General features: G+C 61.0%; 69 protein-coding genes. 39 read left to right on the top strand and 30 right to left on the bottom strand.

The window, feature by feature from the left end:
* The 4 genes from NZ740_07140 to NZ740_07125 form a co-directional block, all read left to right on the top strand.
* Positions 1–433 (top strand): hypothetical protein (locus NZ740_07140; protein ID MCS6771788.1); only part of this gene is annotated, 433 nt, incomplete at its 5' end.
* 405 nt (positions 434–838) lie between these two features.
* Positions 839–2266, top strand: a complete 1428-nt coding sequence (gene purF, locus NZ740_07135; protein ID MCS6771787.1) for an amidophosphoribosyltransferase — start codon at positions 839–841, stop codon at positions 2264–2266.
* A gap of 106 nt (positions 2267–2372) precedes the next feature.
* A complete protein-coding gene (gene gltB, locus NZ740_07130; GenBank protein MCS6771786.1) occupies positions 2373–6926 on the top strand; it encodes a glutamate synthase large subunit in 4554 nt (1517 codons plus the stop codon).
* A gap of 95 nt (positions 6927–7021) precedes the next feature.
* On the top strand, positions 7022–8485 hold the full coding sequence (locus tag NZ740_07125; GenBank protein MCS6771785.1) for a glutamate synthase subunit beta: 1464 nt from the start codon (positions 7022–7024) through the stop codon (positions 8483–8485).
* Positions 8486–8622: 137 nt separating this feature from the next.
* Here the strand turns inward: NZ740_07125 and gyrA are convergent, their stop codons facing one another.
* The 3 genes from gyrA to NZ740_07110 form a co-directional block, all read right to left on the bottom strand.
* Positions 8623–11070 (bottom strand): DNA gyrase subunit A, encoded by a 2448-nt coding sequence (gene gyrA / locus NZ740_07120; GenBank protein ID MCS6771784.1) that lies wholly within the window; start codon positions 11068–11070, stop codon positions 8623–8625.
* A gap of 69 nt (positions 11071–11139) precedes the next feature.
* Positions 11140–13611 carry a DNA topoisomerase (ATP-hydrolyzing) subunit B gene (gene gyrB / locus NZ740_07115; protein ID MCS6771783.1) on the bottom strand — a complete coding sequence of 824 codons (2472 nt, stop codon included), beginning with the start codon at positions 13609–13611 and terminating at the stop codon, positions 11140–11142.
* A 127-nt stretch (positions 13612–13738) separates the two neighbouring features.
* Positions 13739–14212: a hydrogenase maturation protease gene (locus NZ740_07110; protein ID MCS6771782.1), complete on the bottom strand. Its 474-nt coding sequence runs from the start codon at positions 14210–14212 to the stop codon at positions 13739–13741.
* A 534-nt stretch (positions 14213–14746) separates the two neighbouring features.
* On the opposite strand from NZ740_07110, the gene NZ740_07105 reads away from it, so the two are divergent.
* The 4 genes from NZ740_07105 to NZ740_07090 all read left to right on the top strand — a co-directional run bounded on the left by NZ740_07105 (position 14747) and on the right by NZ740_07090 (position 20774).
* Positions 14747–16198 carry a glycosyl hydrolase family 57 gene (locus tag NZ740_07105; GenBank protein ID MCS6771781.1) on the top strand — a complete coding sequence of 484 codons (1452 nt, stop codon included), beginning with the start codon at positions 14747–14749 and terminating at the stop codon, positions 16196–16198.
* 10 nt (positions 16199–16208) lie between these two features.
* Positions 16209–17399, top strand: coding sequence for a glycoside hydrolase family 57 (locus NZ740_07100; protein ID MCS6771780.1), 1191 nt, complete (start codon positions 16209–16211; stop codon positions 17397–17399).
* Positions 17400–17477: 78 nt separating this feature from the next.
* Positions 17478–19052, top strand: coding sequence for a DUF4912 domain-containing protein (locus NZ740_07095; GenBank protein ID MCS6771779.1), 1575 nt, complete (start codon positions 17478–17480; stop codon positions 19050–19052).
* 21 nt (positions 19053–19073) lie between these two features.
* On the top strand, positions 19074–20774 hold the full coding sequence (locus tag NZ740_07090; GenBank protein ID MCS6771778.1) for a DUF1957 domain-containing protein: 1701 nt from the start codon (positions 19074–19076) through the stop codon (positions 20772–20774).
* 258 nt (positions 20775–21032) lie between these two features.
* Here the strand turns inward: NZ740_07090 and NZ740_07085 are convergent, their stop codons facing one another.
* Genes NZ740_07085 through NZ740_07075 form a run of 3 tightly spaced genes read right to left on the bottom strand, consistent with a single transcriptional unit; the run spans position 21033 to position 23817 of the window.
* Positions 21033–21632 (bottom strand): 5-formyltetrahydrofolate cyclo-ligase, encoded by a 600-nt coding sequence (locus NZ740_07085; protein ID MCS6771777.1) that lies wholly within the window; start codon positions 21630–21632, stop codon positions 21033–21035.
* A complete protein-coding gene (locus NZ740_07080; GenBank protein MCS6771776.1) occupies positions 21632–22978 on the bottom strand; it encodes a replication-associated recombination protein A in 1347 nt (448 codons plus the stop codon). Before NZ740_07080 ends, NZ740_07085 begins: the two co-directional genes overlap by 1 nt.
* 17 nt (positions 22979–22995) lie before the next feature.
* A complete protein-coding gene (locus NZ740_07075; protein ID MCS6771775.1) occupies positions 22996–23817 on the bottom strand; it encodes an AsmA family protein in 822 nt (273 codons plus the stop codon).
* A 218-nt stretch (positions 23818–24035) separates the two neighbouring features.
* On the opposite strand from NZ740_07075, the gene NZ740_07070 reads away from it, so the two are divergent.
* From NZ740_07070 to NZ740_07050, 5 genes are all read left to right on the top strand, one after another.
* On the top strand, positions 24036–24251 hold the full coding sequence (locus tag NZ740_07070; protein MCS6771774.1) for a hypothetical protein: 216 nt from the start codon (positions 24036–24038) through the stop codon (positions 24249–24251).
* Positions 24244–24687, top strand: coding sequence for an HIT family protein (locus NZ740_07065; GenBank protein MCS6771773.1), 444 nt, complete (start codon positions 24244–24246; stop codon positions 24685–24687). Before NZ740_07070 ends, NZ740_07065 begins: the two co-directional genes overlap by 8 nt.
* Positions 24688–24773: 86 nt before the next feature.
* Positions 24774–25199: a hypothetical protein gene (locus NZ740_07060; GenBank protein ID MCS6771772.1), complete on the top strand. Its 426-nt coding sequence runs from the start codon at positions 24774–24776 to the stop codon at positions 25197–25199.
* Positions 25200–25287: 88 nt separating this feature from the next.
* The gene (locus NZ740_07055; protein MCS6771771.1) at positions 25288–27888 is read left to right on the top strand and encodes an insulinase family protein; all 2601 of its coding nucleotides are present in this window, start codon (positions 25288–25290) and stop codon (positions 27886–27888) included.
* Positions 27869–28270, top strand: a complete 402-nt coding sequence (locus NZ740_07050; protein MCS6771770.1) for a DUF1844 domain-containing protein — start codon at positions 27869–27871, stop codon at positions 28268–28270. The genes NZ740_07055 and NZ740_07050 overlap by 20 nt, the downstream gene beginning before the upstream one ends.
* A gap of 72 nt (positions 28271–28342) precedes the next feature.
* On the opposite strand, the gene NZ740_07045 is transcribed toward NZ740_07050, so the two are convergent.
* The gene (locus tag NZ740_07045; GenBank protein ID MCS6771769.1) at positions 28343–29374 is read right to left on the bottom strand and encodes an endonuclease/exonuclease/phosphatase family protein; all 1032 of its coding nucleotides are present in this window, start codon (positions 29372–29374) and stop codon (positions 28343–28345) included.
* Positions 29375–29388: 14 nt separating this feature from the next.
* A complete protein-coding gene (locus NZ740_07040) occupies positions 29389–30294 on the bottom strand; it encodes a diacylglycerol kinase family lipid kinase (protein ID MCS6771768.1) in 906 nt (301 codons plus the stop codon).
* A 236-nt stretch (positions 30295–30530) separates the two neighbouring features.
* Between NZ740_07040 and NZ740_07035 the strand changes: the two genes are divergently transcribed.
* Genes NZ740_07035 through NZ740_07025 form a run of 3 tightly spaced genes read left to right on the top strand, consistent with a single transcriptional unit; the run spans position 30531 to position 31906 of the window.
* Positions 30531–30968 carry an Hsp20/alpha crystallin family protein gene (locus tag NZ740_07035; protein ID MCS6771767.1) on the top strand — a complete coding sequence of 146 codons (438 nt, stop codon included), beginning with the start codon at positions 30531–30533 and terminating at the stop codon, positions 30966–30968.
* 12 nt (positions 30969–30980) lie between these two features.
* Positions 30981–31367, top strand: coding sequence for an Hsp20/alpha crystallin family protein (locus NZ740_07030; protein ID MCS6771766.1), 387 nt, complete (start codon positions 30981–30983; stop codon positions 31365–31367).
* Between the two features lie 26 nt (positions 31368–31393).
* On the top strand, positions 31394–31906 hold the full coding sequence (locus NZ740_07025; protein ID MCS6771765.1) for an Hsp20/alpha crystallin family protein: 513 nt from the start codon (positions 31394–31396) through the stop codon (positions 31904–31906).
* A 45-nt stretch (positions 31907–31951) separates the two neighbouring features.
* Here NZ740_07025 and alaS read toward each other — a convergent pair whose 3' ends face one another.
* Entirely contained in the window at positions 31952–34660 is a 2709-nt protein-coding gene (alaS, locus tag NZ740_07020; protein MCS6771764.1) for an alanine--tRNA ligase, read from the bottom strand.
* Between the two features lie 101 nt (positions 34661–34761).
* The gene (locus tag NZ740_07015; GenBank protein ID MCS6771763.1) at positions 34762–35847 is read right to left on the bottom strand and encodes a COX15/CtaA family protein; all 1086 of its coding nucleotides are present in this window, start codon (positions 35845–35847) and stop codon (positions 34762–34764) included.
* A 120-nt stretch (positions 35848–35967) separates the two neighbouring features.
* Here NZ740_07015 and NZ740_07010 point away from each other — a divergent pair, with 120 nt between their 5' ends.
* From NZ740_07010 to NZ740_06960, 11 genes are all read left to right on the top strand, one after another.
* Positions 35968–36963 (top strand): efflux RND transporter periplasmic adaptor subunit, encoded by a 996-nt coding sequence (locus NZ740_07010; GenBank protein ID MCS6771762.1) that lies wholly within the window; start codon positions 35968–35970, stop codon positions 36961–36963.
* Positions 36963–40169 carry an efflux RND transporter permease subunit gene (locus tag NZ740_07005; protein MCS6771761.1) on the top strand — a complete coding sequence of 1069 codons (3207 nt, stop codon included), beginning with the start codon at positions 36963–36965 and terminating at the stop codon, positions 40167–40169. Before NZ740_07010 ends, NZ740_07005 begins: the two co-directional genes overlap by 1 nt.
* Positions 40166–40456 carry a hypothetical protein gene (locus NZ740_07000; GenBank protein ID MCS6771760.1) on the top strand — a complete coding sequence of 97 codons (291 nt, stop codon included), beginning with the start codon at positions 40166–40168 and terminating at the stop codon, positions 40454–40456. Before NZ740_07005 ends, NZ740_07000 begins: the two co-directional genes overlap by 4 nt.
* 30 nt (positions 40457–40486) lie before the next feature.
* A complete protein-coding gene (locus NZ740_06995; GenBank protein ID MCS6771759.1) occupies positions 40487–40630 on the top strand; it encodes a hypothetical protein in 144 nt (47 codons plus the stop codon).
* Positions 40631–40686: 56 nt separating this feature from the next.
* Positions 40687–40992, top strand: coding sequence for a hypothetical protein (locus NZ740_06990; protein MCS6771758.1), 306 nt, complete (start codon positions 40687–40689; stop codon positions 40990–40992).
* A gap of 178 nt (positions 40993–41170) precedes the next feature.
* A complete protein-coding gene (locus NZ740_06985) occupies positions 41171–41641 on the top strand; it encodes a bifunctional nuclease family protein (GenBank protein ID MCS6771757.1) in 471 nt (156 codons plus the stop codon).
* Between the two features lie 41 nt (positions 41642–41682).
* Positions 41683–42654, top strand: coding sequence for a UDP-glucose 4-epimerase GalE (gene galE, locus NZ740_06980; protein MCS6771756.1), 972 nt, complete (start codon positions 41683–41685; stop codon positions 42652–42654).
* On the top strand, positions 42644–43882 hold the full coding sequence (locus NZ740_06975) for a CinA family nicotinamide mononucleotide deamidase-related protein (protein MCS6771755.1): 1239 nt from the start codon (positions 42644–42646) through the stop codon (positions 43880–43882). The genes galE and NZ740_06975 overlap by 11 nt, the downstream gene beginning before the upstream one ends.
* A gap of 4 nt (positions 43883–43886) precedes the next feature.
* A complete protein-coding gene (gene thpR / locus NZ740_06970; protein ID MCS6771754.1) occupies positions 43887–44480 on the top strand; it encodes an RNA 2',3'-cyclic phosphodiesterase in 594 nt (197 codons plus the stop codon).
* A gap of 2 nt (positions 44481–44482) precedes the next feature.
* The gene (gene recA, locus NZ740_06965; GenBank protein ID MCS6771753.1) at positions 44483–45544 is read left to right on the top strand and encodes a recombinase RecA; all 1062 of its coding nucleotides are present in this window, start codon (positions 44483–44485) and stop codon (positions 45542–45544) included.
* Between the two features lie 69 nt (positions 45545–45613).
* Positions 45614–46045 (top strand): glycine zipper domain-containing protein, encoded by a 432-nt coding sequence (locus NZ740_06960; GenBank protein ID MCS6771752.1) that lies wholly within the window; start codon positions 45614–45616, stop codon positions 46043–46045.
* A 229-nt stretch (positions 46046–46274) separates the two neighbouring features.
* Here the strand turns inward: NZ740_06960 and trxA are convergent, their stop codons facing one another.
* Both trxA and NZ740_06950 read right to left on the bottom strand, forming a co-directional pair.
* Positions 46275–46607: a thioredoxin gene (gene trxA, locus NZ740_06955; protein MCS6771751.1), complete on the bottom strand. Its 333-nt coding sequence runs from the start codon at positions 46605–46607 to the stop codon at positions 46275–46277.
* A gap of 49 nt (positions 46608–46656) precedes the next feature.
* Complete coding sequence (locus tag NZ740_06950; protein MCS6771750.1) at positions 46657–47442, bottom strand: hypothetical protein; 786 nt, start codon at positions 47440–47442, stop codon at positions 46657–46659.
* 112 nt (positions 47443–47554) lie between these two features.
* On the opposite strand from NZ740_06950, the gene NZ740_06945 reads away from it, so the two are divergent.
* From NZ740_06945 to groL, 5 genes are all read left to right on the top strand, one after another.
* Positions 47555–48070 carry a hypothetical protein gene (locus NZ740_06945; protein ID MCS6771749.1) on the top strand — a complete coding sequence of 172 codons (516 nt, stop codon included), beginning with the start codon at positions 47555–47557 and terminating at the stop codon, positions 48068–48070.
* 5 nt (positions 48071–48075) lie between these two features.
* A complete protein-coding gene (gene mutY, locus NZ740_06940; GenBank protein ID MCS6771748.1) occupies positions 48076–49203 on the top strand; it encodes an A/G-specific adenine glycosylase in 1128 nt (375 codons plus the stop codon).
* 232 nt (positions 49204–49435) lie between these two features.
* The gene (gene dnaK, locus NZ740_06935; GenBank protein MCS6771747.1) at positions 49436–51367 is read left to right on the top strand and encodes a molecular chaperone DnaK; all 1932 of its coding nucleotides are present in this window, start codon (positions 49436–49438) and stop codon (positions 51365–51367) included.
* Between the two features lie 108 nt (positions 51368–51475).
* The gene (gene groES, locus NZ740_06930) at positions 51476–51766 is read left to right on the top strand and encodes a co-chaperone GroES (protein ID MCS6771746.1); all 291 of its coding nucleotides are present in this window, start codon (positions 51476–51478) and stop codon (positions 51764–51766) included.
* Positions 51767–51805: 39 nt separating this feature from the next.
* Complete coding sequence (gene groL, locus NZ740_06925; GenBank protein ID MCS6771745.1) at positions 51806–53425, top strand: chaperonin GroEL; 1620 nt, start codon at positions 51806–51808, stop codon at positions 53423–53425.
* A 92-nt stretch (positions 53426–53517) separates the two neighbouring features.
* Here groL and NZ740_06920 read toward each other — a convergent pair whose 3' ends face one another.
* A complete protein-coding gene (locus NZ740_06920; GenBank protein MCS6771744.1) occupies positions 53518–54633 on the bottom strand; it encodes a DUF1343 domain-containing protein in 1116 nt (371 codons plus the stop codon).
* 47 nt (positions 54634–54680) lie between these two features.
* On the opposite strand from NZ740_06920, the gene NZ740_06915 reads away from it, so the two are divergent.
* Complete coding sequence (locus tag NZ740_06915; GenBank protein ID MCS6771743.1) at positions 54681–57329, top strand: PQQ-dependent sugar dehydrogenase; 2649 nt, start codon at positions 54681–54683, stop codon at positions 57327–57329.
* Between the two features lie 18 nt (positions 57330–57347).
* Here the strand turns inward: NZ740_06915 and NZ740_06910 are convergent, their stop codons facing one another.
* Together NZ740_06910 and NZ740_06905 are read right to left on the bottom strand one after the other, a co-directional pair.
* Complete coding sequence (locus NZ740_06910) at positions 57348–57674, bottom strand: hypothetical protein (protein ID MCS6771742.1); 327 nt, start codon at positions 57672–57674, stop codon at positions 57348–57350.
* Between the two features lie 164 nt (positions 57675–57838).
* Positions 57839–58453: an HNH endonuclease gene (locus tag NZ740_06905; GenBank protein ID MCS6771741.1), complete on the bottom strand. Its 615-nt coding sequence runs from the start codon at positions 58451–58453 to the stop codon at positions 57839–57841.
* 177 nt (positions 58454–58630) lie between these two features.
* Between NZ740_06905 and NZ740_06900 the strand changes: the two genes are divergently transcribed.
* A complete protein-coding gene (locus tag NZ740_06900; protein MCS6771740.1) occupies positions 58631–59110 on the top strand; it encodes an Lrp/AsnC family transcriptional regulator in 480 nt (159 codons plus the stop codon).
* A 25-nt stretch (positions 59111–59135) separates the two neighbouring features.
* The gene (locus tag NZ740_06895) at positions 59136–60326 is read left to right on the top strand and encodes an aminotransferase class I/II-fold pyridoxal phosphate-dependent enzyme (protein ID MCS6771739.1); all 1191 of its coding nucleotides are present in this window, start codon (positions 59136–59138) and stop codon (positions 60324–60326) included.
* Between the two features lie 206 nt (positions 60327–60532).
* Here NZ740_06895 and NZ740_06890 read toward each other — a convergent pair whose 3' ends face one another.
* From NZ740_06890 to NZ740_06865, 6 genes are all read right to left on the bottom strand, one after another.
* The gene (locus NZ740_06890) at positions 60533–60919 is read right to left on the bottom strand and encodes a zinc-ribbon domain-containing protein (GenBank protein MCS6771738.1); all 387 of its coding nucleotides are present in this window, start codon (positions 60917–60919) and stop codon (positions 60533–60535) included.
* Positions 60920–61201: 282 nt separating this feature from the next.
* Positions 61202–62569 carry an ATP-binding protein gene (locus NZ740_06885; protein MCS6771737.1) on the bottom strand — a complete coding sequence of 456 codons (1368 nt, stop codon included), beginning with the start codon at positions 62567–62569 and terminating at the stop codon, positions 61202–61204.
* Positions 62570–62597: 28 nt separating this feature from the next.
* The gene (locus tag NZ740_06880; GenBank protein MCS6771736.1) at positions 62598–64802 is read right to left on the bottom strand and encodes a glycoside hydrolase family 9 protein; all 2205 of its coding nucleotides are present in this window, start codon (positions 64800–64802) and stop codon (positions 62598–62600) included.
* Between the two features lie 17 nt (positions 64803–64819).
* Positions 64820–67324 carry a type II secretion system secretin GspD gene (gene gspD / locus NZ740_06875; GenBank protein MCS6771735.1) on the bottom strand — a complete coding sequence of 835 codons (2505 nt, stop codon included), beginning with the start codon at positions 67322–67324 and terminating at the stop codon, positions 64820–64822.
* A gap of 7 nt (positions 67325–67331) precedes the next feature.
* On the bottom strand, positions 67332–67874 hold the full coding sequence (gene gspM / locus NZ740_06870; protein MCS6771734.1) for a type II secretion system protein GspM: 543 nt from the start codon (positions 67872–67874) through the stop codon (positions 67332–67334).
* Complete coding sequence (locus NZ740_06865) at positions 67871–69241, bottom strand: PilN domain-containing protein (protein ID MCS6771733.1); 1371 nt, start codon at positions 69239–69241, stop codon at positions 67871–67873. The genes gspM and NZ740_06865 overlap by 4 nt, the downstream gene beginning before the upstream one ends.
* A 132-nt stretch (positions 69242–69373) precedes the next feature.
* On the opposite strand from NZ740_06865, the gene NZ740_06860 reads away from it, so the two are divergent.
* The 3 genes from NZ740_06860 (at position 69374) to NZ740_06850 (ending at position 71813) form a co-directional block, all read left to right on the top strand.
* A complete protein-coding gene (locus NZ740_06860) occupies positions 69374–70078 on the top strand; it encodes an SDR family oxidoreductase (GenBank protein ID MCS6771732.1) in 705 nt (234 codons plus the stop codon).
* A 125-nt stretch (positions 70079–70203) separates the two neighbouring features.
* On the top strand, positions 70204–71379 hold the full coding sequence (locus NZ740_06855; protein ID MCS6771731.1) for an FAD-dependent oxidoreductase: 1176 nt from the start codon (positions 70204–70206) through the stop codon (positions 71377–71379).
* A 35-nt stretch (positions 71380–71414) separates the two neighbouring features.
* Positions 71415–71813, top strand: a complete 399-nt coding sequence (locus tag NZ740_06850) for a response regulator (protein ID MCS6771730.1) — start codon at positions 71415–71417, stop codon at positions 71811–71813.
* A gap of 52 nt (positions 71814–71865) precedes the next feature.
* On the opposite strand, the gene NZ740_06845 is transcribed toward NZ740_06850, so the two are convergent.
* The 4 genes from NZ740_06845 to NZ740_06830 form a co-directional block, all read right to left on the bottom strand.
* Entirely contained in the window at positions 71866–72840 is a 975-nt protein-coding gene (locus NZ740_06845) for a lipoate--protein ligase family protein (protein ID MCS6771729.1), read from the bottom strand.
* The gene (locus NZ740_06840) at positions 72768–73544 is read right to left on the bottom strand and encodes an RNA methyltransferase (protein ID MCS6771728.1); all 777 of its coding nucleotides are present in this window, start codon (positions 73542–73544) and stop codon (positions 72768–72770) included. The genes NZ740_06845 and NZ740_06840 overlap by 73 nt, the downstream gene beginning before the upstream one ends.
* On the bottom strand, positions 73541–74323 hold the full coding sequence (locus tag NZ740_06835) for an MBL fold metallo-hydrolase (protein MCS6771727.1): 783 nt from the start codon (positions 74321–74323) through the stop codon (positions 73541–73543). Before NZ740_06835 ends, NZ740_06840 begins: the two co-directional genes overlap by 4 nt.
* Positions 74324–74555: 232 nt before the next feature.
* Positions 74556–75038, bottom strand: a complete 483-nt coding sequence (locus NZ740_06830) for a DCC1-like thiol-disulfide oxidoreductase family protein (protein MCS6771726.1) — start codon at positions 75036–75038, stop codon at positions 74556–74558.
* 60 nt (positions 75039–75098) lie between these two features.
* Between NZ740_06830 and NZ740_06825 the strand changes: the two genes are divergently transcribed.
* Positions 75099–76721: a DEAD/DEAH box helicase gene (locus tag NZ740_06825; protein MCS6771725.1), complete on the top strand. Its 1623-nt coding sequence runs from the start codon at positions 75099–75101 to the stop codon at positions 76719–76721.
* Positions 76722–76739: 18 nt separating this feature from the next.
* On the opposite strand, the gene NZ740_06820 is transcribed toward NZ740_06825, so the two are convergent.
* Genes NZ740_06820 through NZ740_06800 form a run of 5 tightly spaced genes read right to left on the bottom strand, consistent with a single transcriptional unit; the run spans position 76740 to position 81543 of the window.
* Positions 76740–77933, bottom strand: a complete 1194-nt coding sequence (locus NZ740_06820; protein ID MCS6771724.1) for a glycosyltransferase — start codon at positions 77931–77933, stop codon at positions 76740–76742.
* Positions 77930–78916: a kinase gene (locus NZ740_06815; protein ID MCS6771723.1), complete on the bottom strand. Its 987-nt coding sequence runs from the start codon at positions 78914–78916 to the stop codon at positions 77930–77932. Before NZ740_06815 ends, NZ740_06820 begins: the two co-directional genes overlap by 4 nt.
* Complete coding sequence (locus NZ740_06810; protein ID MCS6771722.1) at positions 78913–79707, bottom strand: NAD(P)-dependent oxidoreductase; 795 nt, start codon at positions 79705–79707, stop codon at positions 78913–78915. Before NZ740_06810 ends, NZ740_06815 begins: the two co-directional genes overlap by 4 nt.
* Entirely contained in the window at positions 79704–80657 is a 954-nt protein-coding gene (locus NZ740_06805; GenBank protein MCS6771721.1) for a GDP-L-fucose synthase, read from the bottom strand. The genes NZ740_06810 and NZ740_06805 overlap by 4 nt, the downstream gene beginning before the upstream one ends.
* Positions 80658–80670: 13 nt before the next feature.
* Positions 80671–81543 (bottom strand): SDR family oxidoreductase, encoded by an 873-nt coding sequence (locus NZ740_06800; GenBank protein ID MCS6771720.1) that lies wholly within the window; start codon positions 81541–81543, stop codon positions 80671–80673.
* Between the last annotated feature and the right edge of the window lie 2 nt (positions 81544–81545).

Genomic DNA, 81545 nt, shown 5'->3' with positions numbered 1-81545 from the left:
TGAGGGGAATGTCTCCTTGGTGAATGACACCCGGGAAGCCTTTATCAGCTACGGGTTCGGAAATGTGCTGCTGTCGCCGACCGTGACTGTAAATTACGACTTCAAGGAGGCGGAAGGTTTCTACGGAAGTCTGGGCATCAGCCATAGCGTTTCCATCGCTGATTCCATATCGCTCGACCTCGGCGCAAGCCTCGGCGCGGCGACGAGCGACTGGGGTGACTTCTACTTTGGCAAAGCGGAGGGTTTGACCGATTACAGCATTTCGGCCAGCCTGCCGATCGCGATGAACGAGACGTTCACGATCAAGCCGGTCGTCAGCTATTCAGCTCTGTTGGGCGATGCCAAAGACGCGGTTGATGATTCCGATGATAGCCTTTATTTCGGAAAGTCGGATCACTTCGTATTCGGCGTGAACGCCAGCTACTCGTTCTGATCGTAACGACAAGATTCTTACACATGGGAAAGCCCCGCCCGTACAACCTTGGGCGGGGCTTTTGTTTTGCTTCGGTACTGGCGCCGCAAACCGGTTCGGCGATTATTTATCGCCATTTGAATTGCCTGGCACAGAGCCGATAGGCCTCTCCCTCGTCGATCTCCCCTGTAATACGGCGCTCCGATTCCGCCTCGCCGCGTAGCATGCGAAGCGAGCGAGTTACAAAAGTGTAATTGCGTCCGCGATGGAAAATTCAAAATTGTATAAACAGTCTATCTCGTATTATTCTCAAGTCGTTTATTACGAGTTAGATGCAAAATTTTAGTTTGTTGGAACGATTCTCGCTGTATTTGATCTGCCTTTTCGTTAGGATTTGATTGGAATCCTTGCGAAAGGAATTTTTGCATGTGCGCCTTATGGGAAAAACCGCGTCACTACTGCGGATTGGTTGGGGTTTTTGGGGTGGAAAATGCACCACAAGTCATTTACACCGGCCTTTTTGCCTTGCAGCATCGCGGGCAGGAGGGCGCCGGGATCGTCGTCAGCAACGGCGACAAGGTTCGCTCCATCAAAGGCGTGGGCTTGGTGGGCGAAGTGTTCAACCGGCCCCAGCAGCCATTATCGTCCCTTCAGGGTCATTTGGGCATCGGACACGTCCGCTATTCCACGACCGGTTCGCCGAGACCGCAAAATGTTCAGCCGCTGGTGGTGGAGTGTGTCGATGGCATCTGGGCGATCGCCCACAACGGCAATTTGACCAATGCCAAAAGATTGCGCCGAGATTACCAGGAAGCGGGCGCGATCTTCCAGACCAGTACGGACAGCGAAATTCTCCTCCATCTGATCGCAGACCCTCAGTTTCGGAATCGGCCCCGCCGCGTCGAACGTGCCCTGGGTGAACTGCAAGGGGCCTTTTCATTTCTGATCATGACGAAAGACACTTTGATGGCCGCACGCGATCCCTACGGGTTTCGGCCCCTTTCCATAGGGAGACTCGGAAGCGGTTACGTATTTGCCAGTGAAACGTGCGCGCTGGACCAGATGGGCGCGGAGTACATTCGGGATGTCCTGCCAGGCGAGCTGGTGGTTGTGGATGAGCGGGGCATTCGCAGCAGCACTTTTTGCGAGCCGGTCACGGGCTCTCTGGGACAGTGCATTTTCGAGCACGTGTACTTTGCCCGGCCGGACAGCTTTATTTTCGGCCAGAGTGTCCACGAGGTTCGAATTCGGCTCGGCCGCCGGCTGGCCATCGAACAGCCGGCGAAAGCGGATATTGTCGTGCCGATCCCTGACAGCGGCATGTCGGCCGCGCTGGGCTACGCGCAACAGAGCGGCATTCCGCTGGATTATGGATTCATTCGCAACCATTACGTGGGACGGACTTTCATCATGCCGACGCCCGATCAGCGAGCAGGCAGCGTGGACCTGAAACTGGCGGTCGTGCCCGGCGTCGTTCGCGACAAGCGGGTGGTCGTGGTCGATGATTCCCTCGTTCGCGGCACTACCGCGCGCCGACGAATTCGCGCCCTCCGCGAGGCGGGGGCAACGGAGGTACATGTCCGGATTTCGTGCCCGCCGACGCGGCATCCTTGTTTCTTCGGAATCGACTTTCCGTCCCGCGAGGAGCTCGTAGCCGCCGATCGAGATGTGGAGCAGGTCCGCAAGTTTATCGGGGCAGATTCCCTTGGATACCTTAGCCTGAACGGGCTCCTGTCTGCTGTCGATCACCCGGGAGATTTCTGCACCGGTTGTTTTACGGGGCGCTATCCCGTGGCGGTCGAGGAAAATATCCACAAATTCAGCCTCGAGATTCCGAGCGGCGCCCCGATTTGAGCATTGAAAGCGGAGCGGTCAACGCGTATGTTCCAGCAATTTTTGAACGCGATCCAGGTTCCGCGCCGTGTGCGCTGGAAACAGGCAAAAAGACAAGGGTAGCACAATGAAAGACAGGGACGGTCAACGGGATTTGTCGCCGGGTCGGCAGGGGCTGTACAGCCCCGAGTACGAGCACGATTCCTGCGGCGTCGGTATGGTGTGCAACCTGAAGGGCATCAAATCGCACGACGTCATCCACAAAGCCCTCAAAATCCTCGAAAACCTGTCCCATCGCGGCGCGTGTGGCTGCGATGAAAAAACCGGTGACGGCGCGGGCATTCTCATGCAAATCCCGGACCGGTTTCTTCGCAAGGTGACCTCCGGTCTGGGCTTCACGCTGCCCCCGGAGACGGAATATGGGGCTGGGCTGGTCTTCCTGCCGCGTGATCCGGGCGAGCGGGCGTATTGCATGGAGCTTTTTGAGCGGGTGACCCGAGAGGAGAAGCAGACCTTTCTCGGTTGGCGAAAGGTGCCGCAGAACAACGAGGTGCTTGGCGACCTGGCCCGCGCGGTCGAGCCGGATATCTATCAGATCTTCATCGGGCGCGGAAAGGGCATCAAGGATCAGATGCATTTTGAGCGGAAGCTTTACGTCATCCGCAAGGTGATGGAGAAGACGATCCGCGAATCGTCCCTGAAAGAGAAAAAATATTTTTACGTGCCCAGCCTATCCAGCCGAACAATCGTCTACAAGGGGCTGATGCTGGCGGATCAGATCGAGCCGTTCCTACCCGACCTCACGGACCCGGATCTCGAAAGCGCGATGGCGCTGGTCCACCAGCGGTACAGCACTAACACCTTTCCCACCTGGGACCTTGCGCAGCCTTTCCGCTATCTCTGCCACAATGGCGAAATCAACACTCTACGCGGAAATGTCAACTGGTTGACCGCCCGCCAGCGGGTATTCCATAGCCCCTTATTTGGCGACGATCTCCACAAGCTCTTCCCCATCGCGACGCCTGGCGCCAGCGACTCCGCTATTCTGGACAATGTTGTCGAGTTGCTTCACCTCGCAGGCCGCTCCCTACCTCACGTCATGTCGATGCTGATCCCCGAGGCGTGGCAGAATCACGAAACGATGAGCGAGGAAAAGCGCGCCTATTACGAATTTCACGCATGCCTGATTGAGCCGTGGGACGGCCCGGCATCCATTCCCTTCTCCGACGGCACCTGCGTGGGCGCGGTGCTCGACCGTAACGGTCTGCGGCCCTCTCGCTACCTGGTTACGAAGGATGGATTCGTGATCATGGGCTCGGAGACCGGCGTTTTGGAAGTCGACCCCGCGAATGTTGCTCTCAAGGGCCGCCTGCAGCCGGGGCGCATGTTCCTGATCGACATGTCCAAAGGGCGCATCGTGGAGGACGATGAAATCAAGCACGAGCTGGCTTCGCGTCGTCCCTACGGCGAATGGTTGAAGAAGCACATGGTGCGGCTTGACCATCTGCCCCCGCCGCGCAATCCCCCGCCGACGTTGCAGGACAAGCTGATCACGCTGCAGAACCTTTACGGGTATACGCTCGAGGATTTGCGGATTGTCATGGCGCCCATGGCGAAGACCGGCCAGGAGGCTGTGGGCTCGATGGGGATCGATACGCCCTTGGCCGTTCTCTCGGACCGTCCGCATTTGCTGTACTACTACTTCAAACAACTATTCGCGCAGGTCACCAATCCGCCGCTCGACGCTATCCGCGAGGAACTGGTCACATCGATGGCCACGAGCATCGGGTCCGCTCGCAATCTTCTCGCCGAGACGCCCGAACACTGTCATCAGCTCAGCCTGCAGCAGCCTATTTTGACGAATGAGGATTTGGAGCGGATTCGCGAAATCGAGGATGTCGGCATCTCATCCATCACCCTCCCGATGGTGTTCGACCCCGACGGCGGCGGGCGGGCGCTGGAAGAGGCAATGGACGGGCTTTGCCGCGCCGCCGAAAGCGCGATCCTCGGCGGATACGAGATCATCATCCTTTCGGACCGTACAGCCGGCCGCGAACTGGCCCCCATTCCAGCGCTCTTGGCCTGTTCCGGCGTGCATCACCATCTGATCCGCACGGGGCTTCGCGAGCGCTGCGGCCTGGTGATCGAAAGCGCCGAGCCGCGCGAAGTGCATCATTTCGCCTGCCTGTTCGGTTACGGAGCAAGCGCGATCAATCCGTATCTCGCCTTCGAAACCCTCCACGACATGGTCGATCAAAAGATGATCGATGTCGACTACCCGACCGCGAAGAAAAACTTCATTAAGGCGATCAACAAAGGCGTCCTGAAGGTGATGTCCAAAATGGGTATCTCCACGCTGCAGAGCTACAAGGGTGCGCAGCAGTTCGAAGCCGTGGGGCTGAATTCTTCCGTGATCGACAAATATTTCACATGGACAGCGTCGCGGATTCAGGGCGCTGATCTCGACACGATCGCGCGCGAAGTCAAGATGCGCCATGAGCGCGCCTATCCGCCGGTTCACGTGCCGGAGACCCTCGAACTGGATGTCGGCGGGCTATACCAGTGGCGCCGAACGGGCGAACGACATCTGCTGCAACCGCTCGTAATCGCCAAATTGCAGGAGGCCGTCCGCACCGGCAAGGTCCAGACCTACGAACAGTATGCGAAACTGGTCAATGACCAGTCCCGCGAATTGATGACGATTCGCGGTCTCCTCGAATTCAAAGAGGATCCGTCCCGCTCAATCCCGATCGAAGAGGTCGAACCTTGGACCGAGATCGTGAAGCGCTTCAAGACCGGCGCCATGTCCTACGGCTCCATCAGCCAGGAGGCTCATGAGACCCTGGCCATCGCGATGAATCGGATCGGCGGCAAGAGCAATTCGGGGGAGGGAGGCGAGGACGAAGAGCGTTACATTCCGCTCCCGAACGGCGATTCGCGGAGCAGCGCCATCAAGCAAGTGGCCTCAGGCCGCTTTGGCGTGACCAGCCACTATCTGGCAAACGCCAAGGAATTGCAGATCAAAATGGCCCAGGGGGCCAAACCTGGTGAGGGCGGTCAGCTCCCCGCGGAAAAGGTTTATCCGTGGATCGCCAAGACGCGGCATTCCACGCCGTGGGTTCAACTGATTTCACCACCGCCTCACCACGACATCTATTCGATCGAAGATCTGGCTCAGTTGATCCACGACCTCAAAAACGCCAATCCGGAGGCCCGCATTAGCGTGAAGCTGGTTTCCGAGGTGGGCGTGGGCACCATCGCCGCAGGTGTATCCAAGGGCAAGGCTGACGTCGTGCTCATCAGCGGATACGATGGCGGGACGGGCGCGTCCCCGGAGACCTCCCTCAAACACGCAGGCCTGCCCTGGGAGCTGGGTCTTGCGGAAACCCAGCAGACCCTGGTGTTGAATGACCTGCGCAGCCGGATTGTCGTCGAATGCGACGGCAAGCTGATGACGGGCCGAGATGTGGCGATCGCCTGCCTATTGGGGGCAGAAGAGTTCGGCTTTTCGACCGCGCCCCTCATTTCGTTGGGTTGTATCATGATGCGGGTGTGCCACTTGAATACCTGCCCCGTCGGCATCGCCACCCAAGATCCGGATCTAAGAAAGAAATTCGCGGGAACACCGGAACACGTCATCAATTTCTTCCGGTTCGTCGCTGAAGAGTTGCGGGCCATCATGGCGCGGCTCGGATACCGAACCGTGAATGAAATGGTCGGCCAGGTGCACCGGCTCGACATGCGCAAGGCCATCGATCACTGGAAGGCCAAGGGGATCGACCTCTCGGCCATTCTGTACGATCCCAAGGTGCCTCCGCACGTTGGCCGATATTGCAGCCAGAAGCAAAATCATAACCTGGACAAGGCGCTTGACCACGTCCTCATCAAGAAGGCGTGGCCCGCCCTCGAGCGCGGCGAACGCGTAGAATTCGAGCAGGAGATCCGGAATGTGAACCGCACGGTCGGCACGATGTTGAGCTGGCGTATCTCGAAGAAGTATGGCTCGGCCGGCCTGCCGGAGGACACCATCGTGATCCGCGCGAAGGGCTCTGCTGGACAAAGTTTCTGCGCGTTTGGCGCTCCGGGCCTCACCTTCCACGTCGAGGGCGATGCCAACGACTATTTCGGAAAAGGACTTTCCGGCGCAAAGCTCACCATCCGGCCGCCGCGCGAATCCACCTTCCGGGCGGAGGAGAACATTATCATCGGGAATGTCGCATTCTATGGGGCCATCAAGGGCAAGGCCTTTATCCGTGGGGTTGCGGGGGAGCGTTTTTGCGTCCGAAACAGCGGTGTCGTGGCGGTCGTCGAGGGCGTCGGCGACCACGGTTGCGAATATATGACGGGCGGTCGCGTCGTCGTTTTGGGCAGGACCGGCCGCAATTTTGCTGCGGGCATGTCCGGCGGCATCGCCTATGTGCTCGACGAAGAGGGGGATTTTGTCCGCTATCGATTGAACCGGGAAATGGTCGGCGTCGAGGCCTTGGAAGAAGAGGGCGAAATTGCGTTCGTTCGCGCCTTGATCGAGGATCACCTCGCCTACACAGACAGCGAGGTTGCAAAGCGGGTCCTGGCCGAGTGGCCGGCGATCCTGAGCCGGTTCGTCAAAGTCATGCCTCACGACTACAAGCGCGCCCTGGCCAAAATGGCGCAGGAGGAATTGCAGATGGCCGCCGTTTGACGGGACGTGGCCGACCTCGTCGTCGTAGAGATTTCAGGCGGTTCAGCAGCGATCCGCATCTCACGAGACAGGCTCCAATTCACCGAAGAGGACGTATGGGCAAGGTAACAGGATTCAAGGAATATACTCGGGAATTGCCTCACAAAATTCCGCCCTCGGAACGGGTAAAATTTTTTCGCGAGTTCTACGAACCATTCCCGGAGGAAAAGGTAAAGCAGCAGGCGGCCCGATGCATGGACTGCGGGGTTCCGTTCTGCCATACCGGATGCCCCCTCGGGAACATCATCCCCGATTGGAACGACCTCGTGTATCGCGGGCGCTGGCGCGAAGCCATCGACCGCCTTCACGCCACCAACAATTTCCCCGAATTCACGGGCCGGCTCTGCCCCGCGCCCTGCGAAGAAGCCTGCGTGCTGGGGATCAATGAGCCGCCGGTGACGATTGAGCAGATTGAGAAAGAGATTATTGAACGCGCATTTGCTGAGGGTTGGGTCAAGCCCGAGCCGCCTGCCCGGCGCACGGGCAAAAAGATTGCGGTGGTCGGTTCGGGACCCGCCGGCCTTGCCTGCGCCCAGCAGCTAAATCGCGCAGGCCATACCGTCACCGTGTTTGAGCGGGATGACCGCATCGGCGGCCTGCTGCGATACGGAATCCCCGACTTCAAAATGGAGAAGTGGGTGGTCGACCGCCGGCTCGCGCAGATGGAGGCGGAAGGCATCGTCTTCAAACCGGGCGTGCGCGTCGGAACCGATATCACCGGCGAGCAGCTCCGCCGAGAATATGATGCGATTGTTCTGGCCATCGGCGCCACTCGTGGCCGCGATCTGAACATTCCCGGTCGGCATCTTTCGGGCATCCACCTTGCAATGGAATTTTTGCCGCAACAAAATCGTATCGTCGCCGGCGATCATGTTCCCAATCAGATTGTAGCCACCGGAAAGCACGTGATTGTGATTGGCGGCGGCGACACCGGCAGCGACTGCATTGGCACAGCCATCCGCCAGGGCGCTCGGTCAGTGACCAATTTTGAACTGCTGCCCATGCCGCCGAAATCCCGACCCGAGCATCAGCCGTGGCCGTATTATCCGATGCGCCTCCGCATCAGCACTTCCCATGACGAGGGCTGCGAGCGTGTCTTCTCCATTTCAACCAAGGAATTCATAGGTGAAAACGGCCGGGTGACGCACCTCAAGACGGTCGATGTCAGATGGGTGCCATCCCCGGGCGGCGGTCCGCCCAAAATGGAAGAAGTGCCGGGTTCAGAAAAAATCTGGCCGGCCGAGCTGGTTCTTCTGGCGCTCGGATTTCTCGGCCCGGAAACCGACAGCATCGTCAGCCAGCTCGGCTGCGAACTCGATGCCCGGGGCAACGTGAAGACGAACGACCATTACGCGACGTCAGTGCCCGGCGTCTTTGCGGCGGGCGATGCGCGCCGGGGCCAGTCCCTGATTGTTTGGGCCATTTCGGAGGGTCGGGAATGCGCCCGAGGCGTGGATCAGTGGCTCATGGGATACTCACTGTTGCCGACCAAAGTGGGTCACGATCTGCCGCGGGTGTAGGTCGGGCGCGCTGATCGGAATTAGCGCGGTCCCGCCGCGGTAGGATCCCCGCGCTTAGGCGGCTGCTTCGGAGCTTTGCGTTTTTGGGTTGGTCTCGACTCTAGCTTGTTGCGCCGTGTCCCGTAGATGCCTTCGCGCTAGGTTTTTTCCTCTTTCTCGTCCTCGGGCGCCACAGGGGTTGCGGACACGACCTTGTCGCCAGGTTCAAGATTGATGATTCGGACGCCTTGCGTGTTGCGGCTGATGACTCGGATGTCCTTCACCCCGACGCGGATCATCTGACCCTGCTGCGTGATCAGCATCAGCGCATCGTCATCTCGCACGGAATGTGCCCCGACCACCTTGCCGTTGCGATCGGAGGTCTTCATCGTGATCACGCCCTTCCCGGCTCGTCGCTGTAGGGGATACTCCTCGAAGGCTGTCCGTTTTCCGTAGCCGTTTTCCGAAATGCAGAGCAGGGTGGCGGCCGGATCCACGACTTCGATGGCGACGACCGCATCGCCGTCTTCATCGAGCTGGATTCCCCAGACGCCGACCGTGTCGCGGCCCTGGTCGCGGAGCTGGTCCTCAGAAAACCGGATGCTCATCCCGTGCCGGGTGATGAGCATGATCTCGTTGGATCCGTTCGTCAGGCGGACGCCGATGAGTCGGTCCCCTTCCTCGATTGAGATCGCGATGATTCCGCCCGCCCGCGGATTGCCGAACGCGGCGAGATTCGTCTTCTTCACAAGCCCCTTTTCGGTGGCAAAGACGAGAAACTGGGATTCGGGAAATTCTCGAACCCGCAGCATGGTCGCGATTTTTTCGTCATTTCCAATTTCGAGGAAATTAACGAGCGCCTTGCCCCGCGAGGCGCGGCCCGCCTCGGGCACTTCGTGGACCTTTTTCCAGTGCACGCGCCCCTTTTCGGTGAAGAACAGTAGGTAATCGTGCGTCGATGCAGTGAATACGTGTTCGACGTAGTCCTCCTCCCTCGTCTCCATGCCCACTACACCCTTTCCGCCGCGCCTCTGCTGGCGGAAGGTCGACACCGGCATGCGCTTGATATAGCCGGCATGCGACAGCGTGATGATGCATCCGCGGTCGGCGATCAGGTCCTCGATCTCGATCTCGCCCTCATCCGGGACGATCTCCGTGCGGCGGGCATCGTTATAGGTCTGCTTCATTTCGAGGAGATCGGCTTTGATCACGTCATAGATTTTCCGCGGATTCGCCAGCAGGTCCTCGAGCCGATTGATCTCCATGATGATCTGCCGATACTCCTCCTCGAGCTTTTCCCGCTCGAGGCCGGTCAACTGATAGAGGCGCATGTCGAGGATGGCGTTCGCCTGCGCCTCGGACAGTCGGAAGCGGGCCATCAGTTGGACCTTGGCGGCTTCGCGGTCTCTCGACTCGCGGATGATACGGACCACCTCGTTCAGGTGGTCGACCGCGATTTTCAGGCCCTCGAGGATGTGCGCCCGCGCCCGGGCCTTCTCGAGCTCAAAGGTGAAGCGCCGCGTGAAGACCTCGTATCGATGCGCGATGTAGCACTCGATCAGCTCCTTGAGGTTCATCACGCGCGGCCGACCTTTGTCGATCGCCAGCAGAATCGCGCCAAAGGTGGTTGCCAGTTGCGTATGCTCGTACAGGTTGTTCAGGACCACTTTGGGCAGGGCGCCGCGCTTGACCTCAATAACCACGCGAATCCCGTCCTTGTCGGACTCGTCTCGCACGTCCGCAATGCCTTCGATTTTTTTCTCGTTGACGAGCTCGGCAATCGTCTCGATGAGGTTGGCCTTGTTGACGGTGTAGGGGATCGACGTGATGACGATGCTCTCCTTCCCCTGGGGCCCTTCCTCGATCACGGCGTGACCGCGGAGGTTGAGCAGTCCGCGGCCCGTCGCATACATGCGTTTCACTTCCGCAAGCCCGCAGACCATGCCGCCGGTCGGGAAATCTGGCCCCTTCACGAACTGCATCAGTTCGTCCACGGAGCAATTCGGGTGATCGATGACATGGATCGTCGCGTCCACGATTTCACCCAAATTGTGCGGCGGGATATTGGTCGCCATGCCGACGGCGATGCCCGTGCTGCCGTTGATGAGAAGGTTCGGGATTCGCGCCGGAAGGACCTTGGGTTCGAGCAGCTTCTCGTCATAATTCGGCTGCATGTCGACTGTGTTTTTGTCGATGTCCGCGAGCATTTCGCCGGCGAGTTTGTGCAGCCGACATTCGGTGTAGCGATAGGCTGCGGGTGGGTCCCCGTCGATGGAACCGAAGTTGCCCTGGCCTTCGATCAGCAGGTAGCGCATCGAGAAGTCCTGCGCCATCCGGACAAGGGTGTCGTAAACCGCGGCGTCTCCATGCGGATGGTAGTTGCCGATGACCTCGCCGACGACTTTCGCACATTTGACGAACGGTTTAGTGTGGGTCCACCCCCGTTCGCCCATCGCATACAGGATCCGACGGTTACCGGGCTTCAGGCCATCCCGCGCGTCGGGCAGCGCGCGGCCGATGATCACGGACATCGAATAATCGATGTACGCGCGCTGCATCTCGTCTTCGATGTTGACCAGGTCGATTCGATCTTTGGCGTCGTACATGGGGCGTTGGGTCCGATTGGCTAGGTGACCATGGGGCGGCGTTCGGCGGTGGAGCCGGCTTACGCTGACTTACACATCAAGGTTTCTAACGTTGAGCGCGTTCTCTTCGATGAATCGGCGCCGGGGATCAACTTCGTCGCCCATCAGCGTGGTAAAAATTTCCTCCGCCTTGTAGGCGTCTTCGACGCGCACCTGCAGAAGCTTGCGCTTTTCGGGGTTCATCGTCGTTTCCCACAGTTGTTCCGGATTCATCTCACCCAACCCTTTGAACCGCTGGATCGTAATGCCCTTCTGGCCGTGGGCGCGTACGAGGTTCAGAAGCTCCTGCAGCGATTGGACCGGGAGCGTCTGCCCGTCGCTGTTACGGATGAATCCGATCGGGCTGGCCTGCGGGAACAAATGGGCAATCTGAAAACGGCGCCGCTCGAGTTGAGCGAGCAATTTGCTCAGGGTCGGCGCGGCGTAGAGGTCGACCACGCGCAACTCCTGCTGCTCCGGCTTCCGCTCGGCACCCCCCACGTCTAATTCGAGCTGCCGGCCGAGCCTCCGCTCGATGTCATCGCTTAGTTTTCGCAGCTCGGCGTCGGTGAAGAGCCAGTAGTGCTCGGGCTCGCCGCCCGCCGTCACGGTTGCCCGGTAATGCGGAAGAGACCCGTCGGCCCGCCGCTGCGCCAGAAAGTCGGCAATATCGACCCCCTTCCGTCGGACTCGATCCAGGTTCGCTTCTATGTCTGCGAGGAGGTCAAGCATTTCGCGGAGCGATTTCGAAGAGAGGAGCTCCGCGCCTTTCGTGTCCGTGAACACGAGGTCCTCGCATCCCAGATCGAGGAGGATCGACGTCAGTTGCTGATCATTTTCGACGTATTCTTCCCGCTTCTTGCGCGTGACCTTGTAAAGTGGCGGTTGCGCGATATAGACGTGCCCGCGATCGATCAATTCGGGCATCTTGCGGAAGAAAAACGTCAGCAGCAGCGTGCGGATGTGCGAGCCGTCCACGTCGGCATCGGTCATGATGATGATCTTCTTATAGCGGAGCTTTTCGATGTTGAAGTCGTCGCGACCAAAGCCCGTGCCGATCGCCGTGATCATTGTGCGAATTTCGTTGTTCGATAGCATCTTGTCGTCGCGCGCCTTTTCGACATTCAGCACCTTGCCGCGAAGCGGCAGGACAGCCTGAAATCGGCGGTCGCGCCCTTGTTTGGCCGAGCCCCCGGCGCTATCGCCCTCGACGATGAACAGCTCGCACAGCTCCGGGTCCCGTTCCGAGCAGTCGGCCAGCTTGCCCGGCAGCCCTCCACTGTCGAGCGCCCCCTTTCGCCGCGTCAGGTCGCGAGCTTTCCGGGCGGCCTCTCTCGCGCGCATCGCCAGTTGGGCCTTTTCGATAATTCGGCGGGCAACCGACGGGTGCTCCTCAAAATAGGTGCCGAGCTCCTCATTGACGATCGAGGCGACGATGCCCTCAACCTCGCTGTTCCCGAGTTTTGTCTTGGTTTGCCCCTCAAATTGCGGATCCGGCACCTTGACGCTGACGACCGCCGTAAGCCCCTCGCGGACGTCGTCACCGCTCATCGTGCCTTCCTCCTCCTTGATGAGCTTGTTGGCCTTCGCGTAGCTGTTGATGCACCGGGTCAGCGCTGAACGAAATCCGCTAAGATGAGTTCCGCCCTCCACCGTGTGGATGTTGTTGGTGTACGAAAAGACGCTCTCGTTGAACGAATCGGTGTATTGCAGCGCGATCTCGACGATGACGCGGTCGCGCTCCTTCTCGAAATAGATGACCTTCGGATGCAGCGGGTTTTTGTTCCGGTTGAGGTGTTCGACGAACTCGACAATCCCGCCTTTGTATTTGAAGACCTCCTCCCTCAGCGGCTCCTCCTGCCGCAGCGTGATCTCCAGGCCGCGGTTTAGAAAGGCCAGCTCACGGAGCCGATTGGCGAGCGTGTCCCAGTTGAATTGGATCGTGGAAAAAATTTCCTTGTCCGGGAAGAACGTGACTTTGGTGCCAGTTCCCCGGGATTTCCCAATCGGTTCCACCGGAGTTACCGGCTTGCCGCGTTCGTAGCGCTGGTGGTAGACCTTTCCATCGCGCCGGACTTCCACCTCGAGCCACTCACTCAACGCGTTGACGCACGACACCCCCACGCCGTGCAGGCCGCCGGAGACCTTGTACGTATTGTGGTCAAACTTGCCGCCCGCGTGCAGCACGGTCATCACCACCTCCAGGGCGGACCGCTTTTCCGTCTTGTGCATGTCGACGGGGATCCCGCGCCCGTTGTCGATCACGCTGATCGACCCGTCGGCATTCATGACCACCTGGATTTGCGTGCAATAGCCCGCCAGCGCCTCGTCTATCGAGTTGTCGACCACCTCAAACACGCAGTGGTGGAGCCCCCGCACGCCCGTGTCGCCGATGTACATCGCCGGCCGTTTGCGGACGGCCTCGAGGCCTGCAAGGACCGTAATCGCGTCCGCACTGTAGGAGGTGGACGCATTTTCTTTATTATCAACAGGTTGCGTTTGTAGCTTTTCGGCGTCTGGCATGGAGATAGGGTCGAAAAGAGTTCTATGATCAAAGAATGAAATTTACCATAGCTGGGCCACGAAATGCAACGCCTCAAGTGAGCGCAGATGAGGCGAATTCGCTCGTGAATGCAGCCGTTTTGAAGCGTTAGATACGAGCGGCTGCAGGATGATCGTGCCTGATCAGTGCCTCAATCTCTTCGAGCAGTGTCTCAACGCCTCGGCGGGCCGTCTCTGACAAGCCTTCACCCAGTTCAAAATCCACGCCCGGGATCGCCCCCAGCCACATTTCCGCTGATGCCCCGAACAGCATTTCCGCCAGCGCGGCCACCTCCGTCGGCTGCAGCGCGTGCCCGAAACAAGAACGGGGCAGTTCGAACACCCGCTGGTCGCGAAGCGGCAGCAACATCGGCTCGGCCCCTGAACTCGCGGGATAGGCGTCCAGAAAAATCACCCGGTCCGCGCCGACCAACAGCTCGGCATGTTCCGGAACGAGCTGGTTGAAATCGTGCACTTCCACCCCCGGCAGGCGAATCTGCCGCAGACGCTGTGCGGCCGCGCGGCCGGCGCCATCGTCTCGGTGGAAGTCATTTCCCCAAGCCAGCACGACCGTTCTTTTCATGCTTCCACCCTACACCGAAAGCGCGCGCCGCCGCTATCGGGTTTCCCCTGATATTCAGGTCGCCGGTGAATTTCCATGGCATGGAAAAAAAGCGCGCTGCCTTTTCCATCGTATGGAATTTCCAAACCCAGGAAGTGTTGGCGCCCCAATGCGTGCCGCACTCGGCTCAGGGCAGGTGAGCGATTCGCGTGGATAACCCGTCACCCAACTTCAGAGTTCGCTGGTAGTCCAAAAGATCACTTCGATTAGCTGAATGTCCTCTGAAAACGAATAAATGATCTCGTGCAGAAAAAGTGGATTATTTGCAACCCGCCTAATTGATCTCCCGCCTCATTTGCTTGTTCTGACTGCTGCGAACTTCTCCGATCGACGCGGTCCTTTCTTCGCCACAAAAGGGTCATTTTTATCGAGTTTGCGAGGGACCTTTTCATAGAGTAATGACACCGGAGGATCGATCTTGTCTCTTGCGCACGCAAGGCCGGCGGGGCATGCTGTCGCCCAATCATCAAGGCGTATCTATGGGAGGTTTGTAGGATGGAAGCCACACACATCGTCGGCGACTTGCCGGCAATCTGCGGGCAGGAACAAGAGGCGGTCCGGCGCACGGGCCGAATCGTCGATGCCTATCGCACCGTGGGCGGCATCGATTTTTCCCGCATCAAGAGTGCGGCCGCCATCGCGCTGCACATGCACCAGCCGCTGATCCCCGCGGGCGGGCCGGACATCCGGACCGCCGCCCTGATCAGCAACTTGAAATACATGATGGACAACCAGCACATCGGCGACAACCACAACGCGCCGGTCTTTCACTGGTGCTACAAGCGGATGGGCGAGTTCATCCCGCAGCTCGTGCATGAAGGCATGCAGCCCCGCGTGATGCTGGAATATTCCGGTTGTCTCCTGCACGGTTTGCTCAGGATGGGCGCCGGGGATGTCGTGGACGCGCTGCGCCGGATCACGCTGGATCCACAGTACAACCGATGCGTGGAATGGCTGGGGTGTCCGTGGAGCCACGCGGTGGCCCCGTCCACGCCGCCGCAGGACTACAAGCTGCATGTGCTGGCGTGGCAGCAATATTTTGCGTCGTTGTTTGGTTGGGAGGCTCTGGAGCGAGTCAAGGGCTTTTCGCCGTCTGAGATGGCGCTGCCGAACCAGCCGGACGTTGCGTATGCGTTCGTCAGTACGCTCCGTGAGTGCGGTTTCCAGTGGGTTCTGGTTCAGGAACACACAGTGGAGCTGCCGAATGGCCACGGGCTTCAACAACGACACCTGCCGCACCGGCTCGTCGTGCGGAGCTCAACGGGAGAGGAGGCGAGCATTGTGGCGCTCATCAAGACGCAAGGCAGCGACACGAAGCTCGTTGCGCAGATGCAGCCCTGGTATGAGGCGCGGTCGCTCAGCCGTTGGGAACTGGCCGGCCGGTCCGTGCCACCGCTGGTCACGCAGATTTCCGACGGCGAGAATGGCGGCGTGATGATGAATGAATTTCCCGCGAAATACTTCGAGGTTGTCCGGCAGGCGTCCCATTCCGAAACGCCGCTGATGAACGGCTCGGAGTATCTCGAGCATCTTTTCGCGCTGGGCATCCGGGAGACGGATTTCCCCGTCTGCCAGCCGATCTTCCAACATCGGATTTGGAACAAGATCAAGCCCGGCGATGGCCCCGAAAAACTACAGAAGGCCATTGAGGAATGTCGCAAGGAAGACTGGCGGTTCCATATGGAGGGCGGGAGCTGGACCAGCAATATTTCCTGGGTGCGCGGTTATGAGAATGTGCTCGGGCCGATGGAGCAGGCCAGCTCGCTGTTCAACGAGAAAGTTCTTCGGAAAGGCGTGCCAACCACCGATCCGCGTTATCGCAACGCGCTCTACCATCTCCTCGTCTGCCAGACCAGTTGTTATCGATATTGGGGCCAGGGGATCTGGACAGAGTATGGGCGCGAGATTTGCCGTCGCGCGATCGATATTGTGACGCACGACTTCTGATGGGGACACCATGCCGAATGTGATCCACCACGCGCTCGTCCTCAACCTCCACCAGCCGTGGGGGCACATCGACGAGATGCTCAACGACCCGGTCGAGCAGGAGCGTTGGCACGGCAAGGAGGTTTTGTTTGCCTACGACCGAATTCCGCGCGCGGTGTGGGGGTGGGAAGATGTCGCGCGCGTGCATCTCTCGATGTCCGGTTCGCTCTTGGAGGCCCTGTCGAACCCGGACTTTCAATCGCGGGTCTATGGCATCGTCAAATGCGGCGATTTGCTCTGGCATCTGCGAAATCCCGCGATTGAGATCCTTGGCACGGCCTATTACCACCCGGTCTTGCCGCTGATCCCCGCCGCGGACCGCCGCGAGCACATTTTGCGCTGGCTCGGCATCGGGCGGCACCTTTTCGACCGCGCCTCATTTCAGGGGTTTTGGCCGCCGGAATGCGGTTTTTGCATGGAGTTGATTCCGCTGCTCAAGGAGGCCGGCTACCGCTACGTCATTGTGGACAGTGAACACTTGGTGCCGATGACGCCGATGCGCTGGGAGGAGCTGCGCTATCGCCCCCATCTGGCGAAATTTGGCGACGCCGAGATCATTGTCATCCCGAGGGACCGCGATCTTTCGATCGCGCAGGAGGGCGGAATGGAAGTCGGTTGGTTCCTGCACGAAGTCCAGGAGCGCTGCAAGTGGTGCGACTTTGAACCGCTGGTCTGCACCGTGACCGACGGCGAGAACGGGGGATGGTTCCGCAACGTGAAGTGGGAGGTCAATTTCTGGGGAGCGTTCTATCACCCGTTGCTGCAACAGGTCCGCAAGGGCGAAACTAATGTGCGACCGACTTTTATCCACGATTATCTCGATCAACATGGCGCGTACGGTTACGTAATCGTACGGACCGGCGCGTGGAACACCGGATATCACCACGGCATCGGCTTTGTCCAATGGACCGGCTCTCAACTGCAGCGGGACGCGTGGAAGCGCGTGGCGGAGGTCAGCCAACGCATCCACGATGCGCGTTGGCGCGCGGGCGAGCGCGGCGCGTCGCCCGAGCAGTGGAAGGCCCTCGAGGAGGCGCTGTGGCGACTGCTGCGGGCGGAGACGAGCTGCCACTTCTTTTGGGGCGAATCGTGGGTCCACCGCGCCCACGCCGGACTCGACGATGCCCTCGAATGGCTGTCGCGGGCCGCGATCCCGTCATAACCTGAAATTCATTTTACTCGCCCGCCTTCCGCTTCTAGACTGCTCAATCGTTTGCGGAAACGTTCCGCGAAAACATCTATGCCAGACGATGTAGAAAATCCGTCGCCCCCCGATTCCACTTCGGACTCCCCGCAGACTCGAGAGACGTCGCTTTCCGCCGAGGACCTGCGCGCCATTTCTCAGGAAATTTCGTCGTCCTATCCGCCGCCCCGACTTGGCACGGAGCTGGTCCTTCTGGAGATCAACCCTCACCGCTCGCACGCCTATTGGAACATCGATGTGGCCGATTTCCGACGGGCGGCCGAAGCGGCGGGCGATCCGAATCCGCCGCTGTTGCTGCGGGTCCACGATATCACCGGCGTCAATTTCGACGGCACGAATTCGAATTCATTTTTCGATTTGCAGGTTCAGGGCCTGCAGGGCCACTGGTATGTCGACCTGTGGCAGGATGGACGGACCTATATCGGCGAGATCGGGCTTCGGCGGCCCGACGGACGGCTGGAAATCCTCGCGCGTTCCAATCCGGTGTCGACGCCCATTGCCTCGGAATCTCCTCATTACCATACCGAAGCGGTGAACGTGGCGGAGACGAACCCCGAAAACCGCCTCACCGACCTTCTCCGCCCGCATCCTCCAGCCAAGGAGCCGATAGCCGGGGAGCCACAAGCCGCCGGCGAATCGACAGGTGATCCCAATTCTCCACCTCTTGTGATTGTGCCACCGCCTGAGCCGGCGGCGTTTCAATCGCCGGAGATCGAGTCGGCGCCTCCCGATCTCGAATCCGCGGATATTTTGCCCGTTGGGCCGCAAAGCGGGCCGGACCTTCCCCAGCGAAAGGAATTTCCATTGCCGCCCGGCGCGGAGAGCCGCCCCGCCGTGTATCTGGACGTAGAGCCGCCCCCCAACGAGAGCGATTTCCCCGAACCTGCCGAGTACGCGTTCGCTCAGTCCGAGTTTGATCGAGAAGTCTCGCCGGAGCCGATGAAAGCGGATTCGCCCACCTCGGAAACCGATGAAAGTTCGTCCGCTGTGCAGCCGTCTCCGGAGCCGGCCGAACCAAGATCGTTTGAGGAACGCCCGGACTGGCCCAGCGCCGAAGAACTGGCAAGGTTTGTTGTGGAGGCATTCGCGCCCGGCGGCGCGTTGGCCGCGCAGTCTGTGGAGACCTTGATGACTCGGTTCGCCGCCGTCCCGAGCACGGGGGAGGAGCAGCACGCCGCGCCGCCGTCCGACGACGCTCCGGCGGGTGCGGCGGTCCAGAGGGAGGCGTCTGAGCACGGCCTGCCGGGCTCTCCGCAACCGGCGCCGCCCCCGGCCAACGAAAAGCCAGCCTTGGCCTCCGAAGCGCCGACTCCGGCCGCCTCGCCCCGAGGCGGCGGAAATGGGCAGTTCTCAGGTCCGCCAGCGTCCCTCCCGTTGGAAAACTACATCGCGCTGTTCAGCGCGGAGCACGGGAGCCCGCAGGTGGCGTTGGAAGTGAATGTCGAACTTCACATCTTTGGGCGCGTGCGGCCCGGCATGCAGGTGAGCTTCTACGGGCAGCCGGTACCGCTCCGGCCCGACGGCTCTTTCTCGCTGCGAAAGCCGCTGCCGCACGGCGCAGTGGTGTTGCCGATTCTCGCGACGGAAACGCCAAAGAACCCGCCCCGCTAGGGCCGCACGCTTCGCGACGCGATGACGAACTCTTCTTCGCAGAATACGGAATCCACGCCCGCCGGCCGGACGCCCATCGCTCCGAAGCCGACGGGATATGCGAGCCTGATCCTGCACGGGCATCTCCCCTTCGTGCGGCACCCGGAATACGACGAGTTTTTTGAGGAGCGTTGGCTCTTTGAGGCGATCACTGAATGCTACCTGCCGCTGCTGCAGGTCTGCTACCGGTTGTTGTGCGAGGACATCCCGTTTCGCCTTTCGATCTCGCTGTCGCCGACACTGTGCGCGATGCTGCAGGACGACCTCCTGCAGAAGCGGTACATTCGGCATCTGGAAAAACTCATCGAGCTAACGCACAAAGAGGTCGCGCGCACCCGCTCGGACCCGCGGCTGAATCGTCTGGCCTGCTTCTATCGCGACTGGCTCACCGAGACGCTCGCGATCTACCATGTTCGATATGGCCGCGACCTGCTCAAGGTGTTCCGCCGCTACGAAGACGCCGGCATCCTGGAGCTCTTCACCACCTGCGCGACACATGGCTATCTGCCGCTGCTCAAGACGCACCCGCGCGCCGTCGAGGCGCAGGTGGCAATCGGCGTCGAAAGCTTCCGGCACACGTTCGGTCGCGCCCCGCGCGGCCTGTGGCTTCCCGAGTGCGCCTTCTATCCCGGTTTGGAGGAGATCCTCGCCGCCCACGGGATCACCTGGTTCATTGTGGATTCACACGGCATTTTGCATGCCTCGTCCCGGCCGCACTACGGTCTGTTCGCGCCCGTAGCGTGCGACAATGGCGTCGCCGCCTTCGGGCGCGACCCGGAGTCCTCACGCCAGGTCTGGAGCGCCCACGAGGGTTATCCCGGCGATTTCGATTACCGGGATTTCTATCGCGATCTCGGCTTTGATGCGGAGTTCGAATACATTCAGCCGTATATCCTGGACGGCAAGACGCGCATCCTGACCGGCATCAAATACCACAGGGTGACGGGCCGGGGAGACCACAAGGACCTATATGACCCGGATGCCGCGCGGCGGAAGGCGGAGATTCACGCGGCGCATTTTGTGGAATGTCGGCAGAAGCAGGTCGATTGGCATGCGCGTCGCATGGACCGACCCCCGCTTGTCGTGTCCCCGTATGATGCTGAATTGTTCGGCCATTGGTGGTTCGAGGGCCCCCAATTCCTTGAATTCATCGCGCGCGTTGCGGCGCGGCAAACCACGGTCGAATTCATTACGCCGTCCGATTATCTGCAGCGTCATCCGATCCTTCAGCGCGCGACGCCGTCGGCCTCGAGCTGGGGGTGGCAGGGCTACAATGAGTGCTGGCTGAGCGGCTGCAATGAATGGATTTATCCCGAATTGCACCGAGCCGCTGCTATCATGACCGATCTCGCAACGCGGTTTCAAAACGATCCGCCGGGGTCGATGCGCGAGCGGATCCTGAATCAGGCCGCGCGCTCGTTGCTGCTGGCCCAGTCTTCAGACTGGCCGTTCATCCTGAAATGCAACACCGCTGTCGACTACGCGAACAAGCGCGTCAAGGACCACCTCGCCCGGTTCCACTTTTTGGCGGAGTCAGCGCGTCGCAACGACATCGACCCGCGTAAGTTGGCCGCGCTGGAAGAACTCGATCGGATTTTTCCTTTCATCGATTTTCGCGTCTATGCCGAAAACGAACGTCGAGCGGAGACGGGCGAGGAAACCGTGCAGGCGGTGTCGGCCTAGCGTGCCGAAGCCAAGCCGATCCAACGCCTCAGAGATCCGACTGTGGGAGGTCGGTGGACCACGATGCAGGCCTATGCTCAGGCTCTTGTCTCAGGCGGGGTGGATAAAGGCGACGACGCAAACAACGTGGCATTGTGGAAGATCGCGGCCACCGCACCCGCGAGCCATGGAAGATTCGTGAACCGACGGCTCGAAGCTGCACTTAAATGATATTTCAACGTGCTTGGATTTCGGTTGTCGCTCGTGCGCGAAACCGGCTCACTTGCGAAGGGCTTCGGGATCGGCGTACACGAGACGGGCGGGCGCGCGGTAGAGGGCTTTTTCAGTCGCGATCACGTCGAGTTGCACATCGTGGGGTTCGACCGGCACAGCCGTCAGTTTCTGGCATTCGAACGCGAGGCAAGCCTTGGTTCCCCGGACATCGGCCAGCAGACGGTCGAAGTGTCCGCCGCCGTGGCCGAGACGGAACCCGTAGATATCAAATGCGAGGGCCGTCACCACGATGAAATCGGTCTCCGAGCCGGGCACCCAAATCCGTTCGACGGGTTCTTCAATTCCATAAAGACCCGATTGAAGCGGAGCTCCCTCGTTCCATCGGGCGAGCCGATATTCGCCACGTTCCTTGTCCCATGCGGGAAGCAGAACCGTTTTCGCCTCCTTGCGACAGGCCGCGAGGAGGAGATCGGTCGCCACCTCGCGCGGCCGCGGGCGATAGAGAGCGACAGTCTTCGCCCGCTGGAACTCAGGCAGGTCAAGCAGCCGCTGCTGCGCTCGGATCGAGGCCTCGGCGATCCATTCGAACGACAGTTTGTTTCGGATGCGTTGCGCGGCCTGCCGCGCAACAGCTTTCGGATTGATCAGGGGTTTGTAGTTCGGGTTGATGGCGACCTCCTCAATTCCGCCCAGCGGGCCAGCCGCTCGCGGATGCGCTTTTCAAAACCTTCCTCAGTCGGTTCGTAGTACACCTTGTCCGTCGGCACATATTCCTGGTCGACGACATGTCCCGGATAATCGTGCGCGTATTTATAGCCAGTGTGTCCAAGAATTTCCGCCGCTTTTTTGTGGGAGGCATCCCGCAGATGGCGGGGGACTGGCAGAACGCGCCCGGCCTTGACGTCCGCCAGGGCGGATTCAATCCCCAGGTAACTGGCGTTGCTCTTCGGCGCGCAAGCCAGGTAGGTCGTCGCCTGGGCCAGAATAATTCGCGCCTCGGGCATGCCGACGAAGTCGACTGCCTCCATGGCGGCCACCGCCACCGGTAGGCCGAGGGGATCCGCATTCCCGATATCCTCAGACGCGAGAATGATCAGGCGTCGGGCGATGAATCGAGGGTCCTCGCCTGCGTACAGCATCTTCGCCAGCCAGTACAGCGCAGCGTTGGGATCAGACCCGCGGACACTTTTGATGAAGGCGGATATCGTGTCGTAGTGGCCGTCTTCATCGTGGTCGTAGACCACAGCTTTTTTCTGGATCGATTCTTCAGCGACGGCGCGCGTCAGCCGGATCACGCCGTCGGCGTCTGCCGGCGTTGTGAGCGCGGCGATTTCGAGCGCGTTCAGCGCGCGCCGCGCGTCACCCTCGCAGACGGCGGCCCAGTGCTGGAGCGCCGCCTCTTCAGCCTCGATGCGGCGGTCGCCGAGGCCTTCCGGATGCGTGAGCGCGCGCCGGAGCAGCGCCACGATGTCCGCTTCCGACAGCGGCTCGAGTTGGAAAATCTGAGAACGGGAGGTGAGCGGGCTGTTGATAAAGAAAAACGGGTTGTGCGTCGTGGCGCCGATCAGCGTGATCGATCCGTCTTCCACGTAGGGCAGCAGGACATCCTGCTGCGCCTTGTTGAAGCGGTGAATCTCGTCGATGAAGAGGATCGTCTCCTCCCCGTGGATGGCCCTCCGTCGTTGTGCCGTTTCCAGAAGGTCGCGCAAGATGTTCACGTTCGCCAACACGCCGCTCGTCCGCTCGAAGTGGCGATGCGTCACACGTGCAATGACCTCCGCAAGCGACGTTTTGCCGCAGCCAGGCGGACCGTAAAGGATGATGCTCCCGAGCCGGTCGGCCTCGATGGCTCGGCGCAGCAGCTTGCCCGGCCCCAAGATATGAGATTGCCCGACGATCTCCTCCAACGTGCGCGGGCGCAGGCGCGCCGCGAGGGGCGGCAGCGGCTTCCGGTCCGACCGGGATTTTTCGAAGAGATCATCCATCTGCATTGGAACACGCCGCCCCGCTATTCAGCGGCCTTTTCATCCTTCTTGAGCAGATTTCCGAGATTCTGAAGAACCGCCGCGGCGTTGCGCTTTTCAGGGTGCTGCGACTCATCTGCGCCCGTGCTCGCCGCCTGGTCGGATGCGCCGATCAGCACTTCAAAGAGACCGCCGCCCAGTTTCGAAGCCGTATGCACGGAAGCATCCAGCAAGGCGCGGGCCACTATGGCAATCGCTTCGATGACGCTAATCCCGTCGCCACCTCCGAGATCGCGGATGGTGATGGTGGGCAGCTTGACCGCCGCGAGGGAACCGCGCACGGCCGGTGTCGCTACATGAAGGCGTCCGCCCTCCAGGATCACCTCGTCGATGGTCAAACGCTTCCCGCGGTCGGCTTGGGGCGGCTCGGCCTGCGGTCGCGAGGGCGGTGGCGAAGGCGGGCGTTCAGAAGCCCGTTTCTCCAGGTTCTCGAGCAGCCTTCGGATGTTGTTCGAATCCAAGCCCTTCTCGATTCGAATTTCCGGTGCGCGCATCACGATCCGTCGAACCCGCACGGTGTCGGTTAGCAGTGAACGGGCGTCCCAGTCGATCTCCAACGATTGGAGCCGCAACAGGCCTTCCGGCGAAAATCCTTCCGGATTCCCGACAAATAGGTTCCCGAGGACAAGCCGGCCGGAAAACGGCTGGAACGTGGCGGATTCCAACCGGACTGGTACGCCGAGAAGCAGGGGCCCGCCCGTATTGACGGCCTGCTTAATGGCGGCCCCACCGAGAAACCTCACCGCCAGAACGACGACGGCGACCAGGATTAAGAGGAAAATCAGCAGCGGTTTGGCAAAACGCATAAACGCTCCTAAAAAACTTCATTCAATAGCCGTCTTCCGCGCTGGACACAACCCCATTGAATTACCTTGGGATTTCCATCGTAAAGGATATGGGCCGGATTTCCATGCTATGGAAAAAAGATAGTATTCGGCTTCCATGCCATGGAATTTCCAGACCATGGAAAAAACCTGGTGCAGTCCCGTTGCGCCCCGACCCGCTGCCGCGTTAGGATGATTGTGTGGACAAGAGGCGGAATCACCGGTTGGGCTGGATGGCGCTCGGCTGGTTCGCATTGACGCCGGCCGAGCGATGGGTGTTGGGGTGTTTGATCGCCGTCCTTCTCGTGGGGACGGTTTCGCGGCTTGTCCATGGGCGGTCCCCCGATGCGGTCGCAGACGAAAACGCTGAGTGGCCGCCACCGGCAATGCTGTATGAGGCGGATGACGATGAATAAACCGGATTGCGTATTTTGTAGGATTCTGCGCGGCGAGTTGCCATGTCAGGCCGTGTATGAAGACGATGCAACACTCGCCTTCCTCGACATTGGTCCGATCATTAAGGGGCATACGCTCGTCATTCCGAAAATTCATGTCGAACGGATCACCGATGTGCCGGCGGAGGCGTTGGGGCGGGTGATGCAGACGGTGCAGCGCGTCGCGGGCGCTCTCTTCCGCGGGCTGGGCGCTGATGGCGTGAACGTGCACCAGACCAACGGAGCCGCGGCGGGCCAAACGGTGCCGCATGTTCATTTCCACGTCATTCCGCGGTTCGAAGGCGACGGACACTCGTGGAACTGGCGCGCCGGCGCGTACAGCGGGGGCGCGGAGATGGCGGAATTCGCGCGACGGATCCGCGGCGGCCTGCAATCCAGTGATCTGCAAAAGGAGTGAACGTCGCCTTCGTGATAATTTAATCGTTGGCCCAAGCTCCGCCGCTTTTCTTCCGCGGACGGCCGTGCTATCTTGACGATGGGCAGATGAAGAAGGTCAACTTTCAAGAGGCGCTGGAAAACATTCTCAACCGGGACCCGCGGTATGCGGAGGACGCATATCACTTTGTGCGGGAAGCCCTCGACTACACGATCAAAATGCTGAACAAGCCCGCCGAAGGACCGGCCCGCCACGTGACCGGACAGGAGCTGCTGGAAGGCTTCCGGAAATACGCGCTGGAGGAGTTTGGCCCCTTGGCCTTGCGCGTGTTGCGGCACTGGGGGATCCGCTCGACCGAGGACGTCGGCGAGATCGTGTTCAACCTGGTGCGGGAAGGGGTTTTCGGGAAGACGGAGCAGGATCGCATCGAGGATTTTCACGGCGGGTATGATTTCGAAACGGCGTTTTCCAAGCCGTTCCGGCCCGAACATCCCGCGCGCTTTTCGAGCGAACGAGGCGCGTCGACCCGCTGATCGCCGCCATGCTGCCATGGTTTGTTCCCGCCCAACCCGGCGAGTTGCGCCTCTGTTGTTTGCAGTCGCGATGATGGGGAGTGCAGCGATGAATCGACTTGAGGCCGGTCCGCTAGATGCGCTTCGCGCAGCAAACGATCCTCTTCGCCGAGTGGTGCTAGAGAACGGGTTGGTTTGCCTGATCAAGCCCGACTCCAGCGCGCCGGTTGTGTCGGTCCAGATCTGGGTCGGTTCGGGCTCGATTCATGAAAGCCCGTGGCTCGGCGCGGGCCTGTCCCATTACATGGAACACATGATTTTCAAGGGCACAACGACACGCGGAGTCGCTGAAATCACGCGGGCCATCGACGACGCCGGGGGCGACATCAATGCCTATACCAGCCATGACCGAACCGTGTTCTACGCGGATCTGCCATCGCGAAACTGGCGGGTGGGTGTCGATGTGCTGGCCGATGCGGTGATGAATGCATCGCTGCCGGAGGAGGAATGGCAGCGGGAGAAAGAGGTCATCCTTCGCGAGTTCGCCATGGGCAGGGACAGCCCGGAGCGCGAACTGAGCCACCTGCTGTGGAGCACAGCGTATCGCGTGCACCCTTACCGGTTTCCCGTAATCGGTTATGAGGACATTTTCCGGACGATGACGCGCGAGGAACTGCTCGCATATTACCGCCAACATTATGTGCCAGACAACATGATCGCCGTCGTGGTCGGCGACATTGATCCGGACGAGGTCGAGGCGCATCTGCGGCAGGTGTTTAGCGGGTTCGCGCGGCGGGCGCGGCCGCAGGACCCGCTGCCGGCGGAGCCGCCGCAGGTGGCTCCGCGCGAGGCTCGGCAGATAGCGAAGGTCGAACTCGCGCGGCTCGCGATGGCCTGGCACACGGTCCCGCTGGACCACCCGGACGCGGCCGCGCTCGATCTGCTTGCCTCAGTGGTCGGGCAGGGTCGCAGTTCCCGACTCGAAGCCCGGCTGAAAGAGCGGGAACGCATCGTCCACAGCATCGGTGCATGGTCGTTTACGCCGCGCGACACGGGCTTGTTCGCGATTACCGCCGTGTTTGATCCGGACCGCGAAGCCGAAGTCCGACGGGCGCTGGACGAGGAAATCGCTTCCTGGGTCGAGAGAGGATTTGGCGACGAGGAGGTCGCCAAGGCCCGCCGGAATCTCCTAGTGGACGAGTTGGATGACCTGCAGACCATGAGCGGCCAGGCCGCCGCCTACGCCTCGGGCGAGTTCTATACGGGCAACCCTCGATTTGTGGAAGTATACCTCTCCCGCCTCGAGGCGGTGACTGCCGAACAGATTCGAGAGGTGGCGCGCCGGTATCTAGAATCCGGCCGGCGGACCACCGTAGTTCTTTCGCCTAAGGTAGAGTCCGTTGCTCGCTCCGAGCCGCGACGCCCCGAATTGAGCATCCACCGCGTCGAACTTCCGAACGGGATTCCGCTCATCGTTCGGGAAGACCGTCGGCTTCCGTTTGTGCATGCGGTGGCCGCGTTTGGCGGCGGATTGTTGTCCGAAAGCGCAGAGAATGCCGGGATTACGGATCTAACCGCAAATTTGCTGACCCGCGGGACAGCCCGACGATCGGCCGCGGAAATCGCGGCCCACATTGAACAACTGGGGGCAAGCCTCGAAGCCTTTTCCGGCCGAAACAGTTTCGGGCTCTCGGCGATGATGTTATCCGAAGATGCCGAGGCCGTCCTCGGCCTAATGGCCGAATGCCTCCTCGAGCCGTCGTTCGATCCGGCCGAATTCGAGAAGCAGCGCGACCTCCAGCTCGCTGCGATTCGCCGGAAACGTGAACAGCCGATGAGCGTGGCGCAGGATGAGTTGCGGGCGCTTCTGTTCCCCAACCACCCGTACCGTTTCACAACAGAGGGCACCGAGGAATCGGTTGACGCCCTGAGCCGCGACGCGGTGGTTGCCCACTATCAGCGGCTTGTCAATCGGTCGAATGTCGTGCTGGCGCTCTTCGGTGACATCACGGTTGAACGGGCCCGATCGCTGGCGTCACGGTTTTTTGATCCGATGCCGGAAGGACAGCGGCCTGCGCTCTCATGCAAAGCGGCGCCGCCTGTGCTGCCTGCTCGAAGCGAACGGCGCGAGCCGCGGCAGCAAGCAATCGTTTTGCTGGGATATCCGGGCATCAACTTCTTCGACCCTCGTGTCGACGCGCTGAACGTCTTGCAAAAGGCATTGAGCGGATTGTCCTCCGATCTCGGGATTGAGATCCGCGAGAAGCGCGGGCTTGTCTATTTTGTCGGCGCCTTTGGCCTCACGGCGCTCGATCCGGGCTTTTTTGCCCTCTATGCGGGCACACGGGATGACGCCATCGCGGAGGTGGAGTCTCTCATGCGCGAACAGGTAGCGCGAATTGTCCGAGAAGGATTGCGGCCTGATGAGTTTGAGCGCGCCCGGGCGCAACTAGCCGCCGCGGCCAGCATGAGCCTCCAGAACAACGGAGAGCTTGCGATGTCCTGCGCCCTCAACGAACTATATGGGCTGGGCTACCGCTATTCGCTCGAACTCGAACAGCGGTTGCTGCAGTTGACCCCTGAGGATGTCCGACGCTTGGCGGCGGAGCTTCTGCGGGAGGATCGATGCGCCGTGGCCGTCGTGCGGCCGGCGGACCAGGCGCCGAGCGACGAGGCAACGGAGGTGGATGATGAATCCGACGAACCTTGATGAACTACACCGCGCTCTGTTTGAGCAGTTGGTGGATTCATTCGCTCATGCCGCCCTCGTTGGGATGGGCAAGCTGATCCATCCGGCTCGGCAGAAGGCGGAAGTCGATCTCGAAGCCGCGCAGCACGCGATCGACATGCTGGACATGCTCGAAGCGAAGACAAAGGGCAATCTGACCGCCGATGAGGAGCGTCTGATCAAGCAGACGGCGGCGATGCTGAAACTGAATTATGTCGAGGTTATCGGCGCCGCTAGCGCTTCGGGCGGCCAGCCGCCCCAAGCCGACGCGGCCTCGACGGGGACTCCGTCTCCCGGCGATTCGGCCCCGACAGAGCCACCGCCCGCCGAAGAAAAGGTCCGGTTTCGAAAAAAATACGACTGAATCGACTAGGGCTACCGGCCCTGTACGCCGGATGTCGATCAATCAATCGCGCACTGCTAACCGGCCGCCGGTTTATCGCACGAGGTCGATCCAAACGGGGTAGTGGTCAGAAATGTGTCCGCCATCGCCGGGGAGGGCGTCCGCATTACGGACATCGACGCCTCGTTGCAATACGCCCGGGGATGCCGCGACCCAAGGGCGGTTGGTCGCATCGCCGCCAGCGTAAATTCGGTCGAAGGCGACCGGCGGAAATTCCCGTTCGGGGTTTCCGCGACGTGTCGGACAGGTTACGCGGTCCGGGAACGGGATGTCTTGCCAGAGATCGTACCAGCCTCGGAGCTGCTCGAGGGACCAATCATCAGCGAATTCAGGGGCGCGCGGGTCGTTGTTGAAGTCGCCGACAATCAGCAGCTCGCATGGGGCGCCGGACTCTTGGAGGGCGCGTGCATCGGCGGCCACGATCGAAAGCGCGTGTTTTCGTTTGTACAGATTGAGCGGACGGTAGCCGTAATTGGATTTGAGGTGCACGGCATAGACGATAAGCGGGCGGTTGTTGTCCAGTTGAAATTCCGCGCGGAGAACGCCGCGGGGAGGGCGCCCCGCACCCTGGAGAGGGCCGAAATCCATTTCAAGGACGCGGGAGGGTCGGATTCGAGACAGCAGGGCGTGGTTGAGTTTTTCCTCCCGGCCATCCTCCCGCGCATACGCGGTGACCCAACCAAACGGGAATGGACGATCTAGCGCGTTGTTCAACAAGCGGAGCGCGTGCTCGTTTTCGATTTCTGCAAGGAACAGAATGTCCGGATCGATCTCGCCGATCAGGTCGGCCGCGTTTTTGGTTTGCGCCTCTCTGCGCTCGGGTGTTCGTAGAGGCCCGTCTCCCTCCCCGTCCGTAAACGTTTCAATGTTGTAAAAGGAAATTCGGATTCGGTCTTTGGCGGGGATTTCCCCTTCGTCGGTTTGGTAAATCGCGCGGATCGGCGTGTCGATGCGAACCTTTCCCTTGTAGGAGAAATCGCGTTTTTCGGATCCTAGCGTCGCTGGCGCATGGCAGATCCAGACGGCCGCGAGCACGGCGAACCCTCGCCAAGCACGTAGCGACATTGAACGAAGCGTGCTCATGATTCGGGCGAAGCAGGACGGCGCGGGACGAGCACGTTTAGTCCTGCTGGGCGCACAGCGACTTCGACCTCGGGACCGCTTTCCTGCAATTCGCCGTCCACTTGGATCACAGCCGCTTTCTCCCGGCGGACTCGCATGGAGCGGAATCGCCGGGTGACGATGCCGGGCAAGCGGTCGATCGTTCCATCGAACAGGCGCCCGACGTTCGCGATCGCGCGAGCGGCATCCTGTTTTTCCAGCACGACCATCTCGAGATAGCCATCGTCGTGGCGGGCTTTCGGGGCGATTCGGGCGCCGCCGCCATATTGGGTCAAATTTGCGACCGTAAACACGAGCGGATACTGGAATACGAGCTTTTCGTCGTCGTCTAGAACCACCTCAAATCGCTGAGGCTGGTATTCGAACAGTTCATACGCCGCTGCGAAAACATAAGGCATGATGCCGCGAAATGGAAACGCCTCGAATGTGCGGACCAACGAGGCATCGGCCGCCATGCTGCAGGTGACAAAAAACGGGCGGCCGTTCGCGAAGCCCACATCGATAGGGCAAACTTCTCCGTCCGCGAGCGCTACGGCAGCCGCTTCGACATTCAACGGAATACCGAAATGGCGAGCGAACCCGTTGCCGCTGCCAGTCGGGATGACGCCCAGCGCGATATTGGAGCCGATCAGCTCCGAACCGGCCGTGTTGATGACGCCGTCCCCGCCCACGACTAGAACAAGGTCAATCCCGTCCTGCACCATGCGACGGACCTTCACATGGCCGTCCTGAATGCTGTTACTGATCTGGAAGGTGACTTCGCACTCCGCTGTATCCCAATATCGGTTGACAGCGCGGATAACCTCGTCCAACGCATTTCCGCGGGCACTATTCGGGTTGATCAGAACGCGAACTCTCTTCATGGACCGATTTGAGAGCTCATTTTGTAGTCGCCGCTTCGGGAAAGCGAGCGGCAATTCGTTCATTTGGGTGAAATCTTTTGTCTCATAAACATTCGAAAATCCTAGCAAATAGCGACAATATGACACATTTTATAAAAAATGATTAGTCGTAAGTAGTTTATTTATAATGAATTGCATGTCTTCGAATTTATGGCATGGGTTATGCTAATTTAGAAGGCGTGAAAGGAGGAATAAACATGGTTTATCCGATGACCCGGTTCGATTGGACGTTGGATCCGTTCCGGGAGCTGCAACGGTTGCAGCGGGATATGAATCGGCTCCTGGCGGGTTTCATTTCGCCGACCGAGGAATTTCCCGCGCTCAACCTGTGGACCTCTCCGGAGGAAGCCATATTGGCTGCCGAAATTCCAGGGGTGGATCCGAAGGATGTAACCGTTTCAGTGACCGGGGACGTGGTCACGATTGAAGGCGAGCGCAAGGACGACTCGTCGGTGCCCGCGGAGAGTTACCATCGCCGCGAGCGCGAGATGGGGAAGTTCATGCGTTCGATCCGCCTGCCGTATGAGGTTGAGGCGGACAAGGTGCAGGCCCGATATGAGAACGGGATCCTGCGAGTGGTGTTGCCGAGGAAGGAGACTACAAAACCGCGCCGGATTGCGATTGAGGCGGCGTAAGGAGGGATTGCCATGACGAAGCAGGCTACCGAAGTCCAGGTCCAGCGTGCGGAACAGATGCGCGATCTGCCCGTCTACTCGCCGGCCACGGACATCTACGAGACGGACAAGGAAATCGTCGTCGTGATGGACCTGCCGGGCGTAAGGCAGGACCAGATCGACATCACGCTGGAAAACCGCGTGTTGACTGTGAGCGCACGGAACGTCGCGGAAGAGCCGGCCGGCCGTGAAGTGGTCTATCGCGAATTCGGTTCGGCTGAATACCGCCGTTCCTTCACGCTGACGGAAGACGTGGATCGAAATGGGATTTCCGCCCGGATCAAGAACGGTGTACTGCGCCTCGTCCTGCCTAAGGCGGTCGACGCGCAACCGCGCCGCATCGAGGTTCGGGCCGAGTAATCCATACCGAAAGGAGGTGAAGGTAGATGAAACGGAGCCTCATTCCTTGGCGTCGGGAGTCGTCGGAGACTGCGGTGGCTCGACGTGAGGAGAATCCTTTCGCCGAACTTCACCGCCAGGTCAACAAGCTGTTCGAAGACTTCTTCGGAGACTTCGAACGGTCCTGGGGTCTGGCGTGGCCGTCGTCCTTTACCCGTCTGGATACATTTGCGCCTCGCGTGGATGTATCCGAGACGGAAAAGGAGCTAACGGTCGTCGCGGACCTGCCCGGCCTGGATGAAAAGGACATCCAGGTTTCGCTGGACGACGATCTCCTGACGATTCGAGGTGTGCGCAAGGACGAGCGCGAGGAGAAGAAGCGGAATTACCATCTCGTCGAGCGCAGCTACGGCGAGTTCCATCGGAGCATTCCGCTTCCCTCGGGCCTCGACAAGGATCACGCCAAGGCGACCTTCAAGAAGGGCGTCCTGACGGTGACCTTGCCGAAGCTTCCCGAAGCGCAGTCGAAGCGCAAGACCATCGCGGTGGAGTCCGAATAAGTTCAGGACACCGTGGGGCGCGGCCGAGAGTCGCGCCCTTTGTTTTTACCCGGCCAGCCGCGCAGAGAGCCAATCCCGAGCGGCGGCAAGTGCCGCGCCGAGCCCCTCGGGATTTTTGCCGCCCCCGCGCGCGAAGTCCGGCCTGCCGCCGCCTCGGCCGCCGACCAACGGTGCGATGGCCTGGATCAACTGCCCGGCAGGTGCACGCTTGCCGAACGCCGCGGGAACGGCTGCAACCATCGACACCGTTCCCTCCGCCGAGCCGGCGAGGACGAGAATGCCATCCCATCGCCCTTTGAGGTGTTCAGCCATGGTTCCGAGAGTTTCTGCGTCGGCTTCGCCGACGTCGGCAACGATTACGGGCGTGCCGCCGATAGTTTGCGCGTGAGTCAGCAGCGCCTCCGCCCGGCTGGCGGCTTGGCGGGCCTGAAGTGTTTTTAGCTGTTTTTCCAGTTCCTTCTGATGGGCAAGCAACGATTCGATTCGCCGCTCGAGTTCGGCGGGTCCCACATTCAAAAGGGCAGCACTTCGCTTGAGTCGGCAAAGATCGTCGTTGATGGATTGCCAAGCTGCCAGGCCGGCCACGGCCTCCACGCGTCGGATTCCCGCGGCGATGGCGCTTTCCGAGACGATTCGGAACAACCCGAGTTCGCCGGTGGCGCGTGTGTGGGTTCCTCCGCACAGCTCCATGGAAAAGCCATCCAAGCTGCCCGGCGCCCCGCCAATCTGCACGACCCGGACCGTTTCGCCATATTTTTCTCCAAAGAATTGAAGGATATCGCGCCGCCCCCGGACATCGGCATACGGTACCTCCCGCCAAAAGACTGGTGCGTTCTCGACGATTCGTTCGTTGACCAGACGCTCAAGATCTGACAGTTGGCCAGGGGTTAGTGGCGCACTGTTGAAATCGAAGGTCAATTTGTCAGGCCCCACATAGGAACCCTTCTGGGAGGCATCGCGACTGACGACTTCGTGGAGGGCCCAATGGAAAAGGTGTGTGGCGGTGTGATGCCGCTGGATCGCGGCGCGGCGCTCGCGGTCCACGTCAAGTGTGACCGGCGAGCCGGGCTCCGGTGCATCGGGACTGTCGAGAAGGTGGAGCACGGCGCGACCGGCCTTTTGCGTGTCGACGATCCTCCAGAGCCGGCCGCCCTCACGGATCCGACCCGTGTCGCCAACCTGGCCGCCCATCTCGGCGTAACAGGGCGAGCGGTCCGCAATGACGGCGGTCCGGCCTTTCACGTCGACCACATCGAGGACGCGCGCGTCGGCCTCGAGCCGCTCGTAGCCGACAAATTCGGTGACGGCTTCCGCAGCGACGGCGGAAACTTCGATGACGGTTTTTTTCTGGGCGGCTCTTGCGCGGGCCCGCTGTTTTTCCATTTCTGCGTCGAATCCCGCGCGGTCGACGGTGAGACCCTGTTCGCGGGCCATCAGCTCGGTCAGGTCCAGCGGGAAGCCATACGTATCATAGAGTTTGAACGCGAAAGCCCCATCGAGCACGCCTCCCCGGCCGAGAGAGCCAGCCTGTTCGCGGAAGAGCTCGATTCCTCGGTCCAGCGTGCGATTGAAGGCCTCCTCCTCGACGCGCAGGACTTCCTGGATGCGGGCCTTCTGAGTGCGGACCTCCGGAAACACGTCGCCCATCGTATCCGCAAGGACCTCGGCGAGCTTGAAGAAGAAAGGTTCGTGGAATCCGAGCGACCGGCCATACCGGACGGCCCGGCGCAGGATACGGCGGAGCACGTAGTGGCGGTCCGTGTTGCCCGGCATAATTCCATCCGCGATCGCGAACGCGAGCGTGCGGATGTGATCGGCGATGACGCGGAACGCGATGTCGATCTTCTCCTGGGCGGTCGCGCCGGCAGTGCCCGGCGACGGGAGAGTTGACCCGTATCGTTTTCCGCTGAGCCGCTCGAGCGCGTCGAAAAGGGGACGGAAGACGTCCGTTTCATAGTTGGAAACTACCCGTGAAAAGTCCGTGAACTGGCGAGTGCACTGAAGGATGGCCGTGACGCGCTCGAAACCCATGCCTGTGTCGACATGTCGAGCCGGCAGGGGCGAAAACGAGCCGTCGGGTTCGGCGTTGAACTGGATGAACACCAGGTTCCAGATCTCGATGCATTCCGCGGAGCCTTTGTTCACGAGCGATCCGCGGGTGTCCCCGCCGGGGGTCAGATCGACATGGATTTCCGAACAGGGTCCGCACGGACCGGTTTCGCCCATCATCCAAAAATTGTCCTTGCGGCCGCCAGTTACGATGTGGACGGCGGGGTCGAGTCCTGCGCTTTCAAAAATACGGGACCAATGCTCATGCGCCTCCTGGTCGAATTCCGCCGGATCGCCTTTGGACTTGTCTGGGCTGTACACAGTGGCATAGAGCCGGGCTGGCGGAAATTTCCAGACCTCGGTCAGAAGTTCCCACGCCCACTCGATTGCTTCCTTTTTGAAATAGTCGCCAAAGCTCCAGTTTCCGAGCATTTCAAAGAACGTATGGTGGTAGGTGTCGAGGCCGACGTCCTCGAGGTCGTTGTGTTTGCCGCCGGCGCGGATGCACTTTTGCGTATCGGCAGCGCGGGGCGGCTGATAAGGGCAGGGTTGTTGACCCAGGAATATGGGCACGAACTGATTCATGCCAGCGTTGGTAAACAGCAGGTTGGGGGAGTCCGGCATCAGACTCGAGGACGGCACGATCGTGTGTCCTTTTGACCGGAAGAAATCCAGAAACGACTGGCGGATTTGAGCTGATGTCATCATCGGCAGTTCCTTCAACAAACCGAAAGCCGCGAAGATACGCCACAGGCGCCGCGAACTCCAGCGGCGATTACGTGGCGCAGCGCGGCTCTCAAGAAGCCTTACGCCGTTGTGTGGCGGCTGGCAGGCGTCGCGTAGATCAGCGTGACGGCCGCCAGGAGCAGCAGGGCGGCATTCACCTGGTGGGAGACGCCGAGCCAAATGGGAACTTTCAATAGGAGTGTCCCGACGCCTAGCAGAAACTGCAGCACGGTCAGCAGCAAAACAGCGGTGGCCGCGCGGCGCGCGAGCGTGTTGGGCGCCAGATGTCGACGACCCGCAAGCCACAGGCCGATGGCGAATGCCAACACCAGCCATCCAAGAGCGCGGTGGATCCATTGGACAGTCACGGCATTTTCGAACAGATTCAAAAAGCCCGAATTCATGGACCACATCCCGGGCGGGAAGACGCGGCCCATCATCAGCGGAAACGTGTTGTACATGTAGCCTGCGTTCAGTCCCGCGGTCAGCGCGCCGTAGAAGATCTGGAGGATGAGCAGGGCGGCGAAGCCGCGCGCCAACCCCTGAAGGGGCCGCCGTTCCGTCCTTGTGAAGCGAGGGCGAGGTTTCGCGAGATCCAAACGGATCCACCACAGAAACGAGAGAAGGAACAGCGCGAGTCCCAAATGGATCGCGAGGCGAAGCGGACTCACATAAGGGTTCTGATCCAGCCCGCTTTTCACCATCCACCACCCGACGAAGCCCTGAAGGCCACCGAGCGCGAGTCCCAGAAGCAGCAGCGCCGCCAGCCGCCCTCGGACAGCGCCGCGGGCGATGAACCAGATCAGAGGCAGTGCGTAAACCAATCCGATCAGTCGGCCCAGCAGGCGGTGCAAATATTCCCAAAAAAAGATCACCTTGAATTCGGCCAGCGTCATCCCTTTTTTGATCAGTTGGTACTCTGGGTAAGCGCGATATTGATCGAAGCGCATTTGCCATTCCGCCTCAGAGCGCGGAGGGATCACGCCAAGAATAGGCTCCCAGGTCACCATCGAGAGGCCGGATTCCGTCAAGCGCGTGATGCCGCCCACCAGTACCATCAACAGAATCATCGCGCACACGACATCCAACCAGCGAATCACGGGGCGACAGGGGTCGTTCATGAGTCGATATGTACGCCGAATGATGCGGATTGCAAGCGGCGGCACAGAGGATGTCCCTCACTGGGTAGCAGGGTGTGAAATCTCGGTGCCTACCGGGGAACCTGAGCTTGTAGTTCAGGCTCTAACTGCCAGGTTCAACTACGGATCTTTCCTCTTGGAGGTTCCATGAAACAAGTCGTGATCATCCTGGTCGCAGCGGGCATCTGGGTGGGCTGCGGCCGTAACAAGATTCAGCCGGGCTACGTCCATCGCGAGGAAGGTCGCCCGCTGCCGGCGGGCGTACCAGTCGTGACCGTGGGCGTGGAGCAGGTGCGCTCCCGGATTGACGTCGTGGGGACGGTTAGCGCGGCGGAGCGCGTCAAGGTTGCGGCGAGAATTCAGGCGCAGGTCTCGGAAGTTCGCGCATCCGCGGGGCAGCGGGTCGAACGGGGGCAGGTGCTGCTCGTGCTGGATGATCGGGAGATCAGGGAGCAACTGACGGCGGCGGAGGCGCAGCTCAGGCAGGCGGAGGCAGACTATGACCGGACCCGACGCCTGTTCGAGGCTCGGACCGCAAGTGAGCAAGAACTGACCGCGGCCGAAAGCGCGTATCGCTCTGCGAGGGCCCAGGTGGACCGCATCCGCGTTATGCTCTCCTACACGGAAATTCGCTCGCCCTTGACAGGCGTTGTCATCGAGCGGCACGTGGAAGTGGGCGACCTTGCCTCGCCCGGGCAGGAATTAATGGCGTTGTATGACCCGACTCGGATGCGACTGGAAGCGGCCGCTCCAGTCAGATTGATTCGGTTTCTTTCGCTCGGTGCGTCCGTTCCCGTCAGTGTTGAGCATCCGCCCCTCTCCTTGTCCGGCGTCGTGGCAGAGATTGTCGGGGAAATCGATCCTCGGAGCCGCACGCAGATCGTGCGTGTTGACCTGCAACGGCCGGAAGCGGATCTGCTACCCGGTGCGTTTGGCCGACTTTGGGTGGAGACGGAGCCGCGGCTGGCTATTTTCGCGCCCGCTTCGTCGGTACGTCGCGTTGGCCAGCTCGAGACGGTTGGGCTGGTGCGCGGGGACCGTGTCGTCGACCGCCTCGTCCGGACAGGACCGTCCGTCGGAGGGCGGGTGGAGATTCTCGCGGGGCTGGCGGATGGGGATGTGATTTTGGCGGAGGCCCGGTGATGAATGGGTCCCATTCAGGTGTCGCCCGCCTGATCGAGGCGTTTCTTCGCGGGAATCTTTCGATCCTTCTGATGTTGGTTGCGCTGGCGGCGGGCGCAATCGCCCTGCTGGCGACGCCGCGGGAGGAGGAGCCGCAAATCGTCGTGCCGCTAGCGGACATCTTTGTGCAGTATCCTGGCGGCAGTGCGGAGGAAGTGGAGCGGCTGGTCGCGTCCCGGCTAGAGCGGATGCTCTATCAGATCGATGGAGTCGAGTACGTCTACTCGATGTCCATGCCCGGGCAGGCGATCATCACGGTTCGATTTTTTGTCGGCGAGGACCGTGAGGAAAGCCTGATCAAACTCTACAACAAGGTTTTCCAAAACGTCGACAAGGTGACGCCCGGCATAACCGGCTGGGTTATTAAGCCGGTCGAGGTCGATGACGTTCCCGTGGTGAATGTTACGCTGACCAGCCGCAGGTACGACACGTTCGAGCTCTATCGTATCGCGGAGGAGGTTGTCGCCCGTCTGCAACACATCGAGAACACCGCCGCGATCACGATCCACGGCGGAGAAAAGCGCGTGGTGACCGTCCAACTCGATGCGAACCGCCTGGCCGCGTATGGAATGTCGCCGGGAGAGGTGGCGGCGGCGATTCAAGCGTCGAACGCCCAGTTGGAGAGCGGCTCGTTCGACCAGGCGGGCGTGTCGGTGAAGGTGTCTGCGGGGCCATTCCTCAAAGACGCGCGCGAGGTGGCCGATTTGCTCGTGGGGCTGCACGATGGCCGACCGGTATATCTGCGCGACGTTGCCGAAGTGCTCGACGGCCCGGCCGAATTGAAGACCTATTCCCGTTTCGGCTTCGGTCCCGCGGCTTCGGCCGGCCAATCAGCAGCCGAGCCGCAGCCCGCCGTGACGATCGCCGTCGCCAAGAAGAAGGGCAGCAATGCGGTCCACGTCACGCGGGAGGTCCGAGCGATGATCGAATCGCTGCGCGGCGTGATCATCCCGCATGAAGTGGAGGCCGTCGTGACTCGGGACTATGGGCAAACGGCGAATGAAAAGGTCAATAGCCTGGTCACGAGCCTCGGCGAAGCGGTGATTACGGTGATCGTGCTCATTGCGCTGATCATGAACTGGCGGGTGGGCTTGATTGTCGCGCTGGCGGTTCCGATCACGTATTCATTGACGCTCCTCGTCAACTACCTCGCGGGATATACGATCAACCGGGTTACCTTGTTCGCGCTCATCCTGGCGCTCGGCCTTCTGGTCGACGATCCGATCGTCGCGGTCGAGAACATTTATCGCCACCTCAAGCTCGGCAAGCAGCGCCGCGATGAGGCGATCCTCACGGCGATGAACGAGGTCATGCCCCCGCTGATTCTCGCGACACTGGCCGTGATGGTCGCCTTTGTGCCCATGTTTTTCATCACGGGAATGATGGGTCCATACATGCGGCCAATGGCGCTGAATGTGCCGCTGGCGATGCTTAGCTCGATGATCGTCTCGCTCATGATCACGCCGTGGGTTTCCAAGGTGATGCTCAAAGGCGCGGACTTCGCCTCGCACGACGAAACGTCCGGGGATGTGACCCGTTCTCCCGTGTATCGGGTTTACTCCCGGCTCGTGCGACCGTTCATCGAATCGCGGAGGAAGGCGAGGCGGATGCTCACTGTGGTCGCGCTGTTGTTTGTCGGCTCGGTGGCGCTCGCGCTGGGGGTCGTACCGCTGAAAATGTTGCCGTTCGACAACAAAAACGAACTGCAGTTGGTCGTCGATATGCCGGAGGGGACGCCGCTGGAGACGACCGACGCAGTCGTCCGAGATCTTGAGGCGTTTCTGCGCACCGTCCCCGAGGTGCAAAATTTCACGTCGATTAGCGGAGGCGCCAGCCCGATGGATTTCAACGGACTGGTCCGCCACTATTACCTTCGGCAGGGCCCGCATGTCGCCGACATTCGCATCAACCTCGCGCATCGAAAGCAGCGCAAGATGAACAGCCATGCGATCGCTCTGCGCATCCGTCCCGATGTGGAGCGCATTGCGGCCAAATGGGGCGCGTCGGTCAAGATTGTCGAAGTCCCGCCCGGTCCGCCGGTCCTGGCGACGATTGTGGCCGAAATTTACGGACGCCCGCATCACCGCTACGCGGAGCTGATCGCCGCTGCGGAAATCGTCAAGAAGCGGATGCGGGAAGAGCGCGGCGTGGTGGATGTCGACGACTACGTCGAGGCCGACCAGCCCAAAGTGGTCTACCGACTGGACCGCGACAAGGCCGCCCGAAACGGCGTATCCGTGGAGGCTGCCGCGCGAACGCTCCGCATCGCGCTGGGCGGATACGATGCCGGTGTCCTGCACGCGCCGGGCGAACAGAACGAGACGCCAATCCGCCTGCAACTTCCGCGAGCCCTGCGGTCGGATGTCGAGCGTCTCAAGACGATTCCGGTCAAAGGTCAGGGAGGGAATCTGGTCCAGCTCGGCGAGATCGGTTCGTTTGAAACCACGGTGGAGGACAAGACCATTTTTCACAAGAATCTTGAGCGCGTCGTCTATGTGACGGCGGACACAGCGGGCCGCGGGCCGGCTTATCCAGTGCTGGCCCTCAAGAGCTGGTTCAAGAAACACCCGCTGCCGGATGGCATTCGGGTTGAATGGGCGGGCGAGGGCGAATGGAAGATCACGGTCGATGTGTTCCGCGATTTGGGGCTCGCCTTCGCCGCCGCTCTGCTGGGGATTTACGTCCTGCTGGTTTACGAGACGAGGTCCTATGCGCTGCCCGGGGTGATCATGCTTTCGATTCCACTGACGATGATCGGCATAATGCCGGGCTTTTGGTTGCTGAATGTTTTGGTCAACCGGCCGGTCGCCGGCTATCCCGACCCCGTGTTTTTCACGGCCACGGCCATGATCGGGATGATCGCACTGGCTGGCATCGTGGTGCGAAACGGCATCATCCTGATTGACTTCATCCGCCTGCAGGTCGAGCGCGGGCGCCCGATTGCCGATGCCATTTTGGAGTCGGGCGCCGTTCGCCTGCGCCCGATTGTGTTGACCGCGGGGACCACGTTGCTTGGGGCGTGGCCGATCACCCTGGACCCGATTTTCAGCGGGTTGGCCTGGTCGCTGATCTTCGGATTGTTTGTGTCGACCCTGTTCACCCTCGTGGTGATCCCGGTGGTTTATTATCTGATCTATGGCAATCGTCCTGCGGAGGTGGCAGCATGAAGATGCTCATCGTGATTGGACCCCACTCGCGCGAGCGCGACATTCGGGATGCGCTGGGCAGGCACGGCGCGAAAGCGTTCACGGAAGTGCCTGAGGTGATGGGTGCAGGTGCGACCGGCGCGCATTTTGGCACTCCCGCATTTCCCGGCCGTCAGACGCTGATTTTCAGCGTTCTTACCGAGGAACAGCTGGCATCCGCCCTTGCGGGGCTCACGGCGCTCCGCGGGCAACTCTATCCGGACGAGCGCCTGCATGCCTTTACCGTACCAGCCGAAGCGGTGCTGTGAGCGATGACGCCCTCCATCACCAGAACAATCGTGGGCGCGCTAGTCGGCGCGGCGATCGGATATGCGATCTACCGGTGGGTCGGTTGCAAAACCGGCGCGTGCCCGATCACGGCAAATCCCTGGGTTTCGATGCTGGTCTATGGCATGCTGGGTGCTCTTGTGGCCGGCAAATGATTCAACGCCGCGGGCTGGCTCGCTGTCGAACAAATCGTAACAAAGAAGGAGCGAAGATGAATCCGTGGATCTGGATGTGTTTGCTCTGCGCGGCGGCTTTCGCGGCAAGAGCCGGAGAGGTGGGATCTTCGGAGTCCAAGGGTGCAAAGCCGTATCCTTTTACCTTTTGCGTTGTGTCGGGCGAAAAGCTCGATCCGTACGCCGAGCCCTATATGGCCGACTATGAAGGCCAACAATTCAGATTCTGCTGCAAGGATTGCCTAGCGGATTTTCGGCGGGACCCGCTGCCCATTGTCGAAAAGTTCAACAAATTGTTACAGGAGACCGGCGGCGGGGAATCCCGGGAATCGAAAGATAAATAAACCGCGAAGATTCAGTGGGTTCCCGCGCGGAACCGATCTATCAAGAGACCGAATCAACTCTCCATGACGGCAGGCAGCGGCCGCTGTATAATTTGAGCGATGGATGCCTTGCTGTCAGCGGCGATGATCATAGGGATTTTCTATATGGTTCTCTACGTCACGAGGGACTTGTAGGGCGATGGCGGAAGAAATCGCGGTCCAGATTCGCGGTCTGCTCTCCGTTCCCGATGGCGTCGGCGTCCTCCTGACGAACTCGGAGAAGACGATTGCCATTTTTGTGGATGAATATGTGGGCGGCGCAATCGCCATGGCACTGAACAAAAAGAAAACGCCACGGCCGCTGACCCACGAGCTGATCGGCAATATCTTCGCGGGGCTCGGCGTGCGCGTCCAAAAGGTGGTGGTCAACGACCTGAAGGATGACACTTTTTTCGCGCGCCTCTTCTTGCTGCAGGAGAACGAACTCGGCAAAAGTCTGGTTGAAATCGATGCGCGGCCGAGCGATTCAATTGCGCTTGCGGTGCAGCATGGCAGCCCCATCTATGTGGCCCGCCACGTGTGGGAGGCTGCGCGCGACATGAGCTGGGCGGTCGAACAGATCGAATCCAAGGAAGATAAAAACGAGGACGACGCCTCTCCGGACACCTGAATTTTCTCGTCAGCGGCTCGCCCCGCCTTAATATGGAACTCATGAAAGTCTTCGTGACGGGCGGAGGCGGTTACATCGGGAGCGTCGCCGCCGAGCTTCTTCTGGACCGAGGGCACGAGGTCGTCGTGTTCGATAATTTCGAGCGGGGGCATCGCGACGCGGTGGACCCGCGCGCCCGGCTGATCGAGGGCGATTTGCGGAATCGCGAGGACATCGTCGCCGCCATGCGGGCCGCGAAACCGGACGCGGTGATGCATTTTGCGGCCTACGCGTTGGTCGGGGAATCGATGGAAAACCCGATGTTGTATTTCCGCAACAATGTCCTCGGCGGTATCAATCTCGCGGACGCCATGAAGGCGGCCGACGTGCGTACAATCATCTTCTCGTCTACCTGCGCGACCTATGGAATTCCTGAGAAGATTCCGATGACCGAGGACTTGCCTCAGCGTCCGACCAATCCCTACGGCGAATCGAAGCTCCTGTTCGAGAAAATTCTCCGATGGCGCGATGAGCGGGAGGGCACGCGATCGGTCTTCCTCCGCTATTTCAATGCGGCGGGAGCGACCGAAAAATTCGGCGAACACCACGACCCGGAAACCCATCTGATTCCCAACGTGCTGTTTGTCGCGATGGGGCGGGCTTCATCCGTCAAAATTTTTGGCGACGATTATGAGACGCCGGATGGCACCTGCATTCGGGATTACATCCACATCGTCGACCTTGCTGAGGCGCATATTCTCGCGCTCGAAAAAGATGTGCGGGGCGCCTTCAATTTGGGGAACGGGGACGGGTATTCGGTCAAACAGGTCATCGACGCGGCGCGCGAGGTCACGGGGCGCCCGATCCATTCCGAAATCGCACCGCGCCGGCCCGGCGACCCACCTCGGCTCATTGCGGATTCCTCGAAAGCCCGGACCGTTCTGGGCTGGAAGCCGCGTTATCCCGACCTGCGGACGATCGTCGAACACGCTTGGAAATGGCACCTGGCGCATCCCCGAGGTTATGCGCGCTGAGGTGTTCGCCGAGCTCATTTGCACGGGCTCCGAACTGCTGTCCGGCAGAACTGTCAATACGCATGTCGCCACGCTGGCCACCGCGCTGGAGCCGCTGGGCATTCCGCTGGTGCGTGAGACGACGGTGCCGGACGACCGAGCGGCGATCCGCGACGCCATCGAACAAGCACTTGCGCGTTCGCCCATTGTAATCACCAGCGGCGGGTTGGGCCCGACCAGCGATGACCTAACGCGCGACGTGGCCGCCGAAATTGCCGGCACAGCCGTGGTGATGCATGAGCCGACGCGAGAAAAGTTGCGCAAACGGTTCGAGGCCGCCGGTCGAGTATTCACGGACATCGCCGCGAGGCACGCGCTGATCGTGCAGGGCGCAACCGTGCTCGAAAACGAGGTCGGCTTTTGCCCGGGGGAATTGATTGAAATTCGCGGGCGGCGACTGTATTTGACGCCCGGCCCCCCAGCGGAATTCCGCGCCGTAGTCGAAAACGGCATCCTGCCCACGCTTCGCGCCCTTGCGGGTACGCCGCCGGTTCGCCGCATTTTCATGACCTGTTGCATCGGCGAATCGGAAATTCTGCGGTTGCTTCCCGAATCAGAGTTTCCGGGCCCCGGAATCGACATCGCCTACTGCGCGCGGCCGGGCCGCGTAGAAATCCGCCTTTCGGCGCCGCCTAACCGCGAGGAGGCCCTGGATCGGGCCGCTGCCCGCGCGCGTGAAACCCTTGCTCCGTGGATATACGCGGAGCGGCCCTGCAACCTCGAGGAGGCGCTCGTCGATCTCTTGAGATCATTAGGTCGTACAGTCGCAATTGCCGAGTCGTGCACGGGCGGATTGATTGGACACCTCTTCACGGAGGTTCCCGGCAGCTCCCACGTTTTTCTTGGGGGCGTGGTCGCGTATTCGAACGAATCGAAAACCCGGGATCTGGGGGTGCCACCGCAAGTGCTCGACGCGCACGGTGCGGTCAGCGCCGAAACCGCCCGCGCGATGGCGCTCGGCGTCCGAGCGCGATTCGGCTCGAATTATGGCCTGGCGGTCACCGGCATCGCCGGCCCCTCCGGCGGTTCCCCGCAAAAGCCCGTAGGTCTCGTGTACATGTGCGCGACCGACGGATCGCGTTTCGAGGAGCGACAACGAAAATTTTCGGGCGTTCGCAGTGTCATTAAGCAGTTATCCGCTCAATGGGCGATGGACGCGTTGAGGCGTCTGGTCCTGCAGGGAGCCTAAACCGATGGAGCGGGTTACGCCGGCACCGGATGAGGTGTGGCGAACATTCATCGCGATCGATGTACCGGCCGAGCTGCATCCACTGATCGCGCGGCTGCAAGAGAAACTCCGCCGGACGGGAGTGCGTGTCAGTTGCCCGAAACCGGAACACAGCCATGTGACGATGGTTTTTCTAGGGGACACCTTTGTCGCTCGGATACCCCAGATCGTGCGTGTGATAGAGGCGGCGGCGGAGGGTGTTCGCCCGTTCCCCTGCAGGCTCGCTGGCGTGGGCATTTTCGGGCCGCCGCGTGCTCCTCGGGTGGTCTGGCTGGGAGTGGAACCCTCCGAACCGCTGGCAAGCCTGCGGGAAGAGATCGCAAAGGGTGTGGCCTCCCTTGGATTTCCCCTCGAATCCCGGCCATTCCATCCGCACGTGACGCTGGCGAGGATTCGGTCGACTCAAAACGCCGCCGCGTTGACTTCGTGGGTTGGGTCTGTAGTGTATGACTCGCCAGGGGAGTTCATGGTGGAGCGCGTCTGTTTTTACCGCAGCCAGCCGGATCGCCCCGAGGCGATATATACCTTGTTGCACGCGGCCAAATTGAAAGGAGTGTGACCATGCCGACCAAGGGCGCCAAAGAGCCCGCCAAAGAGGAAAAGAAAATACCAGCCGCGCTCGCTTCGGTCATCGCCCAGATCCAAAAGGAATTCGGCGATGGTGCCATTATGCGGCTCGGCGAGGAGGAAAAAATTGTCGAGGTGCCCGCGATTTCGACCGGGGCGTTGACACTCGATCTAGCCATCGGCGTCGGCGGCGTGCCGCGAGGGCGGATCATTGAAGTCTTTGGCCCGGAGTCGTCGGGAAAGACCACGCTGGTGCTTCACATCATCGCCAACGCGCAAAAGGCGGGCGGATTGGCGGCGTTCATCGATGCAGAACACGCGCTGGATCCCACCTATGCTAAGAAAATCGGGGTAAATCTTGACGAACTCTTGGTGGCGCAACCGGATTCCGGCGAGGAGGCGCTGCAGATCGCCGAGTCGCTGGTCAAAAGCAACTCCCTGGATGTGGTCGTCGTCGACTCGGTGGCCGCGCTTGCGCCGAAGGCGGAGCTGGAGGGCGCGATGGGCGATTCGCATGTCGGTTTGCAGGCCCGCCTGATGTCTCAGGCGCTCCGCAAGCTGACGGGCGCCATCAACAAGTCGAAGTGCTGCTGCATCTTCACCAATCAAATTCGAGAGAAGATTGGCGTGATGTTTGGCAATCCGGAAACAACGCCCGGCGGCCGCGCACTCAAGTTTTATGCGTCGGTCCGACTCGACGTGCGGCGGGTCGGAACCTTGAAAGATCCCAGCGGGAAGGTCTACGGAAGCCGAACGAAGGTCAAGGTGGTCAAAAACAAGGTGGCGCCGCCCTTCGCCGAGGCAGAATTCGATATTCTTTACGCGCATGGCATTTCGTGGACAGGTTCGATCGTGGATGCGGCCATGCAATACGGGCTGCTGGAAAAGCGCGGCTCCTGGCTTTCGCTCGAGGGGCAGCAGCTCGGCCAGGGCCGGGACGCTGTGCGCGACACCCTGGAAAATGATCTCGAGCTGCAGAACAAGCTCATTGAGAAAATCAAGGCGAAGGCAAAAGAAATGCATCTTGCCGCCGCATCCACCGACGGGGACGAATAGCCCAGCACTGTTTGAATAATTTGCCGGTTGCGACGTCTCATGGTTGGAACGATGAAAGGAGTTCTGACCATGAAACGAGTTGCTCTGATCGGATGTGCGGTGGCCCTCGGCGCGGCCGGTTGCGCATCACCTCAATATCAGGCGCGCCGATCGGAGGTGAATTCCGCCCTTACAGGGGCGGTCGTCGGCGGAACGCTCGGCGGAATCATCGGAAACAATGTCGGCGATCGTGAAAATGACGTACTGGGTGCTGCCATCGGAGCTGCAACGGGCGCCTGGCTCGGCCAGCAATATGGCCAGCAACAGGATATGATTCGACACCGGCTAGAGGCGCTGGAATCCGCCCATCAGGCCGAAACCATTATGATCAGCAATTCCAACGGGTCCTTTATGCCCGTCACCCTGACCAAAGTCGGTTACGGCCAATATCGCGGACCGCGGGGCGAAATCTACCCTTCTCGCCCGACCGAAGAACAGTTGCGGGCCGCTTATGGGTTCTGAGGGTGGAAGCTTTTAGATAAGCGCACGGAGATCACAGATTTCAAATTGCGGACAACTTCCGCATGAACAAGGGGCGATGCGCGGGCCGAATTTTTCGGTCGGTAGCATCGCCCCGCAGCGTGTGGCCAGAGGCGCGCTGATTGATGAGAAACGGGAGAGCGCGAGGTTACCCAATCGGACAACCTGATCGGTGAACTCGTTGAAATCTAAACGTAGAACCCGCCTGGGATTAAGAACCCAGAATCGCGTCGAGCTTGGCTTTCAATGCGGATTTGGGCATCGATCCTACCATGTGACCGACAATCTGACCGCCCTTGAACACCAACAGAGTCGGTATTGATCGCACGTTAAATTTCATCGCCAGGTCCGGCGCTTCATCAACGTTGACTTTTGCGATGGTCAGCTTGCCTGCCAGCTCATGAGCCAACTCGTCGAGGATGGGAGCGATCGCTCGACAAGGTCCGCACCATTCAGCCCAAAAATCGACGAGAACCGGAACGGCCGAAGAGGAGACAACGGAGTCCCAGTTGGCAGTGTTCAGATGAATAATTTTCTCTGACATAATTACCCCTGTTTCGCGGACCCCTTGATAAGCTTACGGTCCGGTTGTTTCACACTTTCCCGGGGAACGGCAAGTTGGGAGCGAACGTCTGTGCGGCAAATATGTAGATGACCACGCACAGCACGAGGAACGCGGCAATGGCGACCACGGCGAAAACCGTTCCTGGCGACTCCTCCCCCGCGACCTTGCCCGCTGTCTCCGATGCTGCGGCGGACGCCTCGGCGCGGCTGATCGTGATGGCCTTGCGCGGCGCGGTCTCGGGCCGCACGATTCGGATGGTCTTCGGCCGTGTCGGCGGGCGCCCGCCAACGGTCTCTGGAAGGTCGATTCGCGCGGTCTCGCCTTTTTTGGCCTCGCTGACTGCGCGCTGATCCGGTGGGGTGACCGGCGGCGGTTCGCTCACCGGCTTTTTCACCGTGATCGTTTTGGGGATCGCGGCCGGGGCAGGCGGCGGTGTCGGAATGCCTACGGGAATGGTCGATTTCTTGAAAATGTCTTCGCCAACGCCAGTTGTGGCCTGAGGAGTGGCGCCGCTTTTTTTGATAAACGCGTCGTCCGGAATGGAAATCCGTGTGGTTTCCGGTTTCGGAGGCGACTGCATCGTCACCTCCACCCGCATTGTCTGATTCAGTTTGGGCGGGGCGCCCACTTGAAAGGCCTGCGTATCACCTTTCGACGGTGCTGACTGCGCGGCTTTGGACAGGTCGATTCGGGTTGTCTCGGTCTTGCCTGGGGGACGGGGCGCAGAGGGATCCGATCCCTTTGATCCCATCGTGAGTTTGATTTTTGGGGGAGTCTCTTCCCCTTCGCGCGGGTGTATGGGTTCGCCGGACATGGTATCAACCTCTCTGTAAATAACTCTATGAAAATAGCCATTGCAGGTCAATCTTGGAGGCGGCAATTGGAATCGCACGGTGCGAAGGGTACACTTTGTGGCCGGAAACGCCATGCCCACACGAATCGCAAGGGTCTTGAAGGGTGCAGGCCGGTGGTTGGCTGTCGTGGGACTTGCAGGTGCAGCGGGATGCGGATGGTCCGAAACCACTGATGAGTCCACTCCGCTGGACGGACCAAGCCGCGACTTCACGCAGGGACTGTTGCCCGCGGCTGCTACCGAGGAGGAATTGGTTCGACTCGTGCTGCAACAGCCGGCGCCGGACGGTGGAGAGGGCACGGTTTCCAACTGGATCGACCGCCTTTCCCGTTCGCCGAGCGGGCAACCGTTATTTCCCCGCTGGCACACTCGCCGTCGTGCCGCCACAAGGTTCGAGGTGCGCTACACCTACAAGTGGGTGGGACTGGACAGCCAGATCGTGAATCGCGGCTACATGTGGATGGTTGACACCGCGTTGAACACGGTTTCAGCGCCACAGCCGATCGCCGACGCCGATGCGCCCAAAATTCGATCGCCCGCTGAACAACAGCAGCGGCGGGCGGAGGATCCGGAATACAGCCTGCGGTGAGCTGAATGACGCCGATCTTTACGCCTTCGCGCTGCCGGGCGCTTCGCAAAAGCCTGTTGGCTTGGTTTGCCGCGAATGCGCGCGTCCTTCCGTGGCGCGTCGCGCGGACTCCGTACCGGATCTGGATCTCCGAAATCATGTTGCAGCAAACCCGGGTCGATACGGTCATTCCTTACTACAAAAAATTCGTCTCGCGATTTCCATCTGTGCAGCGGCTGGCCCGGGCATCTCGGGATGAGGTGCTGAAGGCATGGGAAGGACTCGGCTACTACTCGCGCGCGCGGAATCTACATGCGGCGGCGCAAATGATTGTCGAAAAACATGCCGGCCGCTTTCCGCGCGATCTGGAATCCATCCGCAATCTCCCGGGCATCGGGCCTTATACGGCGGCTGCCATCGGCAGCATCGCCTTCGGTATTCGGGCTGCGGCTGTTGATGGAAACGTCGTGCGCGTGCTTGCCCGGCTGACTGGCTTCGAGGGTGATCTGTCCCGTAGCGCGAACCACATCAAGGTCGCAAAGATGGCGGAAGAGCTGTTGGATCCGAAGCAGCCCGGAGCCTTCAACGAGGCGCTCATGGAGCTCGGCGCGACCTGCTGCACACCGCGCAATCCCGATTGCCCGGCCTGCCCCTGGGGCCGCTGGTGCGCGGCCCGCGAATTGGGACGGCCTGAGGATTTCCCTCGGCGCAAGCGGGCGAAACGAATCCCGCATCGCGAGGTTGGGGCCGGGGTCGTGTTTCGGCGGGATGGCCGCCTCCTGATCGCGAAACGGAAGCCCGGGGAGATGCTCGGCGGGCTATGGGAATTTCCGGGTGGAACGCGCGAGTGCGGGGAGACCATCGAGGCCTGCATCGCGAGAGAGCTGAAGGAAGAATTGGATATCGAGGTTGCTGTCGGCCCTCGGCTGGCGACGGTTTACCACGCCTTCAGCCATTTCACTATGGATTTGCACGCCCATACCTGCCGGATCCTCAAGGGCACGCCGCGCCCGGTTCATTGCGCAGACTGGCGTTGGGTCTCTCTTTCCGAACTCGATCAATTTGCTTTTGGAAGGGCTGACCAAAAAATCATCGAAACCCTCCATTCGCTCTCGCCTTCGGAACTAGACCGATTCAGAAACTCTGATTTCTGAACGCTCCCATTACCAAAAATTAGGCACAAGGTTTATCGTGACACTTCGCCACACAGATACGGTTTAAGCGTGACATGATGTCTCATTTTTCGCGGTAGGGCCCGCATGTTCCTAATGTTTTTTTATTTGTAACTTGTTGATTTAGAAGGCATAGAAAGAATACTTCGGGTTTGGGTTGTTTTGTTGGCACGTCGACTGCTTTTCAATGTCGCGGTAAGGAAGTGAGGAGCCTATGTCCAAGGTTTTAGGGATTGATCTAGGAACAACGAACTCGTGCATGGCGATCATGGAAGGCGGCGAGCCTGTCGTGATCCCGAATGTCGAGGGCGGCCGTACTACGCCTTCGATCGTGGCATTTACTAAGACGGGTGAGCGGTTGGTCGGTCAGTCGGCCAAACGTCAGGCTGTGACCAATCCGAGCAATACTATTTACTCCATCAAACGATTTATGGGCCGGAAGTATTCCGAGGTTGGCTCAGAAATTTCGCGTGTGCCTTACAAGGTAGTGCCGGCGTCCAACGGCGACGCTTATGTCCAAATCGCCGAGAAGAATTATTCCCCTCCCGAAATTTCCGCAATGATCCTCCAGAAATTGAAGGCCGACGCGGAAGCCTATCTCGGCGAGAAAATTACGCAGGCCGTCATCACCGTTCCCGCCTATTTCAACGACAGTCAGCGGCAGGCCACCAAAGATGCGGGCCGCATTGCAGGGCTGGATGTGCTTCGGATCATCAACGAGCCCACTGCGGCTTCGCTGGCGTATGGTTTGGACAAAAAGAAGGACGAGAAAATCGCCGTATACGACCTGGGAGGCGGAACGTTCGACATCTCGATCCTCGAGATTGGCGACGGCGTCTTCGAGGTGAAGGCGACCAATGGCGACACACATCTGGGCGGCGACGACTTCGACGCTCGGATCATGGAGTGGTTGATTAGTGAGTTCAAAAAGGAGCATGGCATCGACCTCTCCAAAGATCCGATGGCGCTTCAGCGGCTGAAAGAGGCCGCAGAGAAGGCGAAAATCGAGCTCTCCAGCTCGCAGAGCACGGAAATCAACCTGCCGTTCATCACGGCTGACAGTTCCGGGCCGAAACACCTTAACATGACGTTGACCCGCGCAAAGCTGGAACAGCTCGTCGACGATTTGATCCAGCGGACGATCAACCCGGTTGAGAATTGCCTCCGGGATGCCGGGCTTAAGCCCTCCGACATCGACGAGGTGATTCTGGTGGGTGGAATGACCCGCATGCCTAAGGTGCAGGAGATCGTCCGCCGGTTCTTCGGCAAAGAGCCTCACAAGGGCGTGAATCCTGATGAAGTCGTGGCGGTCGGCGCCGCGATTCAAGGCGGCGTGCTCAAGGGTGAGGTGAAGGATGTTCTCCTGCTGGATGTAACGCCGCTCACCCTCGGGATTGAGACTCTCGGTGGAGTTTTCACACCATTGATCGAGCGGAACACCACGATTCCGACACGGAAAAGCGAGATTTTCAGCACCGCCGCAGACAATCAAACATCCGTCGAGATTCACGTCTTACAGGGCGAGCGGAAGATGGCGGCGGATAATAAGACGATCGGGAAGTTCCATCTCGACGGTATTCCGCCGGCGCCGCGTGGCGTCCCGCAGATCGAGGTAACCTTCGACATAGACGCCAACGGCATCCTGCACGTCAGCGCGAAGGATCTTGGTACGGGCAAGGAGCAGAAGATCACGATTACCGCATCCAGCGGCCTCACCAAGGAGGAAATTGAGCGTATGCGTCAGGATGCGGAATTACACGCCGCGGAAGACGCCCGCAGGCGCGAGGAGGCGGAAACCCGAAACCGTGGGGACAGCATGGCGTATGAGGCGGAGAAGTTTCTCAAAGAGCATGGGGACAAGGTTGACGCGGAAAAGAAATCCCGCCTCGAGTCGGCGATTTCCGCCCTCAAGGATGCAGTCAAGTCGAATGACGTCGCCCGCATCCGCAGCGGCATCGAGGAGGTCAACACCCAGATCCAGGCCATCTCGTCCGAAATGTATGCCCGGGTCCGCCAGCAAACGTCGGCGGGTCCCGGTTCCTCGCAGGCGCGCGGCGGATCGACGAGCGCGGGCGACTCGTCCCGGTCAGACACGGTGATCGATGCGGATTTCACGATGGTCGACGACAAGAAGAAGAAACCCTGACAACGAGGGGCCGGCAGCTCGTGCCGCCGGCCGCTTAGGAGTTTCGGCGAACCTGGCGAGTGCCGGGGCCAAGGAATAGGTAGGAACTATAATGGAGGAATACTGCGCATGAAGATCCAACCGTTGGGTGATCGCGTCCTGGTCGAGCCCAAGAAAGAGGCCGAAGTCAAAAAGGGCGGGATCATCATTCCCGACACGGCGAAGGAAAAGCCCCAGGAGGGCGTCGTCATCGCCGTCGGTACGGGCAAACTGAATGAAAAGGGTGAGAAGATCCCCTTCAACGTCAAGAAGGGGGACACCGTGCTGATGCCCAAGTATGGCGGCACGGAGATCAAAATCGACGGAAAGGAATATCAAATCATCCGCGAGGAGGACATCCTCGGGATCATCGAGGAATAAACGCCCGTCTTCAGGGCATCGAAACAGGAGTCACGACGTATGGCAGCGAAGCAACTCAAGTATGATCAGGAAGCGCGGCAGGCGATCCTGGCCGGCGTGGAGAAGTTGAGCCGCGCCGTCAAGGCCACCCTGGGTCCGCGCGGGCGCAACGTGGTTCTCGACAAGAAGTTCGGTTCTCCGACCATCACAAAGGACGGCGTGACCGTCGCGAAGGAAATCGAGCTTCCGGATCCCTTCGAGAACATGGGCGCCCAAATGGTGCGCGAAGTCGCCAGCAAGACCAGCGACGTCGCGGGCGATGGGACCACCACGGCGACGGTGCTGGCCGAAGCCATCTATCGCGAGGGCCTCAAGAACGTCACAGCCGGGGCGAATCCCATGAGCCTCAAGCGGGGCATTGACGCCGCGGTCGAAAAAATCGTCGAGAACCTTCAGAAGCAGAGCAAGAAGGTTAAGGATCGCGCGGAAATTGCCCAAGTCGCGACGATTTCGGCCAACGGCGACAAGTCGATCGGTGAAATCATCGCGGATGCGATGGACAAGGTCGGCAAGGACGGCACCATCACCGTCGAGGAGGCCAAGAGCATCGAAACCACGCTCGATGTCGTAGAGGGGATGCAGTTCGACAAGGGCTACCTCTCGCCGTACTTCGTCACTAACCCTGAAACGATGGAGGCGGTGCTCGAGGATGCCTACATCCTCATCTACGAGAAGAAGATCTCGAACCTCCAGGATCTTCTGCCGTTGCTGCAGAACATCGCGAAGAGCGGCCGTCCGTTGTTGATCATCGCTGAGGACGTAGAGGGTGAGGCGCTGGCGACGCTGGTCGTGAACAAGATTCGCGGCACGCTGCAGGTCGCGGCGGTGAAGGCCCCCGGATTCGGCGATCGCCGCAAGGCGATGTGCGAGGATATTGCTATCCTCACCGGTGGCCGCTTCATCTCCGAAGACCTCGGCATTAAGCTCGAGAACGTGCAACTGTCGGATCTCGGCCGAGCGAAGCGGATCACGATCGACAAGGAGAACACGACCATCGTCGAGGGCGCCGGCAAGACCTCCGACATCCAGGGCCGTATCAACCAGATCCGCCGGCAGATTGAGGAGACCACCTCCGATTACGATCGCGAGAAGCTCCAGGAGCGTCTGGCGAAACTCGCGGGCGGCGTGGCCGTCATCAATGTCGGCGCAGCGACCGAAACCGAGATGAAGGAGAAAAAGGCCCGCGTCGAGGACGCGCTCCATGCGACCCGCGCCGCGGTCGAGGAGGGAATCGTTGCCGGTGGCGGCGTGGCGCTCATTCGCGCGCAGTCCGCGCTCGACGATCTCAAGCTCGAGGGCGACGAGGCGATCGGCGTCGATATCGTCCGCCGCGCCTGCGAGGCGCCGCTTCGCCAACTGGTCGACAACGCCGGTCAGGAAGGCGCGGTTGTCGTGCAGGAGGTCAAGAAGCAGAAGGGGGCCAACGGCTATGACGTGGCGACAGGAGAGTATGTCGACATGTTCAAGGCCGGCATCATCGATCCCACCAAGGTCACGCGGACGGCGCTGCAGAACGCCGCGAGCATCGCTGGGCTTCTGCTCACCACCGAATGCATGGTGACCGAGATTCCGGAGAAGAAGGAAACGCCTCCTCCGGGCGGTGGCGGAATGGACTACTAAGTCATCTCGCCAAACGGCAGATATATCCAAACGGGCGGCCATCTGGGCCGCCCGTTTTTTTCCGGAATCTCCGAACCGGAACGACGAATTCTTTAGGGCTTGTACAACAGGTAGCGAGCACGTTTCCGCGCAAAGGCGCGCAGACTGGCGGAGTAGATCGCGACGATGTCGTGCGCTGCCGTGCCGGCGAGAAGCGCTTCCCGGACGTCTGGATCGCCGGCGAGTTGGTCAAACCATTCCGGGCGCGTTCCGGGCGCCGACCAGACGGCCTCAGATCCGTAGTCGTCGCGCAGCGCGCAAAGGATCGACACCATCGCCTGAAATGGCCGCAAGGCATCGGGATTCGTGACACACAGACGAATGCCCGGCGTCGGCGCCCAGATAGGCGCGGCGAATAGTCCGGCAAGTTGCAGGGAATTGACCCGCGCCGCAAAACGTTCCGCATCGAGCCACGGTGCGCACAGGATCTGGAAGGGCGTCGTTCCTCCGCGACCGCAGTCCAGCGTCGGTAGCGCTTCTGTGAAGACCGTAATGGGATAGGTCCAGGCCGTTTGCCAGTATCGGATGCCCGGCGATGGCGATACCCAAACGTAGGGAGCCACTCGACCGGATCGGCGCCAATCCATCGCGCGAACGACGAGAATCTCCACCTTCAGCCCGAGCTCGTCCCGAAGCCACAACGCCGTCTCGCCCGGTGTCATACCATAAATAAACGGCGCCGGAATGCCCGCGACGAAGGACTCGCATCCCGGCTTTGGGAGGGGGCCGTCGACGGTCCGCGGGAGCGGAATTGGGCGATCACACACGACGACGCGGATACCGCATTCGGCGCATGCCTCCAACGCGAGGCGCAGCGTCGAAACAAAGGTGTAGCAGCGCACGCCGATGTCCTGCAGATCGATCACCAAGGTGTCGATGCCGGCGAGCATGTCTCGCGTCGGTCGCCGATGGGCTCCGTAGAGAGAATAAACGGGGATGTTCCAAGCGGGATGCCGCTCATCGGGAACTCCTTCACCCGCACCGCTGCGGCCCCAGTAGCCATGCTCCGGCCCAAACAGCGCGGCCAGCCGGACTCCGAGAAGCTCCCGGAGGACTACCGACGCATGCCTCCCTTTTCGGTCGACCGCAGCCGGATGGGTCAGCAACCCGATGCGGCCCTTCAGATCGACCCTGTTTCGAATCAGATTATCCAGCCCCGAACGAATCATCGTTGAATGAATAACCAAGCGGCATGCTTTGTGCTACACTTCTTCATATGATTCGCGCTTGGTTGATTCTCATCGGCGCAGCGGTCGGCACAGCGGTCCCATCGCATGCGGTCACACAGCGTGTCGCCAACACGACTCTCGCTTTCCCCGGGGTTCCGCCCGCGACAGCCGCCACGGGATACACCGTCGCTGTCGCTTTTCCCAGCGTGGTCTTCACGAATCCCATTGCGATTGCGTCACCGCCGGGAGAGACGAATCGCCTGTTCGTTGTCGAGCGAGCCGGCCGCATCGTCGTGATCACAAACCTGGCCGCGCCGACACGAACCGTGTTCATGAATATCCAGTCGCGGGTAAACACGACCTCCGAGGGCGGCCTGCTCGGGCTCGCGTTCCACCCTGGTTTTGCTACCAACGGGCGGTTCTTTTGCTTTTACACGACCACCGCCACGAATGGCACGGGCACAGGTTTCCACACGCGGGCCTCCGAATTCCGCGTCTCGCCGACGAATGCCAACGCGTTCGACCCTTCATTTGAGCGCATCCTGTTCAGCCAGTTTAATGATGCGGCAAACCACAACGCTGGCGACCTGCACTTCGGACCGGACGGCTACCTTTACATAGGCACGGGCGACGAGGGCGGCGGCAATGATAACTACAACAATTCGCAAGTGCTCGATCGGGACTTTTTTAGTGGCCTGATGCGGATCGATGTGGATTTTCGGCCCGGTAGCCTGCCGCCCAACCCTCACCCCGCGCTCGGCGCAGGAACGAATTATGCGGTGCCGCCGGACAACTGGCTGGTCGGTGTGACCAACTACCTAGGCTCGAACCTCGTGCCCCACCAGGTTCGAACGGAATTCTGGGCGCACGGGTTTCGCAACCCCTTCCGCTTCACATTCGATCCCCGCACCGGCCGACTCCTTCTTGCCGATGTCGGCCAGAACGCCTGGGAAGAGGTGAACTGGGTCACCAACGGCGGCAATTACGGGTGGGCTCACTTCGAAGGATTTGCGCCAGGACCCAAACCGACACCTCACCCGGCCTCCGCCTACACGCGTCCGTTGCTGACTTATGCGCATGGGACAGGCACCAACAAGGGCAACTCCATCACGGGGGGAATCGTTTACTACGGGGATCGCATGCCGGAACTGGTGGGGAACTACATTTTTGCCGACTATGTTCGCGGCAATGTGTGGGCGATGACCGACAACGGCGTAACGAATACGTCCTTCAAGTGGCTCACCTCGCTTGGATCCGTGGTCGGTTTTGGACGCGATCCGCGAAATGGGGATGTTCTGATGGCCAAATTGGACGGGCAGGTGTTTCGGCTGCTGCCGCTTATTTCGACCAGCGGCGTCCCGGCACAGTTGTCGGCGGCGGGAATCTTCTCAAACCTGGTGACGCTTTCCACGCACCCAGGGATCCTCCCCTATGACGTCAATGTGCCCTTCTGGGCCGATGGCGCCTCGAAAAAGCGATGGTTCTCGATTCCGAGCACCAATCTCCACATGGTGTTTCACCCCGAGCAATCGTGGACGTTTCCAACCGGAACCGTCTGGATCAAACATTTCGAGATCGAGACCACGGCCGGAGTGCCCTCGTCCGTGCGCCGGCTCGAGACGCGGGTGCTAGTGAAGACGGATGCGCCCGACGGCGGATACGGGTTGACCTATCGATGGGGCGAATCTGGAACCGAGGCTTTCCTAGTTCCGGAACACGGCTTGGAGGAGCCCATTCACATCGTGGAGGGGGGCACCGTGCGGACGCAGATTTGGCAATATCCTTCGCGGTTGGAATGTCTCGCATGTCACAATTCCGCAGCCGGATTCGCGGTCGGGTTTCAAACGCCCCAGCTCCATCGCGATTTCGCCTATGGCCCGACCGATGTTACCAACCAAATCCGACGTCTTGCGGCGTTGGGCTATTTCCAGACGAACGTCGTCTCTGTGACCCTGCTTCGCGCGCTCGTGCCTCCGACGAATCAATCGGTCAGCCTCGAACAGCGCGCGCGGTCCTATCTTGCCGCGAATTGCGCCCATTGCCATTTACCGGGGGGACCAGTACCGTCGGGCTTCGACACGCGGATTTTTACGCCGCTGTCCGCGACGCACATGATCGAGGGATCCCTCGCGAATAATTTCGGCAACACGAATAACCGCGTGATCCGCAGAGGCGCGCCCGCCCAATCGATGATCCACACGCGGATGGCGATTCGGGGGCCCGGACAGATGCCTCCTGTCGGCTCAACCATCGTAGACACGCAAGGCGTCGCGCTGATCGCCGCCTGGATCGGGTCGCTGACGTCGCACCTGACGTTTGCTGAATGGCAGTCCGCCCATTTTGGTTCCCCCGCAAATCCGGATGCTGGACTCGATCGTGACCCGGATGGCGATGGCGAGCCGAATCATTTGGAGTATCTGCTCAAAACCCAGCCTACCAATGCTGCCAGCGCGCGCGGGGGGCTGGAAATTTCCCCGGCGTGGCACGGCGGCCCGCGCCTGCGGTTTGTGCATGTCGCCAACCGCGGTGTGCGAATCGAGGGGAACAACGATCTTTCCGCCGGCGAATGGACGCCGCTCGATATTAGCGCAAACCGGCCGCATTTCCCCGCGGTGGACGAGGAAGTCATGGTCGATGAGGCGCTTCTGGGCGCAGAGCCGGCCCAATCATTCCGCGCCATCTTTTACGAGCCTTGAACCGACGATCTCGAGCCCTCAGGAGCGCGAGTCGTCATCCTCATCAAAGTCTTCGGAGAAATCCTCCTCTTCCTCGACCAGGCGATCGGCCTCCTCGTCTTCGTCGAGAATTTCATCCAGATCTTCGACGTCCTCGAAGTCGGGTTCCTCGTCCGCAAACTCATCGTCGTCTGCAAATTCATCCTCCTCGTCCTCGCCGAGGAGATAAGGGCAGTCCGCCGAATTGATCGGACAGACGCCGTCGCGGAATTCCTGATGGCAGACGGGGCATTCCTCGGCCTCGAAATCGCTGTACATGTCAGACTCCTCGTCCGGGTAATTGGGCTTTCTGCGATTGGGTGACATGGGTGCTCCTTTTCACGGCGCCACGCCGCGCCCTTCAGGTCCAGATTTACTACCCGCTTGCCGTGTTGGCTGTCCAGATGGACGCGCGAATTTTTTCCAGCGGCTCGCAACTCCCGGAATGGGAAGGCCATGCCGGTCGTCAGCGCCCCTCCGACCGGCTTGCCCTACTCGTCCTCGCCGAGTTCGACATTCCAATACGCGAAATCGAGGAAATGGCGCCACGAATGGTGGGCGCATTTGTGAAAATGCACCTCGAGGAAGGGACGCCAGCGAGGCTTTTTCGGCTTCCGGATTAGGTGCATGCCGGCTTGCTCCGGCGTCCGATTGGCCTTGCGCCGATTGCATTCAATGCAACTGCAGACGATGTTCGTCCATGTGGTCAGGCCGCCCTGTTGCCGCGGAATCACGTGGTCGAGGTTCAAGTCCTTGCGGTCGAACTTCCGGCCGCAGTACTGGCACGTGTTCTTGTCTCGTTCAAAAACATTTTGACGCGTGAACTTGACCTCCTTGGCCGGAAGCCGATCGAAGAACAGCAGCAAAATCACCCGAGGGATCGGGATGCGGAATCGGATGGTGTGGATGACCTCATCGGGCTCGTCTGCCGGCGAAAAATCGCACCACTCGCGGAAGGTGAAGGTCTGGAACCCGTTCGCGTCCTGATACACAACCTGCGCATGGCCCGTGAATAGCAGTGTCAATGCCCGCTCGGCGGTACACACATTGACCGCCTGCCAGAGGCGGTTCAGCACCAACACCGGACGCTCGAGTAACGAAGACATGGCGCAAACCCGCGCAATTGGCGCGGACCATATCAAAGCGACCTCGCACTGTCAAAGTGGGAGTCGGCGCGCCGGCGACCCCGGCGTCCGCGACACAAACAAAAGGCTGGACGCCCCCCCGCCGCCCGCGATACTAACGAGATTCTCTTTGCATCGATACGAAAGGCGCCTGCGGATATGGACGAACTGCTGATGCTGCTCAAGCGCAACGCGCTGGAGACGCCCGAGAATCTGGCGAAAATGCTCGACCTCACCCCGGAGGAGGTACGGCGTCGGATTGCGGAGTATGAAAAGGCCGGCGTAATCCGAGGCTATCAGGCTGTCGTTAACGAAGACCAGCTCTCTGTCAACAGGGTGACCGCCGTCATCGAGGTCAAAGTGACCCCGGAGCGCGAGGGCGGTTTCAACGCCGTCGCTGAACGCATCAGCAAATTTCCAGAAGTCCAGTCCGTATACCTGATGTCCGGCGCATTCGATCTGCTGCTGTTCGTGTCGGGAAAGGACCTGAAGGAAGTCGCCTTCTTTGTAAGCGAAAAACTCGCGACCATCCGCGGCGTCATATCGACCGCCACCCACTTCATGCTCAAGACCTATAAGGCCAATGGTGTCCTGATGAACCCCTCGGAAGGCGCCGAGCGCCTCAAAGTATCACCCTGATTTCGGACAGGCCGCCATGAGTCGGATCGAAACTAAAGTGGCATCCCATGTCCGAAACATACCCCGGTCCGGAATCCGGGACTTCTTCGACATTGTCAGCACGATGCGCGACGTCATCAGCCTCGGAATCGGCGAGCCGGATTTCGATACGCCCTGGCACATCCGCGAGGCTGCCGTTCACGCCCTCGAACGCGGCAACACCGGCTACACCTCGAACCTCGGGCTTCTCTCCCTGCGGCGCTCCATTTCAGATTATGTCGAACGTCAGTACGGCGTCCGCTACCAGCCGGAAAAGGAGATCCTCATCACTGTCGGGGTGAGCGAGGCGCTTGACCTCGCGCTTCGGGCCATCATTGAGCCTGGCGATGAAGTGATCTACCACGAGCCCTGCTACGTGTCTTACGGTCCTGTCATCCTCTTCGCGCACGGCAAACCCGTGGCCATTGAGACCGGCCCGGCCGACGGCTTTCGCATCACCCGCGACCGGCTCGAAGCCGCCACGACGCCTCGCACCAAGGCTCTGATGCTCAATTATCCCAACAACCCCACTGGCGCCACCCTTACGCGCGAAGATGTGCGGTCGATCGCCGAGTTCGCCATCGAGCATGACCTGATCGTGATCACCGATGAGATCTACGCGGAACTGACGTACGATCAGCCCCACGCCAGCGTGGTATCCGTCCCCGGCATGCGCGACCGGACCATCTTCCTCCACGGCTTCTCGAAAGGGTGGGCCATGACTGGTTTCCGCCTCGGCTACGCCTGCGGGCCAGCTGACCTGATCGAGGCGATGATGAAAATCCACCAATACACAATGCTTTGCGCCTCGGTCATCAGTCAGGAAGCAGCCGTCGAAGCGCTGCAAAACCCGGGAAATGACGTCGAAGAAATGCGCGACGAATACCGGCGGCGTCGCAATTTCCTTCACCGTTCCTTTCAGGAACTCGGTTTGCCCTGCATGCGCCCGACCGGCGCGTTTTATGCATTTCCCTCCATCGGACATCTCGGGTTGACCTCAAAAGAATTCGCGCTTCGCCTGCTCGAAGAGGAAAAAGTGGCAGTCGTTCCCGGAACGGCGTTCGGCGCGTGCGGAGAGGGATTCGTTCGTTGCGCTTACGCGACCTCGATGGAGGATCTTCAGGAGGCCGTGCGGCGCATCGAGCGCTTCTTGCGACGAATACAGGCCCCGTCCTTCACACGCATAGCCGCTTGCTGACTTGTCCACAGGGCGCTCGACCGCTCTGTGGATAAGTGGAGATTCGCCCCAAATCGAAATCGCAATCCATTGATCGAAAATGGGTTGCGAATTTGCCTCCCGAAGACCCCTCCCGGCCGGTTATTAACAGGCTGAGCAAATTGTGGATAAATGGGTTCACAGCCCTGCTGGATGAGCTGTTTGGGCTAAAAAGCGCGGCCGACAGATCAGGCCTGCGGCGGCTCGGATGGCGGCTCGGCGAGGATATCGACGATCCGGTCGAGGGCGGCCTGAATCAATCCCAGCTCCGCGCTGATCCGTTTGTGCCGCTCGGATTCCACGCTCAGGCGATGGTTCAGTCGCGCGATTTCCGCTTGCAGAGATTCGAGGACGTTTTCAGTTTCGGCGGGCGCCTCCTGGGCCGCCTCCCCTTCGCCCTCGGCCCCTTCAGCGGGAACCGGCACCTGGATATCCTCCTGGCATTGCGGGCAACGGACGATCAGTCCGGCGCCTCGCTCGTCGATCGCGAGGCTTTTGCCACATTTCGGGCATTCAAACACGATGTCCGTTTCTCGAATTTCCGTTGAACCCGCTGAACGAATTTCCCCTTCCATGGCGCGCTCTCCGTTACTGACCTCTCCGATTATCCTAGCTCTGTCCGTGCTAAATGGGTAGAAAAATTGCGCTCAAGTTCACGATCGTAGGCCGGAGGACGCGTTGCCGCGGTATCGGGGTGCGGCGCGCCCGCATCCTCCAATCGAACCGGAATCCGTTTCTCGGCAAATCGCGTTTCCTGGAGTGACGCGCGAAATTTCCATGGTATGGGAATTCCATGCAATGGAAGCTGCCGCGCAAGGTTTTTACAGACCATGGAAATTTCGGTGCCGCGTGCGACGCTATGGCCCCGGTCCTTGGGGCAATTTCAGCGTTATGGTGAAGGTGCTGCCCTTGCCGGGTGCGCTTGAGACGGTGACCTTCCCGCCGTGCGCGTCCACGATGTGCTTGACGATCGAAAGGCCCAATCCTGTCCCGCCGAGCTTGCGGCTGCGGGATTTGTCCACCCGATAAAAGCGTTCGAAGATCCGCTCGTGGTGTTCGGGCGCAATGCCCACGCCCTGGTCGATCACATGGATCTTTGCCGATCCCTCGTCCCGTTCCGCGCGGACGCGGACTCCGGTGTTGGCCGAGCTGTATTTGATCGCATTATCGATCAGGTTGACGAGCGCGCGCTGCAAGAGCAGAGGGTGCGCCGAGATGGAAAATTCCTCTGGAATATCGATCGAGACGGAGATGTTTTTCTGGTTGGCTTCGGAGGCACAGGCATCCACCGCGTTTTCGATGACCTCTCGGACGGGCACCCATTTGCATTCCAGTTGGGCCCCGGAGCCCTCGTGCTCGAGGCGGGTCAGTTCGAGCAGGTCGTCGATCAACGCGCCCAATTGCTCGGCGTGGCGAGCGATGATTTTGGTGAAGCGTCGCATCTGTTCCGGATCCATATCCTCGCCGGCGAGGGTTTCGGCGAATCCCTTGATCGAGGTGACAGGCGTCTTGAGCTCGTGAGAGGCGTTGGCGACGAATTCACGCTGGGCGGCCTCGAGCTGGCGGATGCGCGTGACGTCGGACAACACCACGAGCGCGCCTTTGATCCGGGCGCCGGAACGTAATGGCGTGCCGCGCACCTGCAGATATCGTTCCCGGGGGCCGAGCAGGACGGCGTCGCCCTCGACGACCTGCTCGTTGCCGCGGAGCGTTCGGCGAATCAGCTCGGCTAGGCGCGTGTTGCGGACGACTTCAAGGAATTCGCGGCCCCGCGAGGTTTGCGGATCGATCCCGAGCATCTGCTGAGCTGCGCGGTTTACGTCCAGCAGTCGCTCTCTCGTGTCCACGACAAGAAGGCCTTCGGCCATGCTTTCAAAGATGGCGCGCTGCTCGGCAAGCAGGCCCTCGATGGTGTGTATTTTTTCCTGCAGGTTGAGGGCCATGGTTTGGACGGCGTTGGAAAGGCTGTGCATTTCGCGAGTGGTCGGGATGGGCCATTCCACGTTTGGTTCTCCGGCCGCCTGTGCCTGGGCGGCGCGACGCATCTGATCCAGCGGGCGCGCGAGGAATCGGGCGGTCGCTGCGCTGGCGACGGTCGCCATCAGGGCCAGTAGAAGGAGGTTTGCAAACGGGGGCAGTTGCGCGGCGGCTTGGATCCAGGAAAGCAAAAGGGTTAGCGAAACGAGGATCAGCCACAATTTCCAAAATAGCGTGCGGCGCCACATCCACGCCATCCTAGCACAAGCCCGGAGATCAAATCGATTCGCGCAGCAGCGCGTGCAGCGCGAGAAGCCACGCGTTGCCAGGCAGGTCGCTACCGGATTCGGAATAGGGGGGGCGCCAAACGGGGACGCCCTCCGGACCTCGTCCGATGAGGCCCTGGAGAACCCGCCGATGCGACCACAGCAAACGGTTCTCCGGATTCAGCCCCAGCAGGTGGTTGACCTGTTGGCAGGCAATCTTGGCGAGGGCTGGATCGCCGGCGGCCGAAGCGCGTTCGAGGAGAACCACCGCGAACAGCAGACGGACCGCCTCGGCTCCAGGCGCGATGGATTCGTGATCGCTCGGGTACGTACGGGCTCGAATTTTCTCCGGCGGCAGAAATCCGCGGTTGTCGGGTCTCGGCCTCTGAGGCCCTACTGCTTCGATACCGGCGGGCAGCCCGCCGTACGGATTCATCGCCGCTCCGGCGAGGAGAACCCCTCGGATGTAACGGTTGAGTACAACATTGAGATCGTCCTTGAAGGGACCCGGTTCGATGGCGCCTTCAAGCCGGATTATGCCAAGAATCGCCAACGCGGCCGCACTGCGGGTCGCATCGGGCGGTAGAAGTTGGCTTCTCAGAGCGTCTGCAAAAAATTCCCCGTAGAGGTCGCCCTCGACCGAATGGCCGGGCCCGATCTGGCGGCCGAACAGAAGGCGAGCTGCATTCTCGGCCTCGGTGCGGTATTCCCGGATGAAGGTTGCCCGGTACAGTTCGGCCGCCGCCCAAAGCCGCTGGCCGATGGATGGCGTGTCGTCCAGCCGCCGGGCGACAAGCGCAGCCTGGGCCTGTTCAGCCACCACCTGCAACTCGCGTGAGAGTTGCAGGCTCACCTGCTCCCGAAGGGGCGCCAGCGAGCGCGCGAGGCCGCCAGCGATGGCCGCAAGCGTCGAGGGTGGCGCGTTCGGATCGCGCACAAGGCGCGGTGCAGCGTCCCGCAACCAGTAGCCGAGTCGCTCGATGTCCCACCGATACCGTTCGGGCGCTTTTCCGGTTTCGATCGCGCGCGCAAGCGACCAGGCGAGCAGGGCACGGTGTTCGACAGCTTGCGGCTGGGCAGCCGCCGCATCGACCGGGATTCGAAAATCCAGCGAGTCAAGCCAGGCTGCCAGTTCCCGTAAAAGATAGTTCTCAAGATGCGACCGATCACGGCGTACGTCCGCGCTGATCGTCTCGCCAGAATTCAGAGACACGATCAGCGTGAACTCGCCTGCAGGCAGCTCAGATAGGTCCGCAACAGCCAGTCGGCTCCGCCAGCGCGGTTGGATTGGCGTCAATTCGCCGCGGAGCGCAACCGATCCATCCGTTCGACGCGCCTCAAACAGGCCGGTGAGCGGGGTGGTTGCGTCGCCTCCTCGGGCGCGGAGGATTGCAACGACCGGCCATCCGTCTTCCCCATAGGCGATCTGATTGACGGAGAGAGTGAGCTCGAGGGGGCCTGCACGCGGGGGTCGGCGTCGGGCGGGGGCGGTTTGAAGGAGAGAGGCATACAGCGTGGCAGAGGATTCGGCGCCAGTCCATCCATCAAACATGCGCGAGGGCGGAAGGATGGCGCTGTACCAGACCACTCCTGCTCCCAGACGGTGTTCAGTCAGGACAGGAGCGCCATCCGGATCCTCCATAAGCACAGTAGCGCCATCAGCTCGAACCGGCCACGCCATCCGAGCGGCTGGTCCCCAGTCGAACTCGCTATTTTGCGTGGGGGGGAGTGGCGGGCCGGGTCGGGCGACGCGAGACCGTCCGGTGCGTTCCCGCGGCTCGTCTGATAGGGGCTGCACGCCGGCCAGTCGAGCAGCCGGCCCGACGGGTCCGATGATCAGGAGCCGCCCGCCTTCGCGCACGAAGGAGTCGAGCATGTGTAGCTCGCCGGCGCGCAGCTCAGGGGTGTCGATGAGAACGGCGGCATCGAATTGAGTCGGAATATCGGGCTCGGTTCGGTCCGCCCCGATGAGCAGATGATGGGCGTCGACCCCATTCTGACGGAGCAGGGCGACGAGGCGATCGATCTGATAAGTGTGGAGCGCCAGGCCCCCGGGTGCACGGTCTGCGATCTCTTCGAGGGTCAGAACCGCGACGGTGGGTGAAGAGGCCGTGGAGTCCGAAGTCGAAGGGGCGGATTCAGAAGTAGTTTTGCGTTTGCAGGCGGCACCGAGGGCGATTCCAAGGCTGAGGATGAGCAGAAGCCGGTATGCCATATGTCGACCCAGCCGGCTCAAAGGTCCGGGTTGGGCTGGCCGTCTTCCGGCCCCGCGTTTCCAGCGCCATTATTCTTATCAGTATCTGGTGCCGCTGCGGGTTCGGGCGAGAGCGTTATATCTGGCGCAGGTTTCAGTTTGTTGTCCGAGGGTGAATGGGCGGGCGTCTCGGATAATTCTCTGCCAAACAGATCCCGCACCAAACCCGGCGTGACCACGGTCTGGCGATCGCGCAAAATCTGGTCCGTTTGTGCGGCTGTTAGTCGCGGGAGCTCACTGTCCGACCAGTCGCGGTGCCAGCGAACCTTGGATGAATGAGATCCCTTGTGTAGGCGGACGGTCTCCTGGCGCGCCTCTTCAGGCGTCATGAGCACATACGGCGTGATAAGAACGAGCAGCTCGGTTCGGGCTTCCTCCCGTGAATCGGAGCGAAATAGAGCGCCCAGCAGCGGAATGTCGCCCAGCAGGGGGACCTTGGTTCGGGATCGCGTCTTGTCCGTGCTGACCAGGCCGCCCAGCACGATCGTGTTTCGGCTCTGCACGGCGATCTGCGCATTGATTTCGCGCTTGGTGATCACCGGGACCCGGTTGCCATTGATCAGTTCAAACCCGCCGACATTGTCTGCCTTTTGCGAGATTTCCATCACGACGTAGCGCTGCGGATTGATCCGCGGAGTAACCGACAGGTCGATGCCGATGTTGCGGTATTGGTAGTTCTGCGTTTGCGTGCCGGTTTCCGTCGTACTGGTGGATGTGACGACCGGCCGCTCCTCGCCGATATTGATCTTGGCCTCCGTGTTGTCGGTGGTGAGCACCACGGGGGTTGAGAGGATTCGGGCGTCGCGCGAACTGGCGGCAAGGCGAATGATCGCGTCGATGTTGAGATCGAAGAAGGTAAGATAATAAGTGAGGGTGCCGGACGAGAGGGCCGCGTTGCCGTCCGCTTGGGTTAGGAGGCTGTTTCCGGCGCGGAAACCGGAGCCGCCGCTCATGACGGAACCGCCTCCGAATGAGTAAACCGGCAGCCGTGTGGACAAACCTCCGCGTGGTCCGCGGGAGATGTCCTGATAGGCGGTGACCGAGCGCTGGAGCCAGTCGACACCGGACTGAATATCCTTGCCCAAGTTGATTTCGAGAATGACCGCCTCGATCAGGACCTGGGCGAGCATGATGTCGAGGCTGTCGATCACCTCGAGCAGAGCATCGAGGTCACTCTTCCGCCCCATGAGCAGGAGCGAATTGGTTCGTTTATCCGCGAGGATTTTTGTGTTGGGCGAGAGGCGGCCAAATGTGCCGGGCGAGCCTTCCTCGGCCGCCTCGCGAGCGGCGCGCTCTTCCACCCGTTGCTGGATGAATTCGCGGAGCGCCTGGCCGCGGGCATCGGCGGCTTCGCCGGTCGGCGGCTGAACGCCGGCTGGGGGGCCGGCGCCCTTCTCCGCCGCGGCCGCGCCAATGAATTCATTGAGGATGCCCGCGATTTCCTCGGCCTTGGCGTATTCGAGCGCGACGACGCGGACGGCGATGGCCGGATCGATCGGCCGGTCGAGCACTTCCACGATGCGGTCGAAAAACACGAAATTTTCCGGCCGCGAGATGATGAAAAGGATGTTCGTCCGCTCGTCGGCGATGATGCGGACTTTGCCGGTGATTACACCGCGTTCGGCGGCCGCCGCGGCGGCCGCAGCGGCCTGTTCTCCCTCCGGTTTCGGCGGGCGCAGGGCCGCGATGGCAGGCGGGACCTGAATGTTGGCCGTGTCCACACGCGGCTTTTCCTCCTTCGCCTGGGAATCCGCGATGAGGTCGTTCAACCGCGCTGCGATTTCAGAGGCCTTCGCGAATCGGATGGTGTAAATGCGGGTTTCGACCTTGGACTCCACGGGCTGGTCGATCAGCTCGAGGATTTCCATGATCCGCGCCAAATTCATCGCCGTGTCGGTCACCAGCAGGCTGTTGGCGCGCTCCAGGGGCTGAATTTTGCCGTAGCCGTGGATGAGGCTCTGGATGATGGGTGTGACCTCGTTGATTTCGACGTGCCGGAGAGTGATGACCTGGCTGACCAGCTTGTCATTCTCGGGGAACTTCGTGTCGGGCAGCGCGATATTGAGCGGCATTCCCTCCTGGCGGGCGGCGGTGGTCTGTACCACCTTCACGAATTTTTCGCCCATAGGCACGAGGGAGATATTGTTCATGGCCAGCACGGCTTCGATTGCCTCGAGCGCCTCCCGCACGGTGAGGCGCGACTGGCTCTTGAGCGTGATGGAAGCGTTGAGACCGGGCGATTTGATGATGGTGCGGTTGAGAAGGTTTTCCGCGACGAAGTCGAGCACCTGGTCGAGCGGGGAGTCTCGGAAATTGAGCAGAATCAACCGGTCGTTGCCCGCGGCTGTCCCGGCCGGCGGCGGAGGCGGCTGGGCGAGCACGGGGATTGGGCGAATGACCGGCGGCAACAAGCCAGCGGCGATCCAGATGACCAGCCCGGTATAGCACCGGCGCGCCCAGCGTGATCGAAGGGGTCGAATCATCGTCGTATCACCGGGTAGCCGCGGCAGCCCCGCGGCTGAATGCGAAATGTATCGTCACATTGCCTCTCATGCGGCCCGCGCTGCCTTGCGCGGGCGTCACCGTCAATTGCCGGACATCGAGCATAGCAGGGTGGGTTTGGACCGCATAGAGAAAACGGACCAGCGGCTCCAGCTCGCTCTCCCAACTGCAGTCGATCGCCACCTCCGAAAGATCGCCGGTGGTCCTCTCGCGGTCGGGCTCCATGCGCGATATCGAGACGCCAGATTCGTCCGCCAGGCGCTTGAGGGTGCGCAGCATGTCGGCGGTCACCGGATCGGTTGCCGCGTATTGGGGGATCCGCGCGCGCAATGCAGTGTAGCGCGACTCCCACTCGGGGCGCTGCTCGATCAGCCGGCGGGCCAGACGGATCTCGTCCTGCGTTTTGCGGAGCTGGTCGCGCGCCTCGCTCAGCGACTCGAGGGCGGGCGCGCCGAAATACCACGTGCCGGCTGCGAGCGCGACAAGGCCTGTTACCACGGCCAGCACCATCTCGCGGGGGGAAAGGGTCATTTGGCCTCCGGCGGCAGTTCGATGGTCACTTTGAACTGCGAGCGGTTCTTGCCGCCGCGTTGCTGCTGCGTGATGCCCTCGGGCTTCACAGAGGGAAACAATGTGGATTTCTCAAGCTGTGAGAAAAATTCATAGATCGGGTCGCTCTGGTCCGCTTCACCGCGCAGAGAAATTTGCCCGAACTTTTTGTAGGTGAACGCGGTGAGGTCCACGCCGGCCGGCAGCCGCTCGCTGATTTCGCGCAGGCATTCGAGCGGCGAATACCGGGGATCCATGTACCGCTCGAGCGAACGAACTTGTTCCTTCAGCTGTTCCACCGCGCGCGCCGGCGCGCGCATTTCGGCCAGTTCTGCCTGCGCTGCGGCGAGGCGGCCCTGCCGGATTTTCAGCGCGGCGGCAACCGACCCGACCGCCCCGAGCCAGATTGCGATCATGACGCACGCGGCTACCGCGAGATTTCGACGGAGGCGTTTCGAGGCGATTGCCGCCTTCCACGCGGACGGCGCCAGATCCAGGACATGCGGGCCCCTCTCCAGCGCCCGGCGGGCGATGCCTTCGGAGAGCGGCGGCAGGGTGTCCAGGATGCGAGGCTCCACGCGGAACGGGAGCGCGCCGGAAAGCGTGTCTACAAAGGAGGCAGGAACCGACGTTTTGCGCCAGAGTTCAAGTCGTTCCGGAGCGGGTAGTCCCCACTCGGATTCCAGCAGCGTTACCGTGTAGGCGATCTCCTCGGCGAATTCCAAAGCGCTGGAAGCGGGGTCCGCCGCCGAGATTGGTCCGAGGGATCGTATGATAATCGGTGCGCCCCGTTGGATCGCGAGCAGTTCGGTTCTCGGTCCTTCGGCCAGCAGAATAAGCGCCCAGCCATCTTCGGGGAGGTGCCCTTCCTGGCGAAGTAACCGCCACCAGCCGAACACCGATATATCTAAGTCTCGCGGCAGGCGGGCTGCGCGTCGAAAGGTCTCGGCACAGGCTTCGACATGCTCGTTCAACGCCGCTGCCACCACCACCAGGGAAGAGGTCTGGTCTTGCGCTACAACCTCCTGGCCGATGGCCATATGTTCGGCCGGAAAGGGCGAAAATTTGTCCACCTGCAGGGCCGCCATGTCGCGGATTTCCGCGAGGTCGATCGTGGGAAGGCGGATCGCGCGAAGCAGCGCTTTTTCCGTGGGCAGAGCGACCGCGATCGGGCCTTTCATGCCGCGGATGGCAGCGCCAAGGGCGGATTGGCGCGCCGCATCATTGTCCGTGGGGAGGGCCAGGCGCCGGTGCTCGGCGACCTCGATCTGCCCTTTACGGCGCCGGAGGGTGGTCCACTCCACGGCGTCCGCCTCGACGAACACACCGGTTATGAACACGTCAGCCATGAAGAATTCAAATATGCCCGAATGGGCGAGAAAGCGAAAGTCGCGATTTGCTGCAGGGCGCTCGAATCGGTCGTTGACGCTCTGAAAACAAACACGCTCAATACGAATCGTGCTTCACGAGAGCGAATGCCGATGGAGAAAGCAAACTTTCGAACGATTGTTGTTACCGGCGCGACTCGCGGGCTGGGCCTCGCGATGGCCGAAGGGTTCATCGCCCGCGGCCACACGGTAGTCGGATGCGGTCGCGATGCGGCCCGAATCAGCGCTCTCCGCGCCCGATTTGGCGCGCCGCACCGTTTCGACGTCTGCGATGTGTCGAACGCCGACAGCGTGCGCCGGTGGGCGGATGCCGTGCTCGCCTCGCACGGGCCGCCGGATCTCCTGGTGAACAACGCGGCGATTATGCTTCGGCCAGCGCCACTATGGGAGATTGACCCGGCTGAGTTTGCGCGGATCACCGCCATCAACATCAACGGCTCGGCTTTTGTGATCCGCTTTTTCGTGCCGGCGATGGTGGCTGCTCGACGAGGGGTCATCGTCAATTTCAGCTCGGGATGGGGCCGGTCGACCGATGCCCATGTCGCGCCCTACTGTGCGACAAAGTGGGCCGTCGAAGGGCTGACGCAGGCCCTTGCCCAGGAATTGCCGCGCGGCATAGTGGCAGTTGCCCTAAACCCCGGTATCATCGACACCGACATGCTGCGGCAATGCTGGGGCGACGATGCGCGAAACTATCCCTCTCCCACCGAATGGGCTCAGCGAGCGGTCCCGTTCATCCTCGGCATTTCGGCCCGGGACAACGGTCGCGCACTCACCGTGCCGGGCGTCCCGACCTGATCAGTGTTTTCACGATTTGAGCGCAATGTTTCGCTCACAAATCCTTGTTCACCGGCGGCAGGCCCGGTGAGGTCGCCGCGATCGCTTTTTGACCCCTCCTCGCCCGCTATGTCATCATCCCCAGCATGACTGCGCGCAGATGGCGGGTGGCGATTGCCGGTGCTGGACCGGCGGGCTTGTTCCTCGCTGAAGAACTTCTCCAAAGCCCGCACCCTATCGAAATTGAATTCTTTGAACAGATGCCCGAGCCCTTCGGTTTGGTGCGATATGGCGTGGCGCCGGACCACCCGCACACGCGCCGCGTGGCGCTGCACCTTGAGAGAATACTGGCCCATCCCCGGGTGCGACTCCACACGTGCGCCCGCGTGGGGCGGGATCTGTCCCTCGACGAACTCCGGGCCCGATTTGACGCCGTCGCAATCGCGACCGGAGCGGCCGACGACCGAACGCTGGATATCCCCGGAGAAACGTTGCCCAACGTGTGGCCGTCTCTTCATTTTGCGGGATGGCTCAACGGACACCCCAAATTTTCCGGCCTCGACATCCGGCTCGATGTGGAAGAAGCCCTCATAGTTGGAAACGGCAACGTCGCGCTCGACGTCGCCCGAATCCTTTGCCGGACGCCGGCAGAACTCGCCCAGTTTGACCTTGCGCCCCGGGCCAGGGAAAGCATGTTTCGAAATTGCCTGAGGCGTATTCGAGTGGTGGGTCGGCGAGGTCCTGTCCAGTCCTCGTTTGGCGAGAACGAGCTTCGGGAGTTCGGAGACCTCGCCGGGATCGACTTCCGCATCGATCCGATCGTCGCCATGCCGAGCGCGGCGGATGAGGCGGAACTGGCAGCGCCGCAATCAGACCGGCAGCGTGCGGTGGTCGCCGCGCTAAGGGAGTTCGCCTCGCGGCCTCGTCCCTCTGAGCCGAGAATTGAACTGGGATTCGACTTTCTACGGCGCCCCATCGCGTTTTCCGGTTCCGATGCTGTGAAGCAAGCTACGCTCGAGATCTGCCGGCTCGACGGGGAGCCTTTTGAGCAACGCGCGATTCCCACCGGCGCTCTGCAGCGGGTGGACGCGGGGCTGGTGATCGTCTCGATCGGCCATCGGGGGCGCCCGATTCCGGGTCTTCCATTTGATGAAGTCCGTGGGGTCATTCCCACGCGAAATCACCGCGTTGTGCCTGGGGTTTATGCGGTAGGTTGGATCAAGAGAGGCGCGCGCGGCCTGATCGGGCACAACCGACGCGATGCGATGGAGACGGCGCGTGTGATTCTTGACGATTTTGAGAATCGAAATTGCACCGTCTAAGTGGGTATATTGATGCAGAATCTGGGGGATGAAACATGTCCAAGGTTTTGATCATCGAGGACGAACCGATGTTGAGAAAGCTGTTGGAGCGTGTGGTGCAAATGGTCGGGCTCGAGCCCGTTTCGGTCTCGACCGGCGCTGAGGGGCTTGCTCTGGCCTCTTCGGACAATCCATCGCTTATCATTACGGACCTGTGCCTGCCGACGCCTCCTTCAAATGCGGAACTGGTGATGGCTTTGCGGCAGGCCCGGCCGGATTGTCCGATCGTCGTGACGACCGGCTACAGTATTGGCAATTTGGACACGCGGCTCCGTGCGCTTGGGGCTGTCTACTTTCTCGAGAAACCATTCGATTTGTTTACGGCACGTTCGCTGATTGCCGCGGCACTGCCGGATTCTGCCGCTCGAAGCTCGTCGAGCCCGTCCAGCTCGTAAGGGCTTCCCTGCGGTTGGTAGTTTTTGGGCGTGAAGCTCCAGGGCAACTCGGCTACCAGTCGAATTCCGCCAACGAGGCAGCCCATGCGGGATCGTGCCGCGCAAGTGCGGCCGCTAGATCGGCTGGCGAGAAGGGCGTGGGAAACCACGGCTCGATCGATCCGCCATCAGCTCGATCCACTCGTGTGACCACTCCTTTCTCGACATGAAGCTGAGGACCGCCAACGAACGGGATCCACGAGAAGGCTGGCGTTGCGCCGAAGATCCACTCCTGCTCGGCATGTTTTTCGGCCATTCGGCAGAGGCCATCCAATTCGGCCGGGTCGAACGTTCTCCAGGTTTCCGTCCCCGCCAGATGGATGGCGAGCGCTCGCGCAATGTCGGTGAGGTCGTGGAGTGCGGTGTATTCGCTGAGATTCGCAACTGGCGCGGGGCGCGAAGCGATCGCGCGGGTTTCGACCTGCGGCAGGGCAGGCTGGAGCGCACGGCGGAGCCGCTCCAGATCGGCATTCACCAAGAGGGTTCCGTGGTGCATTACGGCGTTCCCCCGATAGCAGAACGCCGTTCCAGAAATTTTGCGGCCGCGGACAAACAGGCTGTTGCCGTGAGCCACTTCAGCCTCCACCTCGAGGGAGGCGAGAGCGGCGAGGGTCTGATCCAAGACGCGGTCCCGACAATATTCCGTCCTCGGCAGCACGAGGCAGAAATTCAGATTTCCCTCGTCGTGCCAGACCGTGCCTCCGCCGGAGACCCGCCGCCTGACGGCTATGCCCTCGCGCCGGGCCCAGCCGGTAGCGGCTTCCCGCCACGGATTCTGATTTTTCCCCACGACGATGCTAGGGCCGTTGACATAGAACAAAAGGGCGCGCCCCGCGGTCGCAAAATGGTCCAGCCACCAATCCTCCGCGGCGAGGTTGAAGGCCGCCTCTCGACGACTTGACCAGAGCACCTGCACTAGCTCGACGGCTCCGCTGGGGCTGCCGCCTTGGAGCGTCGACGCTCCTGCGGCGTGTGCTTCGCGCTCCACATGGCCTGCCGCGCCAGCCCCATCAGGATGTTGACGTCCGCCTCGCTCAAATACCCCCGACCGAAAATCCGGCGGAACGCCATCATCATGTGGTCGATCTTGATTTCGTCGCAGAAGCCGATCGTCAGCAGCATCTCCCGCCAAAGGCTGAGCATACGCTCTCGCATCACAACGGGCGCCTCGGGGTGGATCTCGCGGGGCGGCTGGAACTGGCCGGAGGCGACGAATAGTTCATACGCGCAAATCATCACCGCCTGCGCGAGGTTCAGCGACGGATAGGCCGGCGAGCTCGGGATCGTGATCAGAAGCGTGGCGTATTGCATCTCTTCATTGGAGAGGCCGTGGTGCTCGGGCCCAAAAACGAGCGCAACCCGACCAGTGCAGGCGGATTCCAATAATCGAGGCGCCCATTCGCGCGGCGTCTTCGCGTGGCTTCGGTAAAGCCCCTTGAGTCCAGTTGTGGCGGCGACGATTGAGCAGTCCGCCACCGCCTCCGGAACGCTCGCCACCTGCCGGCGGTTCTCCAACACGTCTTGGGCATGGAGTGCGTATTTCTGCGCGTCGTAAAAGTCCATGTCCGGGTTCGGATTCACCAGTACGAGGTCGGAAAGCCCCATGTTTTTCATCGCGCGGCAGACCGCCCCGAGGTTACCGCCGTAGATCGTCCGCACCAGAACCACCCGTATGTTGTCGAGTGGATTCACACGATGCACAGTTCCGTCGGGCGGTCTGGGTAGGCGGCCTGCACGCACACATGGCCGTGCCCGAGTTGCAGCAACGTTTCCCGCGCTGTCCGGCAGGCGAGCTCGGGCCTGTTACAGTCCTCGCTCAAATGCGCCAGAAACACATATCGCAGGTCCGGACCTGCCACTTCGGCGAGCAAGGCGGCGGCCCCGCGGTTCGAGAGGTGCCCCTGCCGACCTCGGATTCGCTGCTTCAAATGCCACGGGCGATCCGCCTCCAGCAGCAGCTCCTCGTCATGGTTCGACTCCACCACCAGGGCCGCACATCGGCGCAGCCGTTCGCGGATCAGCGACGTGCTCATCCCCATGTCGGTCACGATCCCGACGCGAGACGCGCCATTCGACACCACAAACCCCACCGGCTCATATGCATCGTGCGGAACCGCGAACGGCTCGATCGTCAGGTCGCCGATCTCGAACGCGCACCCCGTCGTAAAAACATGCCATTTCAAACCCTCAAACTCGGGCTGGCGTTCAAGCGCCTCGATGGTCCCGCTGTTGGCGTAGAGCGGAATGCCCGTGCGCTGGTAGAGCACCCGCAGCCCTTGCGTGTGGTCGCCGTGCTCATGGCTAACGCACACGGCGCGGATTTCATCCAGCGATTTTCCGATTGCTGCCAGGCGCTGCTCGATGGCGCGCGCGCTCAGGCCCGCATCGATCAGAATGGCGGTCCGCCCCGACGCGACGAACGTGCAGTTTCCGCTGCTGCCGCTCGCGAGGATGCTCAGTTGGAGACTCACGCGCGCATTGTAGCACGCCGGACCGCCTTTCAAGCCCGGCCCGCCGGAGTTCTCAGGGCTGTCCCCCAGATGCCGTTTCCATGCAATGGAAAAAAATTTTCGGCAATTTCCATGCAATGGAAAAAATTTTTCGGAAATTTCCATGCAATGGAAAAAATTTTTCGGCGATTTCCATGCGATGGAAATTCCGTGCGATGGAAAGCTGCTAGGCCGGCCGGGTTCGGGCCGGGCATCAGCGGGCGCCGTGCGGAGCGGCTGGGTCTACCTGCGGTGACGGGTCCACGGGCTGGGTGAGAAAGCGAGCTGGATTCGCGCCGGCGGGGAGCAGGCAGGTGGTCTGTTGCCCGAACCAGCGGTATCGCCGGCGCGCGAATGCATCGTAGAGGGCGTCCCGCCAGCGGCGGGGAAGGTGCCGGAAGACGGTCAGCCAGCGCCACGGGGCGCGCAGGTGGTAGGCGATCGCCAAGGCGGCGTCGCTGCGTTCGAGGAGGGTTTTCCCAGTCCAGAGGTAGAGGGTGTCCAGCCGGTCTGGGTCCCGGCCGGCGGCGCGGACGAGTTCGCGGCCGGCGGGCGATTGCAGCGCGGCAAAACGGCACCAGGGCTGTCGTTCGTGGGCGAGCACAAACCGAACCGCCCTGTTGCAGAATCCACAGGCGCCGTCATATAATACAATGCAATCCAAGGGGTTTTTGCCGTATTTCGCGGCGGCCGTCATTGGATCAGACGCCTCATTTGAGGGTATCCTTTCTACGGCATTGCGTTCGAAAGTCATTTCATGGTCCGAAAACTGATTCAGCAGGTCATCCGGCGCCTTCGCGGCGCAACTTCCACGGTCAAATCTGCGCCATCGGTCCCAGAAGTTCAACCGAAGCCCACTCCCGCGCAAGTCCCCGAATCCTCCCGAATGAACAAGCCCAGCGGCCGTCGGCGCGGCAACGCGGCGGAGGCGCCGTCGATTTCCGCCGCCCCGTCTCTCGATGCGGCTCCTTCGGCGGTCGCCTGGGATCCGAGTATGTTCCAGGTCCCCGTCGCCGAGGGCAAAACGCGATTTCACGACCTAAACCTTCCCAACGAGATTCTCCACGCCATTGCGGATCTGCAGTTTATGTACTGCACGCCGATCCAGGCGGCGATCCTTCCGCATACTCTCTCCGGACGTGACGCCTTTGGGCAGGCGCAGACAGGAACCGGCAAGACCGCGGCCTTTCTGATCACGATTTTCACCCGCCTACTTCGCGAGGCCCCGGCCCTGCCAGCGAAGTCCGGAGCGCCGCGCGCCCTCATCCTCGCACCGACCCGCGAGCTGTGCCTGCAAATTCACAAAGACGCACGGGCGCTCGGCCGGTATGTGCCGTTTTCCTCGCTCGCGGTCTTTGGCGGTATGGACTACGAGAAACAGCGAGATCAGTTGCGCAAGGAGCGCGTCGATATCGTTGTGGCCACGCCGGGGCGCCTCATCGATTTCAAACGGCGCGGCGACCTCGACCTACGCCATGTGGAAATTCTCGTGATCGACGAAGCCGATCGCATGCTCGACATGGGATTCATTCCCGATGTCCGCACCATCGTCCATTCGACGCCGCCAAAGGACCGCCGGCAGACCCTTTTTTTCAGCGCGACGCTCACACCCGACGTGCGGCGGCTGGCGGCAGCATGGACGCGCGACCCCGTCACCGTCGAGATCGCGCCCGAGAAGGTGGCGGTGGACACCGTGGAGCAGGTGACCTTCATTGTCACCAGCGAGCAGAAATTCGCGCTGCTCTACAACCTGCTCACGCGAGAGAACGCCCGTCGGGTGATCTGCTTCGTGAACCGGCGCGATGAGGCGGAGACCCTTCTCAACCGGCTGCGCCGCTACGGACTGGACGCCGAGCTGTTGTCCGGCGCTGTCGCGCAGGAGAAACGGATCCGGACCCTCGAGCGCTTCCGGCGCGGAGAGTTTCGCGTGCTGGTGGCGACAGACGTCGCGGGCCGCGGCATCCACGTGAACGGCGTGACCCATGTGGTCAACTACAACCTGCCCGAGGATCCGGAGGACTATGTGCACCGAATTGGGCGCACCGGCCGCGCTGGGGCGAGCGGCACATCCATCAACTTCGCAGACGAAAACGAGTCGTTCCACATTCCGGCGATTGAGAAGTTCATCGGCAAAACGCTGAGCTGTACACATCCCGAGGATGATTGGCTCGTGCTTCCGCCCCCGCCGGAGCAAACGGCGGAGCGGTCCGATCGCGAACGGAAGCGCGCCGCCGCGGGGCAGGGCGACGATTCAGGCGGTCCGCCGCGTCGCCGGCGTCGACGGGCCGGTCGGGGTCGCGGGAGGTTGGCGCCCCGCAAGTTCGACGAAGCGCCGGCCGATGCGCCGAGACCCCCGCCTGCGCCGGATATTCCGGTTTGATCCCCCGGTTGAGGCCCTTCAGGAGACAAGTCGCAGCAACGCGGACACAGTGCGTTGCACAACTTTTTCCAAATCGAAATGTTCCCTTGCGCTGGCCAGCGCGGCACTGCCGAGCCGGGCACGGAGCGAAGGGTCTGCCGCCAGCTCCGCGAGCCGCCGGGTGAATAGGTCCATATCGTCGGGCGGAAAGAGAAACCCGTTATAGCCGTCGCGCACGACCTCCCGGACACCGCCGAGGTCGGCGGCCAGGATGGGCAGGCCGACAGCCATGTTGTGGACGAGCGCTCCGGTCATGTGGAAATCGTCTGAGCGGTGGCCGACGCGCATGACAAGGCCAATGTCGCCTGCGTTGAGCGCAACGTTCACATCTTCCGGCCGGGGCAGCCATCCGGTCATTTGAACAATGTCCTGGATTCGGAGTTCTTGGGCGAGGGCGCGAAGCGGCTCGAATTCAGGTCCATGCCCCACGAGCAGGAAACGGACGTTGGGCAGTCGACTTCGCGCGGCAGCTAATGCGCGGAATATGCGGTCATTTCCCTTGTTGGGGTGGAGGATGCCATGGTGAACCAGGACGACGTCGTCTTCCCCGTAGCCGAAGCGTGCGCGAGCAGCGGCGCGATCGGCGGGGTGGTAAAGCCGAGCATCGACAGGGTCATAGATTGGAACGACGCGGTCGGGGTTAATGCCGTGGCGGGCGAGGAAATCGCGTGTGTTACAGGCCCGCGTGATAATGAGGGGTAGCTTGCGCCACGCCGCCCAATCCAGGGCCTGAATCGCGCGCGCGAGCGCGCGATGGATCGGGCCGCCGGAAAGGTAGATGTCGGTGAAAAAGTCGGCGACGGTGATGGCGACGTTCGGACCGAAGAATAGCCGGGCGAGGGGCGCGGCGAGTGGGACAGTTTCATCGATGTAGACCGCGCGGACGCCGAGTCGGCGGCACTGCAGCCCGATCCATGGCAGCCAGAGCAGCCAGAGCAAGTATTTGGCGACTTTGTCTCGGTGCTTTGTGCGGTCCACGCGAAAAGGCACCCGGTGCAGCACGGCCACGCGGGCGATGGATTCCGGGTCCGGCCGTCGGCCCTGTGGGCCAAAGTAATGTACCTCGACGTGTTCGGAGAGGGCCTGCAGCAGCCGGGGGAGGGCGTGGTACAACTCGGCGTGCTCCGCGGCGCCGTACCGGAACCAGAAGGCCAGCCGGGGCTTTTCGCTCATGACTCCGGCGTGCGGAAGATGATCTGGGAGCCGGTGTCGCTGAAGCAGAAGGGGATTTCAACGAGTTGGCGGAGCGCGTCGCGAACCGCGGGCTGCGCATGTGGTTCGACGTATAGGAGCAGGAAGCCGCGTCCGCCGGCGCCGAGCAGTTTGCCCCCGATGGCTCCAGCCCGCAGGGCGACGTCATAGGCGTCGTCGATGGCTGCATTGGTGATTCCCGAGGAGAGGGACCGCTTGTGGAGCCAGGCGGCGTGAAGAAGGCGGCCGAAGGATTCGAGATCGTCCGAACCGGTAAGGATTCGTTCGGCGTGGTCGACCATCGCGCGCATTTCTCGCAGGGCGGGGATGTTGCGGGCGGTGTTGCGGGACTGCTCGCGGAGGATTTCCTCTGCGGAGCTTTCCACCCCGGTGTAGAACATGAGAAGGCGGTCGCTGAGAGCCTTCTTTCTTTCCGGCGCCAGCGGAACCAGCCGTTCCCGGACGCCGTCGGCGGTGAAATCGTATCGCCGCAAACCGCCGAACGCGGCGGCGTACTGGTCCTGGTGGCCGCCCGCATCGCCGACCCGTTCCCGTTCGACGACGATCGCCTCCTGCGCGAGTTGCGCGGGCGTGCAGGTTTCGCCGCGGAATGCGTGGAGCGCGTTGAGGAGGCCGACGGTGAACGACGAGGAGGAACCGAGGCCGGTCCGACCGGGAAGGTCCGCGATGTGGCTGATTTCCATGCACGAATCGATGCCGAGAAGGCCGAGGCACTCGCGGACGAGCGGGTGCCGGATTTCGGAGGGGTGAATCACCGTCTCGGTCTGCGCGTAGCTGACGCGGATGCGATGGCGGAAAAACGGGCCGAGCGAATGGACGGCGAGGTAACAGTATTTGTCGATCGATGTTGCGAGGACGGCGCCGCCGTGTTCGCGGTAGAATTCGGGAAAGTCGGTTCCACCGCCGAAGAAACTGACGCGGAAAGGCGTGCGCGAGATGATCATGCGAGCGTCTCCCGGCCGGCGAGCACGTCGGCGACGAATCGGCGAACCGTTTCGGACGTGGGGGGCACGGCCCGCCAGCGTTTGAGTTTCTCGATGTTCACGTCATACACCTCCGGAAACCCGACCGGTTCGGGCAGTTTCGCGCCCGGTATCCACGACGCGATCTCGCGGAGCGACAGCGTGCCGTCTCCCGCGACATTCCATATGTCATCCTCTACCGCGCCGGCCAGAAGGTCGAGGACGATTGCGGCGAGTTCGCGGGTATGAAGGTATTGATAGCGGGAGTCGGGGTGCACGCGCAACGGGAGGTTTTTTAGCAGGTCGTACACACTGTTTTTCCGGAGGCCCGGCCCGACGAACCCGCCCATTCTGAGGATCAAACGGCGCGGCGCGTAAGCGCGGACAAGGTCCTCGGCGATCAGTTTGTGGAGGCCATACGGTGAGAGCCGGTCGCGCCGGATGGCGGCTGTTTCGCGGTTGGCAGCGGGGTCGCTAACGTTGTCGTACACGTCGATCGAGGAGAGGAAGCAATATCTCTCATATTGAAAGTCGTGCAGAGATTGCATGACTGAGCGGACCGACAGATCGAAGTCGAGGGCCGGCTGTTCGCGCGCGAGAAATTTTTTGGAGTTGCCATTGGCATTGATGAGCCACCGCGCGGCAAGGCCGGGCTGGTAGGATTCGCGGGTGACCTCGATGACTTCGAGCCCGCGGGCCTTTGCCTCAGCAGCGACGGCCGAACCGATGAATCCGGCGGCGCCGATCACGATCAGATCCGCGGACCGGCTCACAGACGGACCTCGCCCGTTTCGCGGGCGTGAAGGAACCAGTTGGTCGTGCGCCGCAGGCCCTCTTCAAGAGGCGTGTCGCAGGACAGGCCGAGGCTCCTGAGTTTGGAGACATCAAAAATTTTATCCATCTGCCCGTCTGGTTTGGACGTATCCCAAACGATTTCGCCCTCGAAACCGGTGACTTTCTTGACGGTTTCCGCCAGTTCGCGGATCGAGATTCGGCGGCCGGCGGAGATGTTAACCGGCTCGCTCGAATCGTAGTGAGCGAGGAACCAGGGGATGGTTTTGGCGACGTCGCCGGCGTAGACGAAATCACGAGTCGGACGCCCAGTGCCGAAGGCAGTGATCGAGGGGCGCCCCGCCTCTTTGGCCTCGATGTACTTGCGAATCATCGCCGGGATTACGTGCGCCTGCTCGAGATTGAAATTGTCCCATTCGCCGTAAACGTTGCCGGGAATCAGCACGACGGAGTTGAATCCGTACTGGGTGCGATAGGCCCATGACTGGATCAGCAGCATCTTCTTCGCCACGGAATAGCCGACGCTCTCGATCTGGGGCAGGCCGTTCCACATCTGGTCTTCGCCGATCGGCGAGATGGCATTTGCGGGATAGGAGCATCCACCCATGAATGTGAGAAACTTTTTGACGCCGGCCCGCCACGCCTCGTGGAAGATGGCCGTATTCATCGCCAAGTTTTCGTAGAAATATTCCGCGGGCCGTTTCTTGTTGTCGAGGATCCCTCCGGATTTGGCGGCCATGTGGACGACGCAATCGGGCTGGATATCGCGCATCATCCGCTCGGGGACGCCGGGCTGCAACAGGTCATATTCGGCGCGAGTCGGGCAGACAAATTCCGCGTCGAAGGCGTTCTTCAGTTCGGGCAGGACATGATGGCCCAGGAATCCGTGCGCGCCGGTGACGAGGATGCGTTTGAATCGGCGGTCCTTCATCGTTGGAGACGGTTTACACGTTGGCGTACTGGTTTTTCCGAATGATCTGATAGCCGCGGATCAGCTCGGCGATTCCCCATTGCAGGGAATACCGGGGCATCCAGCCGGTGCGCTCGATCCGCTCATTGCTGACAATATAATTCCGCTGGTCAGGATCCCGGCCGATCGGCGCCTCCATGATTGTGAAGTCCGGAATCTGCTTTTTGATTTCGAGACAAAGCTCCATCTTGGATAGGTTGGCCGAGCTGAGCCCGACGTTGTAGGCTCGACCTTTCATCTGATCCCAGTGATCGATCGCATGCAGGAAGGCGTACGCGACGTCACGGATGTGGATGTAGTTGCGCTTGAAGTGCGCTTCAAAGAGTACGATGAACCGGTCGGTCAGGGCGCGGTAGGTAAAGTCATTCACGAGCAAATCAATCCGCATCCGAGGGCTGACGCCAAACACCGTGGCGAGGCGAAAGGAGATGCCGCGGCCGCTTTCGAGGACGTACTTTTCCGCCTCCACTTTCGTGATTCCGTAGAGCGATATCGGTCGGAGTGGCGAATCCTCGGTGCAATACTCGCCCGAGTTGCCGATTCCGTAACCGCTGTTCGTGTTGGGGTAGATGATTTTCTGGTCCGGGCGCGAGAGGTCCACGATCATTTTGACCGCGTCGCGGTTGATCGATTCGGCTTCCTGTGGGCGCTGCGCACAGGCTGGAGCGCCGACGAGGCATGCGAGGGGGATGATGATGTCCGCGCTGTCGACCAGTTTTTTTATCAGAGTTCGATCTCGGACGTCGCCGCGAACGATGTTGAAGTGGTCGTATGCGCAGCAGTCCAACAGCGACGCCTGGTTGTACATGAAGTTGTCAACAACCGTAACGGCGAAGCCGCGTTGCAACA

The sequence above is a fragment of the Kiritimatiellia bacterium genome, assembly GCA_025054615.1.
Classification (GTDB): Bacteria; Verrucomicrobiota; Kiritimatiellia; order CAIVKH01; family CAIVKH01; genus JANWZO01.
Note: the sequence above shows the minus strand (reverse complement) of the source record. Positions and strands in the feature narration are given on the sequence as shown.

What these genes read in the sequence shown, in the direction of transcription:
- purF (MCS6771787.1), top strand. Translation starts at nt 839, where the DNA reads ATGTGCGCCTTATGGGAAAAACCGCGTCACTACTGCGGATTGGTTGGG.
- gltB (MCS6771786.1), top strand. Translation starts at nt 2,373, where the DNA reads ATGAAAGACAGGGACGGTCAACGGGATTTGTCGCCGGGTCGGCAGGGG.
- NZ740_07125 (MCS6771785.1), top strand. Translation starts at nt 7,022, where the DNA reads ATGGGCAAGGTAACAGGATTCAAGGAATATACTCGGGAATTGCCTCAC.
- gyrA (MCS6771784.1), bottom strand. Translation starts at nt 11,070, where the DNA reads ATGTACGACGCCAAAGATCGAATCGACCTGGTCAACATCGAAGACGAG.
- gyrB (MCS6771783.1), bottom strand. Translation starts at nt 13,611, where the DNA reads ATGCCAGACGCCGAAAAGCTACAAACGCAACCTGTTGATAATAAAGAA.
- NZ740_07110 (MCS6771782.1), bottom strand. Translation starts at nt 14,212, where the DNA reads ATGAAAAGAACGGTCGTGCTGGCTTGGGGAAATGACTTCCACCGAGAC.
- NZ740_07105 (MCS6771781.1), top strand. Translation starts at nt 14,747, where the DNA reads ATGGAAGCCACACACATCGTCGGCGACTTGCCGGCAATCTGCGGGCAG.
- NZ740_07100 (MCS6771780.1), top strand. Translation starts at nt 16,209, where the DNA reads ATGCCGAATGTGATCCACCACGCGCTCGTCCTCAACCTCCACCAGCCG.
- NZ740_07095 (MCS6771779.1), top strand. Translation starts at nt 17,478, where the DNA reads ATGCCAGACGATGTAGAAAATCCGTCGCCCCCCGATTCCACTTCGGAC.
- NZ740_07090 (MCS6771778.1), top strand. Translation starts at nt 19,074, where the DNA reads ATGACGAACTCTTCTTCGCAGAATACGGAATCCACGCCCGCCGGCCGG.
- NZ740_07080 (MCS6771776.1), bottom strand. Translation starts at nt 22,978, where the DNA reads ATGCAGATGGATGATCTCTTCGAAAAATCCCGGTCGGACCGGAAGCCG.
- NZ740_07075 (MCS6771775.1), bottom strand. Translation starts at nt 23,817, where the DNA reads ATGCGTTTTGCCAAACCGCTGCTGATTTTCCTCTTAATCCTGGTCGCC.
- NZ740_07065 (MCS6771773.1), top strand. Translation starts at nt 24,244, where the DNA reads ATGAATAAACCGGATTGCGTATTTTGTAGGATTCTGCGCGGCGAGTTG.
- NZ740_07060 (MCS6771772.1), top strand. Translation starts at nt 24,774, where the DNA reads ATGAAGAAGGTCAACTTTCAAGAGGCGCTGGAAAACATTCTCAACCGG.
- NZ740_07055 (MCS6771771.1), top strand. Translation starts at nt 25,288, where the DNA reads ATGAATCGACTTGAGGCCGGTCCGCTAGATGCGCTTCGCGCAGCAAAC.
- NZ740_07050 (MCS6771770.1), top strand. Translation starts at nt 27,869, where the DNA reads ATGAATCCGACGAACCTTGATGAACTACACCGCGCTCTGTTTGAGCAG.
- NZ740_07045 (MCS6771769.1), bottom strand. Translation starts at nt 29,374, where the DNA reads ATGTCGCTACGTGCTTGGCGAGGGTTCGCCGTGCTCGCGGCCGTCTGG.
- NZ740_07040 (MCS6771768.1), bottom strand. Translation starts at nt 30,294, where the DNA reads ATGAAGAGAGTTCGCGTTCTGATCAACCCGAATAGTGCCCGCGGAAAT.
- NZ740_07035 (MCS6771767.1), top strand. Translation starts at nt 30,531, where the DNA reads ATGGTTTATCCGATGACCCGGTTCGATTGGACGTTGGATCCGTTCCGG.
- NZ740_07030 (MCS6771766.1), top strand. Translation starts at nt 30,981, where the DNA reads ATGACGAAGCAGGCTACCGAAGTCCAGGTCCAGCGTGCGGAACAGATG.
- NZ740_07025 (MCS6771765.1), top strand. Translation starts at nt 31,394, where the DNA reads ATGAAACGGAGCCTCATTCCTTGGCGTCGGGAGTCGTCGGAGACTGCG.
- alaS (MCS6771764.1), bottom strand. Translation starts at nt 34,660, where the DNA reads ATGACATCAGCTCAAATCCGCCAGTCGTTTCTGGATTTCTTCCGGTCA.
- NZ740_07010 (MCS6771762.1), top strand. Translation starts at nt 35,968, where the DNA reads ATGAAACAAGTCGTGATCATCCTGGTCGCAGCGGGCATCTGGGTGGGC.
- NZ740_07005 (MCS6771761.1), top strand. Translation starts at nt 36,963, where the DNA reads ATGAATGGGTCCCATTCAGGTGTCGCCCGCCTGATCGAGGCGTTTCTT.
- NZ740_07000 (MCS6771760.1), top strand. Translation starts at nt 40,166, where the DNA reads ATGAAGATGCTCATCGTGATTGGACCCCACTCGCGCGAGCGCGACATT.
- NZ740_06990 (MCS6771758.1), top strand. Translation starts at nt 40,687, where the DNA reads ATGAATCCGTGGATCTGGATGTGTTTGCTCTGCGCGGCGGCTTTCGCG.
- NZ740_06985 (MCS6771757.1), top strand. Translation starts at nt 41,171, where the DNA reads ATGGCGGAAGAAATCGCGGTCCAGATTCGCGGTCTGCTCTCCGTTCCC.
- galE (MCS6771756.1), top strand. Translation starts at nt 41,683, where the DNA reads ATGAAAGTCTTCGTGACGGGCGGAGGCGGTTACATCGGGAGCGTCGCC.
- NZ740_06975 (MCS6771755.1), top strand. Translation starts at nt 42,644, where the DNA reads ATGCGCGCTGAGGTGTTCGCCGAGCTCATTTGCACGGGCTCCGAACTG.
- thpR (MCS6771754.1), top strand. Translation starts at nt 43,887, where the DNA reads ATGGAGCGGGTTACGCCGGCACCGGATGAGGTGTGGCGAACATTCATC.
- recA (MCS6771753.1), top strand. Translation starts at nt 44,483, where the DNA reads ATGCCGACCAAGGGCGCCAAAGAGCCCGCCAAAGAGGAAAAGAAAATA.
- NZ740_06960 (MCS6771752.1), top strand. Translation starts at nt 45,614, where the DNA reads ATGAAACGAGTTGCTCTGATCGGATGTGCGGTGGCCCTCGGCGCGGCC.
- trxA (MCS6771751.1), bottom strand. Translation starts at nt 46,607, where the DNA reads ATGTCAGAGAAAATTATTCATCTGAACACTGCCAACTGGGACTCCGTT.
- NZ740_06950 (MCS6771750.1), bottom strand. Translation starts at nt 47,442, where the DNA reads ATGTCCGGCGAACCCATACACCCGCGCGAAGGGGAAGAGACTCCCCCA.
- NZ740_06945 (MCS6771749.1), top strand. Translation starts at nt 47,555, where the DNA reads ATGCCCACACGAATCGCAAGGGTCTTGAAGGGTGCAGGCCGGTGGTTG.
- mutY (MCS6771748.1), top strand. Translation starts at nt 48,076, where the DNA reads ATGACGCCGATCTTTACGCCTTCGCGCTGCCGGGCGCTTCGCAAAAGC.
- dnaK (MCS6771747.1), top strand. Translation starts at nt 49,436, where the DNA reads ATGTCCAAGGTTTTAGGGATTGATCTAGGAACAACGAACTCGTGCATG.
- groES (MCS6771746.1), top strand. Translation starts at nt 51,476, where the DNA reads ATGAAGATCCAACCGTTGGGTGATCGCGTCCTGGTCGAGCCCAAGAAA.
- groL (MCS6771745.1), top strand. Translation starts at nt 51,806, where the DNA reads ATGGCAGCGAAGCAACTCAAGTATGATCAGGAAGCGCGGCAGGCGATC.
- NZ740_06920 (MCS6771744.1), bottom strand. Translation starts at nt 54,633, where the DNA reads ATGATTCGTTCGGGGCTGGATAATCTGATTCGAAACAGGGTCGATCTG.
- NZ740_06915 (MCS6771743.1), top strand. Translation starts at nt 54,681, where the DNA reads ATGATTCGCGCTTGGTTGATTCTCATCGGCGCAGCGGTCGGCACAGCG.
- NZ740_06910 (MCS6771742.1), bottom strand. Translation starts at nt 57,674, where the DNA reads ATGTCACCCAATCGCAGAAAGCCCAATTACCCGGACGAGGAGTCTGAC.
- NZ740_06905 (MCS6771741.1), bottom strand. Translation starts at nt 58,453, where the DNA reads ATGTCTTCGTTACTCGAGCGTCCGGTGTTGGTGCTGAACCGCCTCTGG.
- NZ740_06900 (MCS6771740.1), top strand. Translation starts at nt 58,631, where the DNA reads ATGGACGAACTGCTGATGCTGCTCAAGCGCAACGCGCTGGAGACGCCC.
- NZ740_06890 (MCS6771738.1), bottom strand. Translation starts at nt 60,919, where the DNA reads ATGGAAGGGGAAATTCGTTCAGCGGGTTCAACGGAAATTCGAGAAACG.
- NZ740_06885 (MCS6771737.1), bottom strand. Translation starts at nt 62,569, where the DNA reads ATGTGGCGCCGCACGCTATTTTGGAAATTGTGGCTGATCCTCGTTTCG.
- NZ740_06880 (MCS6771736.1), bottom strand. Translation starts at nt 64,802, where the DNA reads ATGGCATACCGGCTTCTGCTCATCCTCAGCCTTGGAATCGCCCTCGGT.
- gspD (MCS6771735.1), bottom strand. Translation starts at nt 67,324, where the DNA reads ATGATTCGACCCCTTCGATCACGCTGGGCGCGCCGGTGCTATACCGGG.
- gspM (MCS6771734.1), bottom strand. Translation starts at nt 67,874, where the DNA reads ATGACCCTTTCCCCCCGCGAGATGGTGCTGGCCGTGGTAACAGGCCTT.
- NZ740_06865 (MCS6771733.1), bottom strand. Translation starts at nt 69,241, where the DNA reads ATGGCTGACGTGTTCATAACCGGTGTGTTCGTCGAGGCGGACGCCGTG.
- NZ740_06860 (MCS6771732.1), top strand. Translation starts at nt 69,374, where the DNA reads ATGGAGAAAGCAAACTTTCGAACGATTGTTGTTACCGGCGCGACTCGC.
- NZ740_06855 (MCS6771731.1), top strand. Translation starts at nt 70,204, where the DNA reads ATGACTGCGCGCAGATGGCGGGTGGCGATTGCCGGTGCTGGACCGGCG.
- NZ740_06850 (MCS6771730.1), top strand. Translation starts at nt 71,415, where the DNA reads ATGTCCAAGGTTTTGATCATCGAGGACGAACCGATGTTGAGAAAGCTG.
- NZ740_06830 (MCS6771726.1), bottom strand. Translation starts at nt 75,038, where the DNA reads ATGACGGCCGCCGCGAAATACGGCAAAAACCCCTTGGATTGCATTGTA.
- NZ740_06825 (MCS6771725.1), top strand. Translation starts at nt 75,099, where the DNA reads ATGGTCCGAAAACTGATTCAGCAGGTCATCCGGCGCCTTCGCGGCGCA.
- NZ740_06820 (MCS6771724.1), bottom strand. Translation starts at nt 77,933, where the DNA reads ATGAGCGAAAAGCCCCGGCTGGCCTTCTGGTTCCGGTACGGCGCCGCG.
- NZ740_06815 (MCS6771723.1), bottom strand. Translation starts at nt 78,916, where the DNA reads ATGATCATCTCGCGCACGCCTTTCCGCGTCAGTTTCTTCGGCGGTGGA.
- NZ740_06805 (MCS6771721.1), bottom strand. Translation starts at nt 80,657, where the DNA reads ATGAAGGACCGCCGATTCAAACGCATCCTCGTCACCGGCGCGCACGGA.